Genomic DNA, 115,343 nt, shown 5'->3' with positions numbered 1-115,343 from the left:
ACCATATTACATTCAGTTCAGACGGACATGGAAGCTGGTCAAATTACGCGCCTGACGGATCACTTCTGGAAATCGGAGTCTCCGGGGTCGCAAGTATTTACAAAGAAATCAAACGCATGGTGCAGGAACTGGGAATGGGCCTGGATGAGGTCCTTCCATATCTGACCACCAATGTATCGAAGGGAATGAATCTCTATCCTCAGAAAGGATGTATTACGGAGGGGGCGGATGCAGATATGCTCCTGATCAATAAAGAGATGGATATCGATACTGTGATTGCAAAAGGAAATGTGATGATGAGCGGCAAAGAGCTGCTGCGTAAGGGAACTTACGAGAAATAGGTCTTTCTTAGGTGATGAAGTATTGGTAACCGATAATTATGATAAAGGTTATAGAGTCCTGAACAGTGAGTTGTTCAGGACTTTTTAAATAGATGGTATGATTTGATTTCTGTTTCTGGTATAATATATTGTAAATGAAATGCTAGATATAGAAGGAGGTCACATTCCATGGGGATCTACTTAGACAGTAAAACTGCTTATACATTATATAATGATGAAGTGAATAAGCCTTACTTTGTAGATAAATCACTGTTATTAAAGGAACTGTTTCCACTGGTAAAAGAAGGGGGAAACTATATCTGTATCACACGCCCCCGCCGGTTTGGAAAAACGGTGATGGCAAATATGATTGCGTCATTCTTCACCAGAGCATGTGATGCAGGTACATTGTTTGAACCGCTTAAGATCTCGCAGGAAGAGGGGTATTCTGATTTCTTGAATCAATACCCGGTGATTCATATTTCTTTTAATGATACGGCTGGGTCTAACATTACCTATGAGCAATATATCAGGCGGATCGAAAAGCGCCTGGTCAGGGATTTGATGAAAGCATATCCTGAAATCGAACTGGAAGATGAGGAATTTGCAGTGGATGTCCTGATGCAGATATATGCGGAAGACGATACCGCACGTTTTATTTTCATATTAGATGAATGGGACTATATTTTCCATCAGGATTTTGTCACAGAAGCGGACAAAAAGGAATATCTTACGTTCTTAAGAAGCCTTCTAAAGGACCGTCCCTATGTGCTCCTTGCTTATATGACCGGGATCCTGCCGATCGCCAAGTATTCCAGTGGATCTGAACTGAATATGTTCGCAGAGTTTACAATGGCTGCTGAAGAACGATTTTCGGATTATTTTGGTTTTACCGAAAAAGAGGTAGATGACCTGTTTGAACGTTATCAGAAGAAAAACCATTTATCTCAGGAAGTAACGAGGGAGGCGTTGAAATATTGGTATGACGGTTATCATACGTTTTCAGGCGGCCGGTTGTATAATCCACGATCTGTAGTAATGTCCTTATGGAATAATAATCTTGGAAATTACTGGACCTCCTCCGGACCGTATGATGAGATCTACTACTATATTGAGAATAATATTGATGCAGTACGTGATGATCTGGCAGTTATGGTTTCCGGCAGGGAGGTACCTGTCAAGATCCGGGAATATGCAGCCACATCCCAGAATCTATCGACAAGAGAAGAAATCTTTTCAGCTATGGTTGTATATGGCTTCTTAAGCTATGAGAATGGCCGAGTATCTATCCCTAATAAGGAGTTGATGGATAGGTTTGCGGATATGCTGCAAAAGGAAAAATCATTGGGATATGTGTACCAGCTGGCAAAGGAGTCTGGCCGGATGTTAACGGCTACTCTGAATGGAGATACTCAGACCATGACGGAGATTCTGGAGCTGGCCCATGATACAGAAGCCCCATTGTTAAACTATAATAATGAAACAGAATTGACGGCGGTGGTAAATCTCGTTTACCTGGCGGCCCGTGACATGTATCGTGTGGAACGTGAGGACAAGGCTGGGAAGGGATTTGTAGATTTCATTTTTTATCCGGTAGTGGACAGGAGTGCAGACTGCATTATCTTAGAGCTTAAGGTCGGTCATACTCCGGAAGAGGCAATACATCAGATCCGGGGAAAAAATTATGCTCTCCGTTTTCAGGGAAAATTAGGGGAAAAGTCGAAGTATACGGGCAGGATCCTGGCAGTGGGGATCAGCTATGACAAAGAGAAGAAGAGGTATCTATGTAAAATTGAGGTTCTTAAGTAAAGAAGGGACGGTTTTTTATGAATATTCATTCGTAGAAGGCCGTCTCTTTTTGCGGCAGGACAAAAATAAGAGTATATTTTTTGTCCTGTGCCGGCTATACGGAAAATTTACGCCTAATTTTATGAGCCGTATTGGATAATTATAGAAAAGTATTCATTCGTAAGGCCGGATATAATGATTATAAAACTTAAAAATAAGATAAGAAAAGGAGAAGTCACATGTTAGAGACAATCACAGATATCAAAAATCGCAGAAGCTGTAAAGAGTATAAACCGGAACAGATTACAGAGGAGGAGTTACTTACTGTATTGGAAGCTGGTATGAACGCCCCTTCTGGTGGAAATAAGCAGTCTCCTATATTTATTGCAGTGCAGAATCAAAAGTGGATCAAAAAGCTTTGCAGGCTGAATGCAGAGATTGCCGGAGCACCGGAAGGATTCGATGTATTCTACGGGGCTCCAACTATCATACTTGTTCTTGCGCGAAAAGATGCTCCTACAGCGGTAGAGGATGCAAGCCTCTGCCTCGGCAACATGTTCAATGCTGCATATGCACTGGGACTGGGTTCACGCTGGATCAATCGTATCCGGGAGACTTTCGAGACAGAACTAGGGAAAGAACTGCTGAAAGAAGCAGGATATGAGGACGAGTATATCGGTGTAGGTTCTTGTATTCTTGGCTATCCGGCCAACGGATTCCCAAGTGCGATCGAAAGAAAGGCAGATTATTATAAAATTATCAAATAGATTACTTTACATTTTTAGAGAAATGTTTTACTGTATTACTGAATATAGGTAACAGCATACAATAGGCTAAAAAGAGGAGTATCATGAGTGAGAAGCGAAAACTAATGCAGTTTTTTTTCCTGACAGAAGGGGGAATCTCGACGCATTATCATCAGAACCTGGAACTGTTTTATACATTAAATGGTGTGTTAAGGGTTACGATTGATGATGTAGAATACGAGATGAAAAAAGGAGATATCATTCTGGTCAATGCAAATAAAAGGCATATGATGGAAGGAAACGAGGATGTTCTGGGAGCAAGATTCGAGATTGATTTCCACCAGCTGGCTGAATTGATGGGATCTATGCACCTTCTGTTCTGGTGCAATACAATTGCGGATAAGAATACTGCGTATGCACAGCTTCGTAAAGTACTGGATCAGATCCTGTCACGCTATTTTGAGAAGGATAGTCTGGGTGCTTTACATTTAAACTCGTTATACTATGAGGCATTACATATTTTAACAAGTAATTTTCTTGTAAAAGCGGATGATGCCAGGCTGCACCTGGAGGATTCACCGGAGCGGATGAGGATTCAGCAGATACAGAACTATATACAGACCAATTATCAGAGTGAGATCAGCTTAAATGATCTGGCAGACCGGCTGTATCTTTCTAATGCGTATTTATCCAAATATGTAAAGAAGCATTTTGGATTAACTTTTATGGAGTATCTGAATAATGTACGTCTGTTTCATGCAGTGGACGAATTATTATATTCAGACAAGAATATTACGCGGGTAGCGTTGGATAATGGATTCCCCACATCTGCGGCTTTTACAAAAGCATTTCGGAATATGTATCATGAGTCCCCCAGTGAATATCGGAAACGGGTGAAGGAAAAGATAAGTCCGGGAAAAAGCTGGCTGGATCTGACAGAAGATGAGGAGGAACGGATTCAGAAATATCTCCATCTGCGGGAAGCAAAGGAGGAAAAACAGCCACAATATACAGAAGCGCTGGAGGTTGATGTACAGGAGGTGGACCATATACTGTCAGATGCCTTTAAAGCGGTCTGTATAGGTGAGGCCAGTCTGATCCTGCAGTCTGAGGTACAGAAGCAGTTACAGGAGCTGCAGCGTGAGACCGGGATCAAGTATGCAAGGATATGGAATTTGTTCTCAAAAGATATGAATTTTGAGGAGGGAAGAGGCTGGAATTTTCAGAGAATAGACCGGGTTCTGGATTTCCTTTTGGAGAATCACATGAAACCATATCTGGAGATGGGGGTCAAGCAGACAGTATTCATGTACTCTCCGGATAAGGTTTTAAAGGAGAGTATAAAGGAAGATATTTTTTATGTAGAAGGGTATGAAAAAATTGTAAAGACCCTGATCGCACATCTGTTGAACCGATATGGGGTGGAGGAGATTGAAACATGGTATTTTGAATGCTGGCACCATCCCAGGATTTCAATCAAAGAAGGGATATACTATGATTATTTCGAAACATTATATCGTACATTAAAATCAGTGTCCGAAAAAATCAAGGTCGGAGGCGCGGGTTTTATATTGGGATATGAGACTCTGGAATATCATACAATTTTCCCGGTTTGGAAGAAGCGCAAAATACTGCCGGATTTTCTTTCTTTTTATTCCTATCAGTATATTGCGATTATGGAGGACGGTCAGTGGTATGGCCGCAAATCCATCGATAGTGATTATATGAAAAATCAGATGGAGATATTAAAAGAGTACCTAAGTGCAAATGATTTCCAGGTGCCAAAGCTGCATATCAGTGAATGGAATTTTACTATTTCTAACCGTAATGTATTAAATGACAGCTGTGAACAAGGAGCGTATGTCTTAAAAAACTGTATTGATATGGAAGGCAGTGTGGATTTTATGGCTTATTGGCATGCACTGGATATGTATTCAGATTATTACGATGTGAATCAGATCCTGCATGGGGATTCCGGAATGATCTCCAGTGACGGAATTCGAAAGCCAGCGTTCTATGCTTATGTATTTCTAAACCGCCTGCTCCCCAATGTGCTGAAAAAAGACCGGCACTTTATCGTGACCGGAGATGGACGGGACAATTATGCGATTGCCTGCCATAATTTTAAGAAATTGTCATCACAGTATGTATTTTGGGAAGAGAGCGAAATACAGATCGAAGAATTGGATCATTATGTGGAGGATACAGAAGCTCTGCAGCTCACAATTTCCCTGAAAAATGTAAAAATTGGGCAGTATACGATAAAAAGCCATTTCGTGAATCAGGAAAGCGGCAGTGTGCAGGATATATGGAAGCGTCTTAGATATGGAAAAGATCTTCTGAAAGATGAGATGAATTACTTAAAGAGCGCTGCGATTCCAAGGATGGAAATCAAAACAACGGAGGTTACGGATGGAAAATTAAAACTGGATATAGGCTTACAGAATCAGGAGATCCGTCTGGTGGAGATCCAATATCTCTATACGATATAAATGCTGCTCCGATATGCTGCCAAGAGGAGCTGTAAACCGCCCGCAGGGCATGTGCTACGGTATACCATAAGGTATACCGTATTTTGTTTTTAGAAAACGGGGGAAGGACAAGAAAGATGCTATATTTCTTGTCCTTTTTCCTTTTGTTAAAAAAACAACAACAAGAACTTTATGTGATATAGGAATATCAGAAGAAAGCATAAAAACAACAATACAGGTAAACTAAGACCATCAAAAACAGCAAGGAGGAAGTATAAGAAAGTATGAAAGATTTCTTTTGGAAAGGGAATCAAACAAGTAAAATGAGAGTGAAGGTTTGGAGGAGACTATGAAAGAACAAAAATTAAATGCTTATGGCATGACGCCGCTGACAACAAAACATTATCTTGTGTATGGATTGGGAAACTTCGCATCGCAGCTGTCTTGGACGATGGTAAGCACATATTTGTCTATTTTCTATACAGATGTATTTGGCCTCGGAACAGGGGCAGTAGCGCTGCTGATGCTGATCGCCAAGGTCTGGGACGGGCTCAATAATCCGATGATGGGAACCTTGATGGAGCGTACCCATACAAAATATGGAAGATTCAGGCCCTATATTTTTGTGGGAGCGATCTTTCTTGTAATATTTACGGTATTGACATTTTCGGTGCCAAGATTCAGTGAACCTGCGAAACTGGTGTATGCTTATGTTACATACATTGGCCTGGGGATGTCCTATACAGTGACGAATGTACCGTATACAGCACTTCCTGTAGCTATGACCCGTGATCCCAAGGAAATCAATAAATTGAATGCTGCTCAGATGATGGGAATGACGATCGGGCAGATTGTCCTGAATCTGACCGTCTTAAAGCTGGTCTTATGGTTTGGAAAAGGAGATCAGGCAGCAGGATATCATTCAACTGCGATCCTTCTTGCGTTAATCGCCCTGCCGATGTTCTGGGCTGTTGCAATTCTGTCGAAAGAGAGAATTACTGTAAAGAAAGAGGATCAGGGAAAAGTCATCGATGGCTTAAAGCTTGTGTTTAGAAATAAAAATCTTATGTGTGCGATCATGTACAGCTTTTTCAATATGTTTGGAATACTCGGACGTATTTCAGTAGCAGTATATTTTTATATGTACTGTGTACAGAATTTCACTTACATCACTATTTTTATGATGATGCAGATGATCGTCGGGACGCTGGTCATGCCATTTGCACCGAAAGCAGTAGGAAAGTATGGGAAAAGAAATGTAGCCATCGTTTCCATGATCATTCAGGGCGGTGCGCTGATCATCATGTTCTTTGGTCCGTATGAAAATCTGGTGTTTGACTTTGTCATGCTGTTTATTTACGGACTTGGATATATCGCAGGCCCTGCCGGATCAGGTATGATCGTAGATGCGATTGATGATTTCGATGATAAGTATGGATATCGTAATGATGGGATGGCATTTTCTTTTAATGGAACGGGAATTAAGATCGCAACTGCAATTGCAAATTCATTGTTCCTGGTCGTGATGGGAGCCTATGGCTATGTAGGCGGTGGAGAGATCACGCCTCATGTCCAGAATGGTATCAACATTGCTGCCAATCTGCTTCCGGGAATAGTATTCTTTATCGGAATCATTCCGCTTCTTATGTATAAGCTGGATAAGCCGGGATATATGGATGAAGTAAGAGCAAGGCTGACAGAACGGGATAAGAAGAAGCATACGATTGAAACAGCGGAGACAGAAGAATAAGAAAAAGCGTGACTGCCCAAAATGCCGGTTTTCCTTTTCTGTATAGAGGCCGCATGATACGGCTGCGTTCCCGGACACCAGAGTTCCTGATTGCAAAAATCTATACAAAAGAATATAATAGTGTATGAAATTGATGGAACGAAAGAGGGGCCATAGAATGAATGTTTTGCAGAATTTAACGGCATTTTATAATCAGCTTGCACCAGACAGTACATATCGGAATGTATGCAGGGGAATCCTGGAGCATTTGGACGAGGCGGCAGCAGGTACCATATATGATTTGGCAGAATTGACAAACTCCTCCAGAACGACAATCTGGAGGATGATACAGAAATTAGGATATGAGTCATTCACTGATTTTCATCACGAATTGAAACGGGCAGTGAAGAATTATACATATTACAACCGGATTCTTCCCGCAGAAGAATGTACAGATATTAATCATGTAAAGAAAGCATTATTAGAACAAATGAGAAATGCGCATGAATTCATGGAAAATAATCTGGAGCCTGATATGGTGGAACGTTTGTCAGAACAGCTGTATGAAGCTGATAAGGTGCGGTTTTATTCTCCCTTTCAAAGCAGCTCTATCTATTCCCTCCAGCAGAATCTGGCAATGAGTGGTGTTGAGACAGCCTACTATTGTCTCCTGCCGGAGATTCTTAAGGACAGTCAGCAATTAACGGAAAAGAGTATTGTTTTTATTAATACGATTGAACACGCAGAGACAATGGATCTGCGGGATATGTTTTGGCAGATCAAGCAGAAAGGGGCGACTATTCTGGGGATCGCATCAGAAAAATCTAAGTATGCCGGGTATATCGATCAGAATATCATCGAAGGTAAGCACAGAAATGTGGTGGAAGGAGTGATGATTTTTGATATGTTTTTCTATATGCTCAGTGAGGTATATCGTATGAAGTATATTGATGAAGTATACGAATAAAGGATAAGGATTCGAAGAAAAGGGAGTCTGGTTTCAAATTTGAAACCAGACTCCCTTTTTCTGAACTTATTGTACGGGAAACGGAAAATCGAACCGAAAGCAGTACGCAGCAAATATCAATAAATAGTATCATAAATCTAACATAAAAATGAAGGAGGAAACACAATGAAAGATTATAGCTTATGTATTGATCTGCTGTATCTGGAATTTGGCAAGAATGGTCCGATTTTTTCTGATACAGAAAAACTGCTCGCCGGAATGGAGCTGGCTAAAAAAACCGGTTATAAGACGGTGGAATTTTGGGATTGGGCTACCAGAGATTATAAAAGGCTTCTGGAGAAGAAACAGGAATTGGGGCTGAATGTCAGTGCAATTTGTGCAAAAGACCGGGGAACCTTAACGGATCCGCAGACTTTCGATTCAGCGCTTAAGGGGCTTGAGGATAGCATTGAAGCTGCGAAGCAGTTCGAATGCCCCAATATCATCATCACAGCAGATCCGAATCCTGCAATTGACCGTGATACCGCGCATAAGAATATCGTGGAAGGACTGAAAAAAATGGCTCCGCTTGCAGAAGCCGCAGGGGTAACACTTGTACTGGAACCTATTTCAGGATCCTCCTATTTTGTAGATTCAAAAGAAGCATTTGAAGTTTTGAAAGAAGTGGGGAGTAAAAACGTAAAATTATTATATGATATTTTCCATTATCAGCTTATGGAAGGCAATATTGTTCAGACCTTAAAGGAGAACATTGATTGGATCGGGCATATCCATGCAGCATCAGTGCCGGGACGAAATGAGATTACGACAGGAGAGCTTGACTATGCTTATATCCTGAAAGCGGTGAAAGAGAGTGGGTACTCCGGATATTTTGGGATCGAATATCTGCCGACAGCAGATAAAGAAACCAGTGTAACAGCATGCAGGAAATTTATAGAAAGTAACATGTGAAAGAGAGGAAAATGAATATGGGTAAATTTAAAGTCGGAGTGATCGGAATTGGAGTCATTGCAACAACGAAGCATATCCCAAATCTTTTGAAAAGAGAGGATGTAGAGATTACAGCTTTGTGTGATACAGATATCAGCAAATGTGAGAAGGCGAACAGCGAGTTCGGATTAAATGCAAAGGTATACAAGAATTATGAAGAGTTATGCCAGGATCCGGAATTAGATATTGTACATGTATGTACTCCGAACCCGCTTCATCATGATATGACCATGTCAGCATTGAATCATGGAAAGCATGTACATTGTGAAAAGCCGATCGCATGCACTTATAAAGATGCCTGTGAAATGGTTGAAACTGCAAAAGCCAAGAAGTTGAAACTGACTTCCGGTTTACAGTGGAGATACAATGCGGCACCTTTAAAAATGAAGGAAATGTATAAAAATGGAGAACTTGGTGAGGTCTACTATATCCGCTCTTCCCAGCTTCGTCCCAGAAGACTGCCGGCATATGGTGTATACATAGATAAAGAGCAAAATGGCGGCGGAGTACTGATGGACGGAGGTCCTCATTCTATCGACCTGCCGATGTGGCTGACGGACAATTATGATGTGGCCAGTGTACGAGGAGTCACCTTCGATAAGATGAAGGATTATCCGGAAGGAAATTCACTTGGTCCATGGGATCCGGAAAAGTTCAACGTAGAAGATACTGCTATGGCAATGATCACGATGAAAAATGGAATGATGATTTATATGGAAACTGCATGGATCACCAATATGCAGCAGGAAGCTCCCGGCGTCATTGCATCCATTGCAGGAACAAAAGCTGGTGTTGACATGGCAGGACCTACCTTTGAATGCTCTGTCCGTACCACAAAGATGGTAGATGGAGAACTGAAAACAGATATCCAGAATATTGAGAAGCCGGTTGATATGAATGCATATGATATCAATCACTGGATCGATGCAATTAAGAATGACACAGATCCGGCAGTGCTCCCGGAACAGGCAGCTACAGTTACGCGGGTGATCGAAGCTATATATGAGTCAGCAGAAACAGGAAAAACTATTTTCTTTGACTAGATTTTTTGGTAAGCCTAAACAGAAAGAAGCGGTTCTGCCGTGGATTTTTGTACAAGGCAAAAACTCTGGATATATCCCTAAAGAGAGACATCCCTCTATGAGAATGCATTCATAGAGGGATGTCTCCTTTTCAATTCCCTTCTCCAAGAATCATATCTTCGATCGCATTTCCCGGAGGGACGATGGGCAGCACATTGGCTTCTCTGTCGATGATAAATTCGATAACAGTTGGGACTTTGGGCGTGCTTTTCGCAGCCAGCAGAGCCGGTGCGATCTGCGATGCATCAGTCACCCGGATTCCTTTTGCACCATAACTTTCGGCCAGGCGGATAAAGTTAGGAGTATACTCAGGGCAGCACTCATTTGGCCCTGCACAGCGGAGGGAGCAGCTTTTTCGGAAACGCATGCAGGTATTGGCGTACCGCCGGTTAAAAAACATTTCCTGCCACTGACGTACATTTCCCAGATAACCATTGTTTAAGACGCAGATCGTAATGGGAAGTTCGTAGACGACAGCGGCTGCGATTTCCTGAATATTCATCTGCATACCGCCATCCCCGGAGATCACGAGTACATCTGTCTGTGGATTTCCCAGCTTTGCACCTATGGCTGCAGGAAGGCCGTATCCCATGGTTCCCAGACCGCCCGAGGTCAAGAGACGGTGGTTTGAGTTCAAGTCAAGGAATTGGGTTGCCCACAGCTGATTCTGTCCCACATCTGCGGCTATTATGACATGGTCGTAAAGGGTGTTGATCTGTTCCATGATTTTTTCAGGAGTCAGCCCTTCCTTTTTCATAGAAAGGGGATACTGTTCCTTCCATTGTTTGATCTCCCCGGTCCAGCTGCTGATATCTGAAGGGACAGCCTGATCGATGAGAGCACGGATCGCTCTTTTTGCATCTGCGATAATAGGGATGTCCGCAGGTATATTTCTGGAGACAGAGGCCGGATCAATATCTATATGGATGACGGCAGCCCGGGAGGCAAACTCTTCTGTTTTCCCAGTGATGCGGTCGTTAAAACGTGTGCCGATAGAAAAAAGAACATCGCACCGGCTGACTGCTGTATTTGCAGCATAGCTCCCGTGTATTCCGATATTTCCGACGTAAAGCTCGTGGGTACTGGGAACTGCGCCTTTTCCCATGATAGTGGTGATCACGGGAACCTTAGTCTTTTCTACAAGAGCAAGCATCTCATCCTGTGCATGGCTGATATGAACGCCGCCTCCCACAAGAAAAACAGGCCTTTTTGCATGGTTCAGGAGATCAGCGGCCTTTTTAAGCTGTTTAAAAGGAAAGGAGGGGGAGGAGAGTGGAGCTTTTATGCAGGAATCAACGGGGTATACACTACTTCCATAGGACTTCTGAATATCTTTCGGCAGATCGACTACGACAACGCCTGGTTTTCCAGATGTGGCAATATGAAAGGCTTTTTTTATGATCATCCCTAAATCTTCCCGGTTTTGGACCGTTACAGCATACTTACAAATACTATCGGTAATCCTCACGATATCTACCTCCTGAAAGGCATCCTTTCCGATCAGACTCGTCGGTACCTGACCTGTAAAGCAGACCAGAGGTACACTGTCATAGTTGGCGGTGGCTATTCCCGTGACCAGGTTTGTGGCTCCAGGCCCGCTGGTGACAAGGCAGACACCTGGCTTTCCTGTGGAGCGTGCATAGCCGTCGGCAGCGTGGACCAATCCTTGTTCATGCCGGGGCATCACAATCTGAATCTCATTTTCGTCATATAGCGCGTCAAAAAGATCGATCGCCTGCCCTCCGGGATAAGCGAATAAGATATCAACGTTTTCTTCCTTCAGAGCTTTTACAAAAAGCTGGGCACCTGTAATCATTCTCATATTCTCCTTTTTTGTTTTCTGTTTTAAAGCCGGATCTGCCTTCCCGCAGATACCTGCACGGTCATGCCTGAACCAGTCTTCCCTGTAATGATATTCATTTTGGCGCAAGTAAATACTTGCATCCGATCTATAAGAAAAGGCACTGCTTAAACAGTACCGTTAGACAGACCTTTTATAAAAATCTCCACGCTGTTTCTAATAAAATCAGACCGGCTTACCTTTGTCAGCCTCTGGTCAAATGATGCACTTAAAAAAGTATAGCCGAAGGTGGCTGAGAAGATCTGCAAAGCCAGGCTTTCATAATCTGTGTGTCTGATCTTTCCTCGGCGGTCCATTTCATAAAAATATGCTGTCAGTGAATCTAAAAATGTTTCAGGAACCTTCATGATCAGATCTTGAGTTTCCTCATACAGCTGTGGTGCACGCAGCCCGATCGAAAGGTTTACAAAATCTGGAGTGATCCTGTCCATATAGGCATTCATATACATCTCAAGATCTGTCTGTAAATCCCAGGTTACATTTTGAAAGGCTGCCGGAGTTACATTGGCTCTCCATTTTTCCTGCTCCATGCCATTGAGTATGATATCCTTCTTGCCCTTAAACTTCCGAAACAGGGTACATTCATTGACTCCTGCCAGATGTGCGATGTCTTTGGTTGTAGTTGCTACATAGCCTTTATCGCGGATCAATGTCATAGCCGCATCAATGATTTTTTGACTTGTATCGTCCAATTTGATTTCCTCCGTGCAAGTGATTACTTTCATTCTATATTTTCTCTGACCAACTGTCAAGTAAAAAGTAGAGTTTGTCGTTGAGCCTGATTGAATTTGATGGTATAGTAGTAAGGGAATACGAATAAGTATGGCATCTGATGCCTGCATGTTCAGGTAATCCAATTTTATAAAAATGTGAGGAAACTATGAGAAAACTAGCGTTAAGTGATGAAATATTGTTGAGTGTTGAAAAGCCGGCCCGCTATATCGGCAATGAGGTAAACTCTGTGATGAAGGATAAAAACCAGGTGGAGATCCGGTTTGCCATGGCATTTCCGGATGTCTATGAGATCGGCATGTCACATCTGGGAATCCAGATCCTGTATGATATGTTCAACCGCAGGGAAGATGTATGGTGTGAAAGAGTATACTCTCCATGGGTCGACTTAGATCAGGTGATGAGGGAGCGTAAGATCCCGCTGTTTGCCCTGGAATCACAGGATCCGGTCAGAGAGTTTGATTTCCTGGGGATCACCATCCAGTACGAGATGTGTTATACAAATATCCTTCAGCTTTTAGACCTGTCACACATTCCTATGTATGCCAAAGACAGGACCTGGGAAGATCCGATCGTGATCGGCGGGGGACCATGTACTTATAATCCGGAACCGCTGGCTGAATTTTTTGATATTTTCTATATAGGAGAAGGGGAGACTGTGTATGATGAGCTTCTTGACCTGTATAAAGCCAGCAGGAAGAACGGGGAGAGCCGGGAAGAATTTCTTTTCAAGGCAGCCCAAATTGAAGGGCTTTATGTACCTATGTTCTATGAGGCAGTATATCATGAGGACGGCACGTTAAAGGCTTTTGGGCCGGTCAGAGAAGGGGTGCCTTCTGTCATAAAGAAGCAGCTGGTAAGAGATATGACCTCTGCCACATATCCGGAGGCTATGGTGGTTCCGTTTATTAAGGCGACACAGGACCGCGTGGTCTTGGAGATCCAAAGAGGCTGTATCCGTGGATGCAGGTTCTGTCAGGCAGGAATGCTGTACCGCCCGACCAGAGAGAGAGACGTTGAGACTTTGAAAGAATATGCGAAGGTCATGCTGAAAAATACAGGGCACGAGGAGATTTCCTTAAGTTCTTTGAGCTCCAGCGACTACTCAGAATTGAAGGAGCTGGTAGACTTTTTGATCAAAGAATTTAAGGGGGAGGGAATCAATATCTCCCTGCCGTCCCTGCGTATCGATGCCTTTTCTCTGGATGTGATGAGCCAGGTGCAGGATATCAGAAAGAGCAGCCTGACATTTGCCCCGGAAGCAGGTTCACAAAGGCTTCGGGATGTCATCAACAAAGGACTGACTGAGGAGATCATCCTGGAAGGTGCAGGACAGGCTTTCGAGGGCGGATGGTCCAAGGTGAAGCTGTACTTTATGCTGGGACTCCCTACGGAGACGGAGGAGGATATGAAGGATATCGCAAGGCTTGCCGACAAGATCGCACGGAGATATTATGAGATTCCCAAGGAAGAACGGCACGGGAAATGCCAGATCACGGCCAGCTCCTCCTTCTTTGTACCAAAGCCTTTCACTCCGTTCCAGTGGGCATCCATGCATACATGCGAGGAATATATCCGCCGTGCCTGCATTGTGAAGCATGAGTTCCAGGAACAGCTGAACAGGAAGAGCCTCAAGTACAACTGGCATGAAGCGGATGTCACTGTATTAGAGGGAGTCTTTGCACGGGGAGACAGAAGAGTCGGAAAGGTGATCGAAGAGGCCTACCGGCTGGGATGCCTGTATGATGCATGGACAGAGACATTTCACAATGAACCGTGGATGGAGGCATTTGCAAATACAGGGGTAGATATTGAGTTCTATACCACCCGCAAAAGAGAGCTTGATGAGCTGCTCCCATGGGATTTTATTGATATCGGTGTGAGCAAGAATTTCCTGAAAAAAGAGTGGGAAAGAGCAATGGAAGGGACTGTGACGCCGAACTGCAGGGTGCAGTGTTCCGGCTGCGGTGCCGCACAATTTGGAGGAGGTGTCTGCTATGAAGGCAAGAATTAAGTTCAGAAAATATGGCGCATTGAAGTTTATCGGACATCTTGATGTGATGCGCTTTTTCCAGAAGGCGATGAGACGGGCAGAGATCCCGATCGCTTTCACAGGGGGATACAGCCCGCATATGATCATGTCTTTTGCCAGTCCCTTAGGAATCGGACTTACAAGTGACGGGGAATATTTTGATATTGAATTAAAAGAACCAATCGCCAGTGAAGATGCTGTGAGACAGTTAAACGAGGCGATGGTTGAGGGAATTGAGGTGGTCAGCTTCCGCCAGATCCCGGATGAGAAGAAGATGACAGGGATGGCGATCGTTGCTGCTGCAGATTATAAGACAACTCTTGTGAAAGGAAGCTTTCCGGCCGACTTAAGAGAGAAGGTACAGGAATTTATCTCACAGCCTGAGATACGGATCATGAAGCAGACGAAGCGCAGTGAGAAGGAAGTGGACATCAAACCGATGATCTACCAGTTTCAGACAAGCGATGAAAAAGGAGAGTGTTCCTTTTATATGCAGGTAGCCTCAGGAAGCGTCGAGAACCTAAAGCCCGGACTTGTCATGGAAGCCTTCTGTACATTTCTGGGAATCGATCCTAAGGAAACTGCCTTTGCCTGCCACAGGCTGGAGATGTATGCAGATATAAGCAGCGGGGAAACACGTCAATTAGTAAGCCTGGAGGATCTGGGGACAGAGATACCTAAGGAGAGTATCATGCCTGCCCGGATGCCGGGAAAAGAAACGGAGATGGAACCAGCATGATTTCTCGGAAGATCCTGATGATGGAAGAGGACAAAAAGATCTGGATGTTTCTCATAGAAGATGATGAGATCGTTGAGATCCATTGTGAACCTGCCGATGCCGGGCAGTCCGTCAGACACGTCCTTGGGAATATTTATGTAGGAAAAGTGAAGAATATTGTAGCAAATATCGGGGCCGCTTTCATTGAAATCGAGAGCGGCGTGGAATGCTATTATGATATGAGCCAGGCGTCCAATGCTGTGTTTACCCATAAGATCGGGAAAAAACCGCTCTGTATCGGGGACGAGCTGGTCGTCCAGATCAGCAAGGAGGCGGTGAAGACAAAAGCGCCTACCGTAAGCAGTAACCTAAGCTTTACAGGCAGATATGCCATTCTGACAACGGGGAATACCAGGATCGGGACTTCGGGAAAGCTGCCAAAGTCCGTCCGTGAGGAACTGAAAGAGCGCTTAAAGCCGCTGAAAAATGAAGAATACGGGCTGATCATCCGTACGAATGCGAAGGATGCGGATTTTGCTGCCATCCAGAAAGAGATCAAGGAATTGGAAGAGAGCTATTACAGGCTGCGGGAGACTGCCGGGACAAAAACCTGCTTCTCCTGTCTCAAGCAGGCCCCTCCTGCGTATATCACGGATCTGAAGAATGTGTATACGGAAGGACTCTCTGAGATCATCATAGAAGGTGAGAAGCTCTACAGCCAGGTTAAGGAATATTACGAAAAGGAGCAGCCGGAGGATCTGGATAAACTCAGGCTGTATACAGGTACCGGCCTTTCCCTGGCAAAGCTGTACAATACCCAGACTGTGCTGGACCGCGCATTGGGAGAGAGAGTATGGCTGAAAAATGGTGCATATCTTGTGATCCAGTATACTGAGGCACTGACCGTCATTGATGTGAATTCCGGTAAATGTATTGCTAAGAAAAACCCGACAGAGACCTATTTAAAGATCAATCTGGAGGCTGCAAAAGAAGTGGCAAAGCAGATGCGCCTTCGAAATCTTTCCGGGATCGTAATTGTGGATTTTATCAATCTGGATGATGAAGAAGCGGAAAAAGAATTATTGAAAGCACTGCGGCAATACCTTGCCAAGGATCCGATCCAGGCTACCCTGGTGGATGTAACGGAGCTGCAGCTGGTGGAGCTGACGCGAAAAAAGGTCCGCAGACCTTTACATGAAAGCCTTGCAGAGTAAATATGTTACTCTGCGACTGGCTTATATTTTTTATCTGTTTCTGGGTTGTATACAATAATACAATGTTTTGACATAAAAAGATAACTGAAAATTATAAATCTCTTAAGGTGGAAAAATATTGTATGGATGTATACAATATAGAAATGACATTTTTGAAGTTGTGCTAAACCCTGCGATACTACGATTTGAAATTGCATAATTGTATACAATATAGTTTAAATGCCGTATTTTATATATCTGAAACTAAGTAAAAGAAAAATTGAAAGGAATGGATGGTGTAATGGAATATATTCCTGCAAAGACAATTATCACGCGTTCTAAAAAGCCGGAATATTGGTTTGGAACAGAGTATAATATGAACATCTATAAAGGGTGCTGTCACGGATGTATTTATTGTGACAGCCGTTCGAGCTGTTATGGCGTAGAGTCGTTTGATACAGTGAGGGCAAAAGAAAATGCCTTAGAGATCATCCGGGATGAGCTGCGCAGAAAATCAAAACGTGGAGTGGTGGCGACAGGGGCAATGAGCGATCCCTATAATCCGTTTGAAAAGGAGCTGAAATTGACACGTCATGCTTTGGAGCTATGCAATGCGTTTGAATTTGGCGTTGCGATCGCAACAAAGAGCACACTTCTGGCAAGGGATATAGATGTGCTGTGTGACATCAAGGAGCATTCACCTGTTTTGTGCAAGGTCACGATCACTACCTGTGATGATTCCCTGGCGAAAAAGCTGGAGCCGGGCGTGAACACGTCAACGGAACGTTTTGAGCTGATCCGAAAACTCTCCGAGAAAGGGATTTATACAGGAATACTTTTGATGCCGGTGCTTCCTTTTATTGAAGATACTGATGAAAATCTGATCGGGATCGTCCGTCAGGCCAAGGAGGCGGGAGCCAGGTTTATTTATCCTGCCTTTGGTGTCACCTTACGCGAAAATCAGAGGGAATGGTATTATGAGAAGCTGGATCAGATCTTTCCGGGAGAAGGACTTGTGGAAAAATACCAGAAGCGTTTTGGGAATATGTACGAATGCAGAAGCCCAAGAGCCAGACAATTATGGAAGATTTTTTCAGAAGAGTGCCAGAAAGCAGGGCTCCTTTATCATATGAAGGATATCATTTCCAGCTATAAGCGCCCTTATAAGATGGAACAGCTCAGCCTGTTTGACCTATAAGGATGAACCGGTAAAAAGATAGGATCACTCAAGGGAGAGGAAAATATGAGTAAGAAAGAATTAAAGACGAATGCCATGCGTATACTTGACAGACTGAAAATACCTTATGAATATCAGACTTATGAGTGTGAGCAGTTTATCGATGGAATTACCGTTGCAGATCAGGCTGGACTTCCTCATGAACAGGTATATAAGACACTGGTAACAACCGGGAAAAGCAAAGGTCATTATGTGTTTGTGATCCCGATCGAAGCGGAGCTGGACCTAAAGAAGGCTGCAAAAGCAGTGGGGGAGAAGTCTCTGGAAATGCTGCCGGTGAAAGAAATTACAGCAGTGACAGGATACGTCAGGGGCGGATGCACTGCGATCGGCATGAAAAAAGCATTTCCAACGATCATAGATAAGACGGCGGAGGAGCTTGTATACATGTATGTAAGCGGCGGAAGGCTTGGAATGCAGTTAAAACTGGCGCCAGATGACCTGAAAAGAGCCTCTGGCGCAGAGTATGCAGATGTTATTTTTGGATAAGGCTGCCATGCTTCCCATGCTATATGTGTTAGTATGCAGAATTGGGTTACACAATTTGCATAATGAACTTATGAGAAGGCGATTTTTGCATAAAAATGCAGGATTCCTTGTCGAAAAGTGCAAAAAAATCAAGAATAAGAGATTTACAAGCAGTTGCCGGTGAGGTATAATAATGTACCGAGAACGCAAAAAACAAAAAAGGGATTCCCCTTTATAGGAATATTGGAGGAAAGAGGAATGAAAAAAGTAGTAAAATTTGGTGGTAGTTCTTTGGCAAGTGCTGAACAGTTTAAAAAAGTAGGAGATATCATACGCTCCGACGCAGCCAGAAGATATGTGGTACCGTCCGCGCCTGGCAAACGGTTTTCCAATGATACGAAGGTAACAGACATGCTTTACAGCTGTTACGGCGCAGCCATGAAAGAAAAGAATTTTACAGATCTGCTTTCTGAAATCCACGACAGATATAAAGAAATCATCGAGGGATTAAACCTGACTCTTTCCCTGGACAAAGATTTTGAAGTGATCCGGGAGAATTTCGGCAAGAAAGCCGGAAGAGATTATGCCGCATCGCGAGGAGAGTATTTAAATGGTAAGATCATGGCGGCCTACCTTGGTTTTACGTTTATTGATGCAGCAGAGGTGATCCGTTTCAATGAGGACGGCTCTTTCAACGGGAAGAAAACGAATGCCCTTCTTGCCGAACGCCTTGAAAAGGAGGAACATGCAGTCATTCCCGGGTTCTACGGCGCGAAGGAGAATGGCAGTGTTGTAACATTTTCAAGAGGCGGATCAGATGTGACAGGTTCTCTTGTGGCACTGGCAGTATCGGCTGACCTGTATGAGAACTGGACAGACGTATCCGGCTTTTTGATCGCGGATCCAAGAATCGTAAAGAATCCAAAGTCCATTGAAACCATCACATATAAAGAGCTGCGGGAGCTCTCTTATATGGGAGCCAGCGTCCTCCATGAGGATGCGATCTTCCCGGTCAGAAAAGCCGGAATCCCGATCAATATCCGCAACACGAATGCACCTCAGGACAAGGGGACCCTGATCGTGGAGGGCACCTGCAGGCAGCCGAAGTATACGATCACGGGAATTGCAGGTACAGATGGTTTTGCTTCTATTACAGTAGAAAAGGCTATGATGAACTCAGAGATCGGATTCTGCCGCAAGGTACTCCAGGTATTCGAGGAGAATGAGGTTTCCATCGAGCACATGCCGTCTGGTATCGATACGATGACGATCTTTGTTCATAAGGATGAATTCGAGGAAAAGGAACAGCAGGTACTTGCCGGAATCCACAAAGCAGTTGACCCGGACCACATCGAGCTGGAGTCTGATCTGGCACTGATCGCGATTGTGGGACGCGGGATGAGGGCCACACGCGGAACAGCCGGAAGGATCTTTTCAGCATTGGCCCATGCCCACATTAACGTCAAGATGATCGACCAGGGCTCCAGTGAGCTGAATATCATTGTCGGCGTCAGACACGATGATTTTAAAAATGCTATCCGCGCATTATACGAGATTTTTGTATTGACACAAATTTAAAGGAAGGTATTTAACTAATTATGAACATTTTGTTCTTTTTAAAACCGAAGATTGAAGTAGCTTACATATATGATGACTGCACACTGCGCCAGGTCTTAGAGACCATGGAATACCATAAATATGCATCGATCCCGATGCTGAACAGAGAGGGCGAGTTTGTCGGGACTATCACAGAAGGAGATCTCCTCTGGGGGATCAAAGACTACAAGGACCTGAATATTAAGGGAGCAGAGAATATTTTTATCCGTGACTTCCCACGCAAAGCAAAATTTGATGTAGTTGCAGCAGATGCAGATATGGAAGACCTTGTAAAAAAGGCAATGAATCAGAACTTTGTTCCGGTAGTGGATGACCAGAATAAATTCATCGGGATCATCACACGCCGCAGTATCATTGAATACTGCTATGATAAGCTGAATGACTGTGACAAGTAAAAAGAGGTAGGACATGATCGATTTTCATACACATATTTTCCCGGACAAGATCGCGGGAAAAACATTGGAATTTTTAAGTTCCAGATGCAAAACGGTTCCATTCACCGGTGGGACAGCAGAAGGATTGAAGGAGTCTGGAAGACAGGCCGGATTTGATCTGTCCATTGCACTTCCGGTGGTGACCAATCCTGCACAATTTGAAAGCATCAACCGCTTTGCGGCACAATTTCTGGAAGGAGAGATCCTCTCCTTTGGCGGGATCCATCCGGCGGGCGGAGATTATAAGGCGGATCTAAGAGAACTAAAGTCCATGGGATTTCGGGGGATCAAGTTACATCCGGCTTATCAGGAGACGATGTTCAACGACATCCGGTATAAGCGGATCATCTCCTATGCATCTGAGCTTGGGCTGATTATATCGGTCCACGGCGGGTTTGATCCGGGATATCCGGACTGTGTTTATGCCACTCCCCGGATGTCGGCAGAGGTGATCGATGAAGTGAAGCCGGAAAAACTGGTCCTTGCACATATGGGAGGCTATCTGTGCTGGGATGATGTGGAACATTACCTGACCGGCAGGGATGTCTATCTGGATACGGCAGTTGTATTTGGGAAGATCGATGATGACCAGTTTGTTCGGATCAGCAGGGAGCATGGAATCGATAAGATCCTGTTTGCAACAGATTCCCCCTGGTCCGGACAGAGAGAGTCTTTAGAGCATTTTAGAGGCCTTCCATTCAGTGAGGAGGAACAGAACAAAATTCTTGACGAAAATGCAAGAAAACTATTGACTTTATAAAAATCCATATGCTATACTACAACGGTATGCCGCACAATGAGGTTTTGAAGTTCTGCCATCAGGCAGACACCGTAATTGGCGAGTAATGATAATAGGAGGTGCCATATGTACGCAATTATAGCAACAGGTGGTAAACAGTACAAAGTAGCCGAAGGCGATATCATTAAAGTAGAAAAACTTGGGGTAGAAGCTGGAGAGACTTATACATTTGACCAGGTACTTGCAGTGAACAACGACAAACTTGTTGTTGGGAACCCGACAGTAGAAGGTGCAACAGTTACAGCTTCTGTAATTGGCGACGGCAAAGGAAAAAAAGTTGTCGTTTACAAGTATAAGAGAAAAACTGGATACCATAAGAAGAATGGTCACAGACAGCAGTATACTGCAGTTAAGATTGACAAGATCAATGCTTAATCCGGTGACAAGATGATCAAGGTAACCATTTATAAAACCGAGAAGCATGAGTATGTAGGTTTTGATGCACAGGGACATGCCGAGTATGCAGATGCAGGTATGGATATAGTTTGTGCAGCAGCCTCCGCACTGATCATCAATACGATCAATGCCATCGAACGTTTTACGGACGATGAGACAAGCGTTGTGACGGATGATACGGAAGATGCACAGGGATTGATTCAGTTTCGGTTTGTCAATCAACCTACACATGATGCCGAACTGCTGTTGAAGACTATGATCCTTGGTTTAGAGGAGATAGAAGACGACGGCGACTACGAACCATATATTGATATAATCTTCAAGGAGGTGTAATAACCATGATGAAATTGAACCTTCAGTATTTCGCTCATAAAAAAGGTGTTGGTTCTACTAAGAACGGACGTGACTCTGAGTCTAAAAGATTAGGCGCTAAGAGAGCTGACGGACAGTTTGTAAAAGCTGGTAACATCCTTTACAGACAGCGTGGAACAAGAATTCATCCAGGCGTGAACGTAGGACGCGGCGGAGATGATACACTGTTTGCTTTAGTAGACGGTGTTGTTAGATACGAGAGAAAAGGAAGAGATAAGAAGCAGGTTTCTATCTATCCGGTAGCTGAATAAGCGTATAAGCACATACAGCCTCAGACCTAACAGTCTGGGGCTTATTTTATAAGTTACAATTTTATTGCCTGAAAATGGTGCGCGTGAACAGTAACTTTTTTGATGAAGGAAACTTCCTTGTACTAGAATTATTCATAGTAAAAATGGACATGTTATGATATAATAAAAAAGATTCTGAAAACTGGAAAATAAAGTAAGATTAAGAAGAGGATATAGATATTATGTTTGCAGACAGAGCTAAGATTATGATAAGATCCGGCAAGGGCGGAGACGGCCACTGCAGCTTCCGCAGAGAGCTGTATGTACCGAACGGCGGCCCGGACGGCGGAGACGGCGGGAGGGGCGGAGACCTTATATTTGAGGTAGATAAGGGCCTGAATACGCTGGTGGATTACAGACACAAAAGAAAATATGCGGCAACAGACGGGGAAGAGGGCGGTAAGCGCCGCTGCCACGGGAAGGACGGCAGTGACCTGGTCTTAAGAGTCCCGGAAGGTACCGTTGTTAAAGAAGCGAAGACGGGAAAGGTCATCGCGGATATGTCCGGCGATAATCAACGCCAGGTCGTATTAAAAGGCGGCAAGGGCGGCCTTGGGAACCAGCATTTTGCAACTTCAACGATGCAGGTGCCAAAGTATGCCCAGCCGGGACAGCCGGCTATGGAGCTTGAGGTCACATTGGAGCTGAAGGTGATCGCAGATGTAGGGCTGATCGGTTTCCCCAATGTTGGAAAGTCTACCCTGCTCTCCCGGGTGACCAATGCGGACCCGAAGATCGCCAATTACCATTTTACCACACTGAACCCGAACCTTGGGGTCGTAGACCTGGAGGGTGCGAAGGGCTTCGTTATGGCAGATATCCCCGGTCTGATTGAGGGCGCCTCCGAGGGAGTGGGGCTGGGACATGAATTCCTGCGCCACATTGAGCGTACCAAGATGATGATCCATGTGGTTGATGCGGCCGGCTCAGAGGGCCGTGATCCGGTGGAGGATATCTACAAGATCAATGCAGAGCTGGAGGCGTATAATCCCGAGATCGCCAAACGTCCGCAGGTGATCGCTGCCAATAAGACAGATCTGATCTACAGCCAGGACGAAGATCCGGTGGAACGTCTTAAGGCAGAATTCGAGCCGAAGGGGATCAAGGTATTCTCCATCTCCGGCGTTTCGGGACAGGGGATCAACGAGCTGCTTTATTATGTCAGCGAACAGCTTGAGCACTTAGATTCCGAGCCGATCGTTTTCGAGCAGGAATATTTCCCGGAGGATGAGCTGATCTACGAAGATCTGCCTTATACTGTAGAGAAAGAGGGAGACCTGTATGTGGTAGAAGGGCCGAAGATCGAGAAAATGCTCGGGTACACTAATCTGGATTCCGAGAAGGGCTTTGCCTTCTTCCAGAAGTTCTTGAAGGATACCGGAATCCTGGAGGAATTAGAGCAGGCTGGTATCGAAGAGGGCGATACCGTCAAGATGTATGGATTACAGTTTGATTATTATAAATAGGAGATAAATGAAAAATGACGACAAAACAGAGAGCATATTTAAAGAGTCTTGCAATGACAATGGATCCGATCTTCCAGATCGGTAAATCCAGTATGACACCAGGATTGACACAGGCGATCGCAGAAGCATTAGATGCAAGGGAGCTGGTCAAGGTCAGCGTCCTCCAGAACTGTGCGGATGATCCGAGAGAGCTGGCTGAGATGGTGGCCGAGAGGACACGCTCCCAGGTCGTACAGGTGATCGGCAAGAAGATCGTATTATATAAAGAAGGAAAGGACGATAAGAAAAAAATTGTCCTTCCATAGGGGGATATTATGAAAATAGGTATCATGGGAGGCACGTTCGATCCGATCCACATCGGACATCTGCTTTTGGGTGAATTTGCCTTCGAACAATTTAATCTGGATGAGATCTGGTTTCTGCCCAACGGAAACCCGCCGCATAAGGACACGGATGAGATGGACACCTGTCTGGAACACCGGGTCGCGATGGTGGAGGCAGCGATACGGGGAGCAGCGCACTTTAAGATTTCCCTGCACGAGGCGAAGGAAGGGGTTCATTCTTACACGTATAAGACCATGCTGGAATTTCATGAACTGTATCCGGGAGATGAATTTTATTTTATCCTGGGGGCAGACTCATTGTTTTCTATCGAAAAGTGGAGATATTTCAAGGAGATCTTCCCGACCTGTACGATATTGGCAGCCATGCGTGACGATAAGGATATCGGAGACATGCAGAAACAGATCCAATACCTTCGTGAAAAATATGGTGCTGATATTGAGCTTCTGCGCGCTCCTCTTTTGGAGATTTCTTCCACTACGATCCGCAAAAGAGCGGCCAAAGGGCTGACAGTACACTATATGGTGCCGGATGCGGTGGCAGATTATATCAAAGAACATCATTTATACAGGTAAGGAAGGATCGCTATGACAGATATAACGGGAATTCGCAAAAAATTGGAGAAGAAGCTGAAAAGTGAGCGTTATGAGCATACGCTTGGAGTTATGTATACTGCTTCCTCGCTGGCCATGTGCCATGGCGGGGATATTCAAAAGGCAGTGCTTGCAGGTCTGCTCCATGACTGCGGGAAATTCTGTTCTGGAAGGGAACAGATCCGGCTGTGCAGGGAATATCAGATCCCGCTTAAGGATTCGGAGCTTTTGATGCCTGCACTGATCCATGCCCGTCTGGGTGCATATCTGGCGGAGCATGAATATCATATAAGTGACAGGATGGTCCTGGATGCGGTGACTTATCATACGACCGGACGGCCGGACATGACACTGCTGGAGAAGATTATTTATATTGCAGATTATATCGAGCCGGGACGGCAGGAGATCCCGGGGCTGGCACAGGTACGCAGAACAGCATTTACAGATCTTGACGGGGCAGTCGTTTTAAGTGCGGCCTCAACGATCGCCTACCTTGAGAATGCCGGCAGAGAGATCGATCCTATGACAGTTGAGACATATAAATATTATAAGAGTAAGAAATAAAAAGAAAGGAGAGCATTTATGGAACAGGCGAAGGAGATGGCCAGAATTGCGTTTAAGGCGCTGGATGAAAAGAAGGGTGAGGATATCAAGATCATTGATATCTCAGGAGTTTCCGTTCTGGCAGATTACTTTATCATTGCTAACGGAAACAGTGACAGCCAGGTGAATGCATTAGTCGATCATGTGGAGGAATCTCTGCATCAGGCAGGTTTTCAGCTGAAACAGCGTGAGGGACAGGGAACAGGGAGCTGGGTGCTTCTTGATTTCGGTGATATCATCGTGCATATTTTTGATAAAGAGAACAGGCTTTTTTACGATCTGGAGAGAATATGGCGGGACGGTAAGGATGTTGATATAGCAACACTATAAAATACGGACAGGGGATGTGTTTATGAACCGCATGATAAAGACAGGCGTAAGTCTGTTGGCAGCCGCAGCACTTTTGGTTACGGCAGGCTGTTCTTCTCAGGAAAAGAGTGATTCATCCAAGGGAAAGAAAAGCCTTCTGGATCCGAAGGAGCCAGTGACGATCGAAGTATGGCACTATTATAACGGTGCACAGCAGGATGCCTTTAACCAGCTTGTTTCTGAGTTTAATAAAGGTGAGGGAACAGAGCTTGGAATCAAGGTGAAGGCTTCTGGTCTGGGAAATGTTGCGGATTTGGAGGAGAACGTTCTGGCCTCGATCGACGGAAAAGTCGGAGCCAAGGAAGTGCCCAATATTTTCGCTGCCTATGCAGATACAGCATTTGCTGTGGACGAGAAGGGGATGGCTGTGGATCTGAAAGGATACATGACTGACGATGAGATCGGCGAGTATATGGACAGCTATATTGACGAGGGAAGGTTCTCATCAGAGGACAGTCTGAAGATCTTTCCTGTTGCAAAGGCAACGGAGATCTTTATGCTGAACAAGACGGACTGGGAGAAGTTTTCGAAGGCCTGCGGTGTTACATTAGATGACATTTTCACAATAGAAGGGATTACCGACACGTCCCGCAGATACTACGAATGGACTGACAGTCTGACAGATACTCCTGAGGATGGAAAGGCATTTTTCGGAAGGGATGCTGTGGCAAATTACTTTATCATTGGTGCACGTGAACTGGGAGCCGAAATTTTCTCTGTGAAGGACGGCAGACCACAGCTGAATTTTGACAAAGAAGTCATAAGGAAACTCTGGGATAATTATTATGTGCCTTATGTGAACGGATATTTTGCATCTTCCGGAAAATTCAGAAGCGATGATATCAAGACCGGCAATATCCTGGCTTTTGTAGGATCCTCAGCCGGTGCGACATTTTTTCCGAAACAGGTGACTCTGGATGATGAACACACTTATCCCATCGAGATGCAGGCGTTTGAATGCCCCAAATTTAAAGACGGCGGAGATTATGCGGTCCAGCAGGGTGCCGGCATGGTCGTTATGAAGAAGGAGAACAAAGCAGAAATAGAAGCTTCTGTCGAATTTTTGAAATGGTTTACCGAAGCAGACAGGAATATCCAGTTTGCAGTTTCTTCCGGGTATCTCCCGGTGAAAAAGGAAGCGAATAAAAAGGAGATGATCAACCGGGAGATGAAAGGATCCAATGACAGCGTCATTCCGGTCCTGGATGCATCCTTAAAGCAGATAGAGGATAATACCCTGTATACGACCCGGGCCTTTAAAAACGGCACAGATGCCCGCAACATCCTGGAATATTCCCTCTCAGATAAGGCTGCTGCTGACAGGGCTGCAGTTGTGGAGCTGATAGAAAGCGGAGTCTCCAGAGAGGAGGCTGCAGGCCGATTCGATACAGATGAAAACTTCGAGACGTGGTATCAGGAAACCTACACATCACTCAAAGCTCTGGTTGAAGGGTGATCAAAACAATTTGAATATAGTGAAATGGAAAGGAGGAGATGAGAATGCGTATGAAGACCAGAAAGGCACAGCCTATCTTAAAAAGAATACTGATTCCCATGATCCTCCTTACTTTAGTGGAAGTAATCCTGTTATCCGGAACCTTCATTTACGGGGGAACGATAAAGGAATTGAATCAAAACGCACGCGGTATCGTCCAGGGCAAGGTCGAGAACAGAAGCAGCTATTTAGAGAATGAGATGTTAAACAGCTGGTCTAATGTTTCTTATACCGCTGCATTGATCAATGCAGAGGCAGAAGAGCTGGAAGAAAAAGGGGTGCTTGACCTTGAAAAGATCGGAAGCAGTTCAGAGGAGTGTTATCCTCTCGTATCTGAAATTTCAGGATATTTGATTGAAATGCTCCGTTCTAATAAAGTGACAGGCACTTTTGTTATTTTTAACACCAGCGATCCTGATCTGCTTAGGGATCAAGAAACCTTTTCAAAGCCCGGGCTTTATTTCCGGGATCTAGATCCATCTACCAGCCCGTCTCTCCGCAACAGTGACCTGTTGATCGAAAGAGGATCCGTAGAACTTGTACATAGTCTGGATATTGCCACGGACAGTGCATGGAAACCCCAGTTTGAGTTCCCAAAGGATAATATAGAGGCGAGGAATCTGTTCTTAAATCCATACAAGCAGGGATTATTAAACCCGAAGGCAGACTCTTTGACCGAGGTGGGATATTGGGGGAAGCCCCATGTGATGGCAGACGATGATAAGAAGCTGATCTCGTATTCTGTCCCTCTGGTTACTTCTACGGGAAAAGTCTATGGAGTACTGGGAATGGAGATTACTCTGGATTACCTTGCAGCGATGCTTCCAAGCGAGGAATTAATGAACGGGAAGAATGCTGCGTACCTTCTGTTAGTAAAAAATGAAAAGGATGGAACTTATCAGACGATCTTTTCATCAGACCAGGAATCTGTTCCCCAAGGCAGGGAGCTTCACATCCAGACATCCAAGGAAGGATACCGGTATATTGAGACAAAAAACGGAAACCAGTATATTGACACAAAGCACCTGCAGCTATATGACTCTAACGGACCTTTTGAATCGGACCGGTGGGAGCTTGCAGGAGTTGTCAGGGAAAGAGATATTACGGGATTTTCGCGGAAGATCCTGCACTACCTGGCAGTGGCGATCCTGCTTACGATCATCATCGGGACCGGCGGAAGTATCCTTGTAAGCTTTATGGTCTCCAGGCCGATCTATGCCGTCTCAAAGAGTATGCAGAGGATGAATACACAGAAGAAGATCCATCTGCCCAGAACTAATATCGTCGAATTTGACCAATTGGAGCGTTCCATTGAAAGATTGAGCAGTGATGTGATCGATTCTGCAACAAAATTTGCGCAGATCCTGAATAAGGCCAGTGTACGGATCGCTGGTTTTGAGTTAGATTTCAAGCATGAAGCTCTGTTCTTAACGGATGGTTTTTTCAATATTTTCGGGGACGCTTCCATCTCAACAAAGACTTTAGATATCCATTCGTTTCAGGAAGAAATGAAGCTCTTTGATGTTTATAAGGAAGAAGAAGGGGATGGATATGCACTTTTTAAAGTCCCCTATGAAGACAGGGATACATATATTCGCCTGAGCTACTCTGAACTGGATGAGCAGCGGATCGTCGGCGTAGCGGAGGATATTACAAAAACCATTCAGGAGAAGCAGCTTTTGGAACATGAACGAGACCATGATCTGCTGACCGGGTTAAAGAACCGGAGGGCATTCCAGCGTATGATGCACCAGCTTTTTGCAAAGGGTGAGGAGCATCTGAAAAAGGCGGCCCTTATCATGATCGATCTGGATAATCTAAAGCAGATCAATGACAAGTATGGACATGATTACGGTGACAAATATATTCAGGCAGCGGCGGAAAGTTTCCGAAAGTACACTCCCCAGGAGACCGTCATTGCCCGTATTTCAGGAGATGAATTCTATCTGTTTTTCTATGGGTACGAGTCGGAGCGGGAGATTAGCAGGCTGCTCGAAACGTTCCGGGAAGGAATTGCCAGAGAATATATCATCCTGCCTCCGATGCAGCGCCTGAATCTCAAGATGTCAGGGGGAATCTCATGGTATCCGCGGGACTCCAGGCACTATGAGCAGCTGCTTCAGTACTCAGATTTTGCGATGTACCAGATCAAACATTCTACAAAAGGAGAGATCGGCAGCTTTGACATCGGTGCGTACCACAGTGAGGAATATATCTCGCAGAACCGCCGTGAGTTGACAGAGCTGATAGAGCGGGAGGAGGTGGAATATTTCTTCCAGCCTATCGTGGATGCGCATACAGGAATGATTTTTGCATATGAGGCTTTGATGCGGGGAACGATGCCGACCCTGCGTAGTCCTGCAGATATCCTCTCACTTGCACGGGAAGAGCATAAACTGGACAAGATAGAAGAGCTGACATGGAAACTTGCCACCAGGGCCTTTAAACAGCATGTCTTAAACCAAATCATTCCGCCAAAATGCAAGGTGTTTATCAATTCACTTGCAGATTATCGTTTGAGTAATCAGACCCTGGAACTCATAGAAACAGAGTGCAAGGGCTATCTGGACCGATTTGTCGTTGAGATCACGGAGGATTCACAGGCCAATAAGGAGGCCATGGACGTCAAACGAGTGATCGTAAACAGATGGAATTCGGATTTTGCCCTGGATGATTACGGCAGCGGTTACAATGGAGAACGGGTCCTGATTGAACTGGCTCCCAAATATATTAAGATCGACAGGGAGATTATCCTTGGGATCCATCAAAATATTGATAAGCAGAAGATTGTGGAAAATACGATTTCCTATGCCAGGGAGAGAGATATCAAGGTGATTGCCGAGGGAATCGAGACGGAACAAGAGTTAAATAAGGTGATCGAATTGGGTGCGGATTACCTGCAGGGGTATTATCTGGCACGGCCGGATGTGGTCCCGCCCCAGATCAACGAGATTACGGCGGAGCATATCCGCAGGCTCTATAGGAAAACAACGATGGATACGGAATCAGATACAGAAGATCAAGATGACAGCGAAGAGTAGAAAATACGGCGTATCAGAGAAGGGGATAAGACCCTGTAACTGATACGCCGTATTTCTGATATAGAGACATAGGAATCTCAATATCCTATACTAACTAACATAACTATCAGAAGCGTTCACTAAAAGAAGCGGAACACGCCGATCACCTTGCCAAGGATGGTAACTTCTTTTACGATGATTGGATCCATGTAATCGTTCTCCGGCTGGAGGCGGTATACACCTTCCTCTTTATAAAATCTCTTAACAGTGGCCCCGTCCTCAATGAGAGCGACTACCATATCGCCGTTAGAAGCGGTCTGCGCCTGCTCTACGAGTACCATATCCCCGTCCAGGATCCCTGCATTGATCATACTTTCTCCCTTGACAGCCAGCATAAAGGTCTGCTTATTCGGCATGAACTCCATCGGGATCGGGAAATAGTTCTCTATGTTCTCCTGCGCAAGGAGCGGCTCGCCTGCGGCAACGCGGCCGATGAGGGGAACATTCACCACCTCACGTCTCGTTAAATTAAACGTATCGTCCAAAATCTCAATCGCCCTGGGCTTGGTAGGGTCACGTCTGATATATCCGTTCTTCTCCAGTGTCTCAAGATGAGAGTGAACAGAAGACGTGGACTTAAGATTCACAGCCTCACAGATCTCACGCACAGCAGGAGGAAATCCCCGCTCCAGTATCTGTGACTTTATGTATTCTAATATCTCAAGCTGCTTCTTACTGATCTTTCCCTGTGACATATAATGAACCTCCTCATTCTGTTTAAATCCATATTATATGGATTTAAACCAACATTCCTTTTTGACATACAGTATGCTGTATTATCTATATCCTGTTTCCAGATTAGTCTATAAGTATAGTACCATAGGTAACAATAAAAAGCAAACACTTGTTACGAAAATATGTTCGGATTTTTTAGAAAACCTATTGACAAACATGTGTTCGTGTCATATAATATCAAGTGTAAGGAACACATGTTCGAAGCAAAGGGATCACGAGTACAACAGATGAATCAGGGGGGAACTGCAATATGAATAGCCAGGGGAATCACATCAGAACAGCTGCTGTCAGGACTGCAGCAATGAGAAGAAGCCGCAGAGACAACAGTACAGATCATGTTATAAGACTGCTTATTTTGTGCATACTTACTGTTTTTCTTGTCTTTGGTGCATGTGCTTTATTTGGGAACATTTTAAGTTCTGCACATGCAGGGAATGCAGAGAGCCCTGCTAATTTTAAGTATTATACAAGTATTGAGATCCAGCCAGGAGATACATTATGGGATATTGCCAAGGCATATATTACTGAGGATTATGAATCCGTACCAGAATATGTACAGGCTTTAAAGGAGATCAATTCCCTTGATACAGATGATATTCAAGCCGGACAGAACCTGATCGTCGCATATAATGACACAGAGTTCAAAAAGTAATGTGATACAGCTGCGGCCTTGCAGTTGAGCCCAGCTGCAGCATACAGCAGGACGTGTTTTGAGATTCAGATTATTAGTTGATTCATTGTTTATAGATTCAGGTATCAATATACATCCCTATGTATTGATATATAAACTCACCCAGGAGTCAGTTGGAGGGAGTGATCCCAAAAACTGGCTCCACCTTATTATTCAAACAGATCTATACGACAAATACTAATTTTTCCAAAAGATATGGACAAAAAAGGCAGGAAATGCTATAATCAGCTCAACTGCAAGGCTTTGAAGGCTTAATAAGGAGGAATTTTTAAGATGTCAGGACAAGATTCTAAGACATATCACGAACAGAAATATATAGATTATACATTAAGGCTCAGGGAGATCCTTAGGACGATGCCTCCCTTTGCCAGGGATTATTTCAGGGCGATGGAACCTAAGACGTCTGCTAAGACCCGGATTTCTTATGCCTATGATATCCGCGTTTTCTTTCATTTCTTAATGGAGAATAATCCGGTCTATAAGAATTATACCATGGATCAGTTTACTGTGAAGGACTTGGAACGGATCGAACCTGTTGATATTGAAGAATATCAGGAATATCTTAAGGTCTATAAGGGGCCTGAGGACAAACAGATCACGAACACGGAAAAAGGCCTTGCACGCAAGATGTCGGCTCTTAGAAGCTTCTACGCCTACTTTTTCAAGCGCCAGGTAATTGAAAAGAATCCGACCTTACTTGTGGATATGCCGAAGCTCCATGATAAGGCGATCATACGTTTGGATACGGATGAGGTGGCCTCTCTGCTGGATTATATTGAACATGGCGGCGATGACCTGACCGGTCAGCGTAAAGTATATTATGAAAAGACGAAGAACCGGGATCTGGCAATTATTACTTTATTATTGGGAACGGGTATTCGGGTTTCTGAATGTGTGGGACTTGATATCCAAGATGTGGACTTTAAGAATAATGGTGTTAAGGTCACCAGGAAAGGCGGCAATGAGATGGTTGTATACTTTGGTGAAGAGGTTGAGAATGCCTTAAAGATGTATCTCTATACCACCAGGAAGACGGTTACTCCCCTCTCCGGCCATGAAAATGCCCTCTTCTTGTCCACCCAGCGGCGCAGGATCGGTGTTCAGGCGGTTGAGAATATGGTGAAGAAGTATGCGCGCCAGATCACGCCGAATAAGAAGATCACCCCCCATAAGCTGCGCAGCACCTATGGTACGGCTTTGTACAAGGAAACGGGGGATATTTACCTTGTGGCAGATGTTTTGGGCCATAAGGACGTAAATACAACGAAAAAGCACTACGCTGCAATTGATGAGAACCGGCGCAGGCAGGCGGCAGGAGCTGTTAAGCTTAGGGAGCCTTAAGAAGGAGTTGAAAAAAGCTCCATGATCTTCTTCCAGGATTTTTGGGTTGCTTTAAAATTCTGGAAGTGTTTTTTTGCATTTTTACTATATTTATGAAATTCCGTGATAAGCTTTTGAAAGTCTTCACAGCCAAAATATTCGCTGATCCGGGGCACTATCTCTTCCAGCTCGTTCTGGATAAAACGGATCTTATCCTCATATTCTTTCTGGTCTGTGATATAAAGAAGCAGAGGCTTATAGCGCACCCAGCCGATACATGCATTGTAGAATCTTAAGACTATTTTTCCGGATTCAGAAGAGATGGAATCAAGCTCTGTTGGGAGAACCCCGTCCAGAAGATGTCTGTACGCAGAAAATCCATCGTGGAAGGCATAACAGGGAATTCTAAGTACTTTACTGTCAGTGAGCAGCGTACTCAGAAAGGTATCTTCTCCCCGTGCCCCCGGAGGATTATAGAAGGGAAACACACGCTCCGGTTTTGACAGATTGATACAGAGATTGGCGCCGGTAATGAACTTACAATGATGCTCCTCTGGTACCTCTTCTGTTCTCTTATATGCCAGTACCGGGGCACTGGCGTATGTAACACCGCCGTTATTCATGATCGACTGGATGGAATCCCAGTTTATCACGTCATTACTGATTGCAGTAATAAAACGCCGGAACAGATCCTCTGTCAGGATGTCATTATACCGTATCCGCGGGATTGGTGAGATGTATCCGCAGTGATATCCATTGGTGATATCCGCATTCACAATTTCTTTGATATGCATCGGGATCACATATTGTCCGCTCCAAAGACAGGTGCCCGAATTGTGTGTGACTGCAACGGGATATTCGTCATCATCCAGAAATAATAAACAATCCTGATGCCGCTGTATTGCAGCATACAGGATTGCATTACGTTTGCCGGCATATCCGGATGCAAATATCATTCTGGCATCTGCATCCGTAATCCCTCTCTCGGCCACGAGCCTTAAGACCTCCCGCTTTGTAGTCTTTTCGTCTAAAAATATAATCTCCTCAAAGGAGTCGACGATATCCTGGCTTAAATTCGTATAATCGGTAGACTGCGTATTAGCATAGGATAAATCGTATGCGACAAAGAGACTGAGCTGCACCTGTTGATCCAGGCTGTTTTTCTTACAAAATTCCTTCCAACTGTAAATATAGGAATTCATAACTTTACGAAATGCTTTCCGGCCGGTTGCGAATCCAATTCCCAATCGGAGTTTATGATCAGACATCCTGATACCTCTTTCTTTCCCTGCTACTCTGCAAGATACTGCTTTAGTATAGCAGATATCCGGTGAAAAGGCAAAAAAGCTCCAGGACGCCTATCTGTAAAGGACATAGTTCATAATCTCCCTGCCAAATCCCGCATTCGTTAATACGTCTTTCATTTCCCCTGGATACTCCTGGACCGTGATCCGGTTCTTCTCAGGAAAGACTGCTTTCTTCCGGAAGGCATAGACAAATTCTTTCAAAACATGTTCTGCATCTGCATCGTCAAATACCCTTAAGATCTTTCCCTGACGTTCCAGCACCATGACCGGAATCCCCCGGCGTAAGGCCACGCAGGTTCCGGGGACATTTAAAAAAGAGCTGTTTTCCCTGTGCTCCAGCACCTTCCCCCAGATCTGAGACGGATCGGCGGCATTGAGCCAGATGATCTCATCCTCAGGAATTGAAAGTGCTTTCATGGTGCCTTCATATTCTTCTTTTTTGATAAACTGTGCACCGGAAAGTCCCTTCACAAAATACCCTCTGCGGACACGGCCGGTGATCTCCCAGATCCGAAGCAGTTCTAAGGCCTGGCTCCAGTCAGCAGACCCATAAGGACCTCTTGGATCTGTATTTTCTCTTAAGGCAAGTGAACGGCGGAAGGTCTCTCGGCAGAGTATCATATTCTCCCGGAAAAATTCTTCCAGCAGTTCTTCTAAGCTTTTCTCTTTCAACGGATGGATCCGGTCCCATCTACCGGCTGAAAGTGCGGCAACTCTCGCGTTCACCCGCTGTCTTGCCGTTGCCTTTTTCAGCTTGTCCTTGTTCAGCCACTGTCTCACCGGGACAAAACTGTCTGCACATACCATCCCCTTTTCTGCCAGCTGAACGAGCAGATCGCGGAGATCCCCGGTCACGGGAATCTTGGAAAGGGCCTTTAAAAAGCTTGCACCGCGACGTGTTAACTCTTGGTAGACAATACTTTCTTCCTTGGTAAGCGCTGCATGTCCGCTCTCCTGTGTCTCTGAATGATCTCCGCCGGCAGGATCCCGGCTGACGTGATCCCAGTCGATATCCTCGTACCGGAAAAAAGAAAGCGTCTTGTCCGGAGACATTTTCCAGAAAAAATCTCCCTCTGTAAGAAGTTTGTCTAACAGTCCTTCCCGATATTCATGGACTCTTCTCGGAAAAACGATATTCTCCCAATAAGCCACATTTAAAAATTGTCCGCAGAACAGGGATGCAGTCTGTTTTAACTGATCCATGGAGGAGGCATTGATCCTGACTTTATCGGCCATCAGTGCGGCATAATGCTCAGGAGGCTGTGTCACGGCTTCCATACGCAGGATACGGATGGTTGCTTTTCTGGCCCGGTCATACAGTTTTGCATGATAATAAAACCCTTCTGCCTCCACGATCTCCCCCTGAGTACACATAACCTTAAGCCAGTCCTTTATGCATGCTGTTTCGCCCGGAAGGTAACGGCTTTCGATCTCTTCGGCGCAGAATGGGCCACGGTAATACAGCAGTCTCCGTATGATATGCATTGCCGCTTTGGGATCCTGTCCGGACAGCGCATCTGCATATTCCCGGCTCTGCTCAGAGGCGATCCAGAGTCCCGGTTCAATATATTCTGCCAGTCCCCGCCCGGCCAGCTCTTCCAGCCACCCGGATACGCTCCCATCGTCTGGCACAGAAGTGGACGGCTGAGGAGAAATGTTAAAGATTTCAGCTAATTCCTGCGCCGAGACATCGCCCTCGATCATTAAAAATGTGTGGAGCTCTTCTGCATTCCCGGGAACTTTTTTCCTCTCATGCACTTTCTTTAACTCCCGGGCCGAGGGCTTTAACTTTTCCATCTCATGGAGCTCGTCATAGACGGCCTGACGGATGCCCGGTGTGGTCGGCGTATATTCGTACATTTCTGCGGCCTCCACGCGCCACTGCATCGGAAGAGACATGGGGGAAGGAAGATCCAGGTAAACCTCCCGGACCGCGATCTGCCCGCTTAAGATCCCGTTCAGGATCGTAAGAAGTCCGTCGATATCCCACTGATCCTCCAGGCATTCTCTCGTTGTTTCCCGTATCAGGGGGTGGTCCGGCTCCTGTATCAGCGTTTCCAGCATTTCTGTACTGCGAAGACGCTGCATCCATAAAGGCTGTCTCCCATTCTGCTTCATCCCCATCATGAGCGCTCTGGCCGCATTATAGCGGAAGGTCATACTGAATACCGGGGTGACTGGGAGCAGAGCGCTTAATGTATCTCTGACAGTATCCGGATCAATGGAAAAAAGGATCTTTTCCGGTACAGTCTCATCCCCGTAAGGATACAGAAGGATTCCGTCTTCCTCATCCACGCAGCCGACATTTAAGTTCAGCTTCCTGCGGACGGCATCCTGCATCAAAAGGGAAAGGGGTGCGTTGATCCGTCTCCCGAACAGTGCATGGACCATGGCCTGGTGATTGCCTGTGGAATCTTTAAAGTGCTCGATCACGATGGTCCGGTCATCAGGCAGAAGTCCTGCGGCTTTTTTCTGGCGGTACAGAAAATCTGCAGTATTTTCCTGTGCGGCTTCATCCAGCCCCAGTTCTTTTAACTCTTCCCTGAGCATGCCGCGCTTTTCTGCCTCGGACAGCTTCCGCATGATACGGCCGAAGGCCATACTGGTCTTTAAGTCCCTTCCTTTGAGCTCCCCTTTCCAGAAGGGCAGCCTTGCGCCGTCTGCATTGGTCTGTGTTACCACGACCGTATCCTTGTCCTGGCTTACGATCTTCCAGGCAAAGGCACCCAGAATAAAACGGTCTCCACGCTGAGATTCATAGACAAACTCCTCATCCAGCTCTCCCACCTTTACGCCCTCTTCTGTTTTCGCCGTGTACAGCCCCTTATCAGGAATCGTTCCTCCGGCGGCTACGGCGAGCATCCGGCTGTAGGAATCGGCAAAGACACGGTCATGCAGCCGGTCATACAGGATTCTCGGGCGTACCGGGATCTCCCGTTTATGCTCGTAATCGCCTGCCAGCATTTTCAAAACAGCGGTCACATCCTGCCTGGTCACCTCGCGGAAGGTATAGGTGCGGGATAAAATCTCCATCACCTCATCTACCGTATAGGCCACACCCCGGGCATCCTCTGTTTTCTTCTGCGGTGTATGGTTCTGCGCTGCAGGGGTATCCGCCACAGCCTGTGCAGATTTCTTTGATCTTCCGGCTGCAGGCGCAGTGTCAGAGACAGCGGCCATGGAGACAAGATGCTGGGCAAGCACATCCAGACAGAGCCTTGGAGGCCTCGCCTGCTCTACTTTACCCTCTCTAGCAATCTGTGCCGTCATGCCGCAGTACAGCGTCTCAGGGGAGGTGCGCGGGTACATATACATCACACTGACCCGTCCCGGACTGTGTCCCGCCCTTCCGAGGCGCTGCATCGTGCTGGAGATGGTCCGTGGGCAGCCTACCTGAAGGACTTGGTCAATGTCGCCCACATCGATCCCCAGTTCCATGGAGGAGGTGGCGCATAAAAGGCGCAGCGAGCCGCTTCTAAGGGCATCCTCCGCTTCCTCGCGCTGCTCTTTTGACATGCTGCCATGGTGGACCCGTGCGAAATCCTCCCCCGCCAGCTGATTGACATAGTAAGCCAGCTTTTCCGCATATCTGCGTCCTTCCGAGAAGGCGATCACACTTCGGCAGGAAAGAGCGCGTTCATACACCTTTTTCGCCAGCTCCTCCCAGACCGGATCCTTTTTCCTTCCCACAGATGGTGTCAGCCCATCCACCTCGATTAGGACCTCTTTGTTCATGGATGGGGCAATGATCCTGGCCTTTTCCGGAGACAAATATTCTGCTGCTCTTTGCAGGGGCTCAATGGTCGCAGACAGACCAATTCTCTGCAGAGGATTTTTGCAGAGGTGGTCCAGTCTGGCGGCGGACAGCATTAAATGGGCGCCCCGTTTGGTATCGATCAGTGCGTGAAGCTCATCGATGATCAGCGCTTTTGCTGTCTTTAGGACCGATCGTCCACTTTTGCTGGTCAGCATAAGAAACAGTGATTCAGGTGTAATGATCAGAATATGGGGCGGATGCTTGACCATGCGCTGCCTGTCCTTCTGGGGCGTATCGCCGGTCCGTATCCCTACCTGGATCTGAGCGGCGTCTTCCCCGCCCTTTGTATGCGCGATCCCCTCCAGCGGCTTATTTAGATTCTCACGAATATCTCCTGCCAATGATTTTAAAGGGGACACGTAGATCAGATACAGCTCCTCTTTCAGTTCTCCTTTTGAAGCAAGCTTCTGCATACGGTCGATAAAGACAAGGAATGCGGATAATGTCTTTCCTGTTCCCGTCGGTGCACTAATCAGAGAAGGATGTCCTGATGCTATGGCAGGCCAGGCCTCCTTTTGGACCTGAGTGGGACTGCCGAAGGACTTCTGAAACCACGCGGCTGTCGGTGGAGTAAATAGTTGTGTACTGCATTTGCTGTGATCTTCCATCTGGTTACCTCAATCTTCTTTTACGCTTAGCGGTAATATTGAGTCTATTGTATCAAATCAAAGAAGTGATTGCCAGCGCAAAATAGGTATTGTATTTCACTGCCCGGGAATTTATAATAGAGACGTCCGCAATATCTGGTCTGCGGACTTAAATATCTATGAAAGGATACGAAAGATGCAGTTACAGAGATTACTTAGCTATACAAGAAAAGCCGTTGATGAATACGATATGATCCAAGAGGGGGACCACATCGCAGTCGGCATATCCGGCGGAAAGGACAGCCTGACCCTGCTTCATGCGCTGCACGGCCTGAAAAGGTTTTACCCGAAGCCTTTTGAGCTCAGCGCAGTGACAGTGGACTTAGGATTTGAAGACTTTGACTTAAGCCCCATCCAGGCTCTGTGTAAAGAGCTTGAGATCCCGTACCGTATCGTAAAGTCTGACATCTATCACATCCTCTTTGATGTACGCAAGGAGTCTAACCCCTGCTCACTTTGTGCAAAGATGAGAAAAGGTGCCCTGAATGAGGCTGTCAAAGAAATGGGATGTAACAAGGTGGCGTATGCGCACCACAAGGATGATATCATAGAGACCATGCTGCTTTCTTTAATATTTGAGGGACGTTTCCACTCCTTCTCGCCGAAGACCTATCTGGACCGTATGGATCTGACCGTGATCCGTCCGATCATGTTTGTGGATGAGATGGACGTGATCGGTTTTAAAAATAAATACGAGCTTCCGGTTGTTAAGAGCAAATGCCCTGTGGACGGCTACACAAAGAGGCAGTATGCAAAAGAGCTTGTAAAGCAGCTGAATGAGGAGCATCCAGGAGTCAGGGAAAGAATGTTCCATGCAATCTTAAATGGAAATATCAAAGGATGGCCTGAAAGGATCCCACATGTGCGTTAATGGCGAAGAGCCGGATAAGCTAAGATAAGGACAGGCAAAGAGACAGGGCTGCAGATGAAATATAATCCTTCATCTGCAGCCCTGTCTCTTTCGTGCAGTACTCTTTATTGGTCAATATATGAGAGCTCCGCCAAGTCTACAGCTTCTTGCGGCCTGTGCCGATTCCCTCTTTCAATTCGATATACTGTTCGATCGCCTTAGCGGTACCTTCTACCCCAAGTTCGGAACTGTTCAGGCACAGCTCATAGCTCTCTGAATCAGACCATTTCTTGTTGGTATAATAGTTGTAATAGCTTGCGCGCTTCTTATCTGTCTTAATGATCATATCTTTTGCCTTGGCATCTGTAAGGTCATAGATCCGTGTAATACGGCGGATACGGGTATTGAGATCTGCATGGATAAAGATGCTGACAACATTCTCATAAGTTTCCAGTGCATAGTCTGCACAGCGTCCGACCAGAATACATGGCCCCTCATCTGCGATCTTCTTGATCGCATCAAATTGTGCCAGGAATACTTTATGATTGATCGGCATATCAGAATATGTATTACCCGGATATCCCATAGAATAAGTATCCATTACCAGTGAATACAGAAAACTATTCGTTGGCTTCTCATCGTGTGTCTCAAAAATCTCTTCACAAATACCGCTTTCCTTTGCAGCCCTTGCAAGCATCTCTTTGTCATAAAGCTTGATCCCAAAGTCTTCTGCCACCTTACGTCCAATTTCACGTCCTGCGCTGCCGAATTGTCTGCCGATTGTTATTATTGTGTTTGTTTTCATTTCAGTCACTCTCCTTTACGTCAAACCAGGCATAATTACCCTTTTTGGATAACTTATATGTGTATTATACAAGATGAAGTACATATTTACAATAATAATTATATTTTTTGTGCAATTTATACAGAACCCCCTATGTGATTCTGCTCCCGGCAGGGTTAAGAAGCACATAGGGGGAAGGTGTTAATATTATCTATTGGTTTCTTAGTTTTTCTAACAGATCTATGAAATATTCCGGCAGCGGAGCGTCGAATTCCATATATTCTCCGGTAGCTGGATGCGTGATCCCCAGTATTTTTGCATGAAGCGTCTGGCCCTGGAGCTTGAAGGGGCACTTGGCAGGTCCATAGACCAGATCTCCCAGGATCGGATGCCCGATACTTGCCATGTGGACACGGATCTGGTGGGTGCGCCCGGTCTCCAGCTCACATTCAATATACGTGTAATTTCCAAAACGTTCCAGCACCCGGAAATGAGTTACGGCATTCCGGCCATGGGGGGCATGGGTGCTCATTTTTTTCCGGTCTACGGGGTGCCGGCCGATCGGTGCATTCACGGTCCCTAAATTCTCTTTGATATTTCCGTGTACAATGGCGTGATATCTGCGCGTGATATGATGATCCTTCAATTGATCCGCCAGTGCCTGATGGGCGCGGTCATTTTTACAGATGATCAGGGAGCCCGTGGTATCCATATCGATGCGGTGCACGATACCAGGCCTGGATACGCCGTTGATGCCGGACAGGTTATCCCTGCAGTGGAACATGACAGCATTCACAAGAGTACCGCTGTAATGCCCTGGTGCCGGATGTACGACCATCCCCTTTGGCTTATTCACGATCAGGATATCGTCATCTTCGTACAGGATGTCGAGAGGGATCTCTTCGGGCTTTATATCAGGCGCTTTAAGCTCGGGAAGCGACACCTCGATCTCGTCTCCGGCAGACAGTTTATAATTGGACTTGACCTGACCTTTGTTGACCGCGATGTGCTGGTCCCTTATCAGCTTTTGGATATAAGAGCGGGAAACATCCGGCATGGCATCGGATAAGAACTTATCGATCCGCACACCGGATGTTTCCGCGGTAAAATACAATTCTTCCATCTTAATCGGATCCTTTCCTTACTGAAAAACACTTCAGCTCCTCTTCCTTGTAATAGAAAAGGATGGAGAAAGCAAACAAGATACATGCAACCACCACATAACAGTCAGCAACATTAAAGATCGGGAAGTCAATGAGCTCAAAGTAGAAAAAGTCTACCACATAGTTTAAACGTATTCTGTCTATCAGGTTCCCGAATGCTCCGGCGCAGACTAATACAGCACAGATCCGAAGCAGATAGTATCTGCGGGTATGCGGCATCCGTCCATAAGCGTAACCGATCAGGGCAACGATCACAACAGCGCCCACAGCAAACAGGATCTGCTTATTCTGCATGATCCCAAATGCGGCTCCTCTGTTCTCCAGGTATTCCAGTTTAAATACCCCCTTAAAGATTACAAAAGCAGCCTGATCCTTTAAATGTGTCACGGCAAGCCATTTGGTCAGCTGGTCCAGTATCACAAGCAGGATACACAAACCTGCAGCTGACAGATAGCTTTGAATTGATTTTGTCTTTTTATTGTCCATAGTTTGTCCCTTTTTACAGATTAGTAGATACAGATTACACATATTTATGGATCACCACAAATATACGGTTCTTTTTTGTTCGGGATAAGGTCCCATGAAAGCGGAATTTGCCCATCCCCCTGACAGAGATGACGTCTCCTTCCTTTACCTGATAACTGTTGGTGGTCATCAGCCGCCCGTTGACGAATACCTTAGCCCCCTCGATCAGCCCGGTGAGCTTTGTCCGGGAAGAAGAGAATGCAAGTGACAACAGGCTGTCCAGCCGGACAGATGCCACGGTACCTTTGATCTCCTCATAACGCGGGGCGTAATGGTAATCCTCAAGGCTGATCTCCCTTAAAAGGACACTGGTATGCCGCACACGGGTCAGCTCCTTCATCAGGAAGTTGCCAAGAGAAGAATGGACAAAAGTAACGGCCTGCTTGCCCTCCACAATAATATCCCCCAGTTTGGAGCGTTCAATCCCAAGATTCAGGATTGCTCCAAGATAATCCCGGTGAGTCAGTTCTTCTGCATATTTGTCATGCAGCGGCTCGATGGAAAGCGCATGGAAAGGATAATCATATTCCTGTACAGAGAACCCGGCGTCAGAGACGTCCTCATAAGTCCCACGCAAATAAAGAGCATCAGGTAGAAAGGCTGCCATCTGACGCTCTGCTAAATCATAGCCGCCGAAAGTAACATACCTCGTATACAGCTGTTCTTTCGGCAGGGAATGTAAAATATTCAATTCATTCAGATTCAGGAAATCTGAATAGGTAATGATGTCACGGTGATATGCTGTTCTTGACAGCTCACTCAGCCGCTTTTCCAATAGCTGTTCTTCTTTTAACATATGAAAATGGACCGTTTCCTTTATGTATCTGCCTAGTATCTTCCTCTGACGTTCGCTGATTCCATGGAACCTCCCAGCAGATCCTGGAGATCGCCGGAAATATCTACGTTCGTCGGTGTCACAAGGAAAATATAATTGGAGATCTTCTGCAGGTTTCCGCTGATCGCAAACGTAGCACCGGAAATAAAATCGATGATGCGCTGTGCGATCTCCAGATCCATCCCCTCCAGATTCAGGATCACGGTACGTCCTGCCAGCAGTGTCTCGGTGATCTCTCTGGAATCATCTACAGAAGTCGGCTTCACGACGCAGACCTCCATATTCGCATTCCTTCTGGATGCCGGCTGGCGCATCGGTGTCACCTTGCTGCTTGGTGCTAACTTCTTATCATCGTCCTGGATATCAAAATCGTCGTATTCATCTTTGCTCTTCTTACCGAACAGAGAACGGCGAGGCTTTTCATCAAAATCGTCATCATCAAATTCATCATCGTAGAAATCATCATCATACTCATCGTCATTCAATTTCATGATGTCCAAAAATTTATCAAACACACCCATGTTTACACTCCTATCTTATGCCTTTTTGCGCATAATTTATTTTTAAAGCCCTTTCTGTTCCAGTCGTCATGCTCTAAACTGCATAATTCCTGGCACCAAAGATTCCGGTCCCAACACGGACCATAGTCGCGCCTTCTTCTATTGCGACTTCGTAATCATTGGTCATCCCCATTGAAAGTATACTCACATTAACATTATCAATGTTTTTCTTCTCAATGTCAACAGATAATTTATGTAAATTTGCGAAAATTGGGCGGTTTTCCTCGGGATTTTCAACAAAAGGTGCGATTGTCATGAGCCCGCACACGCGCAGATGGGGAAATGTGGCTATTTTTTCAATAAAAGGAATTACTTCATCAACTTTCAGTCCAAACTTACTCTCCTCCTCCGCTACATTGACCTCTATGAGGATTCGCACAGTCAGATCCTTTTTTGCAGCCTCCTTTTCGATAGTCTCAGCCAGCTTCATGGAATCAACGGAGTGGATCAGATCCACTTTGTCAATGATGTACTTTACCTTGTTTGTCTGGAGATGTCCGATCATATGCCACCGGATATCATCTGGCAGAACCTCGTACTTTTCGGTAAGCTCCTGTACTTTATTTTCGCCGAAGACCCTCACACCCAGGTCATAAGCCTCCTGTAAAACCGGTACCGGCTTCGTCTTGCTGACCGCGATCAGTGTCACCTCGCTGCGGCTGCGTCCGGCCCTGTCACATGCTGCCTGTATCCTTTCCTCTACTTCTTTCAGCTGATCTTTTAACATGCTGCTTCACTCCTTGCTCATATATGATTTCGTTAAATAGGTGATTATTGGAATACGACCTCTTCCTCATCCACGGAACCGCCGTCCTGCACAATATGATCATAATTATAAAGACCGTAGGTCTCACCCTCCTGGACGATATAATATTCATCACTCTCACAGAGGATCGTGACAGCCTTAAAAACGGCATACCCTTTATTGATATTGTATACGCCCTTACACGGCTTTGTCTCTGAAAGCCGGAACGTCTCTGAGGAATCGGTGCGTACAAGAATACTTCCCTTATCGAGATCCTCTGCCCGCAGATAGACTTCTCCGTCTTTCGTCGTCTTATAGATGTCCACAGGGGTAAAGTCTGGTTCCCCGCTCCCGTCTTGTATCATGACACCGGTGCCGGAGCTGTTTCCTCCGGTCGTAATGTATTCCTGGGGGACAACATAAAAATCTTTCTCAATGACTGCACTTTTTGGAATCTTTAATCCGCTCTCATCCTCCATGATCAGTTCCACATTCAGGAATCTGTCATCTGCATAACGGATCATGGAATTATCATAATCCAGCTGCCCATAGAATTCGCCTTCTCTTTTTATGATAGATAAATTGGCCCAGATCGCCTCACTTTCTTTATTGATCCGGGTCTTGATATAAGTTGTATCAGACAGCTTAGAGGCCATCTCCTTGTCCAGCGGTACAATAACTGACCAGTTCTCGCTGGTGACCAGCTTGTATGCAGGATCTCCTTTTTTTACCTGTACATTATCTTCACGGCTTGTCCGTTTATACTTACTCTGGTCAAAGTCCGATTTTTGAAAGGTATCTACATCCAGAGACTCATATCCGTCGAAATCCAGGACCATGATTCCGTCTCTCTGGGAAGCGTATACATCCGCCTTTCCTCCGTTTAGAGCGATCACAGCATCCATCTGTGCTGTTTTTGTCTGATTAGAGGCATCGAGCAGTGTATTGGAAATGTCGTTTTTTAATGCATAGACTGAAGAAAACTTCTGGGGATTAAAGTTCTCGTTAAAATTCTGCGTCTTGACCGCCAGAGAATTCATCTCCTTTGAACTCAATGCAATTTCTTCTGTCTGGGTGTCGCTGTCATAGGAAAGCCTGCCCGATGTGATGGCATAAATGTTCATCCCTGCCTTTATCTTACTTCTTTCATTTTGAAAATAATTGATATATCCCGTCCTCTCAGCATCTATCACTGTCTCCTCGCGTATGGCAAGTCCTGTATAGGAATTGTCTTTCAGGATACTTCCTTCACGTACTTCATATACAGAGATCTTTTTCGACGAGGCATACATGATGATCGTTACGATCAGATAGATGAACACGATCGCAAATATAAAAATACCGACGTTCATTTCACGCTTTCTTTTATACTTGTTGATACTGATGGAATTATTCTTCCGTGATGCCAAATCTATACTCCTCCTGTATTTTATTCCTGCAAAAAATAAATAGATTTATTTATAACTTTATCAGTATACCATTTTTAAATGTATATTTCCAGTTTTTGTGGCAATAATAAAAGCATTGATATTGAAAAGGAGGAAATAAAATGAAGTGGTTTGATAACACTGCTTTAACACTTGTGATCATTGGAGCAGTCAACTGGCTTCTGGTTGGTATTTTTCGATTCGATTTAGTAGCCTTTCTCTTTGGAAATTTAAGCTGGCTTTCCAGGATAATCTATACGTTAGTCGGTCTTTGCGGCCTCTATCTTATCAGCCTGTTTGGCAGGATCAAAAATGATGCTGAGTAAGAGAACATTTCACAAGCCTGCTTTTAGCCAGGCAGAATAACAAAACAGGAACTTACTTGAAAAGATTACAGTAAGTTCCTGTTTTTTCTATCCGTCATCTAAATTCAGACAGGCCTGGTCACTGGCTGTCAGTAATACCTGCTGCGAGCAGCTCGGTCATATCGTCATAAAGGATCGTCTTATCATCCGCACCCATAACGATCGAAATATATGGCTGATCAGCCATATCCTGTGAATACAGTATTACACAGGAGCCCGCCTCATCTGTTGTACCTGTCTTGCCGCCAAAGACATTCACTCCCTGCGGTGCTGCCGCCTCTCCCAGTGAATAGTAGTTGGAGGGGAGCCATTGTTCGGTGCGCACGGTACCGTCGGCTTCTGTCAGCGTTCCAGTATAGGAATCCATCGCTATGATATCGAGGAACCGCTGGTCCTCTACACAGGCATTGAACATCAGATAGAGATCATATGCCGTGGTATAATGATCCTCCTGATGAAGCCCGTGCGGGTTCACAAAATGCGTGTTCGTCGCACCTAAAGCTTTCGCTTCCTGGTTCATCAGGTCAGCAAATGCCTCCACACTGCCGGAGATATGCTCTGCGATCGCTACAGCACAGTCGTTGCCGGAATGAAGGACCAGCCCGCATAAAAGGTCATAGAGCGTGACCTGGTCTCCTGTCTTTAAGTTGCAGACCTGCTCATCCCATGCAAAATCCGTGGCGTTCGCACTGACCGTAACGACATCATCCAGATTGCCGTATTTTAAGGTCAGATATGCGGTCATGACCTTGGTCGTACTGGCAGGAAACAGCCTGTCATGGAGGTGGTATGCATACAGAACCTCTTTTTTATTCAGATCAAACAGACCCGCCGCATGGAGCGAAGTATCATCTGTAAACCCATCCATTGTCTTATCTTTATCTGTTACACACAGGTTCTCGGCAAATAGGGTGCCCTTATAGACACCTGCCTTATAATGTGTCTTCTCATAAACTTCTGCCTGGTCATAGGCAGGCTTCAATATCCAGCCGGATAAAAGAAACACGGCCAGGGCCAGGATCAAGACTACCGCCAGTATTCCGGCATAAATAGGTGCCCTGCTTCTTCTCCTGCGTCTTCTGTGCCTTCTTCTTCCCTGACTGGGCTTCGTATGGTTCATCTGTCTGCTCATCGGTCAAATCCCCCTTTGATCCATACCAAAGCTGTTGTCTTTCTACTTATACATCTCACGCCAGTCCAAGTCTCCTCTGTCCAATGCTAAGATCAATGCTTCTGCAGTCGCAATATTGGTAGCCATTGGAATATTATAGATATCACACAGCTTCACGATGTCATTGACATCTGGTTCGTGAGAGCGCGGCGTCAGCGGGTCACGGAAAAAGATCAGAAGATCCATCTCATTATGCTCGATCTGTGAACCGATCTGCTGCTTTCCTCCCAGATGGCCTGCAAGATACTTGTGAATATTCAGGTTCGTCACGCTTTCTACCAGTACACCTGTGGTCTCTGTCGCATATAAATGGTGCTTGCTTAAAATCCCCCTGTAAGCGATGCAGAAGTTCTGCATTAATTTCTTTTTGGCATCGTGTGCCACTAATCCGATGTTCATATCTTAAGTCTCCTCTACTGATATTTATTAGGCTGCAAACCGACATTGAGCACAAAACCAATTCCCATGTAGAAGCATATAATGGATGTGACTCCTGAACTTACAAATGGCAGGGAAATCCCGGTATTCGGGAAGATCTGTGTAGCCACACTGATATTGATGAATGTCTGAACTCCGATCAGTGTGGCGACTCCGCCGCATATTAGGCGCCCCGCAGTGTCTTTTGCCTTTACCCCAATTAAAATACATTCTATTACAATTAATAATAACAAAATTATGACCGCACAACAACCCACAAATCCTAATTCTTCCCCAATAATTGCAAAAATAAAGTCTGTCTGCGGTTCAGAGATGAAGTTTCCGTTTTTCACGGAAGTGGTCGTATTGTTATTATAACCTTTTCCCGTGAGCTGGCCGGAGCCTATCGCCATGACCGAGTTGATCTGCTGGTATGCTTCATCTGTCGCATACTTCTCCGGTTCCAGCCATGCCAGGATACGGTTCTGCTGGTACTGCTTTAAGAACGGCTGGTTCGGCTGTACGACAATGCTCAAAAACAGAGCCGCTGTCGGTATGGCAATTGCCAGGACCGTTCCGATGAACTTATAGCTCAGTCCTGCCAGATATAAGATTATGCAGAACAGGACCGCGATACAGATCGTATTGGAAAGGTTCGGCTGCTTATATATCAGGATCAATGACGGCAGCAATAGGGCTATCGCCTGTATGATCGTTTTTTTCGAATTGACTGCCTGCTCCCTGTCCATAAAAAATCTTGCAAAGAACAGGATCAGTATGATCTTTGTTAAGTCAGAGGGCTGGAATTGGACGAAACCAAGATCCAGCCACCTGGTAGCACCATTTACTTTTTCACCAAAGAAGCGCACTGCCAGGAGCAGGACGATATTCAGGCCATAGAGAGGCCAATACCAGTTCAGCACCCACTTGTAGTCGATCAGAGAAATGACTGCCATCGCGAAGGTCCCCATGAGGACTCCGGCGATCTGCTTTCCCTGTACGGCTGCCTGCGCGCTTCCCACTACAAAAATCCCAATGATGGAGATTGCCGTTACAAGCGCAACAAGGGTGAACTTGTAATCTTTTAAATGATATCTTTGTTTGAGTTTCTGTAAATGCGGTTTCAATTGAAGTTTCAATAGTTTTCTCCTGTAATCTTTATATGTATATCTGAACGTGTTATCTTAATGTTAAAATCTTCCGGCTTTACCTCCAGATACTTTGATATTGTGTGGTACATATCTGAAGAAAATCTTTCCGCCGTCTCGGGTGTACACTGCATCCTGTCTGCCATGAGCAGAGTCCGAAGTCTTTCTTTTGCAACGTGAACAGATGGTACACTCATATGATTTCCCTCCTAGTTCTTTTTAAAAAGGCTGGAAACCTTTGCAAAAAATCCTTCCGGCTTACTAAAATCCGTGATCGGGATGTCATCTCCAAGGATCCTTCTGCATACATTTAAATATGCCTGGCCGGACATACAGGAGGCTCCCACGATCGGTTCGCCCTGGTTGGTCGCGATGACGACCTGCTCGTCATCAGGAATGACGCCCAATAGGTTGATCGCCAGGATTTCCGTGACGTCCTCCACAGACATCATATCCCCCCGCTTGACCATGTCAACCCTGAGGCGGTTGATGATGAGATCGTTTTTCTTGATCCCGTGTGTCTCCAGCAGGCCGATGATACGGTCTGCATCGCGGATGGCAGATACTTCCGGCGTTGTCACAACGATGGCACGGCTGGCCCCGGCTACTGCATTCTCAAAGCCCTGCTCGATCCCGGCCGGACAGTCCAGAAGTATGTAATCGAATTCGTCCTTTAAGTCTGCGATCAGTTTGCGCATCTGTTCAGGAGAGACGGCTGTCTTATCCTTTGTCTGCGCGGACGGAAGCAGATACAATTCCGGAAAACGCTTGTCCTTGATCAGGGCCTGCTTTAACCGGCAGCTTCCTTCTATCACATCAACCAGATTATAGATGATCCGGTTTTCAAGTCCCATTACCACATCCAGATTACGAAGGCCTAAGTCCGTATCGATGACAATGACCTTTTTATCCATCTGCGACAAGCCGATTCCTATATTTGCTGTCGTAGTCGTCTTACCGACTCCGCCTTTTCCTGATGTAATGACAATAACTTCTCCCATGTTTTTCTTCCTCCTACAGCTTTTATTCCCAAGATTAGTCTACAAGCGGATCCACATAGATCCGGCGTCCGTCGACCACGGCGATTTTTGGTCCCTTAATACTTAAGCTTTCCTGATAGATCACCTGGCGCTTCGCCTCAATATCACCGATTCTAAGCTGCTTCGGCTGCATGGAAAGAGCGACGACAAATGCATCTCTGTTCCCTGATGCCCCAGCATGGACACTGCCGGACAGAGAACCAACAATGACAACATTTCCCTTTGCGATCACCTTTGCCCCCAGCTCCACATCCCCTAATATGATGATGCTAGAATCAGATTCAAGTACCTGCCTTTTGCTCAGCGTACCTCTGTAGAACTGCCCTTCTCTCTTCTGGATATTGGTGAGCGTGTTTTCTACAATGCTTTTGTATGTCATTTCATTGGTTTCATCACGGTCAATGACACATACGATGTCGATCCCCGTGATCTCAGCAATCAAGTCCAGGATCAGCTGTTCCTCCTGGTCTGACAGCCTGCGGTCTAAAAACGTGACTGCCATCTTCGCCCCCTCAAAGAACTTTGCAGAATCTTTGAATTTGGAGGCGACACTTTCCAGCAAAGTATCAAAGGATACTTCCGGATTCAGGTGAACTTCGATCCCATATCGGTTGCTTTTAATTGTTACCAGCCTGTCCATGTATATTCACATCCTTTTTAAGTATATAAACATGCAGGATTAATCTCCTGCAATGGCTGTACCAAGCTGTGCGGCAGAACCTGTGATCAGCTCCTTCTTATCTGCGAGCTTAAAGTTTGCCCTTACAATATCTCTGCCTATTTCTGCAGCGTAGGATGAACTGTAACCATTTGCAATACGCACTGCGATGGCAATCTCCGGTTTGTCTGCCGGTGCAAACCCGACAAACAAGCCATGGTCCGGATGAAGCGCGCTCTGCTGTGCAGTACCCGTCTTACCGGCCATCTCTATTTCCAGACCGTTAAAGCTTGGGGTATCATGTATCATGGCTATCATACCCTGATGAACCAGATCCCATGTTTTGCTGCTGACATCTGTGATCTCATTGGCTGCGACAGGCTCATACTTTTTGATGATCTTGCCATTCACATCTGTCGTCTTGTTTAACAGAGAGAGGTTATATACGGTTCCCTTATTTGCGACCGTTGCAACATATCTGTTGAGCTGACTGACGGTAAAGTTATTCGTACCCTGCCCGATCGCACTCTGTACGGCGTATTCGTCTGAGATCCTAGGCTCGGACTCTGGGATCTCGATGCCGGATTTTTCACCGAGGCCGAATTCCTTTGCATATTTTGCCAGCTTTTCGACACCCTGGTCACTGTCATAGTCCCCGTCTGCATCCAGTCCCAGGTCATATCCTACTTCATAGAAGAAGACATTACAGGAATGCATGAGGGCTCCTGTGACCTCCAACGGCCCATGCCCTCCCGGATAGATCCAGCACTTAGGACTCGGTGTCACTTTTTCGAATTCACCGCCACAGTTAATATAGCTGCCTTCTGAGATCACACCTTCTGTCAATCCTGCCACAGCGGAGATCATCTTATAGGTAGATCCCGGTGCGGTCCTCTCCTGTGTCGCATTATTATAGAACGGCCTGGAGAGTCCGGTCACAAGCTGGTTGTAATACTTGGAATCCATCGTATTCGCCAGACGGTTGTTATCATATCCGGGATAGGATACACACGCCAGCACTTCCCCTGTATTTGGATCGCTGACTACGGCGGAACCGGTACACGGCTCCAATGCCAGCTGTCCGGGAGTAATCTCAAGACTCTGGATCTTCTGGTAAAGCCAGCTAAACGAATCCATACTGCCGTCTGCCAGCCCATTGTAAGCTGCCTCGTCCATCTTAAGGACACCCTGCTCGTACACAATGGCACAAATCTCTCCTCCACTGATACTACCTGATTTTATAAGATATTTGTAGAGAAGTTTGTCGAAATTAACATCTGAATCCAAATAATTTTGTAAAAATGTTAAAATTCCCTGGTAAATTTCGGCGGAATCGGAGTATTTCTCATCTGAAATATAATCTGCCAGCTTAGAAGTATCGATCCAGTTCTTGGAAATTGCATAATTCAGATACTTATGCAGGCTGATCGTCTCATCCTTTGTCCACTGTTTATAGACCTCATCGTTTGTATCGATCTTATCTGTCATCAGAATGCCTGTGGCTGTCTGGAGCACATCGATAGAAATAAAGTCCATATATGCCTTCATCTCATCGGAAAGGTCCTTGTATGCCTTGGCCTTACTGTTGTTCATCTCGTTGATGATTTCTGTGATCGCAGTTTTTTTCCTCTCTGTGAACTTCTGGTATACCTGCTTTTCTATTGGTTTGGCATCGTCTGCCCCAAAATGACTCTCATCAATGATCTCGTTGGCAATAAATGCATTGTAAGCATCATCTACAGGAATGATGATCTGGCTCGAATCGGTGGTCTGGCTGGGGTCATAATTCATGACATTGCGCAGCTTGGACAGTACGATTCCGGCAAGCTTTTCCTCCAGGAGCTGATAAGTCTGCTCCTGCAGGTCCTTGTCGATCGTCAGATATACATCATTTCCAGCCTCTGCTTCCTCACTGCTGACCTTGTCGGTCACCTTTCCGACACTGTCTACATAGAACTGGGTCTTTCCTTTTTTTCCCTGCAGGACCTCATCCATGGTCTGTTCCAGTCCGGCCTTCCCGACGATATCAGTCTGGGAATACTTCTTTTTCTGGTCCTTATCCAGGGCATTGTATTCTTCCTGTGAGATCTTGCCTGTATAGCCGATGATAGAGGCAAAATACTTGCTGTCTGTATAACGGCGCATGGAATCCTCTGCGATATCCACACCGTCCAGCTCATCTAAGTTCTCCATGATGGCGGCAACGGTCTCATCGCTGACATCGGTTGCCAGCGTGGTGGGGATGAACTTCTGGAAGCTGTTCAGATTGATGGCATATCTTAAGTTGACCATCTTTAATAGATAGGCCTTGTCCATCTTCTTCATATCCAGGTCATATCCATAGACCTCATCTGTACACAGATATTTTATAATATCTGCAGCGGAGGAATTTCTCTGCTTTTCTGTCAGCTCATCGATGGTTTTCAGACCATAGACATCGGCGATAAAACGAAGCTTCATGGTCTCATTCGTTTGGGAAAATTCATAATTCCCGGCAGAATCCAAGACGACTCCAAAGTCACTGATCACAGAATCCCCGTTGGATTCGACGATAGAGATGATCTTTTCAAGGATCCCGTTGAGAATCTCATTGCGGTCTTCCCCTGTGATATTGTCCTCGATAGTGACAGAATAGGCCACTTCATTATATGCCAGGAGATTGCCATTGCGGTCATAAATGCTTCCCCTTGTTCCGGGGATCTCCCTAGTCTTTAAAATCTGCAGCTTATAGTTGTCCATATAATACTGCCCCTTCACGATCTGCAGATAAAATACACGGTTGATCAGGATCGCAAACAGAACACAGAATGCAAGGATCAACACAAACAGACGTGATTTAACGATTCGAAATACAGTATCTTTTAAACGTTCAAACAAATTTACTTGCACTCCTTTTTTCTTCTGCTTCCAGCTTATGGTTTATAAATAAAATCAACGGGTATAGTGCCAGAGCGACCACGATCGTGTAGATCAGCTCCGGAATAATATTGTGGCTCAGATAATAAAGAAAATCAAACTCACTGCGCAGCATGAACATCAATAGATAGATGACCAGACCGTACAGGAATTCACTCGCCGCGATCAAAACAAGCGGCAGCTTTATATCTTCATCATAATATACCTGCTCAAACAAGCTGTTAATAAAGCCGAGCAGTAAATAGATCAGGGCATAAAAACCCAGTATATTGCCAAATTGGATATCGATCATCAGGCCGGAGAAAAAACCGACCAGCATTCCTTCCTTCGGGCCTCTCATAAATCCAAAGGCCGCAGTTATGATGATCATCAGATTCGGCTTGATAGATGCCAGCGCCAGATGCGGAAATACCGTACACTGGAGCAGGTAACAGATCAGTACGATCGCTATGGTCACGCCGATTCTTTTTGCCTTCATCTTTTTCATCGGTCAGATTCCTCCTTTCCCTGTCGGTACTATGATTACTTTTTATCCTTTCCCGTCAGCTCATCCTTGGTCTTTGTGATGACCAGGACCTCCTGCAGGTTTTTAAAATCCACGACAGGAGTGATATATCCTGAGCGGGTCAGGTTGTTGGAGTCTACGGTGATCTCACTGATATAGCCGATCAGGATCCCCTGGAGATACTTGGAGCTGATATGTGAGGTAACGATCTGGTCTCCCACCTGCACCTTATGATCATTGTTCTCCATCTGTTCAAAACGGATCCTTCCGTCATTGATCAGGGAAAGGTCTCCTCTTACCATACATCTGTCGGATGTGGACAGGACCATTGCACTGACATTGCTGGAATCATCGATCACGGAGCGGACCGTTGCCCAGGTAGGACCTACCTTTATTACGATGCCTACCAGACCGCTGCCTGCCAAGACATTCATGTCCTTTTTGATGCCGTCCTTACTTCCTTTATCGATCGTAAAGGTGCTGAACCAGTTCCCGGTGTCATTTCCGATCACGTGGGCACCCGTTTTTTCATAATCCGCATAATTCTGGTCAAGCTTATACAGCGCCTGAAGACGCTCCAGCTCGTACTTTTCTTCCTGGAGATTGTTATTCTCTGTGATCAGCGCATCCACCTTGGCCTGGAGGGCTTCCTTTTCCTTGCGCACCTCCTGCAGGGTATCGAAATTGTCGCTGATATCACCGAGCCAGGTCCCGATCTGGTTGATGCCTTTCTGCATCGGAATGATGGTCGCACTTGCGATCGCCTTAAATGGACCGGCACTCTTCTCATAGAACAGGGACAGTACCATCAAAAGGATACAGAACAGACTCAGTCCTGCCAGATAGTATTTACTTTTTGAAGAGGTTTGATTTTTCTTTTTCATATTATCTCAGCCACCTATAATCTTCATCTAACATAGAATATGTTAACTTTTTATACTCTTTATTCAATATCATCTTCTTTAACCCTGAAACGGCACACAGCTCAGGCTCCGGGATGGTCGTTACCTTCAGACCGGTGCTTTCCTCAAGATATGTAGAAAGTCCTTTTAGGTTTGCAAGCCCTCCGGTCAGATAGATCCCTTTTTCATCGATCCCCCTGCGCACATCCGGCGGCGTGCGGTCTAAAAGTGACTTGATAGAACGCACACATTCATCCAAAGGCTCCTTCATGGCAGCCCTTACGATCCCGATGGGGACTGCCTCCTGCCTGGGGACTCCGGTGAGCAGATCCCGGCCTGCGACTAAAAGGGAGGCATCTCCTGCCTCTGTAAATACGCCGAACTCCCTGCGGAGCGTCTCAGCCGTCAGCCGTCCGATCAGGAAATCTGTGTTATGCCTAACCAGATTGGCAATGGCATTATCAAAATGCACCCCTCCGGTCTTAATCAGACGGTTTAAGACCATGCCTCCTGAAGCTAAGACAGACAGCTCTGTCGTCTCACCGCCGAAATTGGCAATAAAGATCCCCCTTGCATTCCAGATATCAATCCCCATGCCGACCGCCTCTGCGATCCCCCGTTCCACGATCCTGACGGATTTTGCCCTGGCTGTGGAATGAAATACCAGATCGTAGAAGGCTTTTTTCTCCACTTCTGTTACATCGGTGGGGACAGCGATCACATATTCGGCCCCTCTTGAAAACTGTCTGTCCGTATTGAGCAGGTTCTGCAGCAGATACTGCATATCATCGAAATGCGCGATCACCCCGTTTTTCATTGGGAAGACGACCTGAATGTTATCAGGTGCCTTCTCGTACATCTCATAGGCCTCATCACCGGTAGAAAAGATATATTTCTTGTCCTTCATGGCAATGACGTTCTTTGCTTTCCATATTTTATCCTTCTTTTTATCAAAGATCTTGATGTCATAAGTCCCCAGATCTAGTCCATATACATTTCTGGCCATGTGTTACACTTCCCCTTATTCTTATAAAAGCTCTTTTTCCCTCATACTAAAATAACAATTATCCCCGATGATGATATGATCCAGAAGCTCGATCCCGATCAGCATTCCTGCCTCATGTACTCTTCTGGTGATCAGGACATCTGCCTTACTTGGCTTAGGATCACCGCTTGGATGGTTGTGGAGCAGGACGATAGAGACGGCATTCTTCTTAAGCGCCTCAACGAACAGTTCTCTGGGAGAAATAACCGCAGAATTGATCGTCCCCTTGGAAATATCGGCATCTGAGATCAGCCTTGATTTAGTGTCAAGCAGAAGGAGCTTCATAGACTCCTGCCTGCTGTGCCTCATATCTTCCATGTAATACTGTGCTATGGAAGACGGCGTCGAAAAATTAAGACCTGACTGTGCGTTTGCCTTAGCCAGCCTCTTGGCGAGTTCTGACAGACATAAAATCTGGACCGCTTTCACTCTGCCGATCCCTTTGACCTGCAATAGCTGTTCCAGCGTCCATTGGTGGATATTCAGGATCCCCTCATGGGAAAATGCGGGGTGCAGCAGTTTGTCTGCAAGTCCAAGGGAATTCTCGCCTCTGGTGCCTGTACGCAGCAAAACAGCCAGTAATTCAATATCCGTCAAATTACTCGCCCCAAACCTTATGCATTTCTCATAAGGCCTCTCTTCTTCCACCATCTCTTTCATCGTATTGTTCTCTTTCATACCTCATACCTGACTGCGGATGTCACAATACAATGATTTATTTTAGCATAAATTAAAATTCATGTATAGGTCTGCATTCTTAAATTTTTGTGAAGACTTTGTGTTTGGTTACTGCCGCACGCTTGAACTGCAGCTGTGTTTGGGCGCATATTTTCGGATGAGAGCTTCTGCAGTTTTCATGCCGTCCATGGCTGCAGAGGTGATTCCTCCTGCGTATCCGGCGCCTTCGCCGCAGGGATAGACCCCGCCCAGATTACTTTCAAATTCTTCGTTTCTTTCCAGCTTTACAGGGGAAGAGGTACGGCTTTCGACACCGGAAAGTACCGCATCTTCTCTTGCGAATCCCTGGATCTTATGGTCCATCAGACGAATGCCCTCTTCCAATGATGCACCTAATGTTTCTGGAAAGAGGGACCGCACGTTCCCAAATGTATAAGCCCCTTTGATCTGCGGATGCACCTCCCCGAAGCCTTCGGATACACGGCCTTCGCAGAAATCCCGGAAGCACTGGACCGGAACCTTGCCCTGCCCCTCTTCATAGGCGCGTTTTTCAAGCATCCTCTGGAATTCCACTCCCGCGAGGGGATGGCTGCTCCCATAATCCTCCGGTGTGACCGTGACGATGACCGCACTGTTGGCATTCACGCCGTCGCGATCGTGATAGCTCATGCCGTTGACCGCCAGATGCCCTTCTTCCGAAGAGGCGTTGACGACATATCCGCCCGGACACATACAGAAGGTGTATGCACCGCGGCCATTTTCCAGCTGGGCAGTCAGCTTATAGGCCGCAGCCGGCAGCTCCTTTGGCCTTTCCTCACCATACTGGCAAGCGTTGATCATTGTCTGGGGATGCTCGATGCGGACCCCCACCGCAAAAGATTTCGCCTGCATGGAGATCTGTTTATCATACAGCATCTGGAAGGTATCCCTGGCACTGTGTCCGATGGCCAGGACCAGCAGATCTGTCTTTAGTTCTTCACTGCCATTGATTTGGATTCCTCTGACCTTAGTCTGTCCTGATTCTTCATCCTGCTGTAAGAGGATATCTGTCATCTGGCTGTGGAAACGGATCTCGCCGCCCAGTTTCTCTATATGGCGGCGCATATTTTTCACGACATGGATCAGGATGTCCGTTCCGATATGTGGCTTCTGCTCATATAAAATGGAGTCGGGTGCACCGAATTTTACGAATGTCTCAAGGACAAAACGATTCCGCCCCCGGGCATCCTTGACCAATGTGTTTAGTTTGCCATCCGAGAAGGTTCCGGCCCCGCCCTCCCCAAACTGAACATTGGAGTTAAGCTTCAAGCCTGCACCCTCCCAGAATGCCTCCACATCCGCTAAGCGCTCATCCACACTGCCGCCTCTCTCTAAGAGAAGCGGGGAAAAGCCTGCCAGGGCAAGAAGATAGGTGCAGAACAGCCCTGCCGGTCCGCTGCCGATGATCACTGGCCTGCGGGATAAAGCCCTGCTTCCCGGGGTGGGAAGCTGATACGGCGAGGCGGTGATCTTCTGGACCTTATTCTTCATTTTCCGCAGTATGCTGCTCTCCTGCTTTACTTTTACATCTACCGTATAGGAATAAAAGATGTCCGGTTTTTTCCTGGCATCAATGGACTGTTTCCAGATCCGGTAATCTAAGAGCGCATCTGCCGGAATGTGAAGAAATCGGCAGAGCTTCTCTTCCAGCTCTCCGGGACTGTGTCCCGGGCGTAATTTTATCTGATTAATTCTAAGCACCGGAAGCCTCCTTTCCCGCGACATACCCGCTGGACCATGCCCACTGCAGGTTATATCCGCCGCAGATTCCATCCACGTCCAGGATCTCCCCTGCAAAATACAGCCCAGGTACATACAGCGATTCCAGTGTTTTTTCGTTGACCTCTTCTGTGTCCACGCCGCCCCTGCATACCTGTGCCTGATCAAAGGAATTTGTTTCTGTGATCTCTGTTTTGAATCCCCGGATCAGGCCGGCCAGCCTTTTGAGCTCATCCTCTGTACAGTCCCCGGCTCGTTTGGAGCGATCCACCTTTGCAAGCTTGAGCCAGAGATCAGACAGCTTCTTGTGAAACAGGCCGATGAAGAATTCCTCCATCGTCTTTTGAGGTCTGGCAGCGATCCTGTTTTTTAAGAAGGTAAGAAACTGTTCTCCGGAAAAATCCGGCATAAAGTTGAGTACTGCTTCCACTCTCTTTTTTTCATACAGACCGATGGCGGCGTACCTGCTGACCTGAAAGACCGGAATGCCTGAGATTCCGTAGGCGGTCAGCTGGATCTCACCGGTGTCCGCTGCCTGGCATACTCCATCCGTGTAAATGGAGACGCTGCCGTTGACCCGGATTCCTGCAATACTTTTATAGAAGCTTTCCTTGCAGCGAAGCTGTACAAGAGAGGGAAGGACCGGGACCAGGTGGTGTCCCAGATCTTTTGCCAGCGTATAGCCGGAACCGTCTGATCCTGACACAGGAGCTGCCTTGGAACCAGCCGCCAGGATGACCTTATCGGCCTGGAAATCACCTTGGTCTGTACGGATCTTAAAGCCCTTTTTTCCGGGAAGGATCTCCCGGCAGTGTGTCTGGGTCTTTACCTCCACTCCAAGCCGTTTTGTCTCCATCCGCAGTACATCTAAGACGGCGGACGCCTGGTCGGAATGGGGATAAAGATATCCATTCCGGTTTTTGGAATAGATCCCAAGTTTTAAAAAGAAAGCGATCGTCTTTTGCGCATTGAACTTTTCAATGATCTGCCACGGAAACAGCAGATTTTCGGAATGATAACAGACCGGCTCCTGAGCCAGATTTGTGAAATTGCACCTTCCGTTCCCGGTGGACAAAATCTTTTTCCCCACCCGGTCCTTGTGCTCCAGAAGCAGGACCTGTGCTCCGTTTTCTGCTGCTGTGACCGCTGCCATCAGACCGGATGCACCGCCTCCGATCACTGCTATTTTCGTCATAAATACTATCCCCTTTCTTAATCTGCAGACTCAAGGGCTGCTTTTGAAACAAGCCCGGCATCCACTAGATTCTGTAATGATTTCAGGATTCCGAGTTTCGCATGCGGCCAGGTCAGCCCTCCCTGGAAATAAACGGCGTAGGGAGGCTTGATCGGACCATCCGCACTCAGTTCGATGGAGGAGCCCTGCACAAACGCCCCTGCCGCCATGATGACGTCGCTGTCATAGCCTGGCATAGCCCATGGCTCAGGGCTGACATAGCTGTCTACCGGAGCTGCGGACTGGATTCCCCTGCAAAAAGCAATGACACCTTCCGGCGTTCCCAGTTCCACTGCCTGGATGATATCGTGACGGCTCTCGGTTCCGTTTGGAATGACTCCAAATCCCAGCTTTTCATAGATATTTGCCGCAAAAACAGCACCCTTAACGGCGCTGCATACCACAGTGGGGGCCAGGAAAAATCCTTGATAGAAGGCCTGCATTACACCCAGCGATGCGCCCACCTCTTTTCCTAATCCCGGTGAGGTCAGACGGTAAGCACAGTTTTCGATCAGGTCCTCTCTTCCCGCAACATAGCCCCCGATCGGTGCCAGACCGCCGCCTGGATTCTTGATCAGTGAGCCCACGATCATATCTGCACCCACATCACTTGGCTCTATAGTCTCCACAAATTCGCCATAACAGTTATCTACCATGCAGATAACGTCCGGCTTGACGCTTTTTACAAATTGGATCAGCTCTCCGATCTTCTCTACAGAATAGCTGGGGCGAGTCTGGTAACCCTTAGAACGCTGAATGGTGACCAGCTTTGTCTTCTCATTGATCGCTTCCCTGATCGCAGGATAATCAAAATATCCATCCTCTTTTAATTCTACCTGACGGTATGTAATGCCGTACTCTGCAAGGGAGCCCTTGGACTGGCGGATCCCGATGACCTCCTCTAAGGTATCATAGGGCTTTCCGACCGGTGAGAGAAGTTCATCGCCCGGCCTTAAGTTGGCGGAAAGGGCAAGGGCAAGGGCGTGGGTTCCGCATGTGATCTGCGGGCGCACAAGCGCTGCTTCAGTGTGGAATGCACTTGCGTAGACTGCCTCTAAGGTATCCCGGCCCATATCGTTATAACCGTATCCGCTGGCATACTGGAAACAGCCCTCGCTGACGCGGTTTTCCTGCATCGCATGGAGGACCTTTAGCTGGTTGTATTCCGCAGTCTCATCGAATTTCTGGAAACGCGGCATAAGTTCTTTTTCAATCTTTCGGCCAAACTTTAAGACCTCCTCACTGATTCCTAATTTTGCATAGATCTGGTTCATTTCAAAATTCATCGTTTTATCCTCATTATCTCTTATAAAGTTTTATTTAGGCAGCCGGTCTATATGATCTGCCTGCTTTTTAATTCCTGCTGCATGTATTTTAGTATTTTTTCTTCATCATATCTGAAATCCTGCTTATTCAGCCAGATCACATCCTTCTCCCGCTTGAACCATGTGATCTGGCGCTTTGCAAAATGCCGGGTATCCCGTTTGATGATGTAGACTGCTTCCTCAAGACTTCGCTCATGATCCAGATAAGATAGGATTTCCTTGTAGCCCAGGCCCTGCATGGATACCATGTTTCTTGTATAGCCCCGCTCCTTTAATGCCTGAACCTCTTCTACAAGCCCGTCTTCTATCATCTGGTCAACACGGCGGTCGATCCGTTCGTACAGATGAGCCCGCTCATCATTTAGAACAAAATAGGCGGAGCGGTAGGCAGATTCCTTCTGGCGTTCTTCTTCGTTGTGCTCGGAGATTCGTTTCCCGGTCTGGTGGTAAAATTCCAGGGCGCGTATCACCCGTTTTACATTGTTTTCATGGATATCCTGTGCTGCTTTTTCATCCACAGCTTTTAGCATACTGTGCAGGAAGGCAGCTCCTTTTTCTTTCGCAGTTTCCTCCAGAGAACGGCGGTAAGAGGTATCACTGTCATTCTCCGTAAAATCTATATCATAAAGAAGGGCCTGGATGTAAAAGCCGGTACCTCCCACAACAATAGGGATCCGGCCTCTCTCATAAATCCCTCTCATAGCCTCCCTGGCCATCTGTTGAAAACGTACGACATGAAATTCCTCGTCCGGTTCCAAAACATCCACCAGATGATGTGGTACTCCTTCCATCTCATCAGGACGGATCTTTGCGGAACCGATGTCCATGTATTTATAGACCTGCATGGAATCGGCGGAAATGATCTCTCCGTTGATGGCCCTGGCAAGTCCGATGGACGCCTTTGTTTTTCCGACTGCAGTCGGTCCGGTCAGAATAATCAGTGGTTTCTTCATTTTCATTCTTCCTCATCTATTTATACGATCCGTTTAAATTTCTTTTCCAGCTCCCGCTTTGTCATGGCTATGATCGTGGGTCTGCCGTGGGGGCAGTGGTATGGATTCTCCAATTCCAGAAGCTCTCCGATCAGCGTGTCCACTTCCATGGCAGACAGCCTGCTGTTTCCTTTTACTGCTGCTTTACAGGACATGGAGGCTACCTTCTCATCGATCAGCTCCGGTGTCATGTTGCCGGAGACGCCATCGGACAGGCTGTCCAGCATTTCCATCAGAAGTTCCTTCTTTGCGATGGAGAAAAGATTGTCCGGCACGGCACGCACTGCATACTCATCACCGCCGAAGGGCTCGATCTCGAAACCGATCCGTTGAAAACGGTCCATATGTGTCTTTAAAAGTTCTGCCTCCTGCATGCTCAGGCTCAGGATGATGGGCGGGCTTAGATACTGGGAGGTAAATTCCCGGTTCTTCATTTCCCGCAGAGTCCGTTCATACAAGACCCTCTCATGGGCAGCATGCTGGTCTATGATATAGAGGTTCTCCTGGAACTGGACCAGCCAGTAGGTGTCAAAGACCTGGCCGATCAGTGTATACTGTGCCTTTGTCTCACGGCGGAGCAGCTTTTCATCAAACAAGTTCATCTGCTTCGCTTTGCCGGCAGGTTCCGGGCAAGGGGCGTCCTCCTGTACAGACGGCCGCTGTGGGGAGGAAACAGCCGGGGAAACCTTCATAGCTTCCGTCTTCTCAACAGGGAGTTCCTCTTTCACGGCACTTCTGGCTGCCTCACTCTCTCGGATACTGTCTGTATCGGCAGAGTTCTTCATAGTATCGCCTTCGCTGGAAGGGAGCTTTTTGGTTTCTTCTATATGATAGTTGCCGCTTTCTTGTATCATATTCGTTTCAGAAGGCTTTTCTTCGGCCGTTTTCATGATCTGGGAAGTCTTATTATGGTAGGAAAGCACCCGTTCCCTCATCTTTTGCAGGAAATAGTCCTCATTTTTTTCCACCGGCTCTTTTGAAGGCGACCCGGCCGGAGCGGTACTTTGCTTTGCAGCCGACTGAGGGGCAGGCCGTGTATCTGCTTTTGCCTTTGGCTTGAGCAGGAAGGGACTCGCTTCTTCTGCGGGCTCTTGACGTTTCGGCTCCGGCACCTCCACCACCGGGATCAGTTCCGGCTCCAGCAGGGTCCTGTGCACGCCCTCGTACACCGTATTGTAAACCTCCTGTTGTTTCTGGAAGCGAAGCTCCATCTTTGTGGGATGAACATTTACATCGATGTCTTCCCCGTCGATCTGAAAGTGAAGTACAACAAACGGAAATTTGTGCTGCATGACAAAATCCCGGTATGCATCTTCGATTGCTTTGGAGATCATGCTGCTTTTTACATATCTTCCATTTACGAAAAAATTCTCAAAATTACGGTTTCCACGGCTGACAGAAGGCTTGCCCAGGAATCCTGTCATGTGCAGGCCTCCCTTGTCATAATCCATATCGATGAGGCTGGCGGCAACCTCCCGGCCATAGATGCTGTAGATCACATCCTTTAGCTTCCCGTTTCCAGAGGTCCGAAGCTTCTCCTGTCCGTTGTTGATGAACTGGATGGATACCTCTGGGTGAGAAAGCGCCAGGCGCATCAGCAGGTCCTGGATGTGTCCGGCCTCAGTCATGGCTGTCTTTAGAAATTTCCTTCTGGCAGGCACATTATAGAAAAGCTGCCGGATCAAAAAGGTGGTTCCGTCCGGGGCCCCGGTATCCTCCAGGGACAGCTCCTGCCCGCCTTCAATGATATAGCGGGTCCCGAAGGTTTCTTCTCTTGTTTTAGTGATCAATTCCACCTTTGTGACCGCCGCGATACTGGACAGGGCTTCCCCTCTGAATCCCAGGGAAGCCACATGTGTCAGATCTTCTACACTGCGGATCTTGCTGGTGGAATGCCTTAAGAATGCGTTCGGTACGTCTTCTCTTGTGATTCCGCTTCCGTTGTCTGTGATGCGGATGAATGAGATACCGCCTTCCTGAATCTCCACGACTACTGCGGTCGCTTTTGCATCGATCGCATTTTCTACCAATTCTTTTACGATAGAAGCCGGACGTTCGATCACTTCTCCGGCGGCAATTTTATCAATTGTAATTTGATCTAATACCTGAATATGCGGCATAAGTCCTCTCCTTTATCCTTTTACGCCCAAGGGCCTGGCCCTTCAAAAGCAGGGGGCGGACCCACTTTTTCAGAAGGGTCAGACCCCTTTGCTTACCAGCGGTTTTTTAGTTTGTTCTGCAGCCTGTAAATCGTATTCAATGCGTCGATCGGGGTCAGATTGCCCACATCGATATTCTTTAATTCTTCCAGTACATCCCCGTCTTTGACCGTGTCAAAGAGGGACATCTGGGCGATATCCACCTCGTCATATTTCTTTGCCTTCGGTTTCTTTTTCGCATCATGCTCCTTAATGGCAATCTCACTTACTCTCGTGGTAATGTCCTCGTCACTTAACTCTTCCACGATCTCCTTCGCACGGTCGATGACGATGTCCGGTACCCCCGCAAGCTTGGCAACCTGGATTCCATAGCTTTTATCTGCCCCGCCTTTGACGATCTTGCGCAAAAAGACGATGTCATCGCCCTTTTCTTTGACGGCGATACAGTAATTATTGACATTCTCGATCTTACCTTCCAGCTCCGTGAGCTCATGGTAGTGTGTAGCAAACAGTGTCTTGGCGCCCAGAAGCTTCGTATCGGAAATATATTCCACCACAGCCCAGGCAATGGAAAGACCGTCAAAGGTACTGGTCCCTCTTCCGATCTCATCCAGGATCAGAAGGCTTTTGCTTGTGGCATTGCGCAGGATATTGGCCACCTCTGTCATCTCCACCATGAAGGTGCTCTGGCCGGAAGCCAGGTCGTCGGAGGCTCCTACCCTGGTGAAGATCCGGTCCACCAGACCGATGTTGGCACTGGATGCAGGCACAAAGGAGCCAAGCTGTGCCATCAGCACGATCAAAGCGGCCTGTCTCATGTAAGTGGATTTCCCGGCCATGTTTGGGCCTGTGATGATGGAGATCCGCTGCTTTTTATCATCCAGATAGGTATCGTTGGAAATGAACATGTCATTGGGGATCATCTTCTCCACGACCGGATGGCGGCCGTCTTTGATATCGATGATCCCTTTTTCATTGATCTTCGGACGGACATAATTATTCCGCTCCGCAACCAGGGCGAGAGACGCAAAAACATCCAGTGAGGCAACTGCCTTTGCGGTCCTCTGGATTCTCTTAACCTCACCGGCTATGGTATCGCGCACAGCACTGTAAAGCTCGTATTCGAGAGCATACAGCTTGTCCTCCGCACCAAGGATGGTATCCTCCAGCTCCTTGAGCTCAGGTGTGATATAGCGCTCTGCATTGGCAAGGGTCTGCTTTCTTGTATAGTAGTCAGGAACCAGGTCCTTGTAGGAATTGGTTACTTCCAGATAGTAGCCGAATACCTTGTTATACTTAATTTTTAGGTTCTTGATCCCTGTTTTTTCCCGTTCTTCCTCCTCTAGTCTGGCAAGCCAGTCTTTTCCGTCTGATTTGGCGCTTCGGAGCTTATCCACTTCCTCGTGGTAACCGTCACGGATGATCCCGCCCTCCTTCATCGCAAGCGGCGGATCATCGATGATGGAATCCTGAATCAGGCTGCAGAGATCCTCCAGAGTATCCAGATCCTCCCGGATCATGCACAGCAGTGAGGATTCCATCTCTTCCAGGATATAGTGGAGAGACGGAAGCATCTCCAGGGAGGTCTTGAACGCGGTCAGATCCCTCGGATTGGCAGAACCATATGTGATCCTCGTGATCAGGCGTTCCAGGTCATAGACCGGAGTTAAGTATTCCCGGATCTCCTCCCGGGAGATCGCCATACTCTTTAACTCTTCTACGGCATCCAGCCTTTTTTGTATCTCATCTCTCTCGATCAAGGGCTGTTCCAGATGTTTTCTAAGCATCCTGGCTCCCATGGCTGTCTTTGTCTTATCCAGCACCCAGAGAAGGGAGCCCCTCTTCTGCTTCTCCCGGAGGGTCTCGCACAATTCCAGATTTCTTCTGGTGGAGCTGTCCAGCATCATGTATTTGGCCGTCGTATAAGGCGTAATGTGTGTCAGCTGTGACAGGGAATTCTTCTGGGTCTCGAGAAGATACTGCAGAAGTGCCCCTGCACTGATGATCCCGCAGTCATAATCCTCCAGTCCCAGTCCCACAAAGGAGGAGACGTGGAAATGCTCCAGCAGCTTCTTCCGGCAGATGGCATCATCGAAATACCAGGAATCCAGGGAATAGATGGTGATCCCAAGTCTGCTTCTTAGATCCTCCAGATCAATACCGCTCATATAAAAGGACTCATTGCAGATAATCTCTGAGGGCATGAATTTGTAGATCTCATCCATCAGCTTTGCACTGTCCGGCAGCTCTGTTACGAAATAGTCTCCTGTTGTGATATCCGCGATGGAGAGCCCGTACCTGTCGGCTATGTATACGATACACATTAGATAATTATTCTTTGTCTCATCCAAAGCCTGGGGCGCCAGGTTTGTTCCCGGTGTGACGATGCGTGTTACTTCCCGTTTTACAAGCCCCTTGGCAAGCTTCGGGTCCTCCACCTGTTCACAGATCGCCACCTTGTATCCCTTGGCGACCAGCTTATTCAAGTAGCCGTCTACTGCATGGTAAGGAATCCCGCACATCGGGGCACGCTCTTCCAGCCCGCAGCTTTTTCCGGTCAGTGTGATTTCCAGCTCTCTCGAGGCGGTAATGGCGTCTTCGAAAAACATCTCGTAGAAATCGCCTAATCTATAAAATAAGATGCAGTCAGGGTATGCTGCCTTTGTCTCCATATATTTCTGCATCATTGGAGTTAATTCTGCCACGTTTTTTACTTCCTTTCGCTTTCCAAATTTACTGCGTTTGTTTCCTACACAGTATAGCATTTTTTAAAAAGTTGTGAAAGAGAATTTTTCTCATGTAGGGAGATGCCCTGTTTAGAGCACCTCAGGTGTTTGCATCGGAGCATATGCTTATAAATACGGGAGTTTACTCAGGCTAAAGTACATGAAAATGTGGTTTCACCTCACCATACAGCCAATGCATCAGGTAGCCCGCAAGGAGAATGCCCAGCACACACAGACCGGAAAAGATGATGGTAAATGGTGCACAGATCTGTCCGAATAACTGGAACGGCTGGTCCGAATAATCCCATACACTCCATTTGAGCCATTTGTTTACGATGATCCCGGTAATAAATTCACCTGCTGTCACAAAGATCATGCACCGGACCATCTGCAGCCACAGAGAATCCTTCCATTTCACCCAAAGCCCCTGCTGTGCGAAGAACACAAAACACAGGCCGCCTAACACAAACATGGACCAATGGGAAAACCCTCGAAAGATCATCTCAAATGAATAATAAATTGTCCCTCCAAGTGCAAAAAGCACAAGATATTCGCTTACCTTCTTCACAGAAAAAACGTCCTCCTATATATCCTTATATATAGTTTGGACGTTTTTTTTCGAAATATAGGTGGAATTTATTTCTTTGTAAATTCCTGCAAAATCTAATGAGCTGCGGGAACTCTCTCTCCGATATAATAAAATCCTTTACATTCCTTCAATTCTACAGGAACGATCCTGCCGATCAGGCTTTCCTCTCCCGGGAAATGTACAAGCAGGTTATTGCTCATTCTGCCTGTCATAAGGCTCGGGTCGTGATCATTGACCGTCTCCACAAGCACCTCCTGGACCGTGTTCGTATATACACTGCATGTCTCGGCTGATATGCTCTGTACTTCCTTCAAAAGACGGTCGAATCTGTCCTTTACGACCTCCTCAGGCACCTGTTCTTCCATCACTGCAGCCGGGGTTCCGGTCCGTTTGGAATAGATAAAGGTAAATGCACTGTCATAGCGGACCTTTCGCACCACATCCATGGTCTCCTGGAAATCCTCTTCTGTCTCTCCAGGAAATCCGACGATAATGTCCGTTGTCAGGGAAATATCCGGCACTGCCCTGCGGATCTTCTCTACCAGCTCCAAATAATGCTCCTTGGTATACCGGCGGTTCATCTTATCCAGTATCCGGCTGCTGCCTGACTGGACCGGCAGATGAAGATGCCTGCATATCTTTTGGGAGGTACTCATCACCTCGATCAGTTCATCGGAAAGATCCTTCGGGTGGGAGGTCATGAAACGGATCCGCTTCAGTCCTTCTATTTTCTCGATCTCTTTAAGAAGCTGTGCAAAACTCATCGGCTCTTCTAATGTCTTCCCATAGGAGTTTACATTCTGCCCCAGCAGCATCACTTCTACCACGCCGTCCTTGACCAGATTCTGGATCTCGCGGATGATATCCTCTGGATTTCTGCTGCGCTCTCTCCCCCTGACATAAGGAACGATGCAGTAGCTGCAGAAATTATTGCATCCGAACATAATATTAACACCGGATTTAAAGGAATATTTCCGTTCACTCGGAAGATCCTCCACGATCTTATCGGTATCCTTCCAGATATCGATGACCATTCTCTTCGATTCCATACGGGTCACGATCAGCTCTGCAAATTTAAAGATATTATGAGTCCCGAAGATCAGGTCCACAAAACGGTAGCTCTTCTTTAGCTTTTCCACCACTTCCGGTTCCTGCATCATGCAGCCGCACAGGCCGATCATCATATGCGGATTCTGCTTTTTCACACGGTTAAGCTGGCCAAGCCTGCCATATACCCTCTGGTTCGCATTTTCACGGACCGTACAGGTGTTGTATATGACAAAATCAGCCTTCTCCTCATCGCTTTCCTCCACATATCCGATCTGCTCGAGTATACCGGTAAGTTTCTCGGAATCTCTGGCGTTCATCTGGCAGCCAAACGTCCTCGCACACGCGAAAAGCGGGCGTCCCAATTCTTCCGACTTCGCCTTTACATACTGGCGGGCTTTCTTTATGAAGTAATACTGGCGCCACGGCTCATTCTCCGGCGCCGGTCCGTTTATATCTATTGTTTTCAAAATGGCTTCAAATTCTGCATTGTCTTTCATGTTTCCTTCTTCCCTTCGCATAAAATACCAGATTTTAATATATCATATTTACCCGCAAAAATCAACGAAGCCGAAATATTCAGAAAAGACTTGCAATATAAAACCCGGCCTTTTATTGACCGGGTTTCCGTGATATATTTTCCTTGCTGTTTTTGCCGTTGACCTTCCGGCGGTATGTTAATAGTTGCTTTATGCGATCTTCGTCGCGTAGTCCAAAGAGATCCACCCGTTTTCCTGCCCCTCATACGACTTTAACAAGCCCCACTTTGTAGCGCCCGGACCGTCTTTCTCTTTTACGATCGTGAATACTCCTTCGCCTGTGTACCCTGCGGAACCATAATTTGTTCCCGGTCCTTTCCTGATCCGAAGATCGGAAATATCCACTTTCACTTTGTAGGGAAGGTTTACGTTCGGTTTTTTCTGTGCTTCCACTTCGTTTGAAAATACCGCCTGGCCCTTGCTATTGAATACGGTGTAACCTTCTTTGCAGACCGCCTTCGCGTTCTCTAATACGGAAAAGGCGCCGATCTGACTTTTCGCGTCGGCCCACGTCTTGCGTACTCTGTAAAGTTCTCTTGTCTGTGTTGCGGGACTGGTACCCGTTCCACTCATTGCCGCTTTTACGTCCCTTCTAAATTGATCCATTGTCAGGCCGAATTTGTTCCAAATATGTTCTACGTCGCCATGGTTTGAAGCAATCCCACGGACATTTCCTTCATGGTGGGAAATAATAACGCCGTCTGCTGTCGGGTTTAGACTGTATTTTTTACAAAGGTACGCGAACAATTCGACGGCCGTTTTGTACGTCGCCATTACGTGCGCGCGTGTGTTTGTTCCGTCGCCAGTTTCCTTCCAGTTCGCACCACTTGTATAACGGATTGTCGCCGGTTCGGTCATTTCTACGCCTATATGCGTATTATTCCCGGAACCCTTCTGTCCGCTTGCGCAATGCCACCCGCGTCGGTTCCACGGTAATAACTGATAAACGCTCCCTTCTGCGTCAATTACCGCATGAACGCAAGCCCCGGCGCCGGGTTTGTTCCAGTTGTTCACGAAAACCGTTGCTTTCGGCTGCGGGCAGCCTACCGAATGAAGCATAAGCCCTTTTACCGTGATCGTTCGCCCTGTTTTGTAGCAATCTGAATTTGTTACAATGCTTTCAATAATATTCAATGTTCCTTCACTCCTTTTTTGTGGTGCTTCGTCGTACTTTGTAAGGTTCCATTTTTCAATAATGTTACAGAGTTTCGACACATAATTTATGTCTGTTGCATAGCCGCCGCCCTTTATCAGCGCGGCCGCCGTCTTGTAGTCTGTTTCTCCGATCAATCCCGCATAGCGAAGCGCGGATCCGTTCTTTGCGCCTGCCAAATAGTCGGAATGATCTTTAATGCTCGCTGCGTGACTGGCATATTTACGAAAAGCGGCCGAAACTGTGTATTCGTTGCCGCCTTTGTCCTGCTCTTTCGTGTCCTTTGTGTAGGTCTGGCCGTCCCATTCAGACGGCCAGTTGTTCCCGGAAAGCGTCGCCTTCATGCCGAAAAGGTTATTTGCTGCCACCGCAAGTTCCGTTGATCCATAGCCACTTTCAAGAATGGCCTGCGCCGCCGTCACCGAAGCAAGGATCCCCGTTTTTTTCATATCAGCCGCCGCAAGTGGGCCGATATAGGAAACAAATTCTTTTTCCGTCATTTCTCCACTTCCCCTTCTTCGTCTTCCAGTTCTGCCGGAAGTTCGTCTGTGTACTTCGTCAAAAATGCTTTCACCGTCTGCCAGATCTTCTTCACCGGAAGGCCGCAAAGGTACATATTTTTGAAAATACTGATAATTTCATAGGCAATAAACAGAAGGGCGAAAAACTCCATTGTTTCCACTCTGTCACACGGTAAATATGTTCTTACTGCTTCCGGGATAAACCCGATCAGGTTCACCGCCACAATATGATCCACCACCACAAGGGCCAGAAGGCAAACCAACATTCCGACTTTGCGGATCGCGCCGTTAATTCCGAAATTAGAATTGAACTTCCTTTCCTTGATTGCTCTTAACACTCCGAAAATAGTGTCTAAAACAACCGTGATCAATACCAACTGCAAGAATGTATTCCCTGCCGCTTCTGCATAGATAACGATCAACCTTTCCATAGTCTCACCACCTTTCAAAAACATAATAAAAGGAAAGTCCGGCAATTTCTGACCTGTTTTCAGACTGCCTTCCTTTCCTTCAATTCTTCTATGGTTTTCTTTGTTTCCCTTATGTAATTATAAGTGTCTGCGTGTTCCATGTGGCCGAAACGACTTTCTATTGATCGGTCGAAATATTCCTGTTCCACTTCCCCGGTTTCAAAGGCTTTCAGAAGTTTTGTAAGGCGCCGCCTTGCGTCCTTTCTGATCTTCTTATGGTCTTTATAATGGATATACCCGACGAAGTTTATTCCGTTCTTTGCTGCAAGTATCGTTGTTTTCGGGTTCAGTTCCAACCGCAATTCCCGGCGCAAAAATTCTTCAATAATTGCCAGAAGGTGCCGCAACTCTGCCGGATCTTCCGATAAAATAATAAAATCGTCCATATATCGGACGTAGTATTTCACTTTCAGTTCGTGTTTTACAAACTGATCTAATTTGTTCAAATAGACATTCGCAAATAATTGTGAAGTCAGGTTCCCAACCGGTATTCCTACACCCGGCGGGAAAATCCCGTTGTGATCTATTATCCGGTCAAGGATTTTCAATAATGCTTTGTCGGAAATATACCGCCGGATCTCCGCTTTTAAAATATCGTGCGAAACGCTCTGGAAATAGTGGTGTATATCCCCTTTTATTGCATATATCTTTTTACCCTGCACCACTTCCAGTTCGTAAAGCCATTTTGAAAGTGTTTTGCTTGCTTCGTGTACGCCCTTTCCTTTCCTGCAGGCGTATGAACGAAACAGGAACCGCTTTTCAAATATAGGTTCAATGAAATTTACGATCATGTGTTGTATTACCCTATCGAAGAAGGGCAAAGCCATTATGATCCTTTCTTTCGGCTCCCATACTTTGAAAACCCGGTATTCTCCCGGCTGATACGTTCCGTCCTTCAAAACTTCGATCGCGTGAAACAAATTGTCTTCGCGGTTCGCTTCAAACTCCAAAACGTCCGGCCGGTACCGTTTGCACTTTCTGGCCTTGTGATATGCTTTCAAGGCGTTCGGGAAAGTGCAGATCTTGTCTATCAGATTTTTAATTGTCTTAATTTTGCCCTACCTCATTTCGTACCTTTAAGCCCTACTTTTAGGCGGTGCTGTTTTGCTTTTGTCCGGTTCTTGCCGGAACGGGAACGGCCTTTCAGCCGTCTGTGCAAACCGTCTGACTATATATTATGATTATGAAATATATAACCCTTGCCGTGGATCCGGGGATCGCGCGGTCTAAAATGCTTTACAAGTCACAAACGCACCAGACGCCAATGTTCGTGTTGACGTTCCACGGGTAATTGTTGCAATTCACCGCGCGGTCGCCGTCGTGGACGCCGTTGTTCCAATTCCCGCCCGCAATGAGCGCGTGAAGGTGCGAATTAACGGTTGCCCCAAAATATTTTTATTTCTTCTTCGCTTCCGTCGCCGATTTAATCAGGCCGCCAATTTTCCCGCCGATCGCTCCGGCCTGCTTTGCACAATATAAATAGGCGTCGTTATTCATGGCCGAATATTTTAGATCGTGTGCAAGTCGTAATTTCCGCACAAGGCGCCGTTTTAACCGATCCGCGGTGTAAAGGTGGCTTATAACCTTTGTGATTTCATACATTTCTATTTCGTCCAACATTCCGTCGATACTCTCCCGAATGTCCTTTTGAAGCGTGAATTTTTCATAATGCGGAAATTTCTTCAACTTTTCGTGAAGATAGATTGAGAAATCATAGGCCATTTGGTGCGCTTCCGTGTGCGTGTAGTCCATAACCGCCGTTGTTTCCGCTGTTTCGGTTGCGCTCTTGCTTCTGCTCTTATATTCTCCCATGTGTTATTCTCTCCCGGAAAATAGGGGCTGCCCTTTCGGGCGCCCCTTCTGCTTACAGCGCGTCACAGACGCACCAGACGCCAATGGCCGCGGAGACGTTCCACGGGTAATTGTGGCAATGCACCGCGCGGTCGCCGTCGTGGACGCCGTCGTACCAACTCCCGCCCGCAAGGAGCGCGTGAAGGGCTGTCGCCGAAGGCATATAAGCGTCACCGTGTCCGGTTCCTAATACATCATGCCACGCCCACGCCGAAGCCGTCGGATCCAAACAAAATTCGTCAAGCCACTTCCAGACATTACCCACCAGATCGCGGATATTGAGCGCTGAAACGGCGTTCTTTACAAATCCCGTTTTCTGTCTTCCGGTGTTTCCGGTGGCGCTCCATGCGTAGATGTTGTTGTCGTCCTTTCCTTCCGGGCTTCCGAAGGCAGCCTGACAAAATTCTGCGTATGTAGGAAGCCTTTTCCCTACACGGCGGGCCTTCTCGTTTGCGATATACCAGTTAAGCCCCTCTGTGCCGGTGATCGGGTTCGCGTTGTACTTCGACTGTAAACCGTCGTTTCCGTTGTCGGACGACAAATAAATGTCACCCCATAAGCCGTTCCCTAAATACACCATGCCGGAAGGATCGTCGCACTTCGGGCGGTGCTTCGTGGTCCATACGCTGTTCGGCACAATGCCGGTATATACGTTTCCTTCCCAACCGCTGCCGTTTTCGGTTCCGGCGCTGCTGATCGGGTTTCCTTTGCTGTTTACATTTCTTACAATGCCGTAATGAAAGCCGCCCACTTTTCGGCTGTTCTCTGCCGTGTACCCGGAAGGGTATGTGGTGTTTTTGGAAATCACAAAAATTTCGTCCTGATCCAGTGTGTCGGATCCGTTGGAAGGATCGCAACAATAAATATAATAGTCGCTTCCCGCTTCAAAACCGGTCCCGGTGTCAAGGTTCGCGGCCGTAAGTTTGGTTAATGCCGTTTCAAAGATCGAAGGCCCCACGGAAATAATTACCCCCGCTTCCACGGTCACTTCGTCAGGCGCCGCGGATCCCGTCGCGGTGATGTACTGCGCCTTCTGCGCCACAATGTCGCTAATAGCGGCCAGTTTTGCCGTTGTGATACGGGCCTTCGTGTTCAGCATTGTTTCATCATAAAGAAAATGTTTCATGCTCTTTTCTCCTTTCTTATTCTGCAGGCTGCTTTAATTCTTCTTTGATCTGGTCCAGTTCTTCCGCGGTCATGTCCAGATCTTCGTATACAGAAGGTGCGTTCGCGATTTTCAAGAAATCGGAACCGGCCGCGATCGCTCTTGAAATCGTAATGGCCGTTGTTTCCTTCTCTGTCTTCCCTTCTTCGTCGGGTTCTCCGTTGATATGTTCCACGGTCTGAATTGTGGCTGTCACGCCGCCCGCTGTCACCTTGCCACCTGCTGCCGCTTCGCTGCAATAACCGATCGTTACCGTCTTTCTATCCTCTGACAGTTCGCGGATCGGGCATTTAATATAATTCTGGTTTTCAATTGCTTCGATCGCTGCCAGAAGGTCTTCTGCTGCCAGTTCCCCGGCTTCAACCATGGCTTTACAGTTCTTCACGTCCTGCGCCGTTTTTAATACTTTCGGAAATCCTTTCATGTGTTCTTCTCCTTTACTTTAATTTTTTGATACATAAGCGCCCACATAGCCGCCAATAGCAGCAAAGGCGTTTTTGTCGTAAATACTGAAAATCAGTGTTTCCGTGGTCTGCGTGTGATCCAGAACGAAGGTTTTCGGGATAATCAATAAATTGTCTGCCTGTGGCTCCACCGTGTATTCTCCCGGCTCCGTCAGGTAGATTTTGCCGCCTTCTGCGAATGTGGCCGTTGTCGTTGTTTCGGTATTGCCGTTTACAATGTCAATCTTGATTTCCCCGGTTTCCTTTGAAAGATTTTCAAAGGTGATCTTTGTCGCAAGGTTTTTAATGTGCGCCGTCAGATCATTTACTGCATTTTGCAGCGCCCCGGCCGCGTCCGCTGATAACTGATCCTTTATCCCGTCGAACCATTCCGAAAAGGCGGCCTGCTGCTGCTGCGCGTAGGCGTCAAACTGACTTTGCATATCGTGGAAAGCGGCGGCGCCTTTGTCCTCTAAGTTGACGATCTGCGCCATATAGGCGTTAAATTCCTGCGTAATATTCGCCTGATAGCGTGTGAAATACGCCTGAAACTGCGCCGTGATCTGCGAAAAGTCAATTTCTTTTACGGTTGCCATAACCCACCCGCAAACGTCAGCGTTCATTCGCGTATCGGTTATATTTTCCTGTGTGATCTTGATCGCTCCCACGTCCACATAAATTTCGCCTAATTTCAGGTCGTGGATCGCTTCGGTCCTTACAATCTCCGGTGCTACCGGGTTTTTTGAGAAACCGCCGGTTTCAATGAAAATATAGAAATCTCTTTCCGTGTCGTCCCTTCTCAAAATCACATTGTCGATCCGGGCCAACGTTCCCGACGCTTTTTCAAGGGTGAAGATCTGCGCCTGTTCAAAATGTTTCGTCTTTCCTTTGATGTTCACATAGCCCCCGCCGACTGTTACGCTCATATCGTCGTTTGCCGTGATCGCGAAACAATTATTGAAAACGCCGGTCGTGAAGAACGGCAAAAGCCATTCGCTCATGCTGTCAGCGTTGTAAACGCGGTCCCCGCTTCTGGAATTGTAAAAGTTTGCGTACTGTCCCATTTATTTGTCACTCCAATCTATTTTTTCCGGTAATGCGTCTCCCATTGTTGGTACTACATACATACCGCCGTATTCATAAACTTCTTGAAGTTCTGTGATCCTCTGGTTTAGCGTAATTCCCCATTTTTTCTTCTTTACGGTCACTATGTCCCCCAAGTCGTAATGAACCTTGTATTTGAAATTTATATCTGCTTCTGTTTCGCACTCGACACTTTCGGCAATGATATTTGTTGCAAGGGCTTCATTCCCCCTTTGTGTCAGTGCTGCCCGGTACGCTGCCGCCGTCATGCCTTCGCTTTGAATGTCCTTTGCGTCCACGAATATTTCGCGAAGATCTAAGCCGGTACCGCCGCCGACTTCCACATAAACGCGGGCCGCTCCTTCGCCTTTGCCGCCGACGATCGCTTTTGTGCGGTACTGCTGATCGTTATATTTGTAAATAACATTGTTCAGATTGTTGTAACTCTCCGAAAAGATAACGCGCGAATTTACCCCCTGCGCCGTTGTTCTGTCTGTCCCCTTGTAGGTTTCAAACAAAATCTTTTTCAACCGGAAGTCCGGCCGGAACCGGTACCCGATCGCGCCCGCCTTTGCAAGTTTGGTTTCGTATAGCATAAGATTTTTCATTGTGGCTTGAAATTCCACCGTTTCAGAAAAACCGTTCAGCGTTCCCAACTCCACAAGGGGGATCGGCGTCGCCCCTTCCAATAACTGCCGCATGGCAACTTCGATCTTGCCGGAAAAATTCACGGTTGACTTTATCAGCCTTCGATCCATATAGGACGAAAGAAAGCGCCCTTTTGCCGTGATCTCGTTTTTAATGTCACTTTCTTCGTTCTCTATGTCCTCAATCACTCCGGCTTCTTCGCTGCCGCGTTTTGAAATGATGTTCCCTTTTGCCAACAACTGCAAGTTCCGGTCTGTGATCGGCGCGTGGATCTCAAAGTTTCCCGGTACGTAATACTTCCGGCACCAGATTAAGGAAGTGTGATTTTCTATTACCCCTTTGAAGTTCAATTCTCTGTCGTAAATTCTGGCTTCCATATCACACCCCCAAATAGCGGAACCGGTACGAAATTGTTACGTTCATGTAATCTTCCCCGGCGTCTGCAGTGTAACGGATCGTATTCGTCCCGTGCTGCAACTGTATAAAGTCGCTGTCTTCGTCCAAATATTCGTTGATCTCCTGTCTTACTCCGTCCCGTACAAGGTAAACGGCTTTGTTGTTGGTTTCCGTGGTAATAATAACCACGTCCCCGGCATTGATTGAAAAGGATCTGACTTCGTTTCCGATTTTGATAAATTCCCCACTTTCCGCGTGATATACGGCTGGATTTATTACCGGTCCTTCCGCTTCCAGTGTTACGGTTATACCGATATTGTCGGCTGCGCTGTCGTTTTCGATCTCTTTCAATACTTCCGCGGTTCTCTCTGCGAATGGTTCTTTTTCGTCTAAAAATTCATGCTCCCATTCAAAAAGCCCCGTCCAACTTGCCATTGACACGGACAGATCTTCCAGATCTCTAAAGAACGGATCCGGGCAAAGAAGGGAAATTGTAAAATTCCTTACCACTCCTTTTTCGTCTATGTCGATTTCTTCCACCTTGTAATCAATGACGCGCGTTTCGTCCCCTTCCATGTAGGTAAAAAGGCCGGTTGACTTCGGTTTGAAGCACTTGTAAAGCAAGTCCCTGTTCTTTTGGTAATCGCTTTCCATTTGCGCGGTAATTACAATGTTTCTTTGCTTTGTGGTGCTGCCCTGATAGGTGGAACCGTCCACCATTGTATTTTCCGACGTTACAACGTTATTTGATACCGTGTAAATTCCGTCTACCGATACAAGGAAGAACGGTTCAAAATTATAGTTAAATTCTACTTGCACCCCGTCTTCATTTTTGCAGATTATTCTTTTCATACCTTACGCGCCCCCTTGTAACTGCAAAACCATATTTCGGGTTGCGTTCCTTGTCTGTCTGGCCGTTTCATAAGGCGTTAAGGCTTTCGGGCTTGTGATGTTCACATTCTGAACGAAACTTCTTCCCTGCTGCCCTGCTGCCGCGTCAAGCGCCGTATTTCTTGCGCTTCTGGTTAATGGCGTCACCACCGCTTCGCCGTTCACCATTTGGATCAGTTCGGGGCCTGCTTCTGCCATGATCGCTTGACCGTTTTTCAAAATGCCGCCCTTTGCCAGACGCGGCAATGATACGGATCCGACGTGTCCGACGCTTACGCCCGGAAGTTTGTTTATTACGTCGATCGCTCCGTTTATGAAGCCGATCGCCTTATTTACCGCATTTTCGACGGTTGCAAGTGCGCTATTCATTGCACTTTTGAAGGCGCCGCCGATCGCGTTTCCGATATTCGTTCCGACGTTCGCAAAAATTCCCTTTATGGTACTCCAAATTCCAGAAAAGAAAGATCCGATATTGCTAAACACGTTTTTAATATTCGTGTATGCTTCATTGAATTTTGTCTGGAACCATGAACCCACGGTGGAAAATACGTTCTTTATGTCGGTGTATCTTGCGTTGAACCACTGACCGATCCCCGAAAATACATTCTTCACGTTGGTATAGGCGTTCTGGAACATGGTCTGGAACCACGTCGCAACGGTTGACAAGGCGTTTTTTATATCCGTCCACCGGGCGCCGAACCACTGGCCGATCGCCGAAAAGACGTTCTTCACGTTGGTATAGGCGTTCTGGAACATGGTTAAAAACCATGTGGCGACGGTGGAAAGGGCCGTTTTTATGTCGGTCCACCTGTCCGAAAACCATTGTCCGATCCCTTTAAAAATATTTGTAATATTCGTGTACGCTTCCGTAAAACGGTCCGCGAACCACTGGCCGACGCCGGTAAAAATTGAAACGATCCCGTTCCAAATATCCGTGAAGATCTGCTTTACATCAACGCCGAACGTCTCGAAGAATGAGACGACGAAGTTCACCACGGCCGAAATGATATTTTTCACAAAGTCGATCGCGTTCTGCAGCGCTGCCATTATGTACTGGCCGAAACTGTCGAAATCACCCTGAAATAGCGCCATAAATGCGCTTATGATGTTGCTTATAAACTCGATCGCGTTCTGTACTGCCGAAATAATCGGTTTCAGCGCGGCAAGGGCGCCTTTTATGACTGCCATAACGTAAGTTGTGAAAAACTCGAAGACGGGCCGCAATTTCTCCATTAAATTTTTGAAACTTTCGCCCAACTGCTGCAAAATAGGCTTTATTTTCTCTATGGTTTCGCTTACTGCTTTTTTAATCTCCGCGAAGGCGTCGTTTACCATTTCCCGGAACCAATCGCACTTGTTATACATAAGCACAAAACCGGCCACAAGGGCCGCCACGGCCGCCACAATCGCCCCGATCGGGTTCGCCGATAAAATGGCCCATAAGCCCTTCCCGGCCGTTCCTGCGGTCTTAAACACGCCCGAAATTTTACTGAATGTCGAAATTGCTTTTGATACTCCGGTACTAAGTTTCCCGAAAGCGATTAACGCCGGTCCAAGCGCCGCCACAAGGGCCGCCACTTTTACGATCGTTTCTTTCTGTGACTGGTTTAAATTTTTAAACCATGTTGTGAAGGTTTTTACCTTTTCCACAACCCGGTCTAATATCGGCGCCACGCTTGACATTAAAACATTGCCAAGATCTGCGCCTGCTACTTTCAAATTGTTCAATGCGACTTTTGCTTTATCCGGTGGATCCAATGTCGCGTTGAATGTGTCTTCAACTACGGTTCCGTAATCTTCCAGTGAACCGGCCAGATCGTCAACCGACAAGCGGCCTTCTCTGATCGCCTGCGTCATTTCTGCGGCGCCCTTCTTGCCGAATAACTCCGTTGCAATCTGCAGGGCTTCCGTTTCACTTCCTGCGTTCTTTATACTTTCAATGGTCGTTCCCAACGCTTCTTCAAGGGTTTTCCCCTCTGCCGTCGCGTTCTGCTGCGCCTTTTTCAGCCCCGCAAGTGCCGCCGAAGCGTCAACGCCGTTTGCTTCAAATTGTGCAAGTAAATTCACGGAAGAAGTGAGGTCAAGCCCCATTTCCTTTAATGTGGCGCCGTTTGTCTGTAAAGAATTTTGCAGCGTGTCCATGGAAATGCCGGTGTCCTGCCCTGCCTTTGTGAGAAGGCCAAGAACATTTCCGGTCTGTGAAGCGTCAACGCCGAATTTCGTCATAATGGCGTCCACACTGTCGATCGCTCCGTTTAAGTCGGTTCCGTTGATTTCCGCGAACTGAATAAACTTTGTCGAAAGATCTTCCAGTGTCTTTCCCGTTGCTCCGAAACGCGTATTTACTTCACCAATGGCAATTCCGGCCGCTTCTGCTTCTATCGGCAGCGAAGAAAACACGTTGTCCATGCTATCCTGCAGCCCTTCCAATGCTTCCCCGGAAGCGCCCGTTTTTGTTATGATCGTATCGTACCCGGCGTCAAGTTCGTTAAATGCCGCGATACTTGCCGTTCCGATCCCGGTAATTGCTGCCGTTACCGGAAGAAGTTTCTTCCCAAGCGCGGTTGATTTCTCCCCGATTTTCCCGGCTGCTTCTCCCACTTTTTCAAGCGCGGAATTTCCGCTTTCTGCCGCTTCTTTCAGGTTTTTCAACTCTGCTTCGGTCTTTATAACTTCTCTTTGTAATGCTCTGTACTGTTCTTCCGATACTTCGCCGCGCTCAAACTGCTGCTGCACCTGTTCTTCTGCCTTCTTCAAAACGTCCAGTTTTTCAGAAGTGGCCGAAACGGCTTCTTTCAGAAGGGTTTGTTTTTGCGCCAATAACTCCGTATTTTTCGGATCCAGTTTCAGGGCCTTTTCGACTTCTTTTAATTCTTTCTGAATATCGCGCGACTGCTTATTTACTCCCGACAACGCTTTGTCAAGTTTCGTTGTGTCGCCGCCGATTTCGATTGTAATTCCCTTTATCGTGCTTCCTGCCACTTGCTATTCACCGCCCCTTCGTTTGAACTTCTCGCGAATGGCCTTTCGGTCCGGTTCTGTTTGCGAAATTCTCCAACAATTCGCAAGGTATTCCCTGCCCTGCTCCGTCTGGTTCATTTCGTGTATAAACGCTTCGCGCATGAAGAAAAGGTATAGATCAAGATCCAGTTCTTGCACTTCCCATATATTTAAACCGGTGTAGTCAATCACCAGTTTTTCGCCCCGTGTTTTGGTTTTGTAGTAAACCCCTTCTTCGTCCTTTCCGGGGTAGAAGGGGATCTTTAATTTGGGTTATTTTTTACGCCGCCCGCAAATTCCATGTAGGCGTCGATCAGGGCTTCCATTTCTTCGGTGTCGTAATTGTCCGTTATTTCCTTTGTTGTCACTTTTTCACCTGTCATATTGTGGGAAAGAATTTCAGCGCAAAGGCCGCCTAAAGTATCCATGGCGTCGTTGATTGTCATTCCGTCAATATCCGCGTCCTGCAGCGCCGACATTTTTTCAAACGTCTTTTTCATAGGCATTTTTACAACCAGTTTGCGGCCGTCTTTTAAAACGGTTGTCATAAATGAACGATTTACCTTGTTAAAATCAAAACTCATGTTTGCCATTGTGTAATTTCCTTTCTACCAACTAACGGCAAGGCGCCGCCCTGCCGTTTCTGGTTTTCTGTGTTATTATGGTGTTTACTCTGCTGCGCCGCCTGCTGCCGCCACTTCTTCGTCTGTCATTTCTTCTTCGTACAATAAAAGCGTTCCTTCGTCGTCCATAGGAAGGGCCGTTATTTCTTCGTCAATAACGGTTTCTTTGTCCTTCTCAAAGGAAATAGCAAAGCCCGCCTGATTGTTCCCCACGATCAAAACCCAAATATCGCCGTCAACCGGATCTTTATGGTGAAGGCAAATAACGTAACGGCTGCCCTGCCTGTTATTGATACCGCCGATCTTTACGATCCTGCGCTTTTTCGCCTTGTCTTCCGTAACTCTGGCCGTGTCGCAAAGATACTTGAACTTGTTTCCGTCGAAAGTCATAATTCCCGTTTTCAGGGTTACTTCTTCTTCGGTAATGATCGTTTTTCTCTTGTTTCCGGTGTCGTCCTTCGCCGTATAAAAAGACGGCTTATACTCTGCAGACGCGCCGCCGGAAATGTAAGCCATTAAGTTTTCCTTTACGCAAATATCCGCTGTCGCCGGAACTGTCTTTCCGTCGAAAGCCTGAATATAAACGTCCGCGCTTCCAAGAATAATTCTCTCCATGCTCTGTTCTCCTTTCATTTCTTTTGAGTGATTGTAAAATCATAGGCTGTTTGTAGCGTGTCTTCTCCGGGGATCTGTGCCTGATACTTCCGAAATTCCACGTCGAACAGCACTTCTTCTTCGATCCGCTTTTCAATGGCCGGATCTTCTTTCTTCTCCGTGTAAAGTTCCAACGAACCTTCGATCTGCCGGATCCGGTTTTTTCTGTCGTCGCCCCTCTGCTGCTCCGAAGATAGCCACACAATAAACGGTGGATCCGGTACCGGTTTTTTGTTGGTCGGTATGAATTGATTGTGAGCGAACGGAAGGCCCAAGCCTTCGGCGCGCTTTAATACGCCTTCAAAGGTTGTCACTTTTCGATCACTCCTTTCACTTTTTCTTCAAACTTCGCCACGGCCTTTTCTTCCACCGGCTGAATATGCACTTTCGCCGCAACTCTGCCGCCGTTCCGGCTTGCGTGGCCTTTTTCCAGAAGGTGCGTTAATTGATAATCGGTTTTGTTGTGGACCGTGTTTCTTTTTGCACTCTTGCTTTCGTAGGCTTTCGACTTCTTCCACCCTTTCGCATAAGAGCCAGTTAAAACCGGGCTTGTGCTTTTTAATTCTCTTACGGCTTCGTCGGCCACTTCGTCAGCGGCCTTTTTTATTTCGTCTGCCACTTCCTGCGAATATTCGCTAAGCCCCTGCGCCAATTCTGCCGCAAGTCTATCAACACTAATTGCCATTATCTATTCCCCACCCTCTGACCGGCGTAAACTTCGATCTTGTCGTTGTCCTTCGGCCCGTATGTTCTGTAAACTGTCAGTCGTTCTTTTCCGTAAACTACAACGCTTTGATCTGCGTATTCACTGGCGTAAACTTCAAACATATACCGGGCTTTCATGCTCTTTTCTCCCGCTGCCGCGTATTCGTCGCGGCCAATCGGAAATACAGAAGCATAAACCGGCGTTTTTATATCTTCTTCGCGTGTTTCTCCGGGATCTATCAGGGTTATTATTGCTTCGATTTGTAATCACCGCCTTTGATCTTCGTCAAGATCATGTTATAGTTGTTCATTAACCGTTCGTGGTTGCTGTCTATGCTATAATTCGCCTTGACGTAGGTTAAGGCGGCTTCAATAATCAACGGATCTTCCGGGTTTTTCAAAAATTCTTCTGCTACACCTATTCTTTTCAGGTCAGCGATCGCAAAATCTAAGTGGCGGTAAACGTCTTCGTCCAATGCGTCCGAAGACATTTTCCGCGCCCTTAGCTTCGCCGCCGCCTTCAATTCGTCATACGTCATTGAAAACCGCCCTTTCCTTTACTACTTACGCGGAAGCCTTTTTCTTCGCTCTCACGAAGCCGTTGTAAGCCGCCACGGCACCACCCGCGAAAATGTCCGCGCGGTATGCGATCTGTCCCTGCTTGAATTTGTAATCAGTGGACTTTCTGGCGTCAATGTCGGAAAAGATCGGCATTTCGTAATTTTCCAACGGCCCGTATGCCATTACATAACTACCCGCTGTCGTTTTATCGTCCACAACCGCTTTGCAAGCGCTGTTGATGATAAACGGTACACCGTCGATCGTTCCGGTGTTGCCATGGTTTACAATGGTGTAAACCTTGCGGCCCTGCTTGTCGCGAAGTTTCGCGAAGGCTTTCAGATCCTTTTTATTGAGGATCAACACTGCAACGGCTTCCACTTCTTCTTCGCCGCCGTAAGAATAAATGATTTCGTCCAGTGTTCCGTCGCCAATGCCTGTCAATTCAATATCCGTCTTCGGATCAATTACCTGTTCTTCGGCCTTTGTCGGATTGTGGAAAATTCCCTTAAACTTTCCGGTTGTTCCGTCGCCGATCAGGATCTGGCGGCTCATGTAACGCCGGATCGCTTTGGAAACTGAACCTTCCACAACGCCGTCATAGTCCGCGTTCGGAAGTTTTACCATTTCTTCGGGTTCTTCGGTGTAGGCTGTGATCTTCTCTTTTTCGATAGTCACATAACCGAAAACCGGTTCTGTCGGGTTGTAGTCCGCGCCTTCTTCGGTCGCTCCTGCCCCGTCACCGTAAGACTTAACATAGCCCCTCTGATATGTTTCGCCGCCGTTTAAAGGAACCCTTTTTACGCGATCCACCAGTGAAGAAACGTCGTTAAATGTTTCTTTCAGGTCGTCGGCCGTGTGCTGCGGCGTCACTGTCTGCGTAACGGAAAGGGCGTTTTTCGCTCCCATAAGCGCCACTTTCGCGGAAAACTTGACCGTTTTTCCGTTCTTCAAGTTCTGGCCGCGTTCCTCTCTTGTTTTGTCCTTCGGTTCTTCTTCTTTTTCTCCGCTCTCCGGCTCCTGCTCCCCGGCTGCTGCGGAAGCGATACCGGCCAACCTCTCGCGGTTCTTTACGTCGTTTAAAATGCCGGTGATCGTGTTTGCTTCTTCCAGAAGCGCGTCCAGTGCGTCGCCTGCTGCCGTCTGTGCCTGTGTGTTCAGGTCTTTTAGTCTGGCTTTTAAGTCTTTGACGCCCATTTTTACCAGTTCTTCATACTTCATGTTTTATTCTCCTTCCATAAATGCTTTAATTGTGAGACTTCGGATCTCGTTTCTCTTTTCTTCTGCCGCCTTGTCTTCTTCCTGTTGCCCGTTTTGGGAAGTGGGATCCGGCTTTTTTGCCTTTAACCTCTCCGGCACATTCTTACACTTTGCCTTCGTGATGTAGTCCCCTACTGCTGCCGCGTATTCCTTCGGCTCCGTCGTTTTAATGTCGAAATACTCCGCGGCCTGCTGCCCGTTTAACCATGTTTCCGCGTCCATTAGCGCGCTGATCTGGTCTATTGTTACGCCTTCTTTCAGGTGTTCGGCATATACATTTAAAATTCCGGTCTTGATCTGGTCCAGATCGTCGGCCATTTTCCGCATATTTGCCGAATTTCCTTCGCAATAACTCCACGGGTTATGTATCATCAAAAAGGCGTTTGAAGGAATTTCCGGCGCTTCGCTCCCTGCGAAGGCAAGTACCGAAGCGATTGAACCGGCCAGACCGTCCACGTACACTTTGACGTTGTTTTTCGCTGCGTGACGTTTCAGCATATTGTAAATTGCAATACCGGCAAATACGGAACCACCGCCGGAATTTACATAAACATTCAAGTCTTTTCCTTCCTGCTCCGAAAGAAAATTCTTGATCGCGTCCGGGTACTGGTCTTCGTCCTGCCATGCTCCCCACCAGTCGGAAACAATGTCGCCGTAGAAATACAAGTCCGCGCTTGTTTCTGTCAGGTTCTTAAACGTAAAACCTTTAATTATTGCCATTCTTTCTTCTCACCACCCTTCAAAGTTACCGGGACGAGCATTTTCAAAATTTGAATTGCCGTCGCGGCCTGCTGCCCTTCTCCTTCCCCCGGTGGGCCGGATCCGGTTCCTTCGCCCTGCTGCCCGGTCTGGTAAAGGCTCTGATCGTCTGCTTTTACATAGTTCAGGCTTACCATTCGCACGTCTCCGTCTTCGATCGGTTCGTAATACAGTAATTCGCGATACTCATTGATCGTAATAATTCCGCGGTCGTACAGTACGGAACCGATTGTGGCCCTTGTCTGCAGCGTCGCATATTGCAGCCGGTTTGAAGTGAAAATGATTTTGTTTCCGAACCCTCTTTCACGCTCCGTCAATAGTTTGAATGTAAATTCAAGTGATAATTGAAGGGCGATCGGTTCGATCACGCTTTCATAAAAGGCGTTCCATTCGCTTTCCGTGAACTTTGACATTAAGATCGCGTCGCTCACGCCGTAATAGCGGTATAAGTTATCCCGTAAAAACTGGCTTTGAAGCGTCGGAATGTTCGGCGTTCTTTGCGTGATTTCGTGAAACTCCATTGAATTGTCAATGCCTGCCATGCCGCCGTCGTTTTCGGCGCTCATGTATGCCGCCTGAAACTCTTTTACCTTCGTTTTCAGTTCGTCTTCATCAATGAAGTTGTTATATTTCAGGTACCCTTTCAGGTTTGCGGAATTTTTTACGGTGTTTCGTAGTGCCTGCCCTGTCGCGTCAAGTAATTCAAGTGTTGTTTTGATCGACTGATCCGGCGCCGTTCCGATAAACCTTTTTTTATTAAACCTTGCGCGGATATGGATCACGCTTTGATATGGCAGAACGTAGGTTTTCCCGTCATAGTCCCACACGAAGCGGAATAAAATATTTCCGTCGTCGTCTTCGTAGATCCGAAATGTTTTTACCGTCAATGGTGCAATCTGCTTTACTTTCGTAAAATCTTCGTTGTAAATGATCGCCGCGAAAGCGTTTGACTTTCGGATCAGTGTCGCGGCCATTTTATACAATGCGTCGAATGTTGATAATTCCGGCGCCCAACGCAAGGAAAGAAGGCGGGCCAGATAGTCTTCTTTGATAACCATTCCGCGCGCGTCTTTTCTCACCACTTGCGGCGTGAGTTTAGCAACGTTTGTCGCTATACAATTTTCAATGGATCCGATTATGTCGCTTTCGTCCAGATCGCCGCCTGCGGAATATTCCCCGCGAATTGCGAAAAGCGGGCTATATTTATAGCGCCTGAAATTCAAAAAGTCTTTTATAATTCCCGTCGTCTTCACCCCCTGTTCTGCACATAAAAGGCCGGTTAAATTTCCACGCTTCAATCGTACAAAAAAAGTTCGTTAAATTCTGACCTACTTTCAGGCAGCAAAAAAGAGGGCCGAAACCCTCTTTTTACGCGGCTTTGTTTAATAACTGTCTGCCGATCTCTTTGTGGTATTTCATTTTCACGGCCAAGGCGTCGAAGATTGAAACGGCGCCGTCTATGTGCGCCCGCTTTTCCAGTTTTACGGGTTTCATACGGCTGTCGTTTATGTTTATATCTACCGCCACATTTAACAGGTGGGACCGTAACAAATTATTATCTCCCAAACAATAGCGTCCGTCTTTCAGATCGCCTTCAAAGGTGTGTAATACCGGTGTAAGGTTTGTTCCCTGATATACGTCGTCCATGTGGAAGCCCGCTTCTTTCATTTCCTGAACCAGATAACCGGCGCAATAACGGTCATAACCCACTTTTAACGGTTTGATCTTATATTTCTTCACAAGGTCAATAAACCAGTTAAACACGTCCTTATAGTCCACCTGATGTTCTCCCGATAGTTTCAGGAAGCCTTGTTGTTCAAAAATATTGTACGGTACGTTCTCTTCGTTGATTGCCACTTTGAACCGTTCCCGCGGCATAAAGAATTGTGTAATAACATAGTTCTTTCCTGCTTTCTCAATTATCAGTGTTGCCGCCGTAAGATCCGTTGTCCGTGAAAGGTCAATACCGGCCACGCAATAGCACCCGCGGAAGTCTTCAAGCGTGTACTTCTGGCCTGCTGCCTTCTCAACGTCGATATAGTCAAGCCATGCAATCGACGAATTTTGTTTTATGTTGCAGAACTTTGTCAAAAACTCCGCTTTCGCTGCAAGTGATTTTCTTGCAACTGCGATCTTGTCTTCGTAATATTCCCACGATACCGAAACGCCTAAGTTCGGGTTTGACTTTTCTAATTCTTCGCGCGTGTCCCACTTTTCCACGTCGTCAATGATGTAAAGGAACGGCAAAAGTCGTTTTTCGGTTTCTTCCTTTCCTCTTCCCTTCAAAAATGCCGTGGATCGCTTCATAAGTTCGTCGAAAATTCCGTCATTTTCATAACCGGCGGTGGAAGTGGATAAAATAAGCGGCTGTTTTCTTGCGCCAAGTGCTGACGCCATAACGTCATATTGCTTTAAGCCCTGATCGCCCGGCCACGCTTCCATTTCGTCATTTAAAACAAAGTGCGGGTTGAAGCCGTCCGACTTTTTGGAATTGAAGGCGATCTTTTTGATCGTGGTGTTGTACTCTTTTATGTAAATGTCTGACCGGCGTTTCTTGCTTATTTCTGCCAGTTCTTCATCTTGCTGCACGATCTGGTAAAATGCGTCATAGGCAAGATCGGCCTGCTCCAACTTCGGGGCCAGACAATACAGTTTCGCGCCGTACTCTCCGTCAATATATGCCATGTATGCCATGATTGCTGCAGCAAAAAGCGTTTTACCATTCTTCCGGGCCACAATTAAAAAAACTTCCCGGAACTGCCGGTACCCCGTGTTTTTATCCAGAATACCGAAGATCGCGGAAACGATCGCTTTCTGCCACAATTCCAATTTCAGAAGGTCGTTTCGTCCTTCTGAATGGTGACAGTAATTTTCTATGAACTTGATCGCTTTATTCGCCTTTTTGTAGTCAAAGATCCATTCCCCGTACTTTATACCCTCAACCAGAATTTTATAAACCAGTTTGATCCATTTACCGGCCCGAATACGCCCCGACGTTATGGCGTCGTAGTATTCAAAAATATAGTTTGTGATTAGATTATTCATCACGAAGGGCCGCTAATTTTGAAACCTTTTTCTTTTCTTTCGGTGGTAAATATTCGATTAACTGGTTAATAATTGTTGTGTATTGTCGCGCGTATTTTTCATAAATCGCCGTTGAAGGGTGGGCTTTTATGAAATGCTGCGAAGCGTTTTTGGTTTCGGTCGTTAGACCTTCTTTTTTCATTTCTTCTTTAGCCTGCAGGCAAGCCACTTTTAAGAAGGCGGCTTCTTCAATGACTGAATTTACAAGGGTTTTTTTGTCTTCGTCTTCGATCCCCTCGAATAGTTTTTGAAGTTTTTCTATCTCTTTTTTAATTGCTGCAGCCGTCAACTTTTTCGGCCTATTTGTTGATTTCTTTTTCGTTTTCTCTGTATCTTCTGCCATAATTTAACCCCCCTTCTATGTGCGCGCGACTTGCAGAGTTTTTTTTACCTCACTCCCTCGGTTCTCGTTGGAAGGTCCAAAATTTCGATCCGGGGGGTGGGGTTCGCGGGAAATGGAAATATTTTTTGTCAAAAAATTATTTATAGTTTTTATTTTCAATGATGTTTCCGGCAGCGTCGAAGGAATATCGCTTCGGCTTTGCCTTGTGCTGCTTGTTGTGGTGTTCTTCACATAGCAACTCTAAATTGTCGAATGACAAGGCAATGTTCGGATCGTTTATGTTCTTCGGCGTCAGTTCTCTTTTGTGATGAACTATTATTCCGGGGTTTATATCTTCCATGCTTCGGGCGCCTGCCATGTATTCAGCCATACACCGTTCGCACCGGCCGCGCTGAAATTTGTAATATGCGTCGCGTGTCTTTCGCCATGCCTTCGTCAAATAGAAACCGTCCGTCCACTCTTTCGCCATGTTCTCAACTCTCTTTCATTCTATCCGACGGCAGCGGTTGTTTCTGACCTACTTTCCCGCCGCCTGCTGCCTGCTGCCGTCTTCTTCTATGATCCCCATGTGTACCGCTATCAGGTAACAAAATTCCATACGATATTCATAAAATAGCCGTCTGCAACAATATGTATCGCCCAACATTTCCCACGGCGTATTGTATAACAGGCTCTTATATATCTTGTCTATGATGTGACGGCGCGCCGTCTGGTCCATGCCTTCAAGCGGAAGATCTCGTTTCGCTGCCTTTATTGCTTCTTCTGCCTGCCGGTCGAAGTTCGTATGTTTCCCCTTCCTTTTCCGGCCCTGCCGTTTCTGATCCCCGTGAACGATCGCTTTTACAATTTTCTTTGTGTCTTCGTCTATGGTATGTGCCACGACGGCCGCCCCCTTTCTTTGAATGTTTTATAAAATCTCTGTGCCTTCTAAGAATTTCCAGAAGTCCACTTCTTCGCCTTCTTCTGCCGTCCTTACTCCGGCCATGAGATAACATTGATTGTTGCCCCAATACATAAAAGGCGAAGTCGGGCAGAGTGTAACCGGCCCGAACGGCTCATATTCTCCGTTGTCATAATCAACGGCGCCCGGATCTATCAGGTCCATAAATATTTCCGATATGGCTGTGACGTGCCGCGTCGCTCCGTCTTCCTGAATGAACCGGATCACCTTGTCGCCCTGCTGCCCTAATAACTTTGTGACGTTAAAACGGCAATCACATTTTTTAAACGCTGCAGGCAAGTTATATACTTCCTTTTGTTCGATCTCATACTGGTTTCCCATATCCTTCATTGCTTTAAACACTTCGCCCGGTCCCGGAAGATCGCCGCACAATTCAATAACGGCCGCTTTTGCTTCCTTTGGCATTGCGTCAGCCAAAAACCAGACGATCCACCACCCGGAAGAAATATAATACCCTTCCGGCTCCCCCCCTTCTTCGTTTCCTGCGTCGTGGCCCACGGTCAGGCCCGCCCCTTTGTACGCCGCTTTCAGCATACGTTTTAAAACTGTCTGTTTGAAAAACATTCGTCATTCTCCTTTCTCTCTGTTTGCTTTGTAAAATTCGCATTTTTCGCAAGGCGCCCAATCCACGGCCACGCCTTCGCAATACCCGAACATTTTCACGGCTTCTTCGCAATTCACCAGATCAAAGCCTGCGGCGCGGGCCAGATAATGCCGTATAATTTCGCGGGCCTGCTCCGCTCCATAGGCTACGGCCGTTTTATATCCCTGCTGCCGAAGCAAGGCCATAAATTCTTCCTGCGCCTTTGTTGTCTTCCCGGATCCGAACTTCATTTCGATATACAACCCGTGAAAGCCACCACGCGGCACCGGCAAGGACAGATCCGGGACGCCCGTTTTCAAGCCTGCCGCCTTCAATACTGCGCCATTTGTCCGCTTTCCTTCGTTTGGTACATGGTGAAGCAACCGTAATTCCGGTATAAACGCTTCGTTCACTCTGGCCCAATTAAAAAGGCTTATTTGTTCCGTGGTTTCGGAACGCTTCATGTTTGCAAGGTTCACATTTCACACCTACCCTTCTTCTAACTCTCCGTAAAGTTCCATAAAGCGATCAGGATCCAACCTTTCGATCACGTTCTTTACTTCTTCTTCCTTAACCACTTTTAGATCTTTCCGGCTCTTGCAATAAAATAAAAATGTTCCCTTTTGCGTCTTCAAATATCGCGCGTCTTCCCATGTGTTGAACACATACCCCGGCTTCCAAGCGATCGGATCCTGATACTTTCGCCGAAACGAAAAAATAACTTCTGCTTTTTCCGTGTCGTAAATTTTCCCTTCAATGATTTTTTTCACATTCTCACCCCCTTTAATTCCGCACCATGCGGGCGTATATGTAAAAAGCCGCCGTGACGCCGTTGTATTTCACTTCCGCGTCTAAAAATTTATAGTTCGGGTATGCTTTTTCCATTTCTGCTTTCAAGGTTTCATAATCATGCGCCATTTTTTCGACTTTCGCTTTCTTAAACTTTGAATAACTGCGCGTAGGCTCTGGCGGTTTTTTAAGGTTCTTTGAAGCGCGCCAACGCCTTTTCCCGCGCTTATTGTTTGAAATATAAGTGGCAAGGCCGGAAATCAAAAAATCTTCGTCGGGTTTGATCCTTCGTGTGTTTGATCTCTCCCCCTTTCCCCATAGTTCCTCTAATTCGTCGCGATCAATCCCCTTTCCGGTCATAATTATGTGGACGTGCGGACGTTCGGCGCCTTCGACAACCGGTATATAAATATACTTGATATTCTCCCGGCCCTTCTTTTTCTGTCTGTAATTTATACGCCTTATAAAATTTGCCACGTCCCTGTCTGCTGCGTCTTCGTCTGCCGGTAGGTGTTCTTCGTCCCATGTGAAGGTACACCATAGATCGTTCTTGCCGAAATTGATATTTGCAAGCCTGACAAGGTACCTTCTGGAATTTTTGTCGTTTAAGTTCTTCTGTGAAGGCTTGCTTTCTCTCTTTTTCCCTGTGCGCGGAACGTCTGCTTTGTGAAAGAATGACGGGTAAATTTGCGCTTCCAGTAATTCGCGTCCGCTTTCAATGTTCTTTGCCTTTATAGTCGTTGTCCGGTAAAGACTTTCCACCTTCCCTTCTTTCAGCAGCCTTTCCAGTTCCCATTCCTCTAATTTTTCTTGCTGCTCCTTCCACTGTGTTTCATAGTCTGTCGTTTGTAGTGGGTTTTCCTGTTCAAACTTCCTTCTTGCTTTTCTCTCTATGTCCGATTGAAGATCTATTTTATACGCTTCTACATAATCGTAATTATCATAGGTCCTTACCTTCATGTTATCCCCGCCTTTTCCCTTTCCCTTCTCCCTTCTGGATCCTGATCCTGAATATATAAATTTATAATTCGTCGGTTTGTTAATACCCATTACAAGGACGAAAAAGAAGATTTCCTTTTATATAAGAAGAAACTGTGTTCGATTTCTTTTCTTCTTGCAGAATTACCCGGCCGTGTTTCCGCGCGTCCGGGCTATCCACATTTCATATTAAACGGTGTTTTCCGGCTCCGTTTTCTTGCCTTTCTTTTCATGCCTTACCGTCAGACCGTCTTCGCCGTCGTTTATATGTACCACTTCCGGCATTAAGACAACTTCCCTTGCTTTTTTGGAAGTCACGATTTCAAAACAAGGCGCCGTTTTATTTCCTTCCGGCGTGAAGCACGCTTCGATCCTGATTTCAAAATCTCCCGGAAGTCCCTTCGTTAAGTTTCTAAACTGGCTTAATGTATACATTTAGTTTTCTCCCTTCGCTATCAGTGTTTCAATTTCCGGCGGCAATTCTCCGAATATGCGTCGGCACTCCACAAGTGCTTTATATAATGTCTGGTTTTCTTCCCGTACTGCTGCCGCTGTGTTTCTCATGCCTTCGCGGGCGTCCTTCGCTTCTGCCAGAAGTTCTTCCAGTGCGTCGATCTTCGCCTGTGCTTCTTCCATTTCTATTTTGTGGGCTTCTATTTCGTCGGCCAGTTCCTTTTCTGCGGCGGCTGCGCGTCCCTCTGCCGTTGTACGGTCATATTCCTTCGGATCCACGGTTTCGCAAAGAAAGCACGCCATTCCGCGCCCATTTGTATATAACTTTTCTTCTGCAATCTGGATCACAATCCGTTTCGCATTCTCAATCTGTGTTTCGTTCATTACCTCAAACCGGCTCTTTTCATGGGTTTTGAACATTGACATTTCCCGCCTTTCTGCTATAATATTTATAGGTTAGATTTCCAACAAAACGGATTGTTTAAGGTCCCCGCCTTTTCAATCCGTTTTTTATTTACTCTTTTTCTTTTATCTCTCTTTCGCCTTTGTGGATATGGTGAAGAACTCTTAACACTTCGTCGCGCTGCTGCTCCGTGATTTCTCCCAACTCTGCCGCCTTCGTTACGATCCCGGTATAATAACCGGCCGAAAAGTCCAGTTCCGAAAGTGTCCCGCACTTCGTCAGGCTGAATACTTCGATCAAATACTGATTTGCTTTCCTTCTGGTTCTGGCCTGCTGCCTTTTCCTTCTGAAAATTCTTATGTAACGCTTAATTGCCGTCATGGTTAGATCTCCTTTCAAACTCTGCCTTGTCGATCGGGTTCGCGTATGGGTTTAATGATGTGAACCCGGCCGCCTGTCGGTACGGGATCGGGTTTACTGCCTTGTCGTCTATGTAAATGTCGGCGTTGATCTTGCGGCAGTCGTTTTTATAAAGGTCGATCAGTTCCGGCAAGTTCGCGTTCACGGTGTCAAACTCCAAGCCCCGTTCCCTGCACCATTCCACCGCTTCTTCCAGTAAATCGCCTTCGCGGTTCGTCCATAATATCAGCCTTGCGCCCTCTGCTTTCCTTTCTTTCAGGTGCCGGATCAATGCTTCGTTTTCTTCTCCTATCTCCGGCCATGCCTGCTTGCACAATGTCCCGTCAAAATCGACGGCGATCACCTGATTTTTATTCAGATCCATATTAACCCGCCTTTCTTTCCTGCTGCCCTGCTGCCATTAAGGAAATGTTTAACGGTTTCATTCCTTGAATTGCTGCGTTTAACTGTGCTTCGTTCGTAATGCCTAATTTTGCCAATGCTTCTTCGATCCTCTTTCTCTGGCTCATACCCTTTTCTCCTTTCTATGGCCCGTAAGTTTCTTTGACTTCCGGTACTCCGTGGGGGTACTCTGCTTCCATGTACCCTTCAAGCGTCATTATTATTTCTTCCCCGTCCCGGCCGTCGTTTTTAATATCAAACGTGCCATAAAACGCATATACGCCGCCGTTTGCATAAATAACAATGCTTCCGGTGTCGCATGGATCCGGCGTTTCAATGGTCAGCGGTTCCGGTTCTTTTGCTTCCTGCTGCTCCTGTGCCGCTGCGTCCTGCTGCTTCCAGTCGTCCGCAACGGCAAAAATGATAAATGCCGCCATGAGAAGGGAAGCGGGAATTAAAAGCAAAATCGCCAAGTTGTTTTCCCTTCTTCGATCCTCTTTCCTTCTTCTCACTATAAAGCGCCCCTTTCTTCTTCCGTCAAACACTGGTCTATTGCCAGAAGTTCGATATCGCTTAAAATTCCTTTTCTTGCCATTGCCGCGGTCTGTATTGCTTCCACGGCCAGATCAAGCGCCGTTCTGTAAATCGCCGTCAATTCTTCGTGTGCTGCTTCCGGGCTGTGGTTCTCTCTGACGCCGATCCAGAAGTTATTCACCAATATTTCAAGGTTTTGCGCTTCTTCCTTCGTTTCCTCTGCTTCTTCCAGAATTACCGCGAAGGCTTCGTGACTGCTGCCGAAAAGCGGAAACTTTTCATTCGCTGCCGCCAATTCTTTGTCGATCAGTTTATAAACTTCTCGTTTTACAACGTTTCCCATGGTTAGATCTCCTTTCTGTCTCACACAATGCCATACAGGCCGTTTTCCCTGCACATTTCTTTGAAATCCTCTAACAGTTCGTCGCGGTACCGGCTGACTTCGATCGTCTGATAACCGGCGTCGTAAAGGCTGCCTTTTATCGCCTGCCACTTTGCGCCTATGTATGTTTCAAGAAAATCATTAAAATAAACCGTGTTCGGTTCAAATACCGTCAATGCCGTTTTCGGATCCGTCGTCCTTCTCCGCGGCTTTTTCTTCGGTGTGGCCTGCAGCGGTGCAGCCTGTTTTCTTTTCTTCTTCATTCTCTTTTCCCTTTCTGAACACTACCACCATAGAAGGAAACGGCGCCGCGTCTTTGCAGCCGCCGAAGTGAAGGCGGCCTTTTATGAAGCGAATTTCCGCTTTGTGGTATATGTAATCGTGAAAAAACCTTGTGTCAGTACGCGCCGGAATGAGCGCAACAACAACCGTTCCCGGTTTCTGTGCTTCTTCGTAACACTTTTTGATCCATTCGCCGGTTGAAGTTCTCCCGTAAGGTGGATTGCAGAAGACGCAACGCCCCCCCCCAATCCTGCAAAAGTCCGTTTTGCTCCTTCGTGAAAAACTCCTTGCACTTCGCGTTTTCCGCGTCAGCGCATGGATCTAAATCGAAGTGAAATTCCTTGTTTAATTCGTCGAAGAAGTCCTGCGGCGTCGCCCAATCTTCCTTCGCGCTGCTGAATAAAGCCTTGTTTAATGGTGCCATGGTTAGATCTCCTTTCTTTCCTCTATCCGTCAAACTTAATTTCTTTGTTTCCCAACATTTCCAACAACTGTTCTTCCGTCGCTGTGCAACCGCTTAATTTTTCAATTTCAAGGATCATTGTTCGTTGTATGGCCCTGTTTTCAAATTTACATATAATTCTTTTTGCTTCGTCTGCACTAATTAACCGCATTTCCCCGCCTTTCAAATACAAATTTTGTAATATAACTTCATTTCCAGATCCGAAAACGAAAAATCCGGCGTCTGGTCCGGTTCAAGTGGCGGCATTAACCCGGCTTCCTTCCATTTCCTGTGCCTGATCTCCGGTTCATTGCGAAAAAGTATCATTTCGGCGTCAAGGTATTCTTTCGGAATTTCCGTCATTTCTCCCCTGAACCCTAAAAACACTACTTCCCCGCCTTTTACAATCTTCAACCGGTCCGGCGCTGTTATGGTCTGTAAAAAATCCCTTACTTTAACCATGGCGCCGCCCTTCTAATAGATCCAGATCTGAAAATAGGTCATGTGATACGGTGTTGCTTTTGCTTTCGCTTCGATCAGTTTTACTTCACGATCCAACAATTCTTCATGGTCCCTGATCTTTGCGGCCTTTCCGGTGAATACCGGTTCCGCTGCGTCTTCTTCGATAACTTCCAACGCCTGCGCCGGTCCGACAAGGGTTAAAAACTGTTTCAATGGTAAATTCATTTTTTCCATGGTCTGATTTCCTTTCTATAATCTGGAAGCCATGATCGCGCCTTCCGTAATCTGCCGGAAGAAATTTTCGATTCCTTCGCGATCCCCGGTGTCTTCTGCTGCCCTCTCTATCAATTCAGACATGGCAAAACTCAACATTCTGCCAAGTGTGCCAAACTCTCCCGTTATCTGGACGATCGGCGGCTTGTCTGTGTCTAAACTGATGATGTGGATCCCGACTTTTTCTTCCAGTCTGAAAGCCTTTCCTTCATGGATCCGTTTTACAAATTCTTCCGGGCTTCCTGCCTTCTTTAAAAGTTCGTCAAAGAATACCGCTTCCGGCTCTTTTCCGTCCTTCCCGTTCATGCTCTGCCCCCCCCCCGCGGGCCTTCTGCTGCCTTCAATGCTTCCAGTAATGCCATTACAAAATCTTCTTTTCTCATGGTTCGATCTCCTTTATTCTTTTATAAATTTCCTCTGCGAATGCTTCCGCTTCTTCTTCGTCGAACGGTTTTCCTTCGCAATGCTGCAAAAAGTGTTTGTATTCGTGGGACAATGTTTTTATTAACCCTTCTTCCTTTTCCGGTATATCTCCCGCAAGGTATATTTCCATTGTCGCCGGAACGAATACCCCGAAACCCACGCCGCCGTCTGGTGATTGTATGGTGTCGTAATCTTCCATAATATGAACCGTCACGTTTTCTTCCCGTGGAAAGTTCTTTTGCAAGTAATTGATCGCGGCCGTAAGTCCCGGATCGAAGAAACCTTCTAATGTGCTGCCGCCTTCTTCCAATTCAACCCCGATCGAATAGTTTTTTCCTATGTCCAAAATCTTCATTGTTTCTTCACCCTCTTTCAAAATAGTGTCAACTGCTGCCCCGGCGTCTGGCGGTTATACCAGATAATTTCCCGGCGCTGCTGCGCGTTCTGCGCGTAATTTGTTCTTTCTTCCCGGAACCACCCCCCAAACTTCGCTTCATACAGTGGGGAAGAATACCCGCTAATAACCACCGGTCCTTTATGCTGCAGCAGCGCTTCCAGTAATTCTTCGTGATCTTCGTCGCTCATTTCTTGTTTATACTGCTTCCGGCAGCGTGTAGAAAGAACATAGGGTGGATCGCAATAGATCAGCACGTTTTCAAAATTGTAACGGCGTATCACTTCCACGGCGGGCCGGTTCTCTATCTGTACGCCGCGTAATCTTTCCGCGGCTTCCATAATCTTTTCCGGGATCCGGCACCAGTCAACGGCCGCGTAGGCTTTTTCCCTGCCCTGAATGTCGACTTTCCACCCCACCTTTTCACCGGTTGTTCTGAAACCGTGTCCCATATTCAGGCGAACATAAAACAGTACCGCTTTTTCAAGGCTGCTTTCCGGTTCCTTCTGGTATGCTTCTTCGTACACTTCCCGCGAATATGGCGTGAAATATATTTCATGTGCCAACCGTTCGGGATCGTCCTTTATCCACCGGAAAAGGTTTACCACGTCGCCGTCAAGGTCGTTTATGGTTTCAATGTCTGATCGCGGTTTGTTGAAGAACACGCCGCCGGATCCGAAGAATGGTTCTAAATAACTGTGATGTTCTGGAAAATGCGAAATGATCCATTCAGCAGTCCCCCACTTTGAACCGGGATATTTCATAATCGCTTTCATGTGCTTTATTCTTTACCGTTCTTATTCGCAAGGTGTACGCCAAAGGCCACAAGGCCGATCGTTGCCGCAACCGCACCGGCAATAAATGAAATAATAATTGCTGCCATGCTTTATTCTCCTTTCTCGCCGGTGATCGGCGGTTCTTCGTCTTGTATTGCTTCTTTTGGATCCTGATCCGCTTCGTGCTGCTCCTGTTTTCCTTCTTCCAGAAGTTCGATTGGTATTCCAAATTCTTCCGCAACCTGTCTTTTGATCCTCTCTGTGATTTCTTCCAGTTCTCCTTCGCCGAAATGTACCGTCACTTCTACTTTGTCTGTCAGTTCCTTTTCTCCTGTCATGCACTCTCTTATGTACCTGTGCGGAACGTCGCATTTTACGCCGTTCATAACGTTTTCGTACTTCGCCGCCTGCTTTACCAGATTAAAAAAATCGGTAAATGTAACCGGTACCCGGTCTTCCTTTGAAAAAGCGTCAATTAAACTCATGTGTTAGATCTCCTTTCGGTTTATTAAAATTGTATCTATAACGAAGGCGCGGTTTCTTTCTGCGTCCCCGTTTATAGTTCAGGTGTCGGATCACCTGACGGATCCTGCCGACTTCTTCCTCGGTCAGCCCGTCGCCGGTGATTTCAAATATTACTTTTCTTTCTATCATTTTCCCGCCCCTATCTTGTCGCTTCGACTATTGCATTAAATAAATCTGCCGTCCGTTCTCCTTTGTCATACCTCACCCGAAGCGGTGTTAATATCTTCACTCCAAACATTCCCGCCGGCCCTAAATTTGAAAAATCTTCAAGTGATTTGTTTATGGCGTTTTCTGCTGCCTTCCAATCTCTGACGGCCTGGTCCTTTTCCTGGCCGTTTCCGGTTTTTAAGCCTTTCAAAATGTGTGCTATAACGTCAACCGTCCAACCATTCCCCAAACATTTATAACGCTGCGCGTCTGTCACTCCCGGCGCGTCTGTGTAATTGTCTGGAAGCGTTTGCAATCGCTCACATTCTACCGGTGTTAGTTTTCTTATGTACCCGTCGATTAAAACTCCGTGTCTGTCCTGTGCTGTCAGCGTATAGAATTTATTCCCTTCATTAAAGCGCTGTCCGTTCTGCCGCTTTTCGATCCTGTCCGGCGTCAAGCACCCGAAAAGATATTGTCCCATTTTTGCGGCTCCGCCGCCCGCTTCCCCGCATAGGGTGACGGCTTTTCCGTGGATCGAATATACCCGGTTCGCCTGACTGTCTTTTCTGAAATACCCGATTTTTCCTTTCTGTACTTCTTTATCTAAGATCTGCAGGCTTTTATCGAATGGAACAATATATTTTCCCAATCCTTCCGGCTTCTGTTCTTCGTTTTCGTGAACAACGTCTTTCAGCATAATTCCCTTATCTTCTGGAAGCGTTACGCCCGGAATGTTCGTCCAGTAAAGCCGTTTTCTCGACTGTGCCGAAACAAGCCCCGAATTTATTTCGATCGGCTCTACTCCCAAATATTCCGAAATAATGTTTTCAAACTCTTTTTTCATTTTCACGTTTTCAAGAAGAAAATACTTCGGTTTTACCTGTTCAACCGCTCTTACAAATTCAAAAAATAATTTGCTTCGCGGATCCTCAAAATTTAACTGCTTCCCTGCGAAACTGAACCCCTGACACGGACTACCGCCGATCACAATGTCAAAACCTTCAAATTCCGAAAAGTCCGCTTTTGTTACGTCTCCCCGTTGTATAATGTCCGGGTGGTTTTTCTTGCTGATTTTGATCGCGTATTTGTCGATCTCAAACGCCACATATTCTTCAATCTGTATTCCCGCGCGTTCAAGTGCTACTTTCCCGCAACTTATCCCGTCAAATAGTGATAATACTTTCATAGTTAGATTTCCTTTCCGTTGCTCTGTTTCGTGCTGCTTTTTTCTGACAAAATCAGCCATTTTATAAAATCTGTATTTTTCGGGTGTGTGCTTTTCAACCGGCTTTCACACGATCCGGCGGGCGTCTTTTTTCGGGAACGTCCAAACCTTACCGGCTTTCACATTAAAAGCCGAAAACTTGTTGTCCGACATGGAACCTTTTAAAGCGTTTTTGTTCTCCACCGCTGCCCCGCTTTCACATTAAAAACCGGGCCGAAAACCTGTTGACCTACACCGAAATATACAGACTTTATAAAATGGCCGATCTGGCCGTGTTTTCGTTGTCCTGCTACTATGTTTCGCCGTCTTCCTGCTTCAATAACTCCAAAATGCTTGACAGTGTGCAATACTCCCGGCCGAACTGTGAATGGCTCATCATAACCGGATCGAACGGTACCGTTATATCTGCCCGTAACCCTTCGTTTTGCTGTCCGTCGCTTCGGAAGCGGATCCGGTATCTCTTCGTTATAATCTTCGGCGTGTATCTGGTTACTTTCGCTTCTGCGTTTGCTTCGGCCGCTTCTCTGAATAGTCCCCACGTTTCAAGCGCGCGTTTCATTGTCGGCCGGAAAATGATTATTTCGATCATTGCGTCTTCTCCGTTTTATTGTCCCGCTTCCCGCTGCCGTGTTATAATCACGGTATGAAAGGGGGTGTTCTCTGTGTCTGATCTTATGGAATACGAAAAGGGCAATACTGCCGCTGCGTTCGTCCATAATACAAATTGCAGAATTGACAAGTCTTTAATTCCGGATCCTCATTTACTGGCCGTATATGAGGTCTTACAAGAAGAACTGTCAAAGGCGCTTCGTATTATTGATAATGCACAAATCAGTAAATAACCTTTTGCCCCGGCTTATGTTCGGGGCTTTTCCCTTTTGAACGGCGTTTCCTGCTGTCGTAATTCATATAAAATCTTTGCTTTCATTGTTTCCGGCACCTGCAGCACTTCACAAAGCGTCAGCCCTTTTTCTTCGGCAACCTTCAACGCTTCTTCCGCTACTTCTCCGGCGATCTTTACAATTTCTTCTGCTTTTTTCACGGTCTGCGCTCCTTTCTGCTTAACATATTAAGCGATTTAATCAAAAAAAATTTCATCAACCTTTTTGTTTAACGCGATCGCAATCTTTCTTAATGTTGCTGTTGTGGTTGTCTTTGTCCTGCCTGTTTCAAGACCGTTAATAATGCTTCTTGCCACGCCGGAACGTTCGGAAAGTTGCTGCTGCGTCATTCCTGACGCTTCTCTGATTTCTTTGATCTTGTATCCCATTTTTTATTCTCCTTTCTTTGCGATCTATTTCCTGCGTTATTGAAAGATTAACATATTAAGCGCTGCTTGTCAATATGTTAAACACTTCTTTTTTTTAATTTGTTGAACAGTATTTTGTTTAATTTATTAAAATTCCATATTGATTTATTTATTAAACCATTGTATAATATGTTAAACAATATAGAAAGGAAGGTTGAAAAAGTGACGCTTGGTGAACTTGTTAAGAACTATCGAACCGAACATGAACTTTCTTTGCGTGACTTTTCCAAAATTTCCGGCGTAAGCAACGGTTATATATCCATGTTGGAAAAGAACGAACACCCAAAAACAAAGAAACCCATTGTTCCTTCAATCGAAAAAATGAAGTGTATTGCTTCCGCTATGGGAATGACACTTGACTCTTTACTGGAAATAATCGACGAAGATCAGCCGGTTTCGATTAGCAAAGATCGTTCTTCTGCTTCTCCGTCGCTCTCTGTGCCGGAAACTGAATTGATTATGAAATATCGACGTTTAAATTCAGATGGAAAGAAAAGGCTTTGTGAACGCGCCGACGAATTATTGGATCTCGGTTATGTCGAAAAAGGGGACGCTTCAAAAATGGCGTAAAATACCGCTATAAAGAAAAAGGTAAAATTATAGAACTGAAATTTGAAAAATAAAACGCCCCACGGCTGCAACCGTGAAGCGCTTTAAATAGATTGTTACCCGTCAACCCCGTGGGGCTGCGCTATGATAACCACTTGAACAATGATTATTATAGCATAGGCCCCCAACTTTTGAAAGGGCTTATTTTTTACGCCCATTTTTAAGAAGGTGTGATTTTATGGCTTATGCAGCATTGAGAAAGGCCGGTCTTGTGCCTGCTGCCGCGCCGGATCTGCGAACCGTCGCTTTATACGTTCGCGTTTCAACCGGCTATCAGGTGGACAAAGACAGCCTTCCTTTTCAGAAAAAGGAATTGAAGAACTACTGTAAACACGTTTTGCATATCGACGAAAGCCGGATTGAAATTTTTGAGGACGCCGGAAAGTCCGGGAAGAATACCAACCGCCCCGCCTTTGAACGCATGATGAAGAAAGTCCGCGCCGGTCAGATCTCCCACGTTATCGTCTATAAAATTGACCGTATTTCCCGAAATCTTGTTGACTTCTCTTTGATGTACGACGACTTCAAGTATAACCGCGTTACCTTTATTTCATTAAACGAACAATTCGACACGTCTTCGGCGATCGGTGAAGCGGTCCTGAAAATTATTCTTGTTTTTGCAGAACTGGAACGGAAACTTGCTTCGGAACGTGTCATGGATATTATGATCGGCCGCGCCCTCTCCGGCCAGTGGAACGGCGCCCGCGTCCCGTTTGGGTGGGATTGGGACGAAGAAGCCAAATTCCCGAAACATAGTGAAGTTGAAGCCGTCTTCGGTCGGCTCATGTATGATATGTACGAAGAAACGCGATCGACGTGTAAGGTCAGGGACTACAACAACGCCCACGACATACCGACGAAGCGCGGCGGGGAATGGACTTCAAAAACCGTCGCCGACTTTATCAGAAACCCCATGAACCGCGGCGACTACCGGTATAATTACCGGGAAAGCGCCCGCGGACGGAAGAAACCGGAAGAAGAAGTAATATACCTTGAAGGCGTCTTCCCGCCCCTTGTGCCGCCGGAACAATGGGACCGCTGCAATGCCATTATGGACGAAAACGCCGCAAAGAAACGTTCTGAAGGCTTTTCACACAAGCGGATCCACGTCCACGCCTTCGCCGGTCTTCTGGTATGTGGCGACTGTGGCGCCTTCTTTCAGGTGATAAAGAAGGACAAAACACGGGAAAACGGCTTTTCACCTTCCCTTTACCGGTGCGGCGCCCGGTACCGGAAGCGTGCTTGTAATTCTCCCGGCTGCAGCGACGTTGTTTTAGGGCCGTTTGTCTTCAACTATATTTCCGGCATGGTCCGGGTTGCCAGTATGCGTTCCAAAATCAGTTCGCCGGAAGAACTGGAACAACTGCTTTTGACCGGGCCAGAATTTGAAGCCGTGGCCGGTATCGCTTCCGAAGGATTGAACGCCACGTTTGCGTTACTTTCCGGGCGTCCTGCTACCGGTGGCGCTGCCTACGTTCCCGATCTTCTGGCCGCTCCTTCCGGGTGTATCAATACCGGCGAAGCGGAAGAACTGAAACAAAAGATCGCCCGCATAGAACGCGCCCTTGAACGTCTGAAAAAGGCTTTTCTTTTCGACGATCAGGCCATGAGCGAAAAAGAATACCTTGAAACAAAATTAGCCCTTGAAACGGAACGGATCGCGGCAGAAAACCGCATGAAGGACCTTAACGAAGCGACGTTTTCCACCGACGCCGGGGAACTGGCCTTCATAAAGTCCGCGTCTTCTTTCCTTCTGGCTCACCAGATCCAGACCGTCGAACATATCCAGTATAGCGACTTCGCGCCGCTTGTCGGTGATGAAACTATGAAAGAATTTTTAAATCTTGTCATTGAACGGATTGTGATCCAAAACGGCCGGCCGGTAGAAATTACCTTCAAGAATGGCCTGACGCACAAATTCTTATACCGTGATTAAAACGGCCCGATCTGTATCAAAACCGGGCTAAAACGTATCAAAACCGGCATTTTTCGGAACGAAAGGCCGGTTTTTGGTATTTTATGCCGTATTTTCGGAACGATCGGTTTTATTCTTCCGGCGGGCAGAAGGGCAAAGAAAAACCCCAACTTGTAAACCATTCTTACAAGTTGAGGTTTTGAAAAATCCTTTATTTATGCGGATTTAAGCCGTCACGGGTACGAAGTTCATTTGACAGCCGAAGGTCGTGACACAGAAGGTAAGCCTCCTGCCAAGCTTATCTGACTGTTCTTTTACATATTGCCTTGCCTTCGCAATGAAATAATACTGCCTGTCCGGTTCAACGGCAGGCGCTTCCTTTGATAGGTCAATCTTCGTAAAATCAATTGTATTCATATGTAAGAATCCTCTTCTAATTAAAAATCAATTCCAGAAAAACGGATCTGACCACTTGGATCTGCGAGGATCCCGGATCAGAACCCTTATATAAATTGGTTCCGCTTTTCATCGTATTCATAATCGATCATTTTTAGCTTCCCTGTTAATTCTGTACCTGAGATCCCCATGTCATCACACAGCTCATCCAGACTCTTATAGTAGTCCCTAAGCTTTGTATTGACCACACTCAACAGAATCACCGGGTCGCCCGGAAGTCCGTTTAACATGTGTAAATCTCCTTTTCTGTTAAGATCATCTTTGGACGGATATCCAGCTCTTCATATGGGATCTGCTTTGTGCACTGGACCGAATAAAAAAGTGCAATGGTCCGGTAATCGGGATGGCGCTTTAGATAGGCGTCATAGAAACCGCCCCCATAACCGATCCGATTTAAGGAGGGATCAAATGCCACGCCCGGCATCACGACAAGCACATGCTTACCGTCTGCTCTCTTAGTAGTCACAGGTTCTAAGATCCCATAATACCCTTCCTTTAATTCTTTCCGGTTTTGGATATAGAAAAATTCCATATACCGCTTTGAAGGTTCCGATCCAGACCGGGAAGGATCGGCAGTGCACAAAGACGGCAGTGCTTCCTGTTTCAGGATCCTGGGGACTGCGACCTTTTTCCCACACTTCCAGGATTCCTCCAGGATGAGGTCTGTACATACCTCGTCCCCGAAAGAAACATAGCAATAAATTTCTTCTGCCTCCCTGTATAAGGGATGTTCAAGCAGCCGTTTCTGGATACGGGCACTGTATTTTCTTTGCTCAGCAGCAGAAAGTCCGGCCCTGGCGGCACGGATCCGCTTTCTAATGTCCTTTTTTGTTTCCAAACTTTTCACCCAGATTGATCACTGTTCCATCCTTTTCTTCAATATCAATCCTGTCAAGCTGGCTTCGAAGGCTGCGTCTGAAGGAATCGATGTATTCCTGCCTAAGCACCTTCTGTTCCTTCTTCTCCGCCTCCGTCAGGCCTTCAGCTTTTGATTTTCTGTATAATTCATTAATTCGTTTAATCTTTTGTTCATCCATATTTGTATCTCCTTTTCGCAGACCAATACATATATTACACTATTTGACAGAATTCGTCTACTTATCAGCTCGAATAATTTTCTAAAAATCCATACAGGTCGACTTCAGTCTCCACATATTTTGCATTACGGATCTCTTCCTGGATTTCTTCTGGCAGGTCTGAAAGAGGGATATTGGTTACTTCAAAAATCGTTTTCTTATCATTGAGATAAACTACCACATACCCGTGCAGTTCACACAGGTAATACCCTTCATTCTTGGTCGCCTCTCCTTTGGTCGTAATGCTCTGGGCACTCTGCTGCGGCAGCTCGGCCTTCGCCTGCTGTCTCTCCAGTGCATACTTATAACTCAGCTGATATCCGATCCCGATCATACATACGATCAGGAAAATTCCCGCAAAAAAGCCAATACGGTATCTTAATTTCATAAGGATCCCACTCCTTTTTTCATACAGTATTGGCCGATTTTTACTTAAAAATACATAAATCTTTAATTTTCTTTATGTGGCAGGAGATGAAATCTTCTGCACAGCCGCAGGATCTTATATCCCTGGGGCAGATCCTTGATGTCCTGCTCTGTCATTGTTCCAAGCTTTAAGATACACAATGCATATACTACCACAGCGATCAGGACAGATAATGTCGTCGCGATAAACCGTCCCGGTACGATCATACTGAAAAGTAAGTGTGCAGCATAAGTAACGATTCCCATGATCACTGCGGAGATCAATGGCTTTATAAAAGTTTGTTCCATCTCCTGCTTATAGCCGCTTGCCTTGTGGATCGCCCTGGCATTGAGGAAACACATGCACACGGAAAAGATGATATTGCTTCCCACCAATGCGTAAATGTTCCATTTTAAAACAATCAGCATAATCAAAAGTGCAATGATATGTACTACAAGGGAAATTCCCGCATTCTTGGCTGGGGTAGACATCTTATCCAGTCCCTGCAGGATGGAATTCGATACAGTGGACCAGCAGTAAAATACTACGGTTACCGCACCGATCGCCAGCAGTGCTGCCGGAGTGGCACTTGCATCATTATACAAAAGAACCATCAGCGGGGAAGCCAGTACGATAAATCCTACAAAACACGGGATGGCAACCAGCATGGTAAAACGGATCGTCTGGTTGATCTTGCTGTGGATCAATGTCTTATCGTTGGCTGTAACCGCGGCCGTCAGGCCTGGTATAACAGAGGCCGCCAGCCCATTGGCCATTGCCATCGGAACATTGATCAGAGGATTGTATTTTCCGGTATAGATCCCCTGCAGAGCCATATACTGCTTTTCCGCCAGCCCCTGAGCTGCCATGATCTTATTGAAAAGGGTCAGATCGATCAGCTGGTTGATATTATAGATCGCTGTACTGAAAATAACCGGTATGATCGTCAGTACCAAAATTTTTAATATGTGGCTGTAGCTCTCCTGTCTGCGTGTTTTGTCTGATTTTAGCTGTCTGCGGATCACCCGCTGAAACGCAAACAGGGCAAACAGAAGAAACAGAAGTCCTGCAAGTGCGCCCATGATCGTACCAAGCGTACCTCCCGCTGCACCGTAGGCAGGCCCCAGAAGCTCTTCGTTCTTTTTCTCAGCGGCCTTCATTCCGATCTTAAAGAGAACACTTGCCCCCACCAGACTGATCACTGCATTAATGATCTGTTCAATGACCTGTGAGACTGCCGTGGGGACCATCGTTCCCAGTCCCTGAAAATAACCGCGCAGAACTCCCATCACAGATACAATAAAGAGACCCGGCGCCAGGACTTTCAGCGCATATACGCTGAGCGGGGATTCCATCAAATGTGTGGAGATCGGTCCTGCACCAAAGAAGATCACGATAGATACAACAGCACCGACTGCGATGGAAAATGCCAGTGCACACCGGAATACCCGAAAGGCATTGCGCTTCTGCCGCATCGCCATTCTGGCAGAAACCAGTTTAGAAACAGCAATAGGAAAACTGAAAGAGGAAAGGATCAATGCCAGGGAATATACCTCAAATGCATACCCATAAAATCCATTTCCTTCGTCTCCCAGTATATTCGTAAGCGGAATCCGATATGCTACACCAATGATCTTCGTGATCACGGCGGCAAAGGCCAGGATAGCGCCCTGCATCAGAAAATCGTCTTTTTTCTTTTTTTTTCTTTTATGTGTCTCTGCCATAAATCCTCCGTCTATACCGCTACCTTAAGATTTGAATTTTTTCCAGAATTTCTCTCTGTTTCTGTTCCATTGAGAGGCGTTCGTCCTCCTCCATATGGTCATAGCCAAATAAGTGTAACATACTATGGGCGATCAGAAAAGCGTATTCTCTTCGCGGCGTATGTCCGTATGCCTCTGCCTGGGCAAGAACCTTATCCTTAGAGATCACGATATCCCCCAGCATCAGTTCGCCGGATTCCGGATTAAAGCAATCCTGTGCATGGTCTTCCATCTTGGAGAAATCTCCCGGCTCTTCGTAATCCAGCATAGGGAATGACAGCACATCGGTTGCCTTGTCGATCTGGCGGAACATTTGGTTCATCTCACGGATCGCTTCATCTGTGGTCAGAAGCAGGTTGATCTCCGCCTCATAAGGGCATCCTTCATATTCCAATGCCGCTTCTATAACAAGTTCGGCAGTCTCTTCCGTATCAAATGGCAGTGTTACTGCCCCTTCTTCTTCCATGTATAGACTCATGATTTTCTCCTCTTGTTTCTCTTCATCCTTATGGGCCGCAGAATAGTTCCTATCCAAAGGGCATCTTATCCCATATGCCTCTTTGATATACATCAGCGCACACCAAATCCAATATATTATACACCCCATCCAGTTCGGTGTAAAGCAAGTAAGAATAAAAAGCAGAGGCAAAAGCACTTAAAAAGTTGCATTTACCCCTGTTTTTAACTGTATACTGCTGTGGATCATTTCTTTTTCTTTACATTAGATTTTCCACGTCCATATGTCTTTTTCTCTGCTGTCCTGGACTCCGATACGTCAAATGCTCTCAGGATATCCCGCACAATCTTACTTCGTACAACATCCTTATTTCCAAGCTGTACAATACCGACACCATCCACGGATCTGATGATGGAGGCACACTTCTCCAAGCCGGATTCGGACTTGCTTAAGTCAGACTGTGTCACGTCTCCGACCAGAGCCATCTTAGAACCTTCTCCTAATCTGGTCAGACACATTTTGAGCATCTCAAGCTTGGAATTCTGGCTTTCGTCCAGGATCAGGCGGGAACGGTTCAGGGTTCTTCCTCTCATATATCCCAGTGCAGCCACTTCTATGATATCTCTTTCCCTGTAGGATGCAACCCGCTCCGGTCCCAGGATATCATTCAAAGCATCATACAATGGACGCAGATAAGGGTCGATCTTATCATTTAAGTCACCCGGCAGAAAGCCAAGGCGCTCCGAGCCGGCTTCTATTGCCGGACGTGACAGGATGATCCTGTCGATCTCTTTATTTTCCAATTCTCTGACGGCCTGAGCAACGGCTAAGAAAGTCTTACCTGTACCGGCGGGTCCGATACAGACGGTGATGGTGTCCTTCCTCAGTGATTTCAGATACTCCTTCTGCCCGACTGTTCTGCATCTGATGGGAGCACCCCTGTGGGTCACAACGACAGATTCGTCCATTGCCTCACAGACATCCGGCAGGCTGCCGTCCGCTGCTTCTTCGATCAGGCGGTGGATCGTCTCAACAGTCAGCTCCCCGCCTTTTGAATGGATATTAAACATGGATACTAAAACATCGGCGGCCAGCTCTACATTTCTTTTGACTGCCCCCATAATATGCAGCTCTGATCCGCGCGCAGTAATTGAGATGCGCAGGCTTTCCTCTATTGTACGGATGAACTTGTCCTGAGGTCCAAAAACAGATTGCATTTGGTCAACAGTACCAATCTTCAAGTATTTCTCTTCCAAACGAAAATACCTCTCTTTCTTGGGACGTAAAATCCAGACTTTATTATAGTAAATATAACGATTTTTTTCAAGCCCGGGAAGGATTATTTGCGAAGCCGGACCGGAAATGAGATATGATGTCTGTCTGTTTGGTATAAAACGGAACTTTTTCATCATAAAAAATAGGGGACAGCGCCCCCTATTTTATGTAAAATACACGTTATTTCTTGTTGTTTGTAAAACTCCCCAGTACCTCCAGACTTGGCTTCGGCTTTCTTATCTGTGTATTCCGGTCGACTTCGACCAATCCGAAGGTCATAGAGTATCCTTTCTGCCATTCAAAGTTGTCCAGAAGTGACCAGTACATATATCCGATCACCGGGATCTGATCTGCGATACACGCTTCCACCCCGCTTAATGCTTTTTGGATAAATGTGACTCTCTGGGCATCATCTGAAGTGGCGATCCCATTCTCTGTCACCATAATCGGGATCTTTAAATCCCCGTAGACTTTCCGGATTACGTGTCCAAGCGCCTCAGGATAATCCTCATAATCCATCTGGGTCACTCTTGCTCCCTCAGGGTTCGGCTGGATACCGTCCGCTCCGATGATGGATCTGGTATAATTCTGCAGTCCGAAGAAGTCATCGTCCTTCAGATATGGCAGATAATGTGTGAATTCCTCTTCCCACTCTTTTGCCGCCTTTTCTTCTCCGCCTTCGATCGCCTGAATGTCATGCAGGGACAGGGTAAGACCTACTAGAAGTTCTGGTCTTACCTCTTTCATAGCTGCTTTAGCTGCCTGATGGGCCTTCATGACCAGAATGTCCCCTTCCTTTGTCCGGGCACTGACGAAGGTGTGTGGGTCGTCAGTTCCGAATATTTCCAGATTTTCCTGTTTTTGCTTCTGCATATTCTCCATCATGGCACTCATGTTCAGTCCCACCTGTACCGTACCCTCCTGGTTTCCTGCTGCCCCGCTTTCGTCTGATTCAGACTGTGCTTTGCCGGCTGCCTGCTGCATCTTAGCCTGCATCTGTTTCATATAGCGTTCGGAGATTGCCGCGATCTGCAGCCCCATATTTGCCTCATTGATAGTGCACACATATTTCATCAACTCTCCTAACTGTTCGGCAACATATTTACAATAGCGTGCGAAGTAATCCACCGTCTCCTGTGCCTCCCAGCCACCTTTTCCGATCAGCCACTTCGGGGAGGTAAAATGGTGCATAGTCACGATGGGTTCGATCCCGTTCGCCCTGCAGCATTCCAAAACGCTTCTGTAATGGGCAATCTCATGTTCATCAAATTCGCCTTCCTTTGGCTCGATCCGCGCCCATTCAATGGAGAAACGGTATGCATTCAGCCCCGCCTCTGCCATCAGGCGGATATCCTCCTCAAAGCGGTTGTAATGATCAACCGCATCTAAAGACGGCTCCACAAAGCTGGTGTATTTCATATGTTCCATTGCCCAGTAGTCACTGTGTACATTATTTCCCTCTACCTGGTGTGCCGCGGTTGCCGCACCAATGAGAAAGTCTGTCGGTAATTGATTCATGTTTCCTTTGCCCTCCTGTTTTTAAGTTTTGCTGTTCCATAACGGCCTGAAGTTTTGAATAGTTATGGTTTCAATATTTTATCATGGATTCGGTCATTTGCATTTACACAAATTCGCGTTTTTGTTCACTTTTTAAGCGAAAATGACACAAATTCAATGCTTCCTTTTCCTTTGTAAATGAAATAGAGAGCTTCTTTTCCTTTAATCTCTGCTTCTGTTGAATTCTCTGTCCAGTCTTCAGACGGCGTAAGGCCGATCTCTCCTGCCTTCCCCTGATTTGTCCGGACCTCGAAGACTCCTTCTGCGTCGCCCCGTGTTCTCACCGTAATCTTCACATTTCCGGAAAAGGCAAAATATTTATATCCGATCTTGGTTCCATCCTTGATCGCTGTGATGTACCGCTCTTCACCGCCGTGTGTAATATAGGGAATATCTGCTCTGGCCCTGGTATTCGTGCAGTGGGGCATATGCCCGTTCGTCAGCACGCAGGAAACCGGCGCAGGGAATTCCCCTTGAGGTGTAAAAGGACCGTCATGAAATCCCATGCTCGTACATTCTACCTGATCAATACTTCCATCCTCTTTGATCTCCACCCGTTCCACACATGCCTGACGGCTGAAGGTGGATTTATGAGTCTGACGGTGATGGAAGATATACCACTGTCCGTTCACCAGTTCAAGACTGCCGTGGTCGTTTGCCGTCATATTATTTCTATCTTCCTTTTTCAGCCCCTGATACCCCACATCTCCATTGGAAATGATGGTACCTCTGAACACGAAGTCGCGATCCGGATATGCACTGGTGGCATAACAAAGCTCATTACTGTTTTCTGAGGAATAGATAAAATAGTACATGCCATTTATCTTTCGGATGGAGGAGGCTTCATAGAAGGCATGCCCGTAAAAGCTGCTCTCTTTTGGCGTGTCAAACTGCCCCGGCACGATTCGCTTTGGCTCGCCTTTGACTGTCATCATGTCATCTTCCAGCTCCATGACATTGGCTCCCATCAAAGGGTATTCCAGGTCTTTTACCTCATCCAGGCTTCGGTGAAACAGCATCTGATACAAAGGGGAAAGCTTCTGGTTCATCAGCGGATCACCCGGAAGGGGCAGCTCCATCTGAGGCTGTGCGTTTTCCTTCGCCTGCTTTGCATATGCCTCCTCTTCCTCCCCTTCAAAGCCATCTCCCTGTGCATGTGCCTCTCCTGCGACTGTTGACAATGACCAGCCAAAGTACAGACGGATGGCTCCATCGTCATTGATGACTGTCGGGTCGCCCATCAGATATTTTTTATGGACACTTCCGTCTGGATTCCTGACAAATCCAAGATATTCATATTTTCCGGCCGGTGTGTCGCATACTGCTACACTAACCTTATCATGCCCGGAGGTTCCGGATGAAGAGCTGGTAAAGCCATAGTAAAGATAATATCTTCCATCATTTCCGCGGACAACATCCGGAGCGTATAAATCATTGGTGCCGCCCTCACGATATTGCGGATCCTGACTGGAATCGTAGATCACACCTTCATATCTCCAATCTGCCGGATTCTCAAGCGGTGCGGACCATCCTACATAATTCTGCTCTGAGCAGTATCTTGTCCCACCCTCTGTATCGTGAGAGCCGAACAGATAGATCCGGTCTCCGAATACATGCGGTTCTCCATCAGGTATATATTCATCCAGCGGTAAAATAGGGTTAAATCCTCTGTTCATCTATTTTCTCCTTGTCTTGTTCCTAAATTCTCTTGTTACATTCCCATTGCTGTATTTAACTTATCAATCAGAGCCGGATCATACTGCACCCCGCCCATCGAGGCCATTTTCTTTAAAGTCATTCCCTTCATGTGCTCCAGCATCGGATTATCAAGAATTCCCGGAAGTAACTGCCCCAGAATCTCTTTTGCAGATTCTGCCTCTAAAAGTTCACCAATCGGAAGCTCCAGCGCATCTGACTTAGGCTCTGAAACCAGAGCGGTATCGCTGCACTCAACCTGCGTATATGCGATAGTGATGGAATTCTGGATCTGCTCTCCCATACGGACGCTGCACAGACATCCCTGTCCGCCTTCTACACTTTGGATCACAGCCAGTGCCTTCCCTTCATATAACGGAACGCTGCAGCCTTGATAAGGAATCAGCCGGTCTGGTTTAACATCCGCTGTGCCAAGTGCCAGCAGCTTTCCTCCCTGCACCTCCACCGTGATCTCTCTGTCTTCTAAAAAGACCGGGATGCCGCTCTCATCCACTGCCTGGATCTTGATAAAACAAAGATCCCTGCCGTCCGCTTTGATGCTTGTGCGTTCCGGTATTAAGCTAAGCGTGCATGTTTCTTTCGCAGTCACAAGATATTCCCTTCCTGTTTCCTTTCCTGCGATATAAGAGACTGCTTCCAGCGTCCCGGGTTCATAGGAAAGAGAAAATACTGTCTGATACTCCTCTTCCACCCCGCATGCTTTTCTTCCTAAGCTCTGTCCATTTTGGAACAGCTCGACTTCCTGGGCATTGGCATAAATATGCGCCTCCATAGGCTGCCCTTCGGCACCCGGGTAGGTGTAGGTAGAAGCAACCGGAAGCCACGCCCAGCTTAAGCGGGCCAGATGTTTTCCTGTCAGATCCGGTGAAAGGGTAAATAAGTGAGGCGCGTGGTCATTTTCCCAGAGGGCATCTCTGTAATAAGACTGAGGACGCTTCTCACCGATCAGATCGAAATCCGCACATCCGGCAGCAATCCAGGGCCATGCCGGAGAGCCGGGACGATCGTCTTCACTGATCTCCCACCTTCCAATGCCTGCCTCTCCCAGATAGTCCCAGGCAGTCCAGACAAAATCACCGATCACGTTAGGATTCTTTATCGTCTCCTGCCAGGAAGAAAAGGCTGCACGGGGATAGCTCTCTGACCCATAGATGACGCGGTCAGGGAATTTCTCCCTGTCGTGTGCGTAGCGGGCTGCTTTATAATTGTAGCCTGCCACATCAAGCGGAGCAAAGTATTCTGCCGTTGCATCTCCCCACAGATCCACGCCGGATGCAAAGTTGTCATACGCCATATTCAGCGCCTGATTCCCGGTGGTCCCTTCTTCATCCTTTGGACGCTGCTGCGTATACTCGATGAACAAAGAGCAGGCTGTTGCTGATACCGGACGGGAGAAATCCAGGCTTTTCACTTTTTCAGCCAGCCGTCTGCTCCATGCAAATCCATCTGCACTTCCGTCACGTTCTTCGACCTCATTTCCGGTTGACCACATGATGATGGATGGGTGGTTGTAATCCCGGGTAATCATATCCTCCATATCTTTTTCCCAATGCTCTTCAAAAAATATATGGGATCCGAAACTGGTCCGCCCCAATACCCACTCATCAAAGGCTTCTTCGATCACAAGCATTCCCAGCCGGTCGCAGACGTTGAATATTGTTGGCCCAAAGGGGTTGTGGGAAAGCCTGAGTGCGTTGAACCCGCTTTCCTTAAGTCGTCTGATCCTTCGGTATTGTGCGGCTTCATGCTCCGCTGCACCCAGGATGCCTAAGTCGTGGTGGATGCAGCCTCCTTTTAGCTTCATCGGCGTACCGTTCAGCTGGAATCCATGTACCGGATCCACCTGGATAGTGCGGATGCCGAATGCTTCTTCATAAGTATCCAGTCCGTTTACTGTCATTTTTATGGTATACAGACAGGGATTTTCCACAGACCATGGCGTAATATCAGAAACAGGGATCTCCATCTCTGCCCGGCCCCGGCCATTCTGCATGGTGACTGCACAGGAGGCTTCCCCTGTCACTTTGCCTTTGGAGGACAGAATCGAAACATCTGCTACGGCTGTCCGGGTTGATTTCCCGGGGTGTACCTGAACTTCTGTCTTTGTTTCTGTCTGTAACGTGGTGATTTCTGCCTCTACTTTCAACAGAGCAGTCCTTCCCTGCAGTTCTTTCGTCGTTACCCTTAAGCCATGGGGGCTGACTGCTGTTCCTTCCGCAATGTGAAGCCATACCGGGCGGTAGAGGCCTGCCCCCACATACCAGCGGGAACAGGGCTTCATACGGCTGTCCGTATGAAGAGAGATGATGTTCTCCCCTTCTTTCAGCTGTTCTGTGATCTCTACACAGAAGCTGGTATATGGATTTACATGTTTGGCGGCAAACTTCTGGTTTACCCAGACCTGCGTCATACCGGATACTCCTTCAAATTCCAGCCAGACCCGCTTGTTACAGGCTTCACGGCTTAACAGGAAGGATTTTTTATAATAGAGTCCGGCACCCTTTGTAAATCCTTCATCCAGACCGCCCGGTGCTTCGGGACTCCGCTCTTTTTCCATGGCGTAGTCGTGGGGAAGGTCTGTCTTCTTCCATCCGTTTAACATGTTTACCAGCAGAGGGTTTTTAAGTCCGCTTTCTACATATTCCCAGTTTTTATCCAATAAATAATGCTCCATATGAATATCCTCTCTTTATGCGTGAACCGTACCGGCGAAGTATTTTCCGCCGGTTTTTCTCTACAGCTCTGGTTTTTTGATCTTGTTTAATTCCCGGTTCAGCGCCACTGCCATCTCAGCTGTGACCGCCTTTCCTGCCTGTTTTAGCATGGCTTCCACCGGCATGGCATCCATCTGTCTTTGGATGGATTCCGGCACTTTTACATTCTTTGCTACATCACCGTATGCCTCGACTGCCTTTTCCTGTATAGCCTGCAAAAGTGCCGCTGCTTCTGGAACTGCCTTAACGGAGGCGATGCTGTCCCGGATGGAGAAATAACCCTCCCGCTCCTGCATGTCTTCCCTGTCGAACCAGTTGACGACTGCTTCCTTCGGTTTTGAATATGCCGGGTTTGGTTCTGCCACTCTGCGGATGATGATTCTGTCGGACACTTCCTGAGCGCCGCTGTTCCCTTTACATCTTGCCTCTACTGTATGCTCTCTGGAGATCGGAACCCGGAATACGAACACCTTATCCGCCCTCTTTGTCCCAACTTCTTCTCGGTCCACATACAGCGTCACCTCCGGCTGATTGGAGTATACTTTAACTTCTGTCACCTCTTCTGCCCGGTCTACATATCTTCTGCCGCAGATATGTACAAATGGTTCATCAGAAAGGTAAGCCTTATAGATATAGAAGGCATCCTTCTTTACTTTGCGGTCAAAGGTCACCAGCCCTTTATGATTCACGCCCGGTTCACCTCCGTCTTCCCGCCCGTCTGCGGCAAAGTCGAACATGTTCCAGACATGCATGGCCCAGATATAAGGACGTTTGGACCACATTTCCAGCATGTGTTCGTGGTATGTCGCCTGATACTGCTCGGTATAATCCCCTTTT

Annotated in this window: 122 protein-coding genes and 1 pseudogene (2 of these 123 cut by a window edge); 33 read left to right on the top strand and 90 right to left on the bottom strand. The window is 46.6% G+C overall.

The window, feature by feature from the left end:
- The 8 genes from iadA to AC4OGX_RS12190 form a co-directional block, all read left to right on the top strand.
- On the top strand, positions 1–341 hold the 3' portion of the coding sequence (iadA, locus tag AC4OGX_RS12225) for a beta-aspartyl-peptidase (protein WP_493330789.1). 805 nt of this gene lie to the left of the window's left edge; only the last 341 of its 1,146 coding nucleotides appear in the window; the start codon falls outside the window, past its left edge; the stop codon is at positions 339–341.
- Between the two features lie 168 nt (positions 342–509).
- Entirely contained in the window at positions 510–2,129 is a 1,620-nt protein-coding gene (locus AC4OGX_RS12220; RefSeq protein WP_493330788.1) for an AAA family ATPase, read from the top strand.
- Between the two features lie 218 nt (positions 2,130–2,347).
- Positions 2,348–2,875, top strand: coding sequence for a nitroreductase (locus tag AC4OGX_RS12215; RefSeq protein WP_493330787.1), 528 nt, complete (start codon positions 2,348–2,350; stop codon positions 2,873–2,875).
- A gap of 83 nt (positions 2,876–2,958) precedes the next feature.
- Entirely contained in the window at positions 2,959–5,346 is a 2,388-nt protein-coding gene (locus tag AC4OGX_RS12210; protein ID WP_493330785.1) for a GH39 family glycosyl hydrolase, read from the top strand.
- A gap of 328 nt (positions 5,347–5,674) precedes the next feature.
- Positions 5,675–7,075: an MFS transporter gene (locus AC4OGX_RS12205; protein WP_493330784.1), complete on the top strand. Its 1,401-nt coding sequence runs from the start codon at positions 5,675–5,677 to the stop codon at positions 7,073–7,075.
- A 157-nt stretch (positions 7,076–7,232) separates the two neighbouring features.
- Positions 7,233–8,021, top strand: coding sequence for a MurR/RpiR family transcriptional regulator (locus AC4OGX_RS12200; protein ID WP_493330783.1), 789 nt, complete (start codon positions 7,233–7,235; stop codon positions 8,019–8,021).
- Between the two features lie 165 nt (positions 8,022–8,186).
- Complete coding sequence (locus AC4OGX_RS12195) at positions 8,187–8,972, top strand: hydroxypyruvate isomerase family protein (protein WP_493330781.1); 786 nt, start codon at positions 8,187–8,189, stop codon at positions 8,970–8,972.
- A 17-nt stretch (positions 8,973–8,989) separates the two neighbouring features.
- Positions 8,990–10,054 (top strand): Gfo/Idh/MocA family protein, encoded by a 1,065-nt coding sequence (locus AC4OGX_RS12190; protein WP_493330779.1) that lies wholly within the window; start codon positions 8,990–8,992, stop codon positions 10,052–10,054.
- Between the two features lie 130 nt (positions 10,055–10,184).
- On the opposite strand, the gene ilvB is transcribed toward AC4OGX_RS12190, so the two are convergent.
- Both ilvB and AC4OGX_RS12180 read right to left on the bottom strand, forming a co-directional pair.
- A complete protein-coding gene (ilvB, locus tag AC4OGX_RS12185) occupies positions 10,185–11,909 on the bottom strand; it encodes a biosynthetic-type acetolactate synthase large subunit (protein ID WP_493330867.1) in 1,725 nt (574 codons plus the stop codon).
- Between the two features lie 152 nt (positions 11,910–12,061).
- Complete coding sequence (locus tag AC4OGX_RS12180; protein WP_493330778.1) at positions 12,062–12,646, bottom strand: TetR/AcrR family transcriptional regulator; 585 nt, start codon at positions 12,644–12,646, stop codon at positions 12,062–12,064.
- Positions 12,647–12,834: 188 nt separating this feature from the next.
- Between AC4OGX_RS12180 and AC4OGX_RS12175 the strand changes: the two genes are divergently transcribed.
- The 18 genes from AC4OGX_RS12175 to AC4OGX_RS12090 all read left to right on the top strand — a co-directional run bounded on the left by AC4OGX_RS12175 (position 12,835) and on the right by AC4OGX_RS12090 (position 30,151).
- Positions 12,835–14,700 carry a TIGR03960 family B12-binding radical SAM protein gene (locus tag AC4OGX_RS12175; protein ID WP_493330777.1) on the top strand — a complete coding sequence of 622 codons (1,866 nt, stop codon included), beginning with the start codon at positions 12,835–12,837 and terminating at the stop codon, positions 14,698–14,700.
- Positions 14,684–15,457, top strand: a complete 774-nt coding sequence (locus tag AC4OGX_RS12170) for a TIGR03936 family radical SAM-associated protein (RefSeq protein ID WP_493330776.1) — start codon at positions 14,684–14,686, stop codon at positions 15,455–15,457. Before AC4OGX_RS12175 ends, AC4OGX_RS12170 begins: the two co-directional genes overlap by 17 nt.
- Positions 15,457–16,650 carry a ribonuclease E/G gene (locus tag AC4OGX_RS12165; protein ID WP_493330866.1) on the top strand — a complete coding sequence of 398 codons (1,194 nt, stop codon included), beginning with the start codon at positions 15,457–15,459 and terminating at the stop codon, positions 16,648–16,650. The genes AC4OGX_RS12170 and AC4OGX_RS12165 overlap by 1 nt, the downstream gene beginning before the upstream one ends.
- Before the next feature lie 280 nt (positions 16,651–16,930).
- Positions 16,931–17,827 carry an SPL family radical SAM protein gene (locus AC4OGX_RS12160; protein WP_493330864.1) on the top strand — a complete coding sequence of 299 codons (897 nt, stop codon included), beginning with the start codon at positions 16,931–16,933 and terminating at the stop codon, positions 17,825–17,827.
- A gap of 45 nt (positions 17,828–17,872) precedes the next feature.
- On the top strand, positions 17,873–18,355 hold the full coding sequence (gene ybaK / locus AC4OGX_RS12155) for a Cys-tRNA(Pro) deacylase (protein WP_493330775.1): 483 nt from the start codon (positions 17,873–17,875) through the stop codon (positions 18,353–18,355).
- Between the two features lie 237 nt (positions 18,356–18,592).
- Positions 18,593–19,912, top strand: coding sequence for an aspartate kinase (locus AC4OGX_RS12150; RefSeq protein WP_493330774.1), 1,320 nt, complete (start codon positions 18,593–18,595; stop codon positions 19,910–19,912).
- 20 nt (positions 19,913–19,932) lie between these two features.
- Entirely contained in the window at positions 19,933–20,346 is a 414-nt protein-coding gene (locus AC4OGX_RS12145) for a CBS domain-containing protein (protein WP_493330773.1), read from the top strand.
- A gap of 13 nt (positions 20,347–20,359) precedes the next feature.
- On the top strand, positions 20,360–21,145 hold the full coding sequence (locus AC4OGX_RS12140) for an amidohydrolase family protein (protein ID WP_493330772.1): 786 nt from the start codon (positions 20,360–20,362) through the stop codon (positions 21,143–21,145).
- 105 nt (positions 21,146–21,250) lie between these two features.
- Positions 21,251–21,559 carry a 50S ribosomal protein L21 gene (gene rplU, locus AC4OGX_RS12135; protein ID WP_216242389.1) on the top strand — a complete coding sequence of 103 codons (309 nt, stop codon included), beginning with the start codon at positions 21,251–21,253 and terminating at the stop codon, positions 21,557–21,559.
- Between the two features lie 12 nt (positions 21,560–21,571).
- Positions 21,572–21,913 (top strand): ribosomal-processing cysteine protease Prp, encoded by a 342-nt coding sequence (locus AC4OGX_RS12130; RefSeq protein ID WP_493330770.1) that lies wholly within the window; start codon positions 21,572–21,574, stop codon positions 21,911–21,913.
- A 5-nt stretch (positions 21,914–21,918) separates the two neighbouring features.
- Complete coding sequence (gene rpmA / locus AC4OGX_RS12125) at positions 21,919–22,203, top strand: 50S ribosomal protein L27 (RefSeq protein WP_216242393.1); 285 nt, start codon at positions 21,919–21,921, stop codon at positions 22,201–22,203.
- Between the two features lie 221 nt (positions 22,204–22,424).
- Positions 22,425–23,708, top strand: coding sequence for a GTPase ObgE (gene obgE, locus AC4OGX_RS12120; protein ID WP_493330769.1), 1,284 nt, complete (start codon positions 22,425–22,427; stop codon positions 23,706–23,708).
- A 14-nt stretch (positions 23,709–23,722) separates the two neighbouring features.
- Positions 23,723–24,013: a ribosome assembly RNA-binding protein YhbY gene (yhbY, locus tag AC4OGX_RS12115; protein WP_493330768.1), complete on the top strand. Its 291-nt coding sequence runs from the start codon at positions 23,723–23,725 to the stop codon at positions 24,011–24,013.
- Positions 24,014–24,022: 9 nt separating this feature from the next.
- The gene (gene nadD / locus AC4OGX_RS12110; protein WP_493330767.1) at positions 24,023–24,625 is read left to right on the top strand and encodes a nicotinate-nucleotide adenylyltransferase; all 603 of its coding nucleotides are present in this window, start codon (positions 24,023–24,025) and stop codon (positions 24,623–24,625) included.
- A gap of 12 nt (positions 24,626–24,637) precedes the next feature.
- On the top strand, positions 24,638–25,207 hold the full coding sequence (yqeK, locus tag AC4OGX_RS12105) for a bis(5'-nucleosyl)-tetraphosphatase (symmetrical) YqeK (RefSeq protein WP_493330766.1): 570 nt from the start codon (positions 24,638–24,640) through the stop codon (positions 25,205–25,207).
- An 18-nt stretch (positions 25,208–25,225) separates the two neighbouring features.
- Positions 25,226–25,576, top strand: coding sequence for a ribosome silencing factor (gene rsfS, locus AC4OGX_RS12100; protein WP_493330765.1), 351 nt, complete (start codon positions 25,226–25,228; stop codon positions 25,574–25,576).
- Between the two features lie 22 nt (positions 25,577–25,598).
- On the top strand, positions 25,599–27,071 hold the full coding sequence (locus tag AC4OGX_RS12095) for an extracellular solute-binding protein (protein ID WP_493330764.1): 1,473 nt from the start codon (positions 25,599–25,601) through the stop codon (positions 27,069–27,071).
- A 44-nt stretch (positions 27,072–27,115) separates the two neighbouring features.
- A complete protein-coding gene (locus tag AC4OGX_RS12090; protein WP_493330762.1) occupies positions 27,116–30,151 on the top strand; it encodes an EAL domain-containing protein in 3,036 nt (1,011 codons plus the stop codon).
- Between the two features lie 119 nt (positions 30,152–30,270).
- Here AC4OGX_RS12090 and lexA read toward each other — a convergent pair whose 3' ends face one another.
- Positions 30,271–30,885, bottom strand: coding sequence for a transcriptional repressor LexA (lexA, locus tag AC4OGX_RS12085; protein WP_493330761.1), 615 nt, complete (start codon positions 30,883–30,885; stop codon positions 30,271–30,273).
- A gap of 290 nt (positions 30,886–31,175) precedes the next feature.
- Between lexA and AC4OGX_RS12080 the strand changes: the two genes are divergently transcribed.
- Both AC4OGX_RS12080 and AC4OGX_RS12075 read left to right on the top strand, forming a co-directional pair.
- Positions 31,176–31,577: a LysM peptidoglycan-binding domain-containing protein gene (locus AC4OGX_RS12080; RefSeq protein WP_493330760.1), complete on the top strand. Its 402-nt coding sequence runs from the start codon at positions 31,176–31,178 to the stop codon at positions 31,575–31,577.
- Between the two features lie 312 nt (positions 31,578–31,889).
- Positions 31,890–32,957: a tyrosine-type recombinase/integrase gene (locus tag AC4OGX_RS12075; protein ID WP_493330759.1), complete on the top strand. Its 1,068-nt coding sequence runs from the start codon at positions 31,890–31,892 to the stop codon at positions 32,955–32,957.
- Here AC4OGX_RS12075 and AC4OGX_RS12070 read toward each other — a convergent pair.
- The gene (locus AC4OGX_RS12070) at positions 32,954–34,204 is read right to left on the bottom strand and encodes a hypothetical protein (RefSeq protein ID WP_493330758.1); all 1,251 of its coding nucleotides are present in this window, start codon (positions 34,202–34,204) and stop codon (positions 32,954–32,956) included. The genes AC4OGX_RS12075 and AC4OGX_RS12070 overlap by 4 nt on opposite strands.
- 90 nt (positions 34,205–34,294) lie before the next feature.
- A complete protein-coding gene (locus tag AC4OGX_RS12065; RefSeq protein WP_493330757.1) occupies positions 34,295–38,668 on the bottom strand; it encodes a DEAD/DEAH box helicase in 4,374 nt (1,457 codons plus the stop codon).
- Between the two features lie 175 nt (positions 38,669–38,843).
- Here AC4OGX_RS12065 and AC4OGX_RS12060 point away from each other — a divergent pair, with 175 nt between their 5' ends.
- Positions 38,844–39,578 carry a tRNA lysidine(34) synthetase gene (locus tag AC4OGX_RS12060; RefSeq protein ID WP_493330755.1) on the top strand — a complete coding sequence of 245 codons (735 nt, stop codon included), beginning with the start codon at positions 38,844–38,846 and terminating at the stop codon, positions 39,576–39,578.
- A 136-nt stretch (positions 39,579–39,714) separates the two neighbouring features.
- Here AC4OGX_RS12060 and AC4OGX_RS12055 read toward each other — a convergent pair whose 3' ends face one another.
- From AC4OGX_RS12055 to AC4OGX_RS12025, 7 genes are all read right to left on the bottom strand, one after another.
- A complete protein-coding gene (locus AC4OGX_RS12055) occupies positions 39,715–40,362 on the bottom strand; it encodes a cytidylate kinase-like family protein (protein ID WP_493330754.1) in 648 nt (215 codons plus the stop codon).
- 190 nt (positions 40,363–40,552) lie between these two features.
- Positions 40,553–41,464: an RluA family pseudouridine synthase gene (locus AC4OGX_RS12050; RefSeq protein ID WP_493330753.1), complete on the bottom strand. Its 912-nt coding sequence runs from the start codon at positions 41,462–41,464 to the stop codon at positions 40,553–40,555.
- 1 nt (position 41,465) lies between these two features.
- Positions 41,466–41,990, bottom strand: a complete 525-nt coding sequence (gene lspA, locus AC4OGX_RS12045; RefSeq protein ID WP_493330752.1) for a signal peptidase II — start codon at positions 41,988–41,990, stop codon at positions 41,466–41,468.
- Between the two features lie 34 nt (positions 41,991–42,024).
- Complete coding sequence (locus AC4OGX_RS12040; protein ID WP_493330751.1) at positions 42,025–42,825, bottom strand: YlmH/Sll1252 family protein; 801 nt, start codon at positions 42,823–42,825, stop codon at positions 42,025–42,027.
- Positions 42,826–42,857: 32 nt separating this feature from the next.
- A complete protein-coding gene (locus AC4OGX_RS12035; RefSeq protein ID WP_493330750.1) occupies positions 42,858–43,385 on the bottom strand; it encodes a cell division protein SepF in 528 nt (175 codons plus the stop codon).
- Between the two features lie 73 nt (positions 43,386–43,458).
- Complete coding sequence (locus tag AC4OGX_RS12030; RefSeq protein WP_493330749.1) at positions 43,459–44,151, bottom strand: YggS family pyridoxal phosphate-dependent enzyme; 693 nt, start codon at positions 44,149–44,151, stop codon at positions 43,459–43,461.
- Positions 44,152–44,195: 44 nt separating this feature from the next.
- Positions 44,196–45,578, bottom strand: a complete 1,383-nt coding sequence (locus AC4OGX_RS12025; protein ID WP_493330748.1) for a biotin/lipoyl attachment domain-containing protein — start codon at positions 45,576–45,578, stop codon at positions 44,196–44,198.
- A 140-nt stretch (positions 45,579–45,718) separates the two neighbouring features.
- On the opposite strand from AC4OGX_RS12025, the gene AC4OGX_RS12020 reads away from it, so the two are divergent.
- Positions 45,719–45,922 carry a DUF378 domain-containing protein gene (locus AC4OGX_RS12020; protein ID WP_493330747.1) on the top strand — a complete coding sequence of 68 codons (204 nt, stop codon included), beginning with the start codon at positions 45,719–45,721 and terminating at the stop codon, positions 45,920–45,922.
- 118 nt (positions 45,923–46,040) lie between these two features.
- Here AC4OGX_RS12020 and AC4OGX_RS12015 read toward each other — a convergent pair whose 3' ends face one another.
- The 64 genes and pseudogenes from AC4OGX_RS12015 to AC4OGX_RS11700 form a co-directional block, all read right to left on the bottom strand.
- Positions 46,041–47,093, bottom strand: coding sequence for a D-alanyl-D-alanine carboxypeptidase family protein (locus tag AC4OGX_RS12015; protein WP_493330746.1), 1,053 nt, complete (start codon positions 47,091–47,093; stop codon positions 46,041–46,043).
- A gap of 42 nt (positions 47,094–47,135) precedes the next feature.
- Complete coding sequence (locus tag AC4OGX_RS12010; RefSeq protein WP_493330745.1) at positions 47,136–47,531, bottom strand: methylglyoxal synthase; 396 nt, start codon at positions 47,529–47,531, stop codon at positions 47,136–47,138.
- 14 nt (positions 47,532–47,545) lie between these two features.
- Positions 47,546–48,688: an FtsW/RodA/SpoVE family cell cycle protein gene (locus AC4OGX_RS12005; RefSeq protein WP_493330743.1), complete on the bottom strand. Its 1,143-nt coding sequence runs from the start codon at positions 48,686–48,688 to the stop codon at positions 47,546–47,548.
- Entirely contained in the window at positions 48,685–48,894 is a 210-nt protein-coding gene (locus AC4OGX_RS12000) for a cell division topological specificity factor MinE (RefSeq protein ID WP_493330742.1), read from the bottom strand. The genes AC4OGX_RS12005 and AC4OGX_RS12000 overlap by 4 nt, the downstream gene beginning before the upstream one ends.
- 12 nt (positions 48,895–48,906) lie before the next feature.
- Positions 48,907–49,698 carry a septum site-determining protein MinD gene (gene minD, locus AC4OGX_RS11995; protein WP_493330741.1) on the bottom strand — a complete coding sequence of 264 codons (792 nt, stop codon included), beginning with the start codon at positions 49,696–49,698 and terminating at the stop codon, positions 48,907–48,909.
- A 34-nt stretch (positions 49,699–49,732) separates the two neighbouring features.
- Positions 49,733–50,377, bottom strand: coding sequence for a septum site-determining protein MinC (locus AC4OGX_RS11990; protein WP_493330740.1), 645 nt, complete (start codon positions 50,375–50,377; stop codon positions 49,733–49,735).
- A gap of 39 nt (positions 50,378–50,416) precedes the next feature.
- On the bottom strand, positions 50,417–53,272 hold the full coding sequence (locus AC4OGX_RS11985; RefSeq protein WP_493330739.1) for a penicillin-binding transpeptidase domain-containing protein: 2,856 nt from the start codon (positions 53,270–53,272) through the stop codon (positions 50,417–50,419).
- A complete protein-coding gene (gene mreD / locus AC4OGX_RS11980; RefSeq protein ID WP_493330738.1) occupies positions 53,265–53,798 on the bottom strand; it encodes a rod shape-determining protein MreD in 534 nt (177 codons plus the stop codon). Before mreD ends, AC4OGX_RS11985 begins: the two co-directional genes overlap by 8 nt.
- Before the next feature lie 35 nt (positions 53,799–53,833).
- Positions 53,834–54,700, bottom strand: coding sequence for a rod shape-determining protein MreC (gene mreC / locus AC4OGX_RS11975; RefSeq protein ID WP_493330737.1), 867 nt, complete (start codon positions 54,698–54,700; stop codon positions 53,834–53,836).
- A 1-nt stretch (position 54,701) separates the two neighbouring features.
- Positions 54,702–55,724, bottom strand: coding sequence for a rod shape-determining protein (locus AC4OGX_RS11970; RefSeq protein WP_493330736.1), 1,023 nt, complete (start codon positions 55,722–55,724; stop codon positions 54,702–54,704).
- Positions 55,725–55,745: 21 nt separating this feature from the next.
- Positions 55,746–56,441, bottom strand: a complete 696-nt coding sequence (radC, locus tag AC4OGX_RS11965) for a RadC family protein (protein ID WP_493330735.1) — start codon at positions 56,439–56,441, stop codon at positions 55,746–55,748.
- 108 nt (positions 56,442–56,549) lie between these two features.
- Entirely contained in the window at positions 56,550–58,181 is a 1,632-nt protein-coding gene (locus AC4OGX_RS11960) for an NAD(P)/FAD-dependent oxidoreductase (RefSeq protein ID WP_493330734.1), read from the bottom strand.
- Entirely contained in the window at positions 58,174–59,394 is a 1,221-nt protein-coding gene (locus AC4OGX_RS11955) for a BaiN/RdsA family NAD(P)/FAD-dependent oxidoreductase (protein ID WP_493330733.1), read from the bottom strand. Before AC4OGX_RS11955 ends, AC4OGX_RS11960 begins: the two co-directional genes overlap by 8 nt.
- Positions 59,395–59,411: 17 nt before the next feature.
- The gene (locus tag AC4OGX_RS11950; RefSeq protein WP_493330732.1) at positions 59,412–60,719 is read right to left on the bottom strand and encodes a methionine gamma-lyase family protein; all 1,308 of its coding nucleotides are present in this window, start codon (positions 60,717–60,719) and stop codon (positions 59,412–59,414) included.
- 47 nt (positions 60,720–60,766) lie between these two features.
- Positions 60,767–61,711 (bottom strand): tRNA (adenosine(37)-N6)-dimethylallyltransferase MiaA, encoded by a 945-nt coding sequence (miaA, locus tag AC4OGX_RS11945; protein WP_493330731.1) that lies wholly within the window; start codon positions 61,709–61,711, stop codon positions 60,767–60,769.
- Between the two features lie 20 nt (positions 61,712–61,731).
- Positions 61,732–63,870 carry a DNA mismatch repair endonuclease MutL gene (gene mutL, locus AC4OGX_RS11940; RefSeq protein WP_493330729.1) on the bottom strand — a complete coding sequence of 713 codons (2,139 nt, stop codon included), beginning with the start codon at positions 63,868–63,870 and terminating at the stop codon, positions 61,732–61,734.
- A 92-nt stretch (positions 63,871–63,962) separates the two neighbouring features.
- Positions 63,963–66,614, bottom strand: a complete 2,652-nt coding sequence (gene mutS, locus AC4OGX_RS11935) for a DNA mismatch repair protein MutS (RefSeq protein ID WP_493330727.1) — start codon at positions 66,612–66,614, stop codon at positions 63,963–63,965.
- 172 nt (positions 66,615–66,786) lie between these two features.
- Positions 66,787–67,203: a putative ABC transporter permease gene (locus tag AC4OGX_RS11930; RefSeq protein WP_493330725.1), complete on the bottom strand. Its 417-nt coding sequence runs from the start codon at positions 67,201–67,203 to the stop codon at positions 66,787–66,789.
- A 95-nt stretch (positions 67,204–67,298) separates the two neighbouring features.
- Positions 67,299–68,771 carry a tRNA (N6-isopentenyl adenosine(37)-C2)-methylthiotransferase MiaB gene (gene miaB, locus AC4OGX_RS11925; RefSeq protein WP_493330724.1) on the bottom strand — a complete coding sequence of 491 codons (1,473 nt, stop codon included), beginning with the start codon at positions 68,769–68,771 and terminating at the stop codon, positions 67,299–67,301.
- A 189-nt stretch (positions 68,772–68,960) separates the two neighbouring features.
- Positions 68,961–70,571 (bottom strand): glucosaminidase domain-containing protein, encoded by a 1,611-nt coding sequence (locus AC4OGX_RS11920; RefSeq protein ID WP_493330722.1) that lies wholly within the window; start codon positions 70,569–70,571, stop codon positions 68,961–68,963.
- A complete protein-coding gene (locus AC4OGX_RS11915) occupies positions 70,460–70,915 on the bottom strand; it encodes a phage holin family protein (protein WP_493330720.1) in 456 nt (151 codons plus the stop codon). Before AC4OGX_RS11915 ends, AC4OGX_RS11920 begins: the two co-directional genes overlap by 112 nt.
- 59 nt (positions 70,916–70,974) lie before the next feature.
- Positions 70,975–71,955 (bottom strand): reverse transcriptase domain-containing protein, encoded by a 981-nt coding sequence (locus AC4OGX_RS11910; RefSeq protein ID WP_493330718.1) that lies wholly within the window; start codon positions 71,953–71,955, stop codon positions 70,975–70,977.
- A 394-nt stretch (positions 71,956–72,349) separates the two neighbouring features.
- A complete protein-coding gene (locus AC4OGX_RS11905) occupies positions 72,350–72,766 on the bottom strand; it encodes a four helix bundle protein (protein WP_493330717.1) in 417 nt (138 codons plus the stop codon).
- Between the two features lie 52 nt (positions 72,767–72,818).
- Complete coding sequence (locus tag AC4OGX_RS11900; RefSeq protein WP_493330716.1) at positions 72,819–73,931, bottom strand: phage major tropism determinant; 1,113 nt, start codon at positions 73,929–73,931, stop codon at positions 72,819–72,821.
- Between the two features lie 16 nt (positions 73,932–73,947).
- A complete protein-coding gene (locus tag AC4OGX_RS11895) occupies positions 73,948–74,394 on the bottom strand; it encodes a hypothetical protein (protein ID WP_004606087.1) in 447 nt (148 codons plus the stop codon).
- An 18-nt stretch (positions 74,395–74,412) separates the two neighbouring features.
- Entirely contained in the window at positions 74,413–75,477 is a 1,065-nt protein-coding gene (locus tag AC4OGX_RS11890; RefSeq protein WP_493330713.1) for a hypothetical protein, read from the bottom strand.
- Positions 75,478–76,521, bottom strand: a complete 1,044-nt coding sequence (locus AC4OGX_RS11885; RefSeq protein WP_004606089.1) for a siphovirus ReqiPepy6 Gp37-like family protein — start codon at positions 76,519–76,521, stop codon at positions 75,478–75,480.
- Between the two features lies 1 nt (position 76,522).
- Positions 76,523–77,392, bottom strand: a complete 870-nt coding sequence (locus tag AC4OGX_RS11880; RefSeq protein WP_004606090.1) for a phage distal tail protein — start codon at positions 77,390–77,392, stop codon at positions 76,523–76,525.
- A gap of 3 nt (positions 77,393–77,395) precedes the next feature.
- Positions 77,396–80,413, bottom strand: coding sequence for a phage tail tape measure protein (locus AC4OGX_RS11875; protein WP_493330710.1), 3,018 nt, complete (start codon positions 80,411–80,413; stop codon positions 77,396–77,398).
- A 281-nt stretch (positions 80,414–80,694) separates the two neighbouring features.
- On the bottom strand, positions 80,695–81,024 hold the full coding sequence (locus AC4OGX_RS11870) for a hypothetical protein (RefSeq protein ID WP_493330708.1): 330 nt from the start codon (positions 81,022–81,024) through the stop codon (positions 80,695–80,697).
- A gap of 75 nt (positions 81,025–81,099) precedes the next feature.
- Positions 81,100–81,669, bottom strand: coding sequence for a hypothetical protein (locus AC4OGX_RS11865; protein ID WP_493330706.1), 570 nt, complete (start codon positions 81,667–81,669; stop codon positions 81,100–81,102).
- Positions 81,670–81,683: 14 nt separating this feature from the next.
- A complete protein-coding gene (locus AC4OGX_RS11860; protein ID WP_493330704.1) occupies positions 81,684–82,022 on the bottom strand; it encodes a hypothetical protein in 339 nt (112 codons plus the stop codon).
- Entirely contained in the window at positions 82,019–82,393 is a 375-nt protein-coding gene (locus tag AC4OGX_RS11855) for an HK97 gp10 family phage protein (protein WP_493330703.1), read from the bottom strand. Before AC4OGX_RS11855 ends, AC4OGX_RS11860 begins: the two co-directional genes overlap by 4 nt.
- Positions 82,393–82,551, bottom strand: a complete 159-nt coding sequence (locus AC4OGX_RS11850; RefSeq protein WP_493330702.1) for a hypothetical protein — start codon at positions 82,549–82,551, stop codon at positions 82,393–82,395. Before AC4OGX_RS11850 ends, AC4OGX_RS11855 begins: the two co-directional genes overlap by 1 nt.
- Positions 82,552–82,661: 110 nt before the next feature.
- Positions 82,662–82,952, bottom strand: coding sequence for a hypothetical protein (locus tag AC4OGX_RS11845; protein WP_493330701.1), 291 nt, complete (start codon positions 82,950–82,952; stop codon positions 82,662–82,664).
- A gap of 25 nt (positions 82,953–82,977) precedes the next feature.
- Positions 82,978–84,192 (bottom strand): phage major capsid protein, encoded by a 1,215-nt coding sequence (locus tag AC4OGX_RS11840; RefSeq protein ID WP_493330699.1) that lies wholly within the window; start codon positions 84,190–84,192, stop codon positions 82,978–82,980.
- 3 nt (positions 84,193–84,195) lie between these two features.
- Complete coding sequence (locus AC4OGX_RS11835; RefSeq protein ID WP_493330698.1) at positions 84,196–84,951, bottom strand: head maturation protease, ClpP-related; 756 nt, start codon at positions 84,949–84,951, stop codon at positions 84,196–84,198.
- Positions 84,942–86,243, bottom strand: coding sequence for a phage portal protein (locus tag AC4OGX_RS11830; protein WP_493330863.1), 1,302 nt, complete (start codon positions 86,241–86,243; stop codon positions 84,942–84,944). Before AC4OGX_RS11830 ends, AC4OGX_RS11835 begins: the two co-directional genes overlap by 10 nt.
- Before the next feature lie 115 nt (positions 86,244–86,358).
- Positions 86,359–88,035: a terminase large subunit gene (locus tag AC4OGX_RS11825; RefSeq protein ID WP_493330697.1), complete on the bottom strand. Its 1,677-nt coding sequence runs from the start codon at positions 88,033–88,035 to the stop codon at positions 86,359–86,361.
- Positions 88,028–88,417: a P27 family phage terminase small subunit gene (locus AC4OGX_RS11820; RefSeq protein ID WP_493330695.1), complete on the bottom strand. Its 390-nt coding sequence runs from the start codon at positions 88,415–88,417 to the stop codon at positions 88,028–88,030. Before AC4OGX_RS11820 ends, AC4OGX_RS11825 begins: the two co-directional genes overlap by 8 nt.
- Positions 88,418–88,553: 136 nt before the next feature.
- Positions 88,554–88,886: an HNH endonuclease gene (locus tag AC4OGX_RS11815; RefSeq protein ID WP_493330694.1), complete on the bottom strand. Its 333-nt coding sequence runs from the start codon at positions 88,884–88,886 to the stop codon at positions 88,554–88,556.
- 48 nt (positions 88,887–88,934) lie between these two features.
- On the bottom strand, positions 88,935–89,297 hold the full coding sequence (locus tag AC4OGX_RS11810; RefSeq protein ID WP_493330693.1) for a hypothetical protein: 363 nt from the start codon (positions 89,295–89,297) through the stop codon (positions 88,935–88,937).
- 27 nt (positions 89,298–89,324) lie between these two features.
- Positions 89,325–89,942, bottom strand: coding sequence for a hypothetical protein (locus AC4OGX_RS11805; RefSeq protein WP_493330692.1), 618 nt, complete (start codon positions 89,940–89,942; stop codon positions 89,325–89,327).
- Positions 89,943–89,945: 3 nt separating this feature from the next.
- Entirely contained in the window at positions 89,946–90,425 is a 480-nt protein-coding gene (locus tag AC4OGX_RS11800) for a VRR-NUC domain-containing protein (RefSeq protein ID WP_493330691.1), read from the bottom strand.
- Positions 90,426–90,449: 24 nt separating this feature from the next.
- A complete protein-coding gene (locus tag AC4OGX_RS11795; RefSeq protein ID WP_279003289.1) occupies positions 90,450–90,731 on the bottom strand; it encodes a hypothetical protein in 282 nt (93 codons plus the stop codon).
- Between the two features lie 13 nt (positions 90,732–90,744).
- Positions 90,745–91,800: a rolling circle replication-associated protein gene (locus AC4OGX_RS11790; protein ID WP_493330690.1), complete on the bottom strand. Its 1,056-nt coding sequence runs from the start codon at positions 91,798–91,800 to the stop codon at positions 90,745–90,747.
- Between the two features lie 117 nt (positions 91,801–91,917).
- Positions 91,918–92,163, bottom strand: a complete 246-nt coding sequence (locus AC4OGX_RS11785) for a hypothetical protein (protein ID WP_004606110.1) — start codon at positions 92,161–92,163, stop codon at positions 91,918–91,920.
- A complete protein-coding gene (locus AC4OGX_RS11780) occupies positions 92,164–92,607 on the bottom strand; it encodes a hypothetical protein (RefSeq protein ID WP_493330689.1) in 444 nt (147 codons plus the stop codon).
- An 88-nt stretch (positions 92,608–92,695) separates the two neighbouring features.
- A complete protein-coding gene (locus tag AC4OGX_RS11775; protein ID WP_004606112.1) occupies positions 92,696–92,965 on the bottom strand; it encodes a hypothetical protein in 270 nt (89 codons plus the stop codon).
- Positions 92,952–93,368: a hypothetical protein gene (locus tag AC4OGX_RS11770; RefSeq protein WP_004606113.1), complete on the bottom strand. Its 417-nt coding sequence runs from the start codon at positions 93,366–93,368 to the stop codon at positions 92,952–92,954. Before AC4OGX_RS11770 ends, AC4OGX_RS11775 begins: the two co-directional genes overlap by 14 nt.
- A gap of 1 nt (position 93,369) precedes the next feature.
- The gene (locus AC4OGX_RS11765; RefSeq protein WP_004606114.1) at positions 93,370–93,513 is read right to left on the bottom strand and encodes a hypothetical protein; all 144 of its coding nucleotides are present in this window, start codon (positions 93,511–93,513) and stop codon (positions 93,370–93,372) included.
- 15 nt (positions 93,514–93,528) lie between these two features.
- Positions 93,529–93,897 carry a hypothetical protein gene (locus tag AC4OGX_RS11760; protein ID WP_493330688.1) on the bottom strand — a complete coding sequence of 123 codons (369 nt, stop codon included), beginning with the start codon at positions 93,895–93,897 and terminating at the stop codon, positions 93,529–93,531.
- Positions 93,897–94,262, bottom strand: a complete 366-nt coding sequence (locus tag AC4OGX_RS11755; RefSeq protein ID WP_493330687.1) for a hypothetical protein — start codon at positions 94,260–94,262, stop codon at positions 93,897–93,899. The genes AC4OGX_RS11760 and AC4OGX_RS11755 overlap by 1 nt, the downstream gene beginning before the upstream one ends.
- 20 nt (positions 94,263–94,282) lie before the next feature.
- Complete coding sequence (locus AC4OGX_RS11750) at positions 94,283–94,564, bottom strand: hypothetical protein (protein WP_493330874.1); 282 nt, start codon at positions 94,562–94,564, stop codon at positions 94,283–94,285.
- Positions 94,464–95,007, bottom strand: a pseudogene (locus AC4OGX_RS11745) (DNA N-6-adenine-methyltransferase). The gene AC4OGX_RS11750 and the pseudogene AC4OGX_RS11745 overlap by 101 nt, the downstream one beginning before the upstream one ends.
- 201 nt (positions 95,008–95,208) lie before the next feature.
- The gene (locus tag AC4OGX_RS11740) at positions 95,209–95,487 is read right to left on the bottom strand and encodes a hypothetical protein (RefSeq protein WP_004606120.1); all 279 of its coding nucleotides are present in this window, start codon (positions 95,485–95,487) and stop codon (positions 95,209–95,211) included.
- Between the two features lie 12 nt (positions 95,488–95,499).
- Positions 95,500–95,712 (bottom strand): hypothetical protein, encoded by a 213-nt coding sequence (locus AC4OGX_RS11735; protein ID WP_493330686.1) that lies wholly within the window; start codon positions 95,710–95,712, stop codon positions 95,500–95,502.
- 24 nt (positions 95,713–95,736) lie between these two features.
- Positions 95,737–96,066, bottom strand: a complete 330-nt coding sequence (locus AC4OGX_RS11730; RefSeq protein WP_493330685.1) for a hypothetical protein — start codon at positions 96,064–96,066, stop codon at positions 95,737–95,739.
- Between the two features lie 73 nt (positions 96,067–96,139).
- Positions 96,140–96,559 (bottom strand): hypothetical protein, encoded by a 420-nt coding sequence (locus AC4OGX_RS11725; RefSeq protein WP_493330683.1) that lies wholly within the window; start codon positions 96,557–96,559, stop codon positions 96,140–96,142.
- The gene (locus AC4OGX_RS11720; RefSeq protein WP_493330682.1) at positions 96,556–97,353 is read right to left on the bottom strand and encodes a DNA adenine methylase; all 798 of its coding nucleotides are present in this window, start codon (positions 97,351–97,353) and stop codon (positions 96,556–96,558) included. Before AC4OGX_RS11720 ends, AC4OGX_RS11725 begins: the two co-directional genes overlap by 4 nt.
- Positions 97,354–97,463: 110 nt before the next feature.
- Entirely contained in the window at positions 97,464–97,838 is a 375-nt protein-coding gene (locus AC4OGX_RS11715) for a hypothetical protein (RefSeq protein WP_493330681.1), read from the bottom strand.
- Positions 97,825–98,007 (bottom strand): hypothetical protein, encoded by a 183-nt coding sequence (locus AC4OGX_RS11710; RefSeq protein WP_004606124.1) that lies wholly within the window; start codon positions 98,005–98,007, stop codon positions 97,825–97,827. Before AC4OGX_RS11710 ends, AC4OGX_RS11715 begins: the two co-directional genes overlap by 14 nt.
- Before the next feature lie 10 nt (positions 98,008–98,017).
- Positions 98,018–99,214: a DNA (cytosine-5-)-methyltransferase gene (dcm, locus tag AC4OGX_RS11705; protein ID WP_130574618.1), complete on the bottom strand. Its 1,197-nt coding sequence runs from the start codon at positions 99,212–99,214 to the stop codon at positions 98,018–98,020.
- A 331-nt stretch (positions 99,215–99,545) separates the two neighbouring features.
- On the bottom strand, positions 99,546–99,842 hold the full coding sequence (locus AC4OGX_RS11700) for a hypothetical protein (RefSeq protein ID WP_004606127.1): 297 nt from the start codon (positions 99,840–99,842) through the stop codon (positions 99,546–99,548).
- A gap of 85 nt (positions 99,843–99,927) precedes the next feature.
- Here AC4OGX_RS11700 and AC4OGX_RS11695 point away from each other — a divergent pair, with 85 nt between their 5' ends.
- Entirely contained in the window at positions 99,928–100,095 is a 168-nt protein-coding gene (locus AC4OGX_RS11695; RefSeq protein WP_004606128.1) for a hypothetical protein, read from the top strand.
- Between the two features lie 14 nt (positions 100,096–100,109).
- On the opposite strand, the gene AC4OGX_RS11690 is transcribed toward AC4OGX_RS11695, so the two are convergent.
- Positions 100,110–100,295, bottom strand: coding sequence for a hypothetical protein (locus AC4OGX_RS11690; protein WP_004606129.1), 186 nt, complete (start codon positions 100,293–100,295; stop codon positions 100,110–100,112).
- A gap of 36 nt (positions 100,296–100,331) precedes the next feature.
- Positions 100,332–100,523, bottom strand: coding sequence for a helix-turn-helix transcriptional regulator (locus tag AC4OGX_RS11685; protein WP_493330673.1), 192 nt, complete (start codon positions 100,521–100,523; stop codon positions 100,332–100,334).
- A 201-nt stretch (positions 100,524–100,724) separates the two neighbouring features.
- Between AC4OGX_RS11685 and AC4OGX_RS11680 the strand changes: the two genes are divergently transcribed.
- Together AC4OGX_RS11680 and AC4OGX_RS11675 are read left to right on the top strand one after the other, a co-directional pair.
- On the top strand, positions 100,725–101,132 hold the full coding sequence (locus AC4OGX_RS11680; protein WP_493330671.1) for a helix-turn-helix domain-containing protein: 408 nt from the start codon (positions 100,725–100,727) through the stop codon (positions 101,130–101,132).
- 217 nt (positions 101,133–101,349) lie between these two features.
- Positions 101,350–103,107, top strand: a complete 1,758-nt coding sequence (locus AC4OGX_RS11675; protein WP_493330669.1) for a recombinase family protein — start codon at positions 101,350–101,352, stop codon at positions 103,105–103,107.
- A gap of 204 nt (positions 103,108–103,311) precedes the next feature.
- On the opposite strand, the gene AC4OGX_RS11670 is transcribed toward AC4OGX_RS11675, so the two are convergent.
- The 12 genes from AC4OGX_RS11670 to AC4OGX_RS11615 all read right to left on the bottom strand — a co-directional run.
- The gene (locus tag AC4OGX_RS11670; protein WP_493330668.1) at positions 103,312–103,503 is read right to left on the bottom strand and encodes a hypothetical protein; all 192 of its coding nucleotides are present in this window, start codon (positions 103,501–103,503) and stop codon (positions 103,312–103,314) included.
- Between the two features lie 86 nt (positions 103,504–103,589).
- A complete protein-coding gene (locus AC4OGX_RS11665) occupies positions 103,590–103,772 on the bottom strand; it encodes a DUF4250 domain-containing protein (protein WP_493330667.1) in 183 nt (60 codons plus the stop codon).
- Positions 103,766–104,380: a 5-formyltetrahydrofolate cyclo-ligase gene (locus AC4OGX_RS11660; protein WP_493330666.1), complete on the bottom strand. Its 615-nt coding sequence runs from the start codon at positions 104,378–104,380 to the stop codon at positions 103,766–103,768. The genes AC4OGX_RS11665 and AC4OGX_RS11660 overlap by 7 nt, the downstream gene beginning before the upstream one ends.
- Positions 104,358–104,579, bottom strand: a complete 222-nt coding sequence (locus tag AC4OGX_RS11655) for a DUF896 domain-containing protein (RefSeq protein ID WP_493330665.1) — start codon at positions 104,577–104,579, stop codon at positions 104,358–104,360. The genes AC4OGX_RS11660 and AC4OGX_RS11655 overlap by 23 nt, the downstream gene beginning before the upstream one ends.
- Before the next feature lie 64 nt (positions 104,580–104,643).
- Positions 104,644–105,006: a hypothetical protein gene (locus AC4OGX_RS11650; RefSeq protein WP_493330664.1), complete on the bottom strand. Its 363-nt coding sequence runs from the start codon at positions 105,004–105,006 to the stop codon at positions 104,644–104,646.
- A 62-nt stretch (positions 105,007–105,068) separates the two neighbouring features.
- Positions 105,069–106,748 (bottom strand): putative polysaccharide biosynthesis protein, encoded by a 1,680-nt coding sequence (locus AC4OGX_RS11645; RefSeq protein WP_493330662.1) that lies wholly within the window; start codon positions 106,746–106,748, stop codon positions 105,069–105,071.
- A gap of 19 nt (positions 106,749–106,767) precedes the next feature.
- Positions 106,768–107,265: an rRNA maturation RNase YbeY gene (gene ybeY, locus AC4OGX_RS11640; protein ID WP_493330661.1), complete on the bottom strand. Its 498-nt coding sequence runs from the start codon at positions 107,263–107,265 to the stop codon at positions 106,768–106,770.
- Between the two features lie 224 nt (positions 107,266–107,489).
- Complete coding sequence (locus AC4OGX_RS11635; RefSeq protein ID WP_493330660.1) at positions 107,490–108,461, bottom strand: PhoH family protein; 972 nt, start codon at positions 108,459–108,461, stop codon at positions 107,490–107,492.
- Positions 108,462–108,699: 238 nt separating this feature from the next.
- Complete coding sequence (locus AC4OGX_RS11630) at positions 108,700–110,037, bottom strand: glycoside hydrolase family 1 protein (RefSeq protein ID WP_493330659.1); 1,338 nt, start codon at positions 110,035–110,037, stop codon at positions 108,700–108,702.
- 125 nt (positions 110,038–110,162) lie between these two features.
- Positions 110,163–111,752, bottom strand: coding sequence for a family 43 glycosylhydrolase (locus AC4OGX_RS11625; protein WP_493330658.1), 1,590 nt, complete (start codon positions 111,750–111,752; stop codon positions 110,163–110,165).
- 35 nt (positions 111,753–111,787) lie between these two features.
- Entirely contained in the window at positions 111,788–114,466 is a 2,679-nt protein-coding gene (locus AC4OGX_RS11620) for a glycoside hydrolase family 2 TIM barrel-domain containing protein (RefSeq protein ID WP_493330657.1), read from the bottom strand.
- Between the two features lie 60 nt (positions 114,467–114,526).
- Positions 114,527–115,343 carry the end of a glycoside hydrolase family 2 protein gene (locus tag AC4OGX_RS11615; protein WP_493330656.1) on the bottom strand. It continues 1,430 nt past the right edge of the window, so only the last 817 of its 2,247 coding nucleotides appear in the window; the start codon falls outside the window, past its right edge — the gene reads right to left on this strand; its stop codon occupies positions 114,527–114,529.

This window comes from Faecalicatena sp. (assembly GCF_058819085.1).
The sequence above is the reverse complement of the archived record's forward strand: the minus strand, read 5'-3'. Positions and strand labels throughout refer to the sequence as shown.

Bases quoted from the DNA above. Each gene is read 5' to 3' on its own strand.
- mutL (WP_493330729.1), bottom strand. From the start codon at position 63,870: ATGCCGCATATTCAGGTATTAGATCAAATTACAATTGATAAAATTGCC.
- AC4OGX_RS11685 (WP_493330673.1), bottom strand. From the start codon at position 100,523: ATGGGATACAAGATCAAAGAAATCAGAGAAGCGTCAGGAATGACGCAG.
- AC4OGX_RS12190 (WP_493330779.1), top strand. From the start codon at position 8,990: ATGGGTAAATTTAAAGTCGGAGTGATCGGAATTGGAGTCATTGCAACA.
- AC4OGX_RS11790 (WP_493330690.1), bottom strand. From the start codon at position 91,800: ATGGGTATTAACAAACCGACGAATTATAAATTTATATATTCAGGATCA.
- AC4OGX_RS11740 (WP_004606120.1), bottom strand. From the start codon at position 95,487: ATGGTTAAAGTAAGGGATTTTTTACAGACCATAACAGCGCCGGACCGG.
- AC4OGX_RS11895 (WP_004606087.1), bottom strand. From the start codon at position 74,394: ATGAAAGGATTTCCGAAAGTATTAAAAACGGCGCAGGACGTGAAGAAC.
- AC4OGX_RS11780 (WP_493330689.1), bottom strand. From the start codon at position 92,607: ATGTCAATGTTCAAAACCCATGAAAAGAGCCGGTTTGAGGTAATGAAC.
- AC4OGX_RS12095 (WP_493330764.1), top strand. From the start codon at position 25,599: ATGAACCGCATGATAAAGACAGGCGTAAGTCTGTTGGCAGCCGCAGCA.
- AC4OGX_RS12035 (WP_493330750.1), bottom strand. From the start codon at position 43,385: ATGGGTGTGTTTGATAAATTTTTGGACATCATGAAATTGAATGACGAT.
- radC (WP_493330735.1), bottom strand. From the start codon at position 56,441: ATGAAAGAGAACAATACGATGAAAGAGATGGTGGAAGAAGAGAGGCCT.
- AC4OGX_RS11850 (WP_493330702.1), bottom strand. From the start codon at position 82,551: ATGAAAGCCCGGTATATGTTTGAAGTTTACGCCAGTGAATACGCAGAT.
- obgE (WP_493330769.1), top strand. From the start codon at position 22,425: ATGTTTGCAGACAGAGCTAAGATTATGATAAGATCCGGCAAGGGCGGA.
- AC4OGX_RS12020 (WP_493330747.1), top strand. From the start codon at position 45,719: ATGAAGTGGTTTGATAACACTGCTTTAACACTTGTGATCATTGGAGCA.
- AC4OGX_RS12065 (WP_493330757.1), bottom strand. From the start codon at position 38,668: ATGGAAGATCACAGCAAATGCAGTACACAACTATTTACTCCACCGACA.
- AC4OGX_RS11730 (WP_493330685.1), bottom strand. From the start codon at position 96,066: ATGAACGGGAAGGACGGAAAAGAGCCGGAAGCGGTATTCTTTGACGAA.
- AC4OGX_RS12010 (WP_493330745.1), bottom strand. From the start codon at position 47,531: ATGAACATCGGATTAGTGGCACACGATGCCAAAAAGAAATTAATGCAG.
- mreC (WP_493330737.1), bottom strand. From the start codon at position 54,700: ATGAAAAAGAAAAATCAAACCTCTTCAAAAAGTAAATACTATCTGGCA.
- AC4OGX_RS12205 (WP_493330784.1), top strand. From the start codon at position 5,675: ATGAAAGAACAAAAATTAAATGCTTATGGCATGACGCCGCTGACAACA.
- AC4OGX_RS11700 (WP_004606127.1), bottom strand. From the start codon at position 99,842: ATGATCGAAATAATCATTTTCCGGCCGACAATGAAACGCGCGCTTGAA.
- AC4OGX_RS11720 (WP_493330682.1), bottom strand. From the start codon at position 97,353: ATGAAAGCGATTATGAAATATCCCGGTTCAAAGTGGGGGACTGCTGAA.
- AC4OGX_RS11630 (WP_493330659.1), bottom strand. From the start codon at position 110,037: ATGAATCAATTACCGACAGACTTTCTCATTGGTGCGGCAACCGCGGCA.
- AC4OGX_RS11950 (WP_493330732.1), bottom strand. From the start codon at position 60,719: ATGAATTTTGAAATGAACCAGATCTATGCAAAATTAGGAATCAGTGAG.
- AC4OGX_RS12150 (WP_493330774.1), top strand. From the start codon at position 18,593: ATGAAAAAAGTAGTAAAATTTGGTGGTAGTTCTTTGGCAAGTGCTGAA.
- AC4OGX_RS11835 (WP_493330698.1), bottom strand. From the start codon at position 84,951: ATGGCAATAATTAAAGGTTTTACGTTTAAGAACCTGACAGAAACAAGC.
- AC4OGX_RS12075 (WP_493330759.1), top strand. From the start codon at position 31,890: ATGTCAGGACAAGATTCTAAGACATATCACGAACAGAAATATATAGAT.
- AC4OGX_RS11750 (WP_493330874.1), bottom strand. From the start codon at position 94,564: ATGAAGAAGAAAAGAAAACAGGCTGCACCGCTGCAGGCCACACCGAAG.
- ilvB (WP_493330867.1), bottom strand. From the start codon at position 11,909: ATGATTACAGGTGCCCAGCTTTTTGTAAAAGCTCTGAAGGAAGAAAAC.
- AC4OGX_RS12015 (WP_493330746.1), bottom strand. From the start codon at position 47,093: ATGAGCAGACAGATGAACCATACGAAGCCCAGTCAGGGAAGAAGAAGG.
- AC4OGX_RS12200 (WP_493330783.1), top strand. From the start codon at position 7,233: ATGAATGTTTTGCAGAATTTAACGGCATTTTATAATCAGCTTGCACCA.
- AC4OGX_RS12160 (WP_493330864.1), top strand. From the start codon at position 16,931: ATGGAATATATTCCTGCAAAGACAATTATCACGCGTTCTAAAAAGCCG.
- AC4OGX_RS12000 (WP_493330742.1), bottom strand. From the start codon at position 48,894: ATGAGTGTACCATCTGTTCACGTTGCAAAAGAAAGACTTCGGACTCTG.
- AC4OGX_RS12030 (WP_493330749.1), bottom strand. From the start codon at position 44,151: ATGTTAAAAGATCAGCTGAAAGAAGTAGAGGAAAGGATACAGGCAGCA.
- AC4OGX_RS11655 (WP_493330665.1), bottom strand. From the start codon at position 104,579: ATGGATGAACAAAAGATTAAACGAATTAATGAATTATACAGAAAATCA.
- AC4OGX_RS11755 (WP_493330687.1), bottom strand. From the start codon at position 94,262: ATGGGAAACGTTGTAAAACGAGAAGTTTATAAACTGATCGACAAAGAA.
- AC4OGX_RS11865 (WP_493330706.1), bottom strand. From the start codon at position 81,669: ATGGAGAGAATTATTCTTGGAAGCGCGGACGTTTATATTCAGGCTTTC.
- AC4OGX_RS11650 (WP_493330664.1), bottom strand. From the start codon at position 105,006: ATGAAATTAAGATACCGTATTGGCTTTTTTGCGGGAATTTTCCTGATC.
- AC4OGX_RS11990 (WP_493330740.1), bottom strand. From the start codon at position 50,377: ATGGACAGGCTGGTAACAATTAAAAGCAACCGATATGGGATCGAAGTT.
- AC4OGX_RS12090 (WP_493330762.1), top strand. From the start codon at position 27,116: ATGCGTATGAAGACCAGAAAGGCACAGCCTATCTTAAAAAGAATACTG.
- yqeK (WP_493330766.1), top strand. From the start codon at position 24,638: ATGACAGATATAACGGGAATTCGCAAAAAATTGGAGAAGAAGCTGAAA.
- AC4OGX_RS11775 (WP_004606112.1), bottom strand. From the start codon at position 92,965: ATGACGGCAATTAAGCGTTACATAAGAATTTTCAGAAGGAAAAGGCAG.
- AC4OGX_RS12130 (WP_493330770.1), top strand. From the start codon at position 21,572: ATGATCAAGGTAACCATTTATAAAACCGAGAAGCATGAGTATGTAGGT.
- AC4OGX_RS11735 (WP_493330686.1), bottom strand. From the start codon at position 95,712: ATGAATTTACCATTGAAACAGTTTTTAACCCTTGTCGGACCGGCGCAG.
- AC4OGX_RS11805 (WP_493330692.1), bottom strand. From the start codon at position 89,942: ATGTTTTTCAAACAGACAGTTTTAAAACGTATGCTGAAAGCGGCGTAC.
- AC4OGX_RS11845 (WP_493330701.1), bottom strand. From the start codon at position 82,952: ATGACGTATGACGAATTGAAGGCGGCGGCGAAGCTAAGGGCGCGGAAA.
- AC4OGX_RS12080 (WP_493330760.1), top strand. From the start codon at position 31,176: ATGAATAGCCAGGGGAATCACATCAGAACAGCTGCTGTCAGGACTGCA.
- AC4OGX_RS11900 (WP_493330716.1), bottom strand. From the start codon at position 73,931: ATGAAACATTTTCTTTATGATGAAACAATGCTGAACACGAAGGCCCGT.
- miaA (WP_493330731.1), bottom strand. From the start codon at position 61,711: ATGAAGAAACCACTGATTATTCTGACCGGACCGACTGCAGTCGGAAAA.
- AC4OGX_RS11825 (WP_493330697.1), bottom strand. From the start codon at position 88,035: ATGAATAATCTAATCACAAACTATATTTTTGAATACTACGACGCCATA.
- AC4OGX_RS12070 (WP_493330758.1), bottom strand. From the start codon at position 34,204: ATGTCTGATCATAAACTCCGATTGGGAATTGGATTCGCAACCGGCCGG.
- AC4OGX_RS11675 (WP_493330669.1), top strand. From the start codon at position 101,350: ATGGCTTATGCAGCATTGAGAAAGGCCGGTCTTGTGCCTGCTGCCGCG.
- AC4OGX_RS11620 (WP_493330657.1), bottom strand. From the start codon at position 114,466: ATGGAGCATTATTTATTGGATAAAAACTGGGAATATGTAGAAAGCGGA.
- AC4OGX_RS11635 (WP_493330660.1), bottom strand. From the start codon at position 108,461: ATGCAATCTGTTTTTGGACCTCAGGACAAGTTCATCCGTACAATAGAG.
- AC4OGX_RS11715 (WP_493330681.1), bottom strand. From the start codon at position 97,838: ATGAGTTTAATTGACGCTTTTTCAAAGGAAGACCGGGTACCGGTTACA.
- AC4OGX_RS12195 (WP_493330781.1), top strand. From the start codon at position 8,187: ATGAAAGATTATAGCTTATGTATTGATCTGCTGTATCTGGAATTTGGC.
- AC4OGX_RS12040 (WP_493330751.1), bottom strand. From the start codon at position 42,825: ATGTTAAAAGAAGAACAGCTATTGGAAAAGCGGCTGAGTGAGCTGTCA.
- miaB (WP_493330724.1), bottom strand. From the start codon at position 68,771: ATGAAAGACAATGCAGAATTTGAAGCCATTTTGAAAACAATAGATATA.
- AC4OGX_RS11815 (WP_493330694.1), bottom strand. From the start codon at position 88,886: ATGGCGAAAGAGTGGACGGACGGTTTCTATTTGACGAAGGCATGGCGA.
- AC4OGX_RS11645 (WP_493330662.1), bottom strand. From the start codon at position 106,748: ATGGCAGAGACACATAAAAGAAAAAAAAAGAAAAAAGACGATTTTCTG.
- ybaK (WP_493330775.1), top strand. From the start codon at position 17,873: ATGAGTAAGAAAGAATTAAAGACGAATGCCATGCGTATACTTGACAGA.
- AC4OGX_RS11915 (WP_493330720.1), bottom strand. From the start codon at position 70,915: ATGGAAAGGTTGATCGTTATCTATGCAGAAGCGGCAGGGAATACATTC.
- AC4OGX_RS11970 (WP_493330736.1), bottom strand. From the start codon at position 55,724: ATGGCCAGAAATGTATATGGACTAGATCTGGGGACTTATGACATCAAG.
- AC4OGX_RS12050 (WP_493330753.1), bottom strand. From the start codon at position 41,464: ATGGAAGAATTGTATTTTACCGCGGAAACATCCGGTGTGCGGATCGAT.
- AC4OGX_RS11840 (WP_493330699.1), bottom strand. From the start codon at position 84,192: ATGAAGTATGAAGAACTGGTAAAAATGGGCGTCAAAGACTTAAAAGCC.
- AC4OGX_RS11695 (WP_004606128.1), top strand. From the start codon at position 99,928: ATGGAATACGAAAAGGGCAATACTGCCGCTGCGTTCGTCCATAATACA.
- AC4OGX_RS11855 (WP_493330703.1), bottom strand. From the start codon at position 82,393: ATGGCAATTAGTGTTGATAGACTTGCGGCAGAATTGGCGCAGGGGCTT.
- AC4OGX_RS11890 (WP_493330713.1), bottom strand. From the start codon at position 75,477: ATGGGACAGTACGCAAACTTTTACAATTCCAGAAGCGGGGACCGCGTT.
- AC4OGX_RS12220 (WP_493330788.1), top strand. From the start codon at position 510: ATGGGGATCTACTTAGACAGTAAAACTGCTTATACATTATATAATGAT.
- lexA (WP_493330761.1), bottom strand. From the start codon at position 30,885: ATGTCACAGGGAAAGATCAGTAAGAAGCAGCTTGAGATATTAGAATAC.
- nadD (WP_493330767.1), top strand. From the start codon at position 24,023: ATGAAAATAGGTATCATGGGAGGCACGTTCGATCCGATCCACATCGGA.
- AC4OGX_RS12055 (WP_493330754.1), bottom strand. From the start codon at position 40,362: ATGAAAACAAACACAATAATAACAATCGGCAGACAATTCGGCAGCGCA.
- AC4OGX_RS11670 (WP_493330668.1), bottom strand. From the start codon at position 103,503: ATGAATACAATTGATTTTACGAAGATTGACCTATCAAAGGAAGCGCCT.
- AC4OGX_RS11870 (WP_493330708.1), bottom strand. From the start codon at position 81,024: ATGGCAAACATGAGTTTTGATTTTAACAAGGTAAATCGTTCATTTATG.
- minD (WP_493330741.1), bottom strand. From the start codon at position 49,698: ATGGGAGAAGTTATTGTCATTACATCAGGAAAAGGCGGAGTCGGTAAG.
- AC4OGX_RS11785 (WP_004606110.1), bottom strand. From the start codon at position 92,163: ATGTATACATTAAGCCAGTTTAGAAACTTAACGAAGGGACTTCCGGGA.
- AC4OGX_RS11880 (WP_004606090.1), bottom strand. From the start codon at position 77,392: ATGAAAAGAATAATCTGCAAAAATGAAGACGGGGTGCAAGTAGAATTT.
- AC4OGX_RS12210 (WP_493330785.1), top strand. From the start codon at position 2,959: ATGAGTGAGAAGCGAAAACTAATGCAGTTTTTTTTCCTGACAGAAGGG.
- AC4OGX_RS11710 (WP_004606124.1), bottom strand. From the start codon at position 98,007: ATGATAGAAAGAAAAGTAATATTTGAAATCACCGGCGACGGGCTGACC.
- AC4OGX_RS11625 (WP_493330658.1), bottom strand. From the start codon at position 111,752: ATGAACAGAGGATTTAACCCTATTTTACCGCTGGATGAATATATACCT.
- AC4OGX_RS11665 (WP_493330667.1), bottom strand. From the start codon at position 103,772: ATGTTAAACGGACTTCCGGGCGACCCGGTGATTCTGTTGAGTGTGGTC.
- AC4OGX_RS12170 (WP_493330776.1), top strand. From the start codon at position 14,684: ATGAAGGCAAGAATTAAGTTCAGAAAATATGGCGCATTGAAGTTTATC.
- ybeY (WP_493330661.1), bottom strand. From the start codon at position 107,265: ATGAGTCTATACATGGAAGAAGAAGGGGCAGTAACACTGCCATTTGAT.
- AC4OGX_RS12215 (WP_493330787.1), top strand. From the start codon at position 2,348: ATGTTAGAGACAATCACAGATATCAAAAATCGCAGAAGCTGTAAAGAG.
- AC4OGX_RS11800 (WP_493330691.1), bottom strand. From the start codon at position 90,425: ATGAAGCGTTCCGAAACCACGGAACAAATAAGCCTTTTTAATTGGGCC.
- AC4OGX_RS11885 (WP_004606089.1), bottom strand. From the start codon at position 76,521: ATGGAAGCCAGAATTTACGACAGAGAATTGAACTTCAAAGGGGTAATA.
- AC4OGX_RS12145 (WP_493330773.1), top strand. From the start codon at position 19,933: ATGAACATTTTGTTCTTTTTAAAACCGAAGATTGAAGTAGCTTACATA.
- AC4OGX_RS11905 (WP_493330717.1), bottom strand. From the start codon at position 72,766: ATGGGAGAATATAAGAGCAGAAGCAAGAGCGCAACCGAAACAGCGGAA.
- AC4OGX_RS11770 (WP_004606113.1), bottom strand. From the start codon at position 93,368: ATGGATCTGAATAAAAATCAGGTGATCGCCGTCGATTTTGACGGGACA.
- AC4OGX_RS12175 (WP_493330777.1), top strand. From the start codon at position 12,835: ATGAGAAAACTAGCGTTAAGTGATGAAATATTGTTGAGTGTTGAAAAG.
- AC4OGX_RS11820 (WP_493330695.1), bottom strand. From the start codon at position 88,417: ATGGCAGAAGATACAGAGAAAACGAAAAAGAAATCAACAAATAGGCCG.
- rpmA (WP_216242393.1), top strand. From the start codon at position 21,919: ATGATGAAATTGAACCTTCAGTATTTCGCTCATAAAAAAGGTGTTGGT.
- mreD (WP_493330738.1), bottom strand. From the start codon at position 53,798: ATGAAAAAGATGAAGGCAAAAAGAATCGGCGTGACCATAGCGATCGTA.
- yhbY (WP_493330768.1), top strand. From the start codon at position 23,723: ATGACGACAAAACAGAGAGCATATTTAAAGAGTCTTGCAATGACAATG.
- AC4OGX_RS12060 (WP_493330755.1), top strand. From the start codon at position 38,844: ATGCAGTTACAGAGATTACTTAGCTATACAAGAAAAGCCGTTGATGAA.
- AC4OGX_RS11955 (WP_493330733.1), bottom strand. From the start codon at position 59,394: ATGACGAAAATAGCAGTGATCGGAGGCGGTGCATCCGGTCTGATGGCA.
- AC4OGX_RS12140 (WP_493330772.1), top strand. From the start codon at position 20,360: ATGATCGATTTTCATACACATATTTTCCCGGACAAGATCGCGGGAAAA.
- rplU (WP_216242389.1), top strand. From the start codon at position 21,251: ATGTACGCAATTATAGCAACAGGTGGTAAACAGTACAAAGTAGCCGAA.
- lspA (WP_493330752.1), bottom strand. From the start codon at position 41,990: ATGGACAATAAAAAGACAAAATCAATTCAAAGCTATCTGTCAGCTGCA.
- AC4OGX_RS11765 (WP_004606114.1), bottom strand. From the start codon at position 93,513: ATGAGCCAGAGAAAGAGGATCGAAGAAGCATTGGCAAAATTAGGCATT.
- rsfS (WP_493330765.1), top strand. From the start codon at position 25,226: ATGGAACAGGCGAAGGAGATGGCCAGAATTGCGTTTAAGGCGCTGGAT.
- dcm (WP_130574618.1), bottom strand. From the start codon at position 99,214: ATGAAAGTATTATCACTATTTGACGGGATAAGTTGCGGGAAAGTAGCA.